Annotated in this window: 105 protein-coding genes and 1 riboswitch (2 of these 106 cut by a window edge); of the genes, 60 read left to right on the top strand and 45 right to left on the bottom strand. The window is 68.9% G+C overall.

What is annotated here, in order from left to right:
* Window positions 1–299 carry the start of a (Fe-S)-binding protein gene (locus KO481_RS32200; RefSeq protein WP_215922244.1) on the bottom strand. 2,893 nt of this gene lie to the left of the window's left edge, so 299 of the gene's 3,192 nt are visible here — the first part of the coding sequence; the start codon lies at window positions 297–299; the stop codon falls past the left edge of the window.
* Between the two features lie 546 nt (window positions 300–845).
* Here KO481_RS32200 and KO481_RS32195 point away from each other — a divergent pair.
* On the top strand, window positions 846–1,595 hold the full coding sequence (locus tag KO481_RS32195; protein ID WP_215922243.1) for a DUF8020 domain-containing protein: 750 nt from the start codon (window positions 846–848) through the stop codon (window positions 1,593–1,595).
* Between the two features lie 141 nt (window positions 1,596–1,736).
* Entirely contained in the window at window positions 1,737–2,543 is an 807-nt protein-coding gene (locus KO481_RS32190) for a DUF8020 domain-containing protein (protein ID WP_215922242.1), read from the top strand.
* 24 nt (window positions 2,544–2,567) lie between these two features.
* Here the strand turns inward: KO481_RS32190 and KO481_RS32185 are convergent, their stop codons facing one another.
* The 6 genes from KO481_RS32185 to KO481_RS32160 form a co-directional block, all read right to left on the bottom strand.
* Window positions 2,568–3,485: an NRDE family protein gene (locus KO481_RS32185; RefSeq protein ID WP_215922241.1), complete on the bottom strand. Its 918-nt coding sequence runs from the start codon at window positions 3,483–3,485 to the stop codon at window positions 2,568–2,570.
* A 126-nt stretch (window positions 3,486–3,611) separates the two neighbouring features.
* The gene (locus tag KO481_RS32180) at window positions 3,612–4,958 is read right to left on the bottom strand and encodes a S1 family peptidase (protein ID WP_245401783.1); all 1,347 of its coding nucleotides are present in this window, start codon (window positions 4,956–4,958) and stop codon (window positions 3,612–3,614) included.
* Window positions 4,959–5,105: 147 nt separating this feature from the next.
* Window positions 5,106–6,476, bottom strand: coding sequence for a S1 family peptidase (locus KO481_RS32175; RefSeq protein WP_215922240.1), 1,371 nt, complete (start codon window positions 6,474–6,476; stop codon window positions 5,106–5,108).
* Between the two features lie 79 nt (window positions 6,477–6,555).
* Complete coding sequence (locus KO481_RS32170) at window positions 6,556–7,785, bottom strand: hypothetical protein (RefSeq protein WP_215922239.1); 1,230 nt, start codon at window positions 7,783–7,785, stop codon at window positions 6,556–6,558.
* A gap of 47 nt (window positions 7,786–7,832) precedes the next feature.
* Window positions 7,833–10,754, bottom strand: coding sequence for a LuxR C-terminal-related transcriptional regulator (locus KO481_RS32165; protein ID WP_308166847.1), 2,922 nt, complete (start codon window positions 10,752–10,754; stop codon window positions 7,833–7,835).
* Window positions 10,755–11,091: 337 nt separating this feature from the next.
* On the bottom strand, window positions 11,092–12,252 hold the full coding sequence (locus KO481_RS32160; RefSeq protein ID WP_215922238.1) for a zinc-binding dehydrogenase: 1,161 nt from the start codon (window positions 12,250–12,252) through the stop codon (window positions 11,092–11,094).
* Between the two features lie 207 nt (window positions 12,253–12,459).
* Between KO481_RS32160 and KO481_RS32155 the strand changes: the two genes are divergently transcribed.
* From KO481_RS32155 to KO481_RS32145, 3 genes are all read left to right on the top strand, one after another.
* Complete coding sequence (locus KO481_RS32155) at window positions 12,460–13,347, top strand: haloalkane dehalogenase (protein WP_215922237.1); 888 nt, start codon at window positions 12,460–12,462, stop codon at window positions 13,345–13,347.
* A gap of 107 nt (window positions 13,348–13,454) precedes the next feature.
* Window positions 13,455–14,324 carry an RNA polymerase sigma factor gene (locus tag KO481_RS32150; RefSeq protein WP_215922236.1) on the top strand — a complete coding sequence of 290 codons (870 nt, stop codon included), beginning with the start codon at window positions 13,455–13,457 and terminating at the stop codon, window positions 14,322–14,324.
* A gap of 66 nt (window positions 14,325–14,390) precedes the next feature.
* Complete coding sequence (locus KO481_RS32145) at window positions 14,391–15,035, top strand: HhH-GDP family DNA glycosylase (protein WP_215922235.1); 645 nt, start codon at window positions 14,391–14,393, stop codon at window positions 15,033–15,035.
* Window positions 15,036–15,297: 262 nt separating this feature from the next.
* On the opposite strand, the gene KO481_RS44140 is transcribed toward KO481_RS32145, so the two are convergent.
* From KO481_RS44140 to KO481_RS32135, 3 genes are all read right to left on the bottom strand, one after another.
* Window positions 15,298–15,432 (bottom strand): hypothetical protein, encoded by a 135-nt coding sequence (locus tag KO481_RS44140; RefSeq protein ID WP_281066232.1) that lies wholly within the window; start codon window positions 15,430–15,432, stop codon window positions 15,298–15,300.
* 17 nt (window positions 15,433–15,449) lie between these two features.
* Window positions 15,450–15,875 (bottom strand): hypothetical protein, encoded by a 426-nt coding sequence (locus KO481_RS32140; protein WP_215922234.1) that lies wholly within the window; start codon window positions 15,873–15,875, stop codon window positions 15,450–15,452.
* Between the two features lie 83 nt (window positions 15,876–15,958).
* Window positions 15,959–16,225: a hypothetical protein gene (locus KO481_RS32135; RefSeq protein ID WP_215922233.1), complete on the bottom strand. Its 267-nt coding sequence runs from the start codon at window positions 16,223–16,225 to the stop codon at window positions 15,959–15,961.
* A gap of 217 nt (window positions 16,226–16,442) precedes the next feature.
* Here KO481_RS32135 and KO481_RS32130 point away from each other — a divergent pair, with 217 nt between their 5' ends.
* On the top strand, window positions 16,443–16,952 hold the full coding sequence (locus KO481_RS32130; protein ID WP_215922232.1) for a hypothetical protein: 510 nt from the start codon (window positions 16,443–16,445) through the stop codon (window positions 16,950–16,952).
* Window positions 16,953–17,265: 313 nt separating this feature from the next.
* Window positions 17,266–18,381, top strand: a complete 1,116-nt coding sequence (locus KO481_RS32125) for a hypothetical protein (RefSeq protein WP_215922231.1) — start codon at window positions 17,266–17,268, stop codon at window positions 18,379–18,381.
* A gap of 328 nt (window positions 18,382–18,709) precedes the next feature.
* On the opposite strand, the gene KO481_RS32120 is transcribed toward KO481_RS32125, so the two are convergent.
* The 5 genes from KO481_RS32120 to KO481_RS32100 are packed head-to-tail and all read right to left on the bottom strand — an operon-like array spanning window position 18,710 to window position 21,376.
* Window positions 18,710–18,862, bottom strand: coding sequence for a hypothetical protein (locus KO481_RS32120; protein ID WP_215922230.1), 153 nt, complete (start codon window positions 18,860–18,862; stop codon window positions 18,710–18,712).
* A 38-nt stretch (window positions 18,863–18,900) separates the two neighbouring features.
* A complete protein-coding gene (locus tag KO481_RS32115; protein WP_215922229.1) occupies window positions 18,901–19,236 on the bottom strand; it encodes a hypothetical protein in 336 nt (111 codons plus the stop codon).
* 9 nt (window positions 19,237–19,245) lie between these two features.
* On the bottom strand, window positions 19,246–20,754 hold the full coding sequence (locus tag KO481_RS32110; protein WP_215922228.1) for a hypothetical protein: 1,509 nt from the start codon (window positions 20,752–20,754) through the stop codon (window positions 19,246–19,248).
* On the bottom strand, window positions 20,751–21,053 hold the full coding sequence (locus KO481_RS32105; RefSeq protein WP_215922227.1) for a WXG100 family type VII secretion target: 303 nt from the start codon (window positions 21,051–21,053) through the stop codon (window positions 20,751–20,753). The genes KO481_RS32110 and KO481_RS32105 overlap by 4 nt, the downstream gene beginning before the upstream one ends.
* A 29-nt stretch (window positions 21,054–21,082) precedes the next feature.
* Complete coding sequence (locus tag KO481_RS32100) at window positions 21,083–21,376, bottom strand: WXG100 family type VII secretion target (protein WP_215922226.1); 294 nt, start codon at window positions 21,374–21,376, stop codon at window positions 21,083–21,085.
* 581 nt (window positions 21,377–21,957) lie between these two features.
* Here KO481_RS32100 and dnaK point away from each other — a divergent pair.
* The 9 genes from dnaK (at window position 21,958) to KO481_RS32055 (ending at window position 36,310) form a co-directional block, all read left to right on the top strand.
* Window positions 21,958–23,826: a molecular chaperone DnaK gene (gene dnaK / locus KO481_RS32095; RefSeq protein WP_215922225.1), complete on the top strand. Its 1,869-nt coding sequence runs from the start codon at window positions 21,958–21,960 to the stop codon at window positions 23,824–23,826.
* Window positions 23,823–24,458, top strand: coding sequence for a nucleotide exchange factor GrpE (gene grpE, locus KO481_RS32090; RefSeq protein ID WP_215922224.1), 636 nt, complete (start codon window positions 23,823–23,825; stop codon window positions 24,456–24,458). Before dnaK ends, grpE begins: the two co-directional genes overlap by 4 nt.
* A gap of 80 nt (window positions 24,459–24,538) precedes the next feature.
* Complete coding sequence (dnaJ, locus tag KO481_RS32085) at window positions 24,539–25,708, top strand: molecular chaperone DnaJ (protein WP_215922223.1); 1,170 nt, start codon at window positions 24,539–24,541, stop codon at window positions 25,706–25,708.
* On the top strand, window positions 25,708–26,127 hold the full coding sequence (locus tag KO481_RS32080) for a heat shock protein transcriptional repressor HspR (RefSeq protein ID WP_245401782.1): 420 nt from the start codon (window positions 25,708–25,710) through the stop codon (window positions 26,125–26,127). The genes dnaJ and KO481_RS32080 overlap by 1 nt, the downstream gene beginning before the upstream one ends.
* Window positions 26,128–26,271: 144 nt before the next feature.
* Window positions 26,272–27,621 carry a family 1 glycosylhydrolase gene (locus tag KO481_RS32075; RefSeq protein ID WP_215922222.1) on the top strand — a complete coding sequence of 450 codons (1,350 nt, stop codon included), beginning with the start codon at window positions 26,272–26,274 and terminating at the stop codon, window positions 27,619–27,621.
* A gap of 700 nt (window positions 27,622–28,321) precedes the next feature.
* Entirely contained in the window at window positions 28,322–29,488 is a 1,167-nt protein-coding gene (locus KO481_RS32070) for a globin domain-containing protein (RefSeq protein ID WP_215922221.1), read from the top strand.
* Between the two features lie 531 nt (window positions 29,489–30,019).
* On the top strand, window positions 30,020–32,215 hold the full coding sequence (locus KO481_RS32065) for a linalool dehydratase/isomerase domain-containing protein (RefSeq protein ID WP_215922220.1): 2,196 nt from the start codon (window positions 30,020–30,022) through the stop codon (window positions 32,213–32,215).
* A 248-nt stretch (window positions 32,216–32,463) separates the two neighbouring features.
* A complete protein-coding gene (locus tag KO481_RS32060) occupies window positions 32,464–33,675 on the top strand; it encodes a cytochrome P450 family protein (RefSeq protein WP_245401821.1) in 1,212 nt (403 codons plus the stop codon).
* A 118-nt stretch (window positions 33,676–33,793) separates the two neighbouring features.
* The gene (locus KO481_RS32055) at window positions 33,794–36,310 is read left to right on the top strand and encodes a helix-turn-helix transcriptional regulator (RefSeq protein WP_215922219.1); all 2,517 of its coding nucleotides are present in this window, start codon (window positions 33,794–33,796) and stop codon (window positions 36,308–36,310) included.
* A 12-nt stretch (window positions 36,311–36,322) separates the two neighbouring features.
* On the opposite strand, the gene KO481_RS32050 is transcribed toward KO481_RS32055, so the two are convergent.
* Window positions 36,323–37,108, bottom strand: coding sequence for an FAD-binding oxidoreductase (locus KO481_RS32050; RefSeq protein ID WP_215922218.1), 786 nt, complete (start codon window positions 37,106–37,108; stop codon window positions 36,323–36,325).
* A gap of 56 nt (window positions 37,109–37,164) precedes the next feature.
* Window positions 37,165–38,325 (bottom strand): globin domain-containing protein, encoded by a 1,161-nt coding sequence (locus tag KO481_RS32045; RefSeq protein WP_215922217.1) that lies wholly within the window; start codon window positions 38,323–38,325, stop codon window positions 37,165–37,167.
* A 307-nt stretch (window positions 38,326–38,632) separates the two neighbouring features.
* Between KO481_RS32045 and clpB the strand changes: the two genes are divergently transcribed.
* From clpB to KO481_RS32010, 7 genes are all read left to right on the top strand, one after another.
* A complete protein-coding gene (gene clpB / locus KO481_RS32040) occupies window positions 38,633–41,188 on the top strand; it encodes an ATP-dependent chaperone ClpB (RefSeq protein WP_215922216.1) in 2,556 nt (851 codons plus the stop codon).
* A gap of 106 nt (window positions 41,189–41,294) precedes the next feature.
* Window positions 41,295–42,218 carry a DUF5666 domain-containing protein gene (locus KO481_RS32035; protein WP_215922215.1) on the top strand — a complete coding sequence of 308 codons (924 nt, stop codon included), beginning with the start codon at window positions 41,295–41,297 and terminating at the stop codon, window positions 42,216–42,218.
* A 75-nt stretch (window positions 42,219–42,293) separates the two neighbouring features.
* Window positions 42,294–43,397 carry a TtfA family protein gene (locus tag KO481_RS44515; protein WP_215922214.1) on the top strand — a complete coding sequence of 368 codons (1,104 nt, stop codon included), beginning with the start codon at window positions 42,294–42,296 and terminating at the stop codon, window positions 43,395–43,397.
* 132 nt (window positions 43,398–43,529) lie between these two features.
* The gene (locus tag KO481_RS32025; protein ID WP_215922213.1) at window positions 43,530–44,339 is read left to right on the top strand and encodes an SDR family NAD(P)-dependent oxidoreductase; all 810 of its coding nucleotides are present in this window, start codon (window positions 43,530–43,532) and stop codon (window positions 44,337–44,339) included.
* A gap of 19 nt (window positions 44,340–44,358) precedes the next feature.
* Window positions 44,359–44,904 (top strand): orotate phosphoribosyltransferase, encoded by a 546-nt coding sequence (pyrE, locus tag KO481_RS32020; RefSeq protein WP_215922212.1) that lies wholly within the window; start codon window positions 44,359–44,361, stop codon window positions 44,902–44,904.
* A gap of 68 nt (window positions 44,905–44,972) precedes the next feature.
* Window positions 44,973–46,031, top strand: a complete 1,059-nt coding sequence (locus tag KO481_RS32015) for a beta-ketoacyl-ACP synthase III (protein ID WP_215922211.1) — start codon at window positions 44,973–44,975, stop codon at window positions 46,029–46,031.
* 1 nt (window position 46,032) lies between these two features.
* Window positions 46,033–46,722 (top strand): lysoplasmalogenase family protein, encoded by a 690-nt coding sequence (locus KO481_RS32010; protein WP_215922210.1) that lies wholly within the window; start codon window positions 46,033–46,035, stop codon window positions 46,720–46,722.
* A 112-nt stretch (window positions 46,723–46,834) separates the two neighbouring features.
* Here KO481_RS32010 and KO481_RS32005 read toward each other — a convergent pair whose 3' ends face one another.
* The 3 genes from KO481_RS32005 to KO481_RS31995 all read right to left on the bottom strand — a co-directional run bounded on the left by KO481_RS32005 (window position 46,835) and on the right by KO481_RS31995 (window position 49,394).
* Window positions 46,835–47,281, bottom strand: a complete 447-nt coding sequence (locus tag KO481_RS32005; RefSeq protein WP_215922209.1) for a hypothetical protein — start codon at window positions 47,279–47,281, stop codon at window positions 46,835–46,837.
* Between the two features lie 80 nt (window positions 47,282–47,361).
* Complete coding sequence (locus tag KO481_RS32000) at window positions 47,362–48,021, bottom strand: LuxR C-terminal-related transcriptional regulator (protein ID WP_215922208.1); 660 nt, start codon at window positions 48,019–48,021, stop codon at window positions 47,362–47,364.
* Window positions 48,018–49,394 (bottom strand): sensor histidine kinase, encoded by a 1,377-nt coding sequence (locus KO481_RS31995; RefSeq protein WP_215922207.1) that lies wholly within the window; start codon window positions 49,392–49,394, stop codon window positions 48,018–48,020. The genes KO481_RS32000 and KO481_RS31995 overlap by 4 nt, the downstream gene beginning before the upstream one ends.
* 187 nt (window positions 49,395–49,581) lie before the next feature.
* On the opposite strand from KO481_RS31995, the gene KO481_RS31990 reads away from it, so the two are divergent.
* The 3 genes from KO481_RS31990 (at window position 49,582) to KO481_RS31980 (ending at window position 51,969) form a co-directional block, all read left to right on the top strand.
* The gene (locus KO481_RS31990; protein ID WP_215922206.1) at window positions 49,582–49,911 is read left to right on the top strand and encodes a DUF4190 domain-containing protein; all 330 of its coding nucleotides are present in this window, start codon (window positions 49,582–49,584) and stop codon (window positions 49,909–49,911) included.
* 97 nt (window positions 49,912–50,008) lie between these two features.
* Window positions 50,009–50,680 (top strand): TrmH family RNA methyltransferase, encoded by a 672-nt coding sequence (locus KO481_RS31985; protein ID WP_215922338.1) that lies wholly within the window; start codon window positions 50,009–50,011, stop codon window positions 50,678–50,680.
* Between the two features lie 92 nt (window positions 50,681–50,772).
* Window positions 50,773–51,969 carry a glycoside hydrolase family 76 protein gene (locus KO481_RS31980; RefSeq protein WP_215922205.1) on the top strand — a complete coding sequence of 399 codons (1,197 nt, stop codon included), beginning with the start codon at window positions 50,773–50,775 and terminating at the stop codon, window positions 51,967–51,969.
* 3 nt (window positions 51,970–51,972) lie between these two features.
* Here KO481_RS31980 and KO481_RS31975 read toward each other — a convergent pair whose 3' ends face one another.
* Together KO481_RS31975 and KO481_RS31970 are read right to left on the bottom strand one after the other, a co-directional pair.
* Window positions 51,973–52,701 (bottom strand): DedA family protein, encoded by a 729-nt coding sequence (locus KO481_RS31975; RefSeq protein WP_215922204.1) that lies wholly within the window; start codon window positions 52,699–52,701, stop codon window positions 51,973–51,975.
* Between the two features lie 4 nt (window positions 52,702–52,705).
* Complete coding sequence (locus KO481_RS31970) at window positions 52,706–53,410, bottom strand: DedA family protein (protein ID WP_215922337.1); 705 nt, start codon at window positions 53,408–53,410, stop codon at window positions 52,706–52,708.
* 233 nt (window positions 53,411–53,643) lie between these two features.
* Between KO481_RS31970 and fbaA the strand changes: the two genes are divergently transcribed.
* The 3 genes from fbaA (at window position 53,644) to KO481_RS31955 (ending at window position 56,512) form a co-directional block, all read left to right on the top strand.
* The gene (gene fbaA, locus KO481_RS31965) at window positions 53,644–54,681 is read left to right on the top strand and encodes a class II fructose-bisphosphate aldolase (RefSeq protein WP_215922203.1); all 1,038 of its coding nucleotides are present in this window, start codon (window positions 53,644–53,646) and stop codon (window positions 54,679–54,681) included.
* 122 nt (window positions 54,682–54,803) lie between these two features.
* Complete coding sequence (locus KO481_RS31960; RefSeq protein WP_215922202.1) at window positions 54,804–55,916, top strand: BTAD domain-containing putative transcriptional regulator; 1,113 nt, start codon at window positions 54,804–54,806, stop codon at window positions 55,914–55,916.
* Window positions 55,917–56,125: 209 nt separating this feature from the next.
* On the top strand, window positions 56,126–56,512 hold the full coding sequence (locus KO481_RS31955; protein WP_215922201.1) for a hypothetical protein: 387 nt from the start codon (window positions 56,126–56,128) through the stop codon (window positions 56,510–56,512).
* An 11-nt stretch (window positions 56,513–56,523) separates the two neighbouring features.
* Here the strand turns inward: KO481_RS31955 and KO481_RS31950 are convergent, their stop codons facing one another.
* The gene (locus KO481_RS31950; protein WP_215922200.1) at window positions 56,524–57,474 is read right to left on the bottom strand and encodes an ADP-ribosylglycohydrolase family protein; all 951 of its coding nucleotides are present in this window, start codon (window positions 57,472–57,474) and stop codon (window positions 56,524–56,526) included.
* 133 nt (window positions 57,475–57,607) lie between these two features.
* Window positions 57,608–57,952: an excalibur calcium-binding domain-containing protein gene (locus KO481_RS31945; RefSeq protein ID WP_308166845.1), complete on the bottom strand. Its 345-nt coding sequence runs from the start codon at window positions 57,950–57,952 to the stop codon at window positions 57,608–57,610.
* A gap of 456 nt (window positions 57,953–58,408) precedes the next feature.
* Here KO481_RS31945 and KO481_RS31940 point away from each other — a divergent pair, with 456 nt between their 5' ends.
* Window positions 58,409–59,851, top strand: a complete 1,443-nt coding sequence (locus tag KO481_RS31940) for a glycoside hydrolase family 183 protein (RefSeq protein WP_215922199.1) — start codon at window positions 58,409–58,411, stop codon at window positions 59,849–59,851.
* Between the two features lie 4 nt (window positions 59,852–59,855).
* Here KO481_RS31940 and KO481_RS31935 read toward each other — a convergent pair whose 3' ends face one another.
* Both KO481_RS31935 and KO481_RS31930 read right to left on the bottom strand, forming a co-directional pair.
* Window positions 59,856–60,899, bottom strand: coding sequence for a fused (3R)-hydroxyacyl-ACP dehydratase subunits HadA/HadB (locus tag KO481_RS31935; RefSeq protein ID WP_215922198.1), 1,044 nt, complete (start codon window positions 60,897–60,899; stop codon window positions 59,856–59,858).
* Window positions 60,900–61,111: 212 nt separating this feature from the next.
* Window positions 61,112–62,746, bottom strand: a complete 1,635-nt coding sequence (locus KO481_RS31930; protein WP_215922197.1) for an Rv0361 family membrane protein — start codon at window positions 62,744–62,746, stop codon at window positions 61,112–61,114.
* A gap of 137 nt (window positions 62,747–62,883) precedes the next feature.
* On the opposite strand from KO481_RS31930, the gene KO481_RS31925 reads away from it, so the two are divergent.
* Entirely contained in the window at window positions 62,884–63,324 is a 441-nt protein-coding gene (locus KO481_RS31925) for a DUF3151 domain-containing protein (RefSeq protein ID WP_215922196.1), read from the top strand.
* Window positions 63,325–63,359: 35 nt separating this feature from the next.
* Entirely contained in the window at window positions 63,360–64,514 is a 1,155-nt protein-coding gene (locus tag KO481_RS31920; RefSeq protein WP_215922195.1) for an FUSC family protein, read from the top strand.
* A gap of 349 nt (window positions 64,515–64,863) precedes the next feature.
* Here KO481_RS31920 and KO481_RS31915 read toward each other — a convergent pair whose 3' ends face one another.
* Together KO481_RS31915 and KO481_RS31910 are read right to left on the bottom strand one after the other, a co-directional pair.
* Window positions 64,864–65,646, bottom strand: a complete 783-nt coding sequence (locus KO481_RS31915) for a site-2 protease family protein (RefSeq protein ID WP_215922194.1) — start codon at window positions 65,644–65,646, stop codon at window positions 64,864–64,866.
* Window positions 65,643–66,302, bottom strand: coding sequence for a hypothetical protein (locus KO481_RS31910; protein ID WP_215922193.1), 660 nt, complete (start codon window positions 66,300–66,302; stop codon window positions 65,643–65,645). Before KO481_RS31910 ends, KO481_RS31915 begins: the two co-directional genes overlap by 4 nt.
* Before the next feature lie 324 nt (window positions 66,303–66,626).
* On the opposite strand from KO481_RS31910, the gene KO481_RS31905 reads away from it, so the two are divergent.
* A complete protein-coding gene (locus KO481_RS31905; RefSeq protein WP_215922192.1) occupies window positions 66,627–67,916 on the top strand; it encodes an adenylosuccinate synthase in 1,290 nt (429 codons plus the stop codon).
* An 81-nt stretch (window positions 67,917–67,997) separates the two neighbouring features.
* Here the strand turns inward: KO481_RS31905 and KO481_RS31900 are convergent, their stop codons facing one another.
* Together KO481_RS31900 and yczR are read right to left on the bottom strand one after the other, a co-directional pair.
* Complete coding sequence (locus tag KO481_RS31900) at window positions 67,998–68,153, bottom strand: hypothetical protein (RefSeq protein WP_215922191.1); 156 nt, start codon at window positions 68,151–68,153, stop codon at window positions 67,998–68,000.
* Window positions 68,154–68,223: 70 nt separating this feature from the next.
* The gene (yczR, locus tag KO481_RS31895) at window positions 68,224–69,705 is read right to left on the bottom strand and encodes a MocR-like transcription factor YczR (protein WP_215922190.1); all 1,482 of its coding nucleotides are present in this window, start codon (window positions 69,703–69,705) and stop codon (window positions 68,224–68,226) included.
* A 61-nt stretch (window positions 69,706–69,766) separates the two neighbouring features.
* Between yczR and KO481_RS31890 the strand changes: the two genes are divergently transcribed.
* The 4 genes from KO481_RS31890 (at window position 69,767) to KO481_RS31875 (ending at window position 72,440) form a co-directional block, all read left to right on the top strand.
* A complete protein-coding gene (locus KO481_RS31890) occupies window positions 69,767–70,105 on the top strand; it encodes a hypothetical protein (protein ID WP_215922189.1) in 339 nt (112 codons plus the stop codon).
* 93 nt (window positions 70,106–70,198) lie between these two features.
* Entirely contained in the window at window positions 70,199–70,660 is a 462-nt protein-coding gene (locus KO481_RS31885; protein WP_281066231.1) for a nuclear transport factor 2 family protein, read from the top strand.
* Window positions 70,661–70,669: 9 nt separating this feature from the next.
* Entirely contained in the window at window positions 70,670–71,716 is a 1,047-nt protein-coding gene (locus KO481_RS31880) for an alpha/beta hydrolase (protein WP_215922187.1), read from the top strand.
* A gap of 175 nt (window positions 71,717–71,891) precedes the next feature.
* Window positions 71,892–72,440, top strand: coding sequence for a methylated-DNA--[protein]-cysteine S-methyltransferase (locus KO481_RS31875; protein ID WP_215922186.1), 549 nt, complete (start codon window positions 71,892–71,894; stop codon window positions 72,438–72,440).
* 277 nt (window positions 72,441–72,717) lie between these two features.
* Here the strand turns inward: KO481_RS31875 and KO481_RS31870 are convergent, their stop codons facing one another.
* The 3 genes from KO481_RS31870 to KO481_RS31860 all read right to left on the bottom strand — a co-directional run bounded on the left by KO481_RS31870 (window position 72,718) and on the right by KO481_RS31860 (window position 78,132).
* Window positions 72,718–73,140 (bottom strand): hypothetical protein, encoded by a 423-nt coding sequence (locus KO481_RS31870; protein WP_215922185.1) that lies wholly within the window; start codon window positions 73,138–73,140, stop codon window positions 72,718–72,720.
* A 1,173-nt stretch (window positions 73,141–74,313) separates the two neighbouring features.
* Window positions 74,314–76,929, bottom strand: a complete 2,616-nt coding sequence (locus tag KO481_RS31865) for a helix-turn-helix transcriptional regulator (protein ID WP_215922184.1) — start codon at window positions 76,927–76,929, stop codon at window positions 74,314–74,316.
* A gap of 105 nt (window positions 76,930–77,034) precedes the next feature.
* Complete coding sequence (locus tag KO481_RS31860) at window positions 77,035–78,132, bottom strand: CaiB/BaiF CoA transferase family protein (protein WP_215922183.1); 1,098 nt, start codon at window positions 78,130–78,132, stop codon at window positions 77,035–77,037.
* 196 nt (window positions 78,133–78,328) lie between these two features.
* On the opposite strand from KO481_RS31860, the gene KO481_RS31855 reads away from it, so the two are divergent.
* Together KO481_RS31855 and KO481_RS31850 are read left to right on the top strand one after the other, a co-directional pair.
* The gene (locus KO481_RS31855; RefSeq protein WP_215922182.1) at window positions 78,329–79,291 is read left to right on the top strand and encodes a purine-nucleoside phosphorylase; all 963 of its coding nucleotides are present in this window, start codon (window positions 78,329–78,331) and stop codon (window positions 79,289–79,291) included.
* Window positions 79,292–79,562: 271 nt separating this feature from the next.
* Window positions 79,563–81,014 (top strand): wax ester/triacylglycerol synthase family O-acyltransferase, encoded by a 1,452-nt coding sequence (locus KO481_RS31850; RefSeq protein WP_308166844.1) that lies wholly within the window; start codon window positions 79,563–79,565, stop codon window positions 81,012–81,014.
* A gap of 36 nt (window positions 81,015–81,050) precedes the next feature.
* On the opposite strand, the gene KO481_RS31845 is transcribed toward KO481_RS31850, so the two are convergent.
* From KO481_RS31845 to KO481_RS31835, 3 genes are all read right to left on the bottom strand, one after another.
* Window positions 81,051–82,028: an alpha/beta hydrolase gene (locus KO481_RS31845; protein WP_372452158.1), complete on the bottom strand. Its 978-nt coding sequence runs from the start codon at window positions 82,026–82,028 to the stop codon at window positions 81,051–81,053.
* A 1,085-nt stretch (window positions 82,029–83,113) separates the two neighbouring features.
* Window positions 83,114–83,974, bottom strand: coding sequence for an amidohydrolase family protein (locus KO481_RS31840; protein WP_215922179.1), 861 nt, complete (start codon window positions 83,972–83,974; stop codon window positions 83,114–83,116).
* An 82-nt stretch (window positions 83,975–84,056) separates the two neighbouring features.
* A complete protein-coding gene (locus tag KO481_RS31835) occupies window positions 84,057–85,445 on the bottom strand; it encodes an FAD-dependent oxidoreductase (RefSeq protein WP_215922178.1) in 1,389 nt (462 codons plus the stop codon).
* Between the two features lie 280 nt (window positions 85,446–85,725).
* On the opposite strand from KO481_RS31835, the gene KO481_RS31830 reads away from it, so the two are divergent.
* From KO481_RS31830 to KO481_RS31805, 6 genes are all read left to right on the top strand, one after another.
* Window positions 85,726–86,172 carry an Rv0361 family membrane protein gene (locus KO481_RS31830; protein WP_215922177.1) on the top strand — a complete coding sequence of 149 codons (447 nt, stop codon included), beginning with the start codon at window positions 85,726–85,728 and terminating at the stop codon, window positions 86,170–86,172.
* 46 nt (window positions 86,173–86,218) lie between these two features.
* Window positions 86,219–86,334, top strand: a riboswitch (SAM riboswitch).
* A 14-nt stretch (window positions 86,335–86,348) separates the two neighbouring features.
* Window positions 86,349–86,771: a rhodanese-like domain-containing protein gene (locus KO481_RS31825; protein ID WP_215922176.1), complete on the top strand. Its 423-nt coding sequence runs from the start codon at window positions 86,349–86,351 to the stop codon at window positions 86,769–86,771.
* Complete coding sequence (locus KO481_RS31820; protein ID WP_215922175.1) at window positions 86,768–87,982, top strand: O-succinylhomoserine sulfhydrylase; 1,215 nt, start codon at window positions 86,768–86,770, stop codon at window positions 87,980–87,982. Before KO481_RS31825 ends, KO481_RS31820 begins: the two co-directional genes overlap by 4 nt.
* Window positions 87,983–88,167: 185 nt before the next feature.
* Window positions 88,168–88,758: a dihydrofolate reductase family protein gene (locus KO481_RS31815; protein ID WP_215922174.1), complete on the top strand. Its 591-nt coding sequence runs from the start codon at window positions 88,168–88,170 to the stop codon at window positions 88,756–88,758.
* Between the two features lie 114 nt (window positions 88,759–88,872).
* Window positions 88,873–89,508, top strand: a complete 636-nt coding sequence (locus KO481_RS31810) for a DJ-1/PfpI family protein (RefSeq protein ID WP_372452154.1) — start codon at window positions 88,873–88,875, stop codon at window positions 89,506–89,508.
* A 64-nt stretch (window positions 89,509–89,572) separates the two neighbouring features.
* Window positions 89,573–90,019 (top strand): MarR family winged helix-turn-helix transcriptional regulator, encoded by a 447-nt coding sequence (locus tag KO481_RS31805; protein ID WP_215922173.1) that lies wholly within the window; start codon window positions 89,573–89,575, stop codon window positions 90,017–90,019.
* A gap of 143 nt (window positions 90,020–90,162) precedes the next feature.
* On the opposite strand, the gene KO481_RS31800 is transcribed toward KO481_RS31805, so the two are convergent.
* Window positions 90,163–90,921, bottom strand: coding sequence for an HAD-IIA family hydrolase (locus tag KO481_RS31800; protein ID WP_215922334.1), 759 nt, complete (start codon window positions 90,919–90,921; stop codon window positions 90,163–90,165).
* A gap of 216 nt (window positions 90,922–91,137) precedes the next feature.
* Entirely contained in the window at window positions 91,138–91,494 is a 357-nt protein-coding gene (locus tag KO481_RS31795) for a VOC family protein (protein ID WP_215922172.1), read from the bottom strand.
* Between the two features lie 120 nt (window positions 91,495–91,614).
* Between KO481_RS31795 and KO481_RS43535 the strand changes: the two genes are divergently transcribed.
* From KO481_RS43535 to KO481_RS31780, 3 genes are all read left to right on the top strand, one after another.
* Window positions 91,615–92,403, top strand: a complete 789-nt coding sequence (locus KO481_RS43535) for a helix-turn-helix transcriptional regulator (protein ID WP_308166843.1) — start codon at window positions 91,615–91,617, stop codon at window positions 92,401–92,403.
* A 458-nt stretch (window positions 92,404–92,861) separates the two neighbouring features.
* The gene (gene fgd, locus KO481_RS31785) at window positions 92,862–93,869 is read left to right on the top strand and encodes a glucose-6-phosphate dehydrogenase (coenzyme-F420) (protein ID WP_215922171.1); all 1,008 of its coding nucleotides are present in this window, start codon (window positions 92,862–92,864) and stop codon (window positions 93,867–93,869) included.
* Between the two features lie 117 nt (window positions 93,870–93,986).
* Window positions 93,987–94,580 carry a DUF4291 domain-containing protein gene (locus KO481_RS31780; RefSeq protein ID WP_215922170.1) on the top strand — a complete coding sequence of 198 codons (594 nt, stop codon included), beginning with the start codon at window positions 93,987–93,989 and terminating at the stop codon, window positions 94,578–94,580.
* 14 nt (window positions 94,581–94,594) lie between these two features.
* Here the strand turns inward: KO481_RS31780 and KO481_RS31775 are convergent, their stop codons facing one another.
* On the bottom strand, window positions 94,595–95,104 hold the full coding sequence (locus KO481_RS31775) for a nitroreductase family deazaflavin-dependent oxidoreductase (RefSeq protein WP_215922169.1): 510 nt from the start codon (window positions 95,102–95,104) through the stop codon (window positions 94,595–94,597).
* A 52-nt stretch (window positions 95,105–95,156) separates the two neighbouring features.
* A complete protein-coding gene (locus tag KO481_RS31770; protein ID WP_245401780.1) occupies window positions 95,157–96,014 on the bottom strand; it encodes an LLM class flavin-dependent oxidoreductase in 858 nt (285 codons plus the stop codon).
* Between the two features lie 253 nt (window positions 96,015–96,267).
* Between KO481_RS31770 and pta the strand changes: the two genes are divergently transcribed.
* A complete protein-coding gene (gene pta / locus KO481_RS31765) occupies window positions 96,268–98,337 on the top strand; it encodes a phosphate acetyltransferase (protein WP_215922168.1) in 2,070 nt (689 codons plus the stop codon).
* A 9-nt stretch (window positions 98,338–98,346) separates the two neighbouring features.
* A complete protein-coding gene (locus KO481_RS31760) occupies window positions 98,347–99,543 on the top strand; it encodes an acetate kinase (protein ID WP_215922167.1) in 1,197 nt (398 codons plus the stop codon).
* 9 nt (window positions 99,544–99,552) lie between these two features.
* Here KO481_RS31760 and KO481_RS31755 read toward each other — a convergent pair whose 3' ends face one another.
* The 3 genes from KO481_RS31755 to KO481_RS31745 are packed head-to-tail and all read right to left on the bottom strand — an operon-like array spanning window position 99,553 to window position 104,713.
* Window positions 99,553–102,378, bottom strand: a complete 2,826-nt coding sequence (locus KO481_RS31755) for a tetratricopeptide repeat protein (RefSeq protein ID WP_215922166.1) — start codon at window positions 102,376–102,378, stop codon at window positions 99,553–99,555.
* A 5-nt stretch (window positions 102,379–102,383) separates the two neighbouring features.
* Entirely contained in the window at window positions 102,384–103,373 is a 990-nt protein-coding gene (locus KO481_RS31750; protein WP_215922165.1) for a glutamate ABC transporter substrate-binding protein, read from the bottom strand.
* On the bottom strand, window positions 103,370–104,713 hold the full coding sequence (locus tag KO481_RS31745; RefSeq protein ID WP_215922164.1) for a GlnX family signal transduction membrane protein: 1,344 nt from the start codon (window positions 104,711–104,713) through the stop codon (window positions 103,370–103,372). Before KO481_RS31745 ends, KO481_RS31750 begins: the two co-directional genes overlap by 4 nt.
* 209 nt (window positions 104,714–104,922) lie before the next feature.
* Between KO481_RS31745 and KO481_RS31740 the strand changes: the two genes are divergently transcribed.
* The gene (locus tag KO481_RS31740) at window positions 104,923–105,588 is read left to right on the top strand and encodes an NUDIX hydrolase (protein ID WP_215922163.1); all 666 of its coding nucleotides are present in this window, start codon (window positions 104,923–104,925) and stop codon (window positions 105,586–105,588) included.
* A 10-nt stretch (window positions 105,589–105,598) separates the two neighbouring features.
* On the opposite strand, the gene thiE is transcribed toward KO481_RS31740, so the two are convergent.
* Window positions 105,599–106,303 (bottom strand): thiamine phosphate synthase, encoded by a 705-nt coding sequence (thiE, locus tag KO481_RS31735; protein ID WP_215922162.1) that lies wholly within the window; start codon window positions 106,301–106,303, stop codon window positions 105,599–105,601.
* A 120-nt stretch (window positions 106,304–106,423) separates the two neighbouring features.
* Here thiE and KO481_RS31730 point away from each other — a divergent pair, with 120 nt between their 5' ends.
* The 6 genes from KO481_RS31730 to KO481_RS31705 all read left to right on the top strand — a co-directional run bounded on the left by KO481_RS31730 (window position 106,424) and on the right by KO481_RS31705 (window position 111,867).
* Entirely contained in the window at window positions 106,424–107,650 is a 1,227-nt protein-coding gene (locus tag KO481_RS31730) for an FAD-dependent oxidoreductase (RefSeq protein WP_215922161.1), read from the top strand.
* Window positions 107,647–107,859, top strand: a complete 213-nt coding sequence (gene thiS / locus KO481_RS31725) for a sulfur carrier protein ThiS (protein ID WP_215922160.1) — start codon at window positions 107,647–107,649, stop codon at window positions 107,857–107,859. The genes KO481_RS31730 and thiS overlap by 4 nt, the downstream gene beginning before the upstream one ends.
* Before the next feature lie 19 nt (window positions 107,860–107,878).
* Window positions 107,879–108,631, top strand: coding sequence for a thiazole synthase (locus KO481_RS31720; protein ID WP_372452157.1), 753 nt, complete (start codon window positions 107,879–107,881; stop codon window positions 108,629–108,631).
* Window positions 108,632–108,739: 108 nt separating this feature from the next.
* Window positions 108,740–109,708: an ABC transporter ATP-binding protein gene (locus KO481_RS31715; protein ID WP_215922159.1), complete on the top strand. Its 969-nt coding sequence runs from the start codon at window positions 108,740–108,742 to the stop codon at window positions 109,706–109,708.
* Window positions 109,708–110,526: an ABC transporter permease gene (locus KO481_RS31710; RefSeq protein ID WP_215922158.1), complete on the top strand. Its 819-nt coding sequence runs from the start codon at window positions 109,708–109,710 to the stop codon at window positions 110,524–110,526. The genes KO481_RS31715 and KO481_RS31710 overlap by 1 nt, the downstream gene beginning before the upstream one ends.
* A 549-nt stretch (window positions 110,527–111,075) precedes the next feature.
* Window positions 111,076–111,867 carry an adenylate/guanylate cyclase domain-containing protein gene (locus KO481_RS31705; RefSeq protein WP_245401805.1) on the top strand — a complete coding sequence of 264 codons (792 nt, stop codon included), beginning with the start codon at window positions 111,076–111,078 and terminating at the stop codon, window positions 111,865–111,867.
* A gap of 9 nt (window positions 111,868–111,876) precedes the next feature.
* On the opposite strand, the gene KO481_RS31700 is transcribed toward KO481_RS31705, so the two are convergent.
* Window positions 111,877–112,035 carry a CG2302 family histidine operon protein gene (locus KO481_RS31700; protein ID WP_215922355.1) on the bottom strand — a complete coding sequence of 53 codons (159 nt, stop codon included), beginning with the start codon at window positions 112,033–112,035 and terminating at the stop codon, window positions 111,877–111,879.
* 256 nt (window positions 112,036–112,291) lie between these two features.
* Here KO481_RS31700 and KO481_RS31695 point away from each other — a divergent pair, with 256 nt between their 5' ends.
* The 3 genes from KO481_RS31695 to KO481_RS31685 form a co-directional block, all read left to right on the top strand.
* Window positions 112,292–114,007, top strand: coding sequence for an acyclic terpene utilization AtuA family protein (locus KO481_RS31695; RefSeq protein WP_215922157.1), 1,716 nt, complete (start codon window positions 112,292–112,294; stop codon window positions 114,005–114,007).
* Between the two features lie 121 nt (window positions 114,008–114,128).
* Window positions 114,129–115,286: an acyl-CoA dehydrogenase family protein gene (locus KO481_RS31690; RefSeq protein ID WP_215922156.1), complete on the top strand. Its 1,158-nt coding sequence runs from the start codon at window positions 114,129–114,131 to the stop codon at window positions 115,284–115,286.
* Window positions 115,283–115,343 carry the 5' end (the start) of an acyl-CoA carboxylase subunit beta gene (locus KO481_RS31685; RefSeq protein ID WP_215922155.1) on the top strand. Its footprint extends 1,547 nt past the window's final position, so only the first 61 of its 1,608 coding nucleotides appear in the window; it begins with the start codon at window positions 115,283–115,285; its stop codon lies beyond the right edge, outside the window. Before KO481_RS31690 ends, KO481_RS31685 begins: the two co-directional genes overlap by 4 nt.

Genomic DNA, 115,343 nt, shown 5'->3' with positions numbered 1-115,343 from the left:
AAGCGTGGGTTGAAGGTCTGGCCGTAGGCCTCGAACCAGAACTGCGCACCGGCGAGGAAACCGACCATCACGAGCCAGTGCGCCCAGCCCACGGTCCGGAACTTGACCATCCGGGTGTGCGCCACGAACTCCTTCAGCATGGTCATGAAGCGCGGAACGAACGGCCGCCAGCGGTCCGGGGCGGGCTGGCCTATCCGGATGTTCCTCACGATGTTCGACACGCCGCCGAAGAACGACACCCAGCACAACACGCTGAGCGCCGCTCCAATCGTGCCCAGCGTCACTGTCAGGGCATTCATGTCGCGACCTTCCTGTAGTTCAACCAACTCGGCGTTGCGAGCTGTCGGCGGCAGGGCTGATGCCACCGCGGTTGCATCGCATACTAACTGCCAGTAAGTTACCCTCCGGTAACTTACGTGCCCATACTACGATCGCGGCGTCGTGCGCCCCAGCTGGCGGGGGCTTATTCGCACGTGATGTGACTCGACTCACGCGCGATTCCAGGGCTTTTGCGATAAGGCGAGCCTCTACAACGGTAAATCCGGGCGAATGCACGGGTGCAGGGACACGCCTACTCCCCTTGGGAGGAAAAGGATCTCGCATCCCGGGAGCTCTTGGATTAGGCTCACGACGTCCTGCTTTGCTGTGCAAAATCTCAACACCGCTCGGGGAGGGCTCCCGCGGGCGCCATGGTCGCCGTGCGGGGCAGTCCGCCGACCTGGTGCCTCGAGGGAAGCGTGGGCTCTCGCGGTCGAGAGAGGTGCACGGCAGCACCTGATGATGGATTGGAAAACCGAATGAAGTTCCGCAGCGCTACTGCGGGTGCCGCGATTGTCATCGGCTCGATGACAATCGCGATGGGTACCGCCCATGCCGGCCCCGCGCCGGCGCCCACCAAGGACCAGTTGATCGACTACTCGATCCAAATGGTGAACAAGGCTGTGGTGACCACGCTCAAGGGGGGGACCTTTCAGCTGGTTGACAAGCCGGGTGCGACTCCCGCTGACAAGCACCAGCAGATCATCAATGTGAAAGACAAGGCCGGCAATATCGCCATGGAGATGCCGGTGGACTACCGCGTTTCCGGCGTGCAGATTCCGGTCCAGCCGGTGATCAAGGACAACGGCCGGGTCCTGGAGCTGACCCCGCAGAAGCCCGCGGCCCTGAACACATCGAAGCAGACCCTGTTCGCCCAGCCGGTCGCCTCCCCGATTCAGACCACCGCGGTCGCCGCGAACAAGCAGAAGATCGTCGCGCAGCCGATCGCCTCCCCGGTGGAGGACAACGCGGCGATGAACGACTTCTCGACCAAGTTCGGCCTGGCCGTCGGCATCGGCAGCTTCGTCGGCCTGGCGGTCGGCGCGATCGTCGGCTGCGCCATCGGCCTGATCGGCATTGTCGTCGGATGCCTCGTCGGCCTCCCGACCGGCGCCACCATCGGCGGCATCCTCGGCACCCTCGCCTTCGGCGGCCCGACCCTGGTCGCGGCCGGTTACGACCTGGTCAACACCCTCAATGCCAAGCCGGGCACCACCAAGTGGACCGAGACGGCCGCGCCCCCGGCTCCGGCTCCCGCTCCGCAGAAAAAGCACTGACCGCCGGAAATCGGCATCGCTACGGCCCGTTCCCCTCGGGGGAGCGGGCCGTACTTGTATGTACGCCCACCGGAAGACCGGTCCGTCTCGAACTGTTCCGCTATGATCCACGCCGAACCTGATGATGGATTGGAATACCGTATGACGTTCCGCAGAGGCACTGTGGCCGCGGCCACGGTCATCGGCGCAATGACCATCGCGCTCGGAACCGCCCACGCCGCTCCGGCGCCCGTGTCGCAGCAAATCGACTATTCGGCCCGGGCGGTCGGCAAGACGGTCGTCACCAAGCTGAAGAGCGGGACGTTTCAGCTGGTCGACCAGCCCGGCGTGACGCCCGACAAGACGCAGCAGGTCGTGCGTGTCAAGGATCGGGCCGGGAACGTCGCGCTCGAGCTACCGCTGAACTTCAGCATCTCCGGCGTGCGGATTCCGGTCACCCCCGTGCTGCGCGAGGATGGCCGCGAGCTGGATCTGACGCCGCAGCGGCCCGCCGGAGTGGATCTGAGCAAGCCGGTCGCGCCGCGGCTCGTGGGCGCCTCGGTCGACGGCAAGCCGCTGAATCTGAAGCAGATCGCCTCGCCGGTCGAGGATCAGCGCGCCTTCAACGACTTCGCGACCAAGGCGGGCCTGGCCTTCGCCGTCGGCGGCCTCATCGGCGCGCTGATCGGCGGCGCCATCGGGTGCGTGCTCACGTTCTTCCTGATCTGCATTCCGGGCCTGGTCGTCGGCGCCATCGGCGGCGGCGTGCTGGGCACCATCGCGGCCGGCGGCCCCACGCTGCAGTCCTCCGCCGTCGAACTGCAGAACACGCTGCAGGCGCCCGACGGCTCCACGCAGTGGGCCAACGCCTCGAACCCGGCGCCGGTGGCGCCTCAGCCCAAGCCGCAGGCCACGCAGCCCAAGCCGCAGGCCACACAGCCCAAGCCGCAGGCCACGCAGCCGCACTGACGCCGGGGGCTCCCGGCCCGCCGCTCAGGCCGGAAGCCGCAGTCGTCCGGTGAACGAGACCTCGCCGGTGGGGTCGCCCAGGCGCGCGAACGAGCGCTCGGCGATCTCGAAACTGCCGTCCTCGCGCACCAACAGCACCGTGCTGCATCGGGTTCCATGCAGGGTGCTGGCGATGAACCGCGAGGACACCGCGCGCTCGCGCGAGGGCGACAGGCCGGTGTCCGGCAGCTCGTCGTCGCGAGCGGGCGTGCGGTCGGCCAGCACCGCGAAATAGCCGTCCACATCGCCCGGATCCGCGGCGATCACCGCGCGCAGACCGCCCAGGCCCTCGCGCACCTTCGGCCACGCGGGCGCGCCAGTGTCGGTGTGAATGGCGGCTTCATGGCGGTGATTCCGAGGGCCCTGCGTGGTTACGCAAGCTGCCTCCTCCGGGCCCGCCGGGCACACCGCGGTGTCGCCCAGCGGGTCCACCGAGGCCAGCAGGGCGCCGTTGGATATCCCGTGCAGGCCCGGGGTGAGCTCGAGTGGGGTCAGCGCGCTGCGATTGCTGTGCCACCACAGCGTTTCCAGATCCGAAATCATCAGGTTGTAACCGTTGTACTCGTCGGCGGCGGCTGCGGTGGCGCGCACGAACTTCTCCGGCCCCGCCTCGCCGCGCAGGAAATCCATCAGCAGCGCGCCGCGCGAGCGGGCGTCGGGGCGATTCTCCCGGGGGCCGCGGACGTTGGTCACCGTCGCGAACCGGCTCTCCGCGCGCGACAGGCCCAGCCAGGTGCCAGGGATGGCGCCGCTCGCGCCCAGGTCCCGGCCCGCCAGCAGGCCCGTCACCTCGGGCCACCAGCGCATGGATTCGGTGGGCCGGGTATAGAACTCATCCCGGTTCGCCGCGACGATCAGCCGATACTCGGGGTGCGCCCGCCAACCCGTCAACACCAGACACATACCCCCAAGCATGCCGGAAATTCGGTGGGTGACGGGCCGGGATGAGCCGCTGGGACAGGGAACGGGCAGAGGTTCGGACACGAAAAAGGCCGGCAGCGAATGCTGCCGGCCCTCGTCGTGGCTGTCTCAGTTGGTGCGCACCCGCAGGCCCGGGTTGTCCGCGAGGATCGCGCGCATCGGCTGGGCGAACAGCTGGGGAGCGTTACCGGTCACCGCGCCGATGATGTTGGGGATCTCGCAGATCGGGTAGTCGGCCACCGAGGAGGCGCTGGACACGCCGACCGCGTTCGTGCCGGAGACCAGCGGGCCGCCGCTGTCACCGGGCAGCGCGCAGATGTTGGCGGAGAAGGAGTGCTCCAGGTTGTGATCGCCGACCTGGACCTCCTGATCGACCGCGTTCACGACGCCGCAGCTGAAGCCGGTGCGGGAGCCCACCTTGCAGATCGGCTGGCCCACCACTGGATCCACCACGCCGGTGATCGCGATCGGCGCCCGGCCCGGAACCCGGACCAGGTTGTTGCTGAACCGGCCCCGGTTGGCGGCGTTGATGGACACGATCGAGTAGTCCTCGGCGCCGAGCACCGACTTGGCGAAGGTGCCGACCTGCGGGCCCAGCTCGTTGCCCGGCAGCACCTCGAACATGCCGGGGGCGTTGGCGGTGCCGGCGGCGGGGATGTTCGGGTCGCAGTGACCGGCGGTGATGTTCACCACGGTGCCGCGGGAGTCGGTGCCGTTGAAACCGGACGAGCAGATCAGCTGGGTCTTGCCCGCCACCGAGGCGTACGCGTCACCCGCGGCGACCGGCGCCCCGCTGCGATCCGCGACCGCCGTGGCCGTGCGCATGTCGGACTGCTGCGGCCCGGCCGGGGCCGCGGCCATCACCAGCACCCGCGACGGGTCGATGAATCCGGGCATCGGCAGGCCGGACTTGTCCACCCGCACGGCGACGGAATTGCTGATCGTGTCGATCACCGCACCACGCACCTGCGCGGCCACCGACTTGGGCTGCCCGGCCAGCCACTGCTGGAAGGCGTTCTTCTCGCTGCGCAGCTCGGTCTCGCTCTTGGCGACCTCTTTGACCTGGTACCCGGCGGCCTTGACCGCCTTGGCGGCGTCGTCGTGGCCCTGGCCCGGAGCCAGCCCGACCACGGCCTTACCGTTCTGGTCCAGCCAGGCGCCGGCGAAGGTCTGCGGGAACTGGCGCTGCGCGGTGGTGGTGAACGTGGCGACGTGCTGGGCCACGTCGGCCCGGCGCAGGTACTCCTGCGGGGAGATCTTCAGATCCTTCTGCACCGCCGCGACCAGGGCCGGCGGCAGGTTCGGCGCCTGCGCCGGCGCCGGATCGGCCGATGCCGTCGCTGTCAGCGGACCCAGGACTAGCGCCGCCGCCGAGGCGGCGATGGCGGCATTGCGGATACGGGTGCGCGAGCTGCGGAGGGCAGCATGCGACGACAGGGTGCGTGGCAGAAGCATGTGCCGACTATATGGGGTTCGCACGGTAATGCCTACTCATCTCGGCGTGTATTTCGGGGCGCGTTTGCGCACGCCGCCGCGGTTTGTCCGATGTTCACGGGCATGCAACATTGATGCAAACCCCTGCCCCGCCACCTCGGTCTGCTCTTATCCGGCGTTGGGGCGGGTCCGGATCGAGATGCCCGAGCCGAGACCACCGCCGGAACCGGCGTCGATATCGGACAGGATCGAGCGGATCGGGATGCCCAGCGAGGCGGTGCCGCCGTACTGCGCGAGGTCGATATTGGCCTCCTTGCAGTCCGGTGCGTCGGCCGCGTTGGAGCCGCTGGTGATGCCCAGCGCCAGCGTGCCGGTCACGATGGCGCCGCCGCTGTCGCCACCCAGTGTGCAGGCCGAGCTGGCGAAACCGCGCACCGTCTTGGATTCGCCCTCGGCGGTGTACAGCTGCGTCTCGACCCGGTCCGCCACCACGAAGCCGCAGGTGAAGGTCGAGGACTGGCCCGACTTGCACAGCGGTGCGCCGGTCACCGGCTCGGCGGTGCCGGTGACGGTGAGGGTGGTGCCGTTCGCGCCCCGCACCTGGGGCTGGTCCATGCCGGCCTTCACCGCGCGATCGGTCAGCTTGATCACCGAGTAGTCCAGGCCACTCGCACCGCCGAGGCGGGCGGCGGCGAACGTGCCGGCCTGCGGGCTGGACTTGAGGTTACGCGGGTCGGGCACCCACACGCCCGCCTGCTGATCACCCTTGCCCAGGTTCGGATCGCAGTGTCCCGCACTGATATTGAGTGCGTTGCCGTGCTTGTCGGTGCTGTTGAACCCGAACGAGCACACGTCCACGGTCTTGAGCGCGGAATCGTGCAGCGAGGTGGGCGCGCTGATGTAGGTGTCCCCGCCCATCGGATGGTGCTGGATCGGCCCGCCGCTGTCGGGCGCGAGCACCACCTTCACGTTGGCGATCAGCGTCGGCAGGTTCAGCAGATGTCCGGCGGGCGTATTGGCGACGCTGAGCACCAGCTGGCTGTTCAGGAAGTCGATGGCCACGGAGTTGATCGCCGAGGACAGCGTGCGCGGCAGGGTGCCGATCCAGGCGGTGAGCTGATCGAGCGAGCTGTCCAGGTTGTCGGCCGAGATCGGGGCCAGCCGGGTCTGGTAGCCGTCGGAGCTGACCAGGTGCGCCGCTTTCAGCGAGGTGACCGCCATGACCGGCTTGCCGTCCGGGGTCATCCAGGCGCCGGCGAAGTCCTTGGGATGGGTGGAGCGGAAGTTGTGCGCGTAGTCGCGTAGCTGCTGTGCCTTGGCGGCGCGATCGAGATACTCCGCGGGGGTCATCTTCAGGTCGCGGGCGATGGCCTGCGCCAGTGCGGGCGGCAGCTTGTCGGCCGAGAGCTGAACGGGGCCGCCGGCGACCGGGGCCGCGGTGGCGGGTGCGGTGGCCAGTAAGGGACTCAGGAGCAGGGTCGAGGCGAACGCGACGGTGCAAACTTTGACCGTTGCGCGACGGCCCCTCGGGTGGCGCATGAAGTCCCTTCGATAAGGCACAGATGTGTGTCAGCGCACCACTTTAGGGCACAAGCGCGTGAAGTTCGCTACGAACCGATCACGGAGTCCCCGCCGGTGGTGACCAGACGTACGGGGCCGCCGGGGCGGTGGGATTCGTCGGGTAGAAGGGATCGTAGGTATTGGGGTCGAAGGGGTCGAAATTATAAGGGTTGAACGGCGTTTGGGTCGTGGGGGTGCGCCAGGGCCGGGACGGGGTCGCGGTGATGGAGCTCGGGTCGGGCGTCGTCGTGATGGTGGCCGGCGGCGGTGTGACGACCGGCGGCGGGGGAGTCGTCGTCGGGGCGGGGCGGTGCACCGGAATCTGCGCGGGTTCGCGGGTGGTCGGGGGCGGCGCGAGCACGGTCGCCGGGGCTCGGGTCGTCACCGGTGCGGTCGGCGTCAATGGCGAACGGGCATTGGAGGATTGCGGACTCGGGGAACCACTGCCCTGCAGTGCCGCAGCGACGACGATCCCGCCGAGCAGCAGGCCGATGATCGCTGCGGCGGCGATCAGCAGCGGGGTGCGCCGGGAGCGGACGGCCGCCGGAAAGACAACGGGCGGAGCCAGTTTCGTCGCGGGGGGTTCGCTCGATTCGCCGGCCTCGGCATCGCCCTGCGATGTGATCGGTGGTTCCACCGCCATCCTATGCACCGGGATCGCCGCGGAGTAGGCCTGCGCCGGTGCCTCCGGTGTCGGGATCGCGGGCAGAATGTCGGTGGACTCCAACGAGTTCTCGGTGCGGGTCGGATCCGGCGGGGCCGCCCCGGCGGGGGTCGACAGCACCGACGCCAGCGCGCCGCGCGCGGCCGCGGTGGCCACCTCCCGGCCGGAGTGCACATCGGGCAGGATCGACTCGCTGATCAGCACCACCGATCGCAGTCCCAGATAGTCCAGCGCATCGCGCAGGGCCAGCACCTGAGCGGCCGGCCAGTGCGCGGGATGCACGGCATAGAACTCCGCGGGACCGTTCAGATGCGCCGCGGCCAGATCGATCAGGCAGAACAGGGCCGTGGCCACCAGGTCCTCGGCGCGATAGGCCTCACCCTCGTCGACCGGGATGCCGGCCGGATCGCCCACGGCCGCGACGAATCCCGTGATCGCGTGGGAGTGGCCACCCGGGGGATCGCCACCGAGTTCGGTGTCGCCGTCGTCGGACATGTACAGGATCGGTTCGCGCACGACGAAGAGAGGTTCGGGCGCGGGCGCGCCCGGCTCAGGCGTCGTCGAGCTGACGATGGCCGCCAGGCATTCGTCCTCGGCGATTCGCAGGCCCACCCCTGTGGCCATCCTCGTTACCTCGCTCCGGTCCATCCCGAGATCCTGCTGCGCGTCCGTCACACCAGCAGCGAGCCGTGCCCCATGGCGCGAAGCATAGACAATAGCTCCGACCGTGACCCGGCTCCGATCCGACGCCGGATCCGCGCGACATGATGCTCCACCGTCTTGGCGGATATGTACAGCCTGGCGCCGATCTCCCGGTATGTCAGCCCGAGCAGCACCAGTTCGGCGACCTCCCGCTCGCGTTCGCTCAGGGCCGGGCCGGGTGCGGCCGGCGCGGTCTCGGCGGGGGCCGCGGACGGGGCTTGCGGGCGTTGCGGCGGACCGGATTGCGACCGCACGGTGCGCGCCAGCGTCAGCAGTGCGCCCGCGGCCGCTGGATCCTCGGTGGCCAGGGCGGCGTCGGCCGCCAGGCGCGCCGCATCCCAGCTCGGTCCGATCTCGGCCAGCCGCCGCACCGCGGCCTCGACCCGGGGCCGGGCGACCTGACCGCGAAGTATCAGCATCCAGGTGTGACCCGCCTCGGCCAGGATCGCGGCGTGCGGATCGCCGGTCGCGGCGGACGCGGCCAGCAGCCGCGCGGGGAGCAGCACCTCCGCGGGACGGGACCGGGTGATCGCGGCCTGAATCGCGTACCAGTGGAAGGTATTGGCCCAGGCGGGCGGATTTCCCAAGCGGTGCAGCACATCCCGCGCGGCATTCACCAGCGCGGCGATGCGGCCCTCGTCGCGCAGCCGGATGCCGGCCAGCCACAGTTCGCCGATCGGCAGCAGTGCCAGCAGATCCGCGCCGACGACGTCGAACATCGGGCAGGCGGCCCGCCAGGCCTGGGCGAGCGCGGCCGGGTCGTCACCGCGGCGCGCCAGCGCGACCTGCAGGCCGTGCCCGAGGAACCGGTCCCGCGGCGCGAGCGCATCGATGTCCAGGGGTGCCAGCAGTGTCGCGGCGGAGTGCTCGTCGCCGCCGTACAGGGCGGTCCAGGCCGCCAGCACCGTCCGGGGGGCGGATGCTCGCGTGACGTCCGGCAGGCCTGCCGGGGGCAGCGTGCGAGACCACGCGGGGGACGTACCGCCGTTGACCCGTGGGGTGTCCGGCCGGTGCTGGGACGCAACGCCATTCGACGCACCGGCGTGCCGCAGCGCATCGGCGGCACGGCCCGGCTCGCCCATGCTCAGGCACAGCAGGGTGGCGATCGCGGTTCCGGCGCAGGGCAGGAGGCGGTCGGAGACGGGGACACCGCCCACGCGGCCCGCCTGAATCAACGTCGATGCGGCGGCAACCGCAGCATCGCGCGAGGTTCGGGGTGCGGCGGGCCCGTCGATCGGCGCGGTCCGGATGGCCGTGCTCTCTTCGGCCGGGGCGGCACCATTGGTGGCCGCGCCTGCGGGGCGCGGGGCCAGGCCGTCGGCGGTCGCCGCGCCTCGGGCCGGTGCGGGGCGATAGGCGGGCGCGTATCCGCTGTCTGGTGTGGCGACGGGGGCGGGCGCGTGGCGGTCGTCCGGCGCGGTGTTGCCCGCGGTGGCGAGGTGAGCGCCGGTCGCCCGGTCGTCGAGTGGCAACGGCGTTGCGGCGCCGAGGGATTGGGCCAGGGCCGCGGCGATGAGCGAGACGCGGGTCGTGGCCTCGGTCGGCGGCCACAGGGCCGCCGACGCCGACAGCGCCTGCGCCTCGCGGGCGCGGCCCGCCAGGTACAGCACGGTCGCACCGATCGCCCAGTCCGGCCCGATCCGCTCGGCGCCCAGCCAGGAATACAGCTGCGCGGCGCGATCGACCAGACCGCGCTGGGTCCACACCACGGCGCAGATCCGCACGGCCGCAGCGAGTTCGGCGGGGGGCGTAGCGTCCGTGAGCAGCGGTTCGGCCAGTCGCAGCGCGGTGTCGCCGTCGCCGCCGCGGGCGGCCGCCTCGGCCCAGCGCAGCGCGATGGGGCGCTGATCGGCGCCGCTGCGCACCGCCGCGGTGTAGTACCGCACCGCGTCCTCGCCCGCCCGGTCCGCGGCCGCGGCCACGCACAGGAACTCGGCCAGCCGCGGATCGCGCACCCCGGACTCGGCCAGCAGCAGGGCGGTGTGATTGCGCAACAACCCCGCCGCGAGGCGCGCGTGCAGCAGCCGCTGCAGGACCGCCAGGTAGCGGCGATCGCCCACCAGGGTGCGCAGCGGCGCCTCGGCCGATTCGAGCAGCAGATCGGCGTCGGTCACCAGCGCGGTCGCGCGGGCCCGATCGATGAGATCCCGGGCGGCGCTCGGGCTCGTCCCCAGCACCTCGGTGAACTCGCCCGGATCCAGCCCCGCGCCGGTGGTGGCGACGACGAAGACCTCCAGCAGGTTCGGGTCCGCGTTGTCGAGCATCGAGCGCGCCCAGGCCGCGACCGCCTCGTCGACCGCGTCCACACCCGCATCCAGCCGGGTGGCGCAGGCCGCGGACAGCGCGGCGACGACGCCGCCGTGGATTCCGCCGGTCTGCCGGTGCACGTGCTGCGCGACCGCGCGGGGCACCGTCATGCCCAATTCCCGGGCGAACGGCGCGATGTCCGCCACACCCAGCGCGCGCAGGTCGATCACCCGGCCGCGCCGGGACACCGCGTCGGCGAGCGCGCGCAACGCGGGGTCGTGCGGGCCGGGCCGGATCGCGATCACCATGGTGCAGCGGGCGGATCCGACTGCCGCGCACAGTCTTTCCAGTTCGATTCGCGACAGCGTGTGGGCGTCGTCGAGGATCAGCGTGGGCCGCGCTCCGGGCCTGCGATCGGCCGGATCGACGTCCGATGCGGCGAGCGCCTCGGCGAGGGTGTCGCAGGCGGTGACGCCATGGCCGCGCAGGCGGTGGCGGATCGCGCCGAGGAGGGTGGACTTGCCGGTGCCGGAGCGGCCCCGGATCAGGTATACGAGCGGATCCGTGGTCTCGGATTCCAGCTCGCGCAGGATGTCTCGCGCTCCGGCCAGTGATTCGACCGCGACGGGAAAGGTGCCGGCCACAGCTGCCGCCTCAGTTGCCGAGACGAGCGGAACGGGCGCCCGGGCAATGGGCGGCCACGCCGGGCGCCGGACCCGGGGTGGCCGGAGGGGTGCACACGGCGAAGCCCCTCGCCTCGCCGAAACCCTGCGTGCGAGCCTGAGTCATCCCGAGAACCTCTGTCGTTGGAGAATGCGCGGTCGATCTGTGTCGGTGTTCGTGCTGACCTACCGAGCCTGTCGGTTGCTGGGGAGTCGTCGTTACCGGTCTTCTGGCCCTTTTGCGTAACAATGCGCGCGATGAGGTCGCTGACGTCGCAGGACCTCACCGCGAGGGTGGCCATGGTGGTGGAGCCGGAAATCAGGGCGTGAGTGCCGCGGCGACCGGGTCGATCAGGATCTTGGCGTGCAGGTCGGGGTGGGCCAGGGCGGTGAACGCGGCCTCGACGCCGCGCAGCCCGACCGTGCCGGTGATCAACGGGGCCGGATCGACCCTGCCCTCGGCGATCATGTGCAGGGTGTCGCGGAATTCGCCCGGGTCGTATCCGAACGCGAAGCGCAGTTCGATCTCCTTGTTGATCGCCATCGCGGGGTGGAACTCGTCGGGCTGCATGCACACGCCCACCACGACGATCCGGGACCGCGGCGGGGCGGCGGTGATGATCTGGTCGATGATGCCGGGCACGCCGACGCATTCGAAGACCACCGGACCGGCCGGGCCCCGGTCGAGGGTGTGCATCAGCCGGAACAGGTACCACCACGGCAGATTCGGGATGCGCCGCAGGCGGTCCATCGCGTCGAAGCCGAGATTCAGGATGTCGGTGACCCCCTGGGTGCGGCCCCCGCGCGGCCCGGCCCTCCAGGGCGCCTCGATCGCGGGATCGACGACGGCATCCGCACCGCAGCGGGCGGCCAACTCCCGGCGTCGAGGCGAGAAGTCGCTGGCAACAACGGTTTTCACGCCCGCGGCCTTCAGCATCGCGATCACCGCCAGGCCGATCGGCCCGCAGCCGATCACGAACGCGACCTGCTTCTTACCGACCCGGCCCTTGCGCACCGCGTGCCAGGCCCCGGCCATGGGCTCGGTGAGGGCGGCATGGTCGGCCGACAGGCCGTTCGGTACCGCGAAGGTCATCGATTCCTGGGCGATCACCTGTTCGGCGTACCCGCCGGGCGCGGCCGCCGAGAGGCCGGTCAGCTGCGGTTTTTTGCCATGCCGCAGGATCGGCAGCGCGACCACCCGGGTGCCGCGCGGCCAGCGTCGATGGCAGCCGGGCCCGTAATCGGCGATCTCGCCGCAGAACTCGTGGCCCAGCACCACGCGCTGATCCGAGCGCATGAATTCGTCATACCCGGTCGCGGCCGCGAGGTCGGCGAGCTCGTCGCAGTGCACCCGCGCGTGCAGGTCGGACCCGCAGATCCCGCATCGCTCCACGGTGATGAGCACCTGCCCCGGGCCGGGCTCCGGCGTCGGGATGTCGGCGACCTCCAGCTTGCTGTTCGAACAGACCACCGCCTTCATACTGCGAACCGTACCCCGCCTGTCCGGCCCGGATGCCCGGTTCGCGGGACTGGCCGGAGCCCTCCGGCCGCCCGTTCCGGCGCGCTGGGTCGGGCGAAGCGGGCGACTGTCGTAGCTGTGATGCACCTCACATAAATCGGGCGTCACGGGCCCGCTGAATCCTGTGTCCAACCGGATGTAAGCACGTCAACCGGAAGGACTTCCGCGATGCCAGCCATCGATCTGCTCGACTCCTACATCAACTACACCGATATCGGCACCGGCGCCGTCCCGGTGGTTTTCCTGCACGGCAACCCGACCTCGTCGTACCTGTGGCGCAACGTCATCCCGCACGTCAGCGGCGAGACCCGGGCGCTGGCGCCCGATCTGATCGGAATGGGTAATTCGGGTAAGCCGGACATCGCCTATCGCTTCACCGATCACGCGCGGTACCTGGATGCCTGGTTCGACGCCCTGGGCCTGGACGAGGTCGTCATCGTCGGGCACGACTGGGGCGGCGCGCTCGGGATGGATTGGGCGGCAAGGCATCCCGGGCGGGTACGCGGCATCGCGGTGATCGAGACGTTCCTGCGGCCGCTGAGCTGGTCGGACCTTCCGCCCCAGGGCGCGGAGCTGTTCCGCAGCTACAAGACGCTCGAAGGGGAGCGAAAGGTGCTGCAGGAGAACTCGTTCATCGAATTCAACCTGCCCTTCGGCGCCAAGAGCCTCACCTCGGCGGATCTGGATGTGTATCGCGCGCCCTACCCGACCCCGGAAACCCGCCGGCCGCTGCTGGCGTGGCCGCGGGAGTTCCCGATTCATGGCGAGATGCCCGACGTCGTGGCCATTGTCGAGAACTACGGCAGTGTCATGGCGGCTACGCCCGAGATTCCCAAATTGGTCATGGGTGTGGAGAACGGCGTGGGTCTGGGTGCGCCGGAGGTGATCGCATGGGCGGTGGCCACATTCGCTGCGGCCGAATCGGTTTCGGTCGGCGCGGCCGGGCATCATGCCCCGGAGGACCAGCCCGATGCCATCGGTGCGGCCGTGGCGGACTGGCTGCACAGGCACCGGCTGCTCGAATCCGCCTCGGCGAAAAAGGTCGTGTCGCACTGAGCCGGGCGGTCGGCACGCACCGCGAGCGCGGCGGCCCGGGTGTTCGGGGCCGCCGTCGGCGGTGACGCTCACTTGCCAGGTGTGCCGATCCGCCGAACGATGGTGGAGTGGATATCGAATCGGTGGCCGACCCGGAGTCGGGGGAGGCCGAACTGGTGGCGCGGGCCGTGGCGGGCGAGCGTGCGGCGGTGACGGAAGTGGCTCGTCTGCTGCAGGATCCGCTGTACCGGCTGGCGCTGCGCATGACCGGCCGTCCGCCGGACGCCGAGGATGCCACCCAGGAGATCCTGTTGCGCGTGCTGGAGCGGCTCGGCACTTGGCGCGGTGAGGCCAGGCTGTCGACCTGGGCCTACCGCATCGGGGTGAACTACCTGCTGAACCTGCGCCGCCGCAGCCCCCAGGAGGCCGCGCAGCTCTCGCTCGACGACTTCGCCGCGGATCTGCGCAACGGGCTGGCCGCCGACGACTACCGGGGACCCGAGGCGACCGTGCTCACCCGCGAGGTCAGGCTCAACTGCAGCCAGGGCATGCTGCAGTGCCTGAGCCGGGACGAGCGCGTCGCCTTTGTGCTGCACGACGTCTTCGAGCTCGGCTCGGACGAGGCGGCCTGGATCACCGACACCACCCCGGCCGCGCATCGCAAGCGTCTGGAACGGGCCCGCAAACGCCTCGGCAACTTCGTGAACTCCGCCTGCGGCCTGGTCGACCCGAAGGCCCCGTGTCGCTGTGCCCGCCGCGTCGAGCGCGCCGTCGAGCTCGGCCGCATCGATCCGCGCCGCCCGGCCTATGCCACCCACCCGGTCACCGCCGGTGGCCGCACCACGGCGGAAGCCGAACAGCAGATGGTCCGGCTGCACGACACGGCCGCGATATTTCGCGCACATCCGGACTATGCCGCACCCGAGGCGCGCAGGGATGCCGTCGCCGCCCTGCTCGGCTCGGGGCGTTTCCCCATGTTGAACCGGCCGCGCGACTGATCCCGCGCGCGGCGGACGAGCGACCCGAGACCGGGTATGCCGGCCGAAGAGGAAGGCAGGTGCGAGATGAGCCGAACCGATATCGTGCGCGAGCTGCTCGATCGCGCGGGCACCAGCTACGCGCGGCAGGCCGGCATCGAGCCGGCCGACAAGCCCGCGCCTCTGTTCCAATTGCTGATGCTCGCCGAGTTGCTGAGCATCCGGATTTCCTCGGAGATCGCGCTGCGCGCGGTCAGGGAGCTGATCGCTTCCGGATACACCACCCCGCGGCACGTCGCAGAAGCCGACTGGCAGGACCTCGTCGACGCGCTCGGCCGCGGTCATTACAGGCGCTACGACGAGTCCACAGCCACCCGTCTGGGCGAAAACTCGACGTTGCTGCTCGAGCGTTATCACGGCGATCTGCGGCGGTTGGCGAAGGAGGCCGACGGCGATCCGGGCCGTCTGGCCGAACTGTTGCAGCAGTTCAAGGGCATCGGCCCGGTCGGTGCGGACATCTTCCTGCGGGAGATCCAAGACGTCTGGACCTGGGTGCGGCCGCACTTCGACGACCGGGCCAGGCGGGGCGCCAGGCGGCTCGGGCTACCCGACGATCCGGCGAGTCTGGACCGGCTGAGCCCGCCGGGCCACGATGCCGAATTCGCCGCCGCGCTGGTCCGCGTCACCCTGGACCGTGATCTGGCCGACACGGTGCTGGCTGCGGCCGGATAGTGCGCGGCCGGTCCGGACCCTCGTCGAGGCGGTCCGGGCCCCGCCGGCCGCCGCTCGCCGATCCGGACCCGGCGCCGTTGCGGGATCGATGTGCTGCGGACCACTGCTGACAGCCCGTCGATGTGCGGACAGGCGCCCCAGGGATATCCCTGGGGCAAGCCAGCGTCAGCTGGCGCGGCAGTACCTCGTGCGGCGTTGTGCCGTTCCGGGAGTGCGCCGGCACATGCGAATCCGGTGAGACCGGCACGGCTGCGTTGCTGCGTCAGCCGAGATCGGTGACAGCCTGCTCCCAGGCCAGGATGGCGCCGCGATCGGGCCCGGTGATGCTGGACAGCACGACCGGCAGTGGCCTGCGGATCGTCCACACGTAGCGGCGCTGCTCACGGTCCTGGGTCATGTCGGCCAGCACCAGCCTCAACCGCAGCGGGCAGCTGGGCAGGTCCACCGGCGGCAGCCGCCGCCACGGGGCACCGTACTTCCGATCTCGTAGGCCACCCCCAGATGCGGAGTGTAGGGGCGCGTGACATCCGCACCGGCCACGCCGGCGGTGACAGCGGCCTGCGCCGCGTAGGAGCCCACCATTCCCGCGTGCCGTGCCCGGGATCCGTGCAGTTCGGCGCGGACACCGGTCCGTCCCATCCCCGGCCCCAACACCTTCAGCTCCCCGAGCTGCGGCCGCGCCGCCCACAGCGCGGGAACCGACAACGCGACCGCGACAGTGTCGTCCAGATCGGCAGGGGCGGTCGCGGACGGACCGAGAACGGCCAGCGTGACGTGCAGCCACGCCGGGTCGATCATCGTCACGGCGGCCGCATCCAGCAGGTGCTGCCAACCCCGCACCCAGGAATACAGCGTGTCCTGTCAGCGCGCACGGCCCTTCCTCGCGGGTTCGGTCGCGGGTGCGGCATCGGTGGAATCGGCTGTCATTGCTCCCCTTCGGTTAGCTCTCCTTTGTGTTCCATTTCGCGGCGGCGTAGATAGTCCTCGTCTTCCTCGCCTGCCCAGCCGTCCCATCCGCCGAATCGGTCGCCTTCCCCGATGTACACCTTTTCCTCGGGGGGCGTGGCCTCGCGGGTGGCTATGAATGCGTCGAATTGGCGGCGCGCATCGTCTATTTCCTCCAGGGTGAGCGGCGGCAATCCGTCCTCGTCGCCGCTGGAGAACGTATATCCCCGATATTCCTCTGGCATGATCGTGTATCCCTTTCGCTTCTACCGCTCAACCATTTCGATAATGTCCCCGCAAACTAACCCCGAACACCGAAAAGTTCATCCGAACAGGACACCCTGCACCTTCCAACCCTCAGCCACATCAAATCTCGGCAATTACCCGTCACGCCTAGTGCATTCAGGTAGTCATTTAGGTAACGACGTCGTATTTTCGTCCGGCGAAAGTAGCCTGGTCGGCATGGACGACACCCATCCGTGCCCGCGGTGTGGCACCCCTGTGCGGTGGTCCGGCATCGGCCGGCCGCCACGGTGGTGCTCGGACGATTGCCGCCGCCGCGGCGCCGAGCAAGGCACCCGCGTCCGGGAGGTGGTGCGCGAGCGTGTGGTCGAGCTGCACGTGCCGCACAATCCGGTGTCCGCGGCCGATGTGGTCCTGGGCGACGTCGACGCCGTCCGGGCGCTGCTGCGTCAGCTCACCGATCGGGTCCGTGCCGTCCCGTGCACCGAACTCGAGCGCGTGCGCCTGCGGCGGCTGTTGATGCTGTCCCCGGACATCGCCGCCCTGGCCGCCGCGGTGCGGGAGGTGACCGCCCAGCAGATGCCCGCCCTCGCGGCCCACCAAGAGGAGATGCAGCGGGTACCGCCGGTACTCGGCGAGCCCGCGCCAGCAGCGGCTACGCCGGCCCAGCAGTCACCGGCTCAACAGCGTGGCCGCGGCCAGAAGAAGAAGCGCCGCCGACACCGCTGATATCGAGCCCGCCCGGGCGACCGATCCTCAACGGCATCGCCTATCTACGGCGATGAGGACGACCATCCTGGCCCATCGATGCGTGGACAGGCGGCCAGGGGTATCCCGGGGCAAGCCAGCGTCAGCTGGCGCAGCAGTACCTCCGGCGCGGTGCCGTTCCGGAATGCGGGTAAATGCACTCGGTCCGGTCCGGTCCGTGCGGGGCGGGCAGATTTCAGCGCGACCACCGCTGGTGAACCCGTGTGCGAGCGTCGCGGTCGGGGTGCCCATGGACCGGGCACCACCGTGGGCGCATCGCACAGGAGTGATTGTCATGCCGGAATGGGTGGATGAGTGGCCATCGGATCGGATCCCGTTGACCAGCACACGTCGTCTGCGGGCGGTGCGGGCCGCGCATCAGGGCCCGCGGGCGGGCACGCAGCGGCGGCACGGATGGCGGCGCACCGCTGCCGATGAGCGACTGTTGTACGCCGCGGCCAGGTTCGGTGCGATCACGCTGCGCCAAGCCGCCACTTTCTACGGCGGAGTGACCGAGACCGCGCGGCGCCGGGCGCGGTATATGGCCGAGGCCGGGCTTCTGGTGCGGTCGGACAATGTCCGCTGGACCGGGACGCTGCTGTCCGCGACCGCGGCGGGCATCGCCGCATCGACCCCGCCGGGGCACCCACTGCTGCGGGAAATCACCCCCGGTGAGGGCGGGCTGCTGCACCGGCTGCTGCTCGCCGAGACCGCGCTGCGCGCGGAAACCCGCGGGCTGACCGTGGTGTCCGAACGGCAGGCCCGCACCCTGGAACGGGTCCGCGACGACGGCCACGCTGCCGAGCGATTCGCCGCCCGCTGCGGCATCCACACCGCCTCCGGTGCTGGCGGTGAGGGGGACTTCGGGAAGGTTCGGCCGTCGGTAGTCGGCGACGGCCGACCCCGCTGGTGGGCGATACCCGCCAATACCGAGGGCGGGCTGCACTGGCCCGACGCGGTCGTGGTGGCACCGGCCGGGCTGCTCGCGCTCGAGGTCGAGCTCGTCGCCAAACAGCCGCACCGCACCCGCATGGTGTTGCGGGCCTACCAGTGGGCGATCGAACGTGGGCATTTCGCGCAGGTGCTGTGGCTGGTCACCCCGGATGTGCGAGTCCAGCTCGAGGGACACCGCGACCGGCACGGGCACTGGCGCGACGGTCTGCTCGCCGAGCATGGGCTCGTCGCATCCGGGGCACCGCCGGACTGGTCGGCGCGACGCCATGCGATGGTGGTGCGGCCGGTGACCCCGACCGACGACGGCCTGGCCTACGCGCTGTCGCAGCGTCTGCTCGCACCCCCGCACCGGTGCTCGTACCGGCAGTGGCGCCAGCACCGCACCGTGTGGGCCGCCGCCGGAACCAGCCTGGATTTCGAGGCGTGGATCACGCGCCTGCACACGCGGATCCGGTGACATTAGCGCGCCGCGCCGCCGCTCAGCCGAGACGGGTTCTACGAGTTCGCCGAGGTCTGGGGTACGGTGCGGCCGGCCCGGACGGTGGCGTGCATCGCAGTGTCCCCGAATCGAGCGCAGGCCGAGCTGGCCCGCGGGCTGATGTCGGTCACGATGCCACCGCGAGTAGGTGTCCCGGCTCGTCGTCCTCGTCCTCGGCGGCACCGCAGTAGCAGCCCGCCGAACCGGTGCAACGCGTCCAGCCACGCCCCCGCGGCGCTGGACGCCGATTCCCAGTCCGCGAGTATCGTGGCGGCCTCGGGACCGGCCCAGCCCTTCAACGCCGCGGTCAGCACCGGGCCGCGACGTCGTATTTACGCCGCAGCGTGGCGGCGGTGCCCATCATCGCCACCCCCGCCTTATCGATCGCGTCGTTGTCCATCGCGATCCGCAACCCTGTGCGCCCAGGCTCGGGAGTGGTGGTGGTGTCGTCCTCACTCATGCGCGCCGTCCTCGAGGTGCTGGCCTGGTCGATCTCGGTCACTGGTGCCCCCTGGGCTCGGGGGCGTCGTATCGGATGCGTTGGCCCTGGGCGTCGTAGGCGGGGCGGCCGCGGGCGTCGCGCCATTCGCGGGTGTCGGGGTCCATGGTCCAGCCCTCGAATTCGGTGCCGATCAGGTCGTCGAAATAGTTCTTGCTACTGCGGTAGTCGGGCACTCCCGCGGGCGGCTCCGGGGCCGCGGCGATAGCGGCCTCCCATTCCGCCCTCCGGGCGGCCTGCTCTTCGGGGGTCGGCACGGGCGGCAATTTCTTCCCGTGGATTCGCTCCCATTCCTCCCGCTCAAAGAACGTCTTTCCGCCAACTCTCCTGGGCATTTATTCCTCCTACATTTCGTCCATGATGATGATCTGTTTCCCAAGTTTCGGATCCCAATAGTTATCGTGGACAAAGAACTGGGTGTGATCCTTGAATTGCACTTCGTCATAGGTGCCGCCGTACTTGCCGATCTTCCGACCACTCTTGCTGGTCATGCGGTATTCGACGTTGGAGCCACCGGTATTCACCCCGTTACCGGTGCCCTTCATGTTGGTAGAGGTACAGGTGTAGCCGTCTTCGGTATACGGCTGGCCTGGTTTGTACTCCGCGATCTGCTCCGGGGACAGGTGCGTCTGACGAACGACATTGCCCTTGTACGCGGGCAGTTTATCGAGTGCTTTGTTGTAGGCGTCGATGTCTTTCTGTTGCGCGGGGGTGACCCTGTCCTCACGGATGGCGGAGATCAGGTCGCTACCGCCGTCCCTGCCGCCGCCCACGCTGCTGGGCCCGCGATTCAGAACGGATACCTCGTTGGGGGTCAGGCCGTCTTCGTTCGCGAGCCAGGTGGAATTGCCGAGATCCGGTTCGTCGTCGTCGTGAATGCGCTGTTGCAGGCGCTGCATTTCCTTGGCCTTTTTCTCCCCTTCCTCGACGACCTTTTCGGCCTTTTTGAGGTCACGTGCCTTCTTCCAATCCTGGACCAGGATCCGGATCGGGCCCGCGAATTTGTCGACGATTTCGGCGACCCGGGCGGCCTCGACCAGCGCGCCGAGACCGAAGGACACGAACGAGGCGGCGGCGACGAAAGCGAGATTTTCGCCTATCTCGAGGAGGATTTCGTTCGCGAGATCCTTTAACTGCTTTTCGAGTTTGCCCCGCAGGTCGTGCAGGGCGGTGGCGTGGTCGCGGCAGTCTTTCGACATATCGGCGAATGTGTCGCCGAGTGCTACCGCGGTGGCCTGCATCGCCTGTAGGTCGGTGATGACCGTTTCCGCTTCGGGGGATTTCACCAACCCGACCGAATCGACGATGCGCGATATCACTGCGGGCAGGTTGGCCACGGGGTGGGCCTGGGCGAGTGTGAGCCAGGCGTCTGCGACCGCGCCGAGCTTGTCGGTATCGCCGTCGGGGATGACGATCCCGACTTTTTCGGCCAGGTGTACGACATCGGACAGGCCGTTGCCGGGGCCGCCTGAGGAGGGTGGCGGGGCGTCGCACACGGTGACCGCGGGCATCGGGTCGGCCGGGCGCACGGGGGCGGGGCCTTTGTTGCTGCCGGTGGTGGCGCTGTAGTCGGCGCTCTGGTGGTTGTATCCGATCGTGCGCAGCGCCTTGGCGTACTTGTCCATCGTGGTCGCGAGCTGGGTTGCCAGGGTGATGGATTGGGCGGCGCCCGCGTCGTAGTTCTTGGCCCAGATCAGGGCGTCGTCGTAGCTTCCGGCCATGGCGGTGCCTGCCGCGATGGCCCCGTATTTGGCCTGTACCTCGTTGAACAGGTCGCACGCGGACTGGTGCAGCGAATCTGCGGCGGTGTAGTAGATGCTGGGCTGGACATCGATCACGGTCACGCCGGTCACGCCCCGAGGACTCGGTGATTGGCTGTCACGGTGTCGCTGTAGCTTTCGTGCGCGGTCTTCGCCGCGGCGCGCAGGGCCTCGATCCCGTCCCGCACCTCGCCCGCCGCGGTCATCCATTCCCGGTGCGCGGTGGCGTGTTTGTCCGCGGTGGCCCCTGTCCATTGCTGGTGCGCGGTGGTGATGCGCTGATCCAGCCCGGTCAGGCTGTCGTGCACGAATCCGTGTAGGCCCGCGACCTTGGAGGTCACGGCGTCCAGGTGCTCGAGGTCCACACGGTAGCTTCCATCGTCGGTACTCATAAAGGTTCCTTACGTCGAATAGAGGCAGGTCAGGGCAGGTTTAGCGAGCTGGTCACGCGGGCGGTGTCGGTGGCGCGGCGGTCGTCGATATCGGCGAAACCGACCGCGGTCACTCCGAGTGCATCGGCCATCCCCGCCAAGGCCTCCAAAACCTCCAGAGCCCCGCGCTTGGTTTCCTCCCAGCCAGCGAGGTAGGCGGCGGCGGTGCCCTTCCACGTGGTCATGAGGGCCTGTATTTCGGTATCGGTCGAGCGGATCCCGTTGCGCAGCGCGGTCGCAGTGTCCTGGGTGAACTTCCCCGCATCGGAGACCGCGGTGGGCACCACCGCAAATGGTGTGTCTTACATACACAAACCTTCCTCGAAAGGGGTGATCAGTTCGCGGCAATCGCGGCGATGAGCGTACGGCCGTCGAGCCCGGCCTACCCGCCCGCCGTACCGCGGGCGCCTCGCATGCGTGTCACCGTTCGAACCCGCCCCGGCCACGGTCCGGATTCTGCGGCGGCCGGGACGGCATCGTGGGTCCGGGAGCAGGTGCGCGGAACCGCTCCTGCTGTTTCTTGCGGGCTTCGTGCACGGCCGCCGCACGCTGGTCCGCGGTCATGCGGCCGCCCGGGTGGCTTCCGGCGATTCGGTCGCTTGGTGAAAATTCTTCGGCCGTTCGGGAATGGACGAGACGTGCCGCTCGTTGAGCTGATCGATGCAAGATTGAGCGTGTGAGACTCAAGTAGGTGTTTGACTGGCACCCCTCGCGGGTGCAGGATTGAGTCGACCACGCTCAGTGTTGCGCAGGACCGTGCTCCAGGCGGTGTTCGGGGTGAGGTCCGGTGGCCGCCGCCCGGCGGCCACGGCAGGCATTTGCCCTGCATCGACACATTTACGTTCGTCATACAGGAGGAATCACAATGGCTCGTGCGGTCGGTATCGACCTCGGGACCACGAACTCTGTCGTCGCCATTCTCGAAGGCGGCGAACCGGTCGTTGTCGCCAACTCGGAGGGATCGCGGACCACTCCGTCGATCGTCGCGTTCGCGAAGAACGGCGAGGTGCTGGTCGGCCAGCCGGCGAAGAACCAGGCGGTCACCAACGTCGATCGCACCATCCGCTCGGTCAAGCGCCACATCGGCACGGACTGGAACGTCGACATCGACGGCAAGAAGTACACCCCGCAGGAGATCAGCGCGCGCGTGCTGATGAAGCTCAAGCGGGACGCGGAGGCCTACCTCGGTGAGGAGATCACCGACGCGGTCATCACCGTCCCGGCGTACTTCGAGGACGCGCAGCGCCAGGCCACCAAGGAGGCCGGCCAGATCGCGGGCCTGAACGTCCTGCGCATCGTCAACGAGCCCACCGCCGCGGCCCTGGCCTACGGCCTGGACAAGGGCGACAAGGAGCAGACCATCCTGGTCTTCGACCTCGGTGGTGGCACCTTCGACGTCTCGCTGCTGGAGATCGGCGAGGGCGTCGTCGAGGTCCGCGCGACCTCCGGTGACAACCACCTCGGTGGTGACGACTGGGACGAGCGCGTTGTGCAGTGGCTGGTCGACAAGTTCAAGGGCACCAGCGGCATCGACCTGACCAAGGACAAGATGGCGATGCAGCGGCTGCGCGAGGCCGCGGAGAAGGCGAAGATCGAGCTGAGCTCCTCGCAGAGCACCTCGATCAACCTGCCCTACATCACCGTCGACGCGGACAAGAACCCGCTGTTCCTGGACGAGCAGCTCACGCGCTCGGAGTTCCAGAAGATCACCTCCGATCTGCTGGACCGCACCCGGCAGCCGTTCCAGTCGGTCATCAAGGACGCCGGCATCTCGGTCTCCAACATCGATCACGTTGTGCTCGTTGGTGGTTCGACCCGTATGCCCGCCGTTTCCGAGCTGGTCAAGGAACTGACCGGCGGCCAGGAGCCGAACAAGGGCGTGAACCCGGACGAGGTCGTCGCCGTCGGCGCCGCCCTGCAGGCCGGCGTGCTCAAGGGTGAGGTCAAGGACGTCCTGCTGCTCGATGTGACCCCGCTGTCGCTGGGCATCGAGACCAAGGGCGGGGTGATGACCAAGCTCATCGAGCGCAACACCACCATCCCGACCAAGCGCTCGGAGACCTTCACCACCGCGGACGACAACCAGCCCTCGGTGCAGATCCAGGTGTTCCAGGGCGAGCGCGAGATCGCCTCGCACAACAAGCTGCTGGGCTCCTTCGAGCTGACCGGCCTCCCGCCGGCCCCGCGCGGCGTGCCGCAGATCGAGGTCACCTTCGACATCGACGCCAACGGCATCGTGCACGTCACCGCGAAGGACAAGGGCACCGGCAAGGAGAACAAGATCAAGATCCAGGACGGCTCCGGCCTGTCCAAGGAGGAGATCGACCGGATGGTCAAGGACGCCGAGGCGCACGCGGCCGAGGACAAGACGCGTCGCGAGGAGGCCGAGACCCGCAACCAGGCCGAGTCCCTGGTGCACCAGACCGAGAAGTTCATCAAGGACAACGAGGACAAGGTGCCCGCGGACATCAAGGGCAAGGTCGAGGAGGCCATCGCCGGCGCCAACGAGGCGCTGAAGGGCACCGACATCGCGGCCATCAAGACCGCGGTGGAGAAGCTGGCCACCGAGTCGCAGGCCCTGGGCCAGGCGATCTACGAGGCCTCCGCGGCCGGCGACGCCTCCGACGGCGCCGCGGGCTTCGGCGGAGCGGCCGGCGCCACCGGCCAGACCGCCCCGCAGTCCGATGACACGGTCGTGGACGCCGAGGTCGTCGAAGAGCCGGAGAAGAAGTGACAGAACACGGCGCCGGGCCGGTCGATCCGCAAGGCCCGGAACAGGAACCGATCACGATCTTCGACAATCGCAAGGTCGATCCGGTCACCGGTGAGGTTCGCGAGGCCGCGGCGGCCGATGCCGCCGCGGCCCCCGCGCCGGAGCCCGCGCCGTCCGGCGACGATTCCGTCGCCGCCGAACTGGCCGAGCGCACAGCCGATCTGCAGCGGCTGACCGCCGAGTACGCCAACTACCGCCGGCGCGTCGAGCGCGACCGCAAGGCCGCGATCGACACCGCCAAGTCCGCGGTGGTCACCGAATTGCTCGGTGTGCTCGACGATCTGGATCGTGCCCGGGCCCACGGCGACCTGGAGTCCGGCCCGCTGAAGTCGGTGGCGGACAAGCTCGCCGAGGCCCTGCAGAAGCAGGGGCTCGAGCAGTTCGGCATGGAGGGCGAGCCCTTCGACCCGACCCTGCACGAGGCCGTGCAGCACGAGGGCGAGGGCCACGATCCGGTGATCGGAGTCGTCATGCGCAAGGGTTACCGGTTCGGTGACCGCGTGCTGCGGCACGCGCTTGTCGGAGTCACCGACGGGGTAACGGATCTGGTGACGGGTTCACCGAACGTTGGCGCCGATGGCGACGACATCTGAGCAGCAGCAGAGATCTATAGAACCCGACTCGGGCGGTGGGGCGGGAGAATGTGTAGAGCACAGAAAGGAGGAGATGCCCGGTGAATCGTGAGTGGCTCGAAAAGGACTTCTACAAAGAGCTGGGTGTTTCCTCCGGTGCCTCCCCGGACGAGATCAAGAAGGCCTACCGCAAGCTGGCCCGTGACCTGCACCCGGACAAGAACCCGGGTGATGCCAAGGCCGAGGAGCGGTTCAAGGCCGTCAGCGAGGCGCATGCCGTGCTGTCGGATCCGGAAAAGCGCTCGGAGTACGACGAGGCCCGGCGGCTGTTCGCCAGCGGTGGCTTCCCGCGGGGCGGGGGTTTCTCGCCCGGCGGCGGCTACACGCAGGGTGGATTCAACGAGTTCAACCTGGGCGACATCTTCGGCGGCGCGCAGACCGCCGGCGGCGATGGCGGCCTGGGCGACATCCTGGGCGGCCTGTTCAACCGCGGCGGCACGCGCACCTCGTCGCGTCCGCGCCGGGGCAGCGATGTCGAGACCGAGACGACCCTGGGCTTCCGCGAGGCCGCCCAGGGCGTGACGGTCCCGCTGCGGATGACCAGTCCGTCGCCGTGCACCACCTGTCACGGCAGCGGCGCCAAGCCCGGCACGAGTCCGCGGGTCTGCCCGCACTGCAACGGAACCGGCGTTATCAGCCGGAACCAGGGTGCGTTCGGATTCAGCGAGCCGTGCGAGGACTGCCGCGGCACGGGGTCGATCATCGACGACCCGTGCGTGGACTGCCGCGGCACCGGCATCCAGAACCGGACCCGCACCATCACGGTGCGGATCCCGCCGGGGGTGCGCGACGGCCAGCGAATTCGCCTCGCGGGTCAGGGCGAGGCGGGCCTGCGCGGCGCGCCCGCGGGTGACCTGTTCGTCACCGTGCACGTCGGCCAGGACAAGGTCTTCGGCCGCAACGGCGACGATCTGACCCTGGTGCTGCCGGTCAGCTACAGCGAACTGGTGCTCGGCACAACGGTTTCCGTGCCGACGCTGGAGGGCCGCGTCGGGGTGAAGGTGCCCGCGGGCACCGCCGACGGCCGCACCCTGCGCGTGCGCGGGCGCGGTGTGCCCAAGCGCACCGGCGGCGCCGGCGACCTGCTGGTCACGGTCAAGGTGGCGGTGCCGCCCAAGCTGGACGACAATGCCACCGAGGCGCTACGGCAGTATGCGGAGGCGGAGAAGGCCGGCGGGTTCGATCCGCGAGCTGGATGGGCAGGTGCGTAATGTCCGGTCACGCAGGGGCTCCGCCCCCACCCGGTGACGACAGGGGCCGAGCGAGCGCCGAGTACTTCGTGATCTCGGTCGCCGCCCAGCTGGCCGGAATGCACGCGCAGACGCTGCGCACCTACGACCGGCTGGGTCTGGTGACGCCGCACCGCACCTCGGGCGGCGGTCGGCGCTATTCGAATCGGGACGTGGAGCTGCTGCGCGAGGTGCAGCGGCTGTCCCAGGACGAGGGCGTCAACCTGGCCGGTATCAAGCGGATCATCGATCTGACCAATCAGGTCGAGGCGCTGCAGGAGCGGGTGGTCGAGCTGACGGCCGAGGTCGAGCGGCTGCGCTCGGCCTACCGGCCCGACCTCACTCCGCCGCAACGCAGTACGGCCCTGGTGGTGTGGCAGCCGCGCAACAAGCGCCGGTAGCCGGCGAAACATCCACCGAGACAGCGCCCCTGGATCCCAGGGGCGCTGTCTTCGTATCGGCGGTGCAGGACGATGAGGCCGGCCAACGCGCGGACCGAACCGAATCGCCCAGGGACCGCGGCCGAATCCGTTTACGCTGGAACTATGCGATCCCGGTTTCGAAGGTCCGTCCTCGCCGCGCTCGCCGCCGCGGCATCGACCGTCTTGATGTGTCCACCGGCTCCGGCCGCCCCGCCGATGCGGCCGGCCGCGGGCCTCCCGTCGCTCGGCCCCGGATTTCTCTGGGGCGTGTCCACCTCCGGCTTCCAGTCGGAAGGGCATGCGCCCGACAGCAATTGGACGCGTTACGTCGCCGCGAACCCCGCCTACGACAGACTGCAGGATTCGGTCGACTTCTACGACCGCTACGACTCGGACATCCACGCGGCCGCGGCGATGGGGGTGCGGGTATTCCGGATCTCGATCGAATGGGCCCGGCTCGAGCCCGCGCCGGGAGTGTGGGACGAGGGCGCGTTCCGCCACTACGACGCGGTCGTCGCGAGCATCGAAGGGGCCGGGATGCGGCCGATGATCACCCTGGACCACTGGGTGTACCCGGGCTGGGAGGCCGGCCGGGGCGGCTGGCGCGCTGCGGGCATGGTCGGCGACTGGCTGGACAACGCGCGCAGGGTCGTCGACCGCTACCGGTCGCGTAATCCGCTGTGGGTCACCGTGAACGAGCCGGTCGCCTACGCCGAGCAGGAGGCCCGGCACGGCGCCGCGGACCCGAACCGGATGCTGGACCGAATCGCACAGGTGCACAACGCCATCTACGACTACATCCACCAGGTGCAGCCCGGCGCACAGGTCACCAGCAACCTCGGCTACGCCGCCGGTGAGGAGGCACAGGTCAACGGTGGGATTGTCGACCGCATCGCGAACCGGCTCGACTATGTCGGGATCGACTACTACTTCGCCTACGATCCGGCCGCGGCGTTCCTCGACGGCATCTCGCAAGCCACCGGGTCGGCGATACCCAGCATCTCGAGCGCACGGCTGTCGGATCTGCCGGTGCGTCCCGAGGGGATTTACTATGCGCTGCAATACTATTCGCGACGGTTCCCGGGAAAGCCGCTCTACATCGTCGAGAACGGCCTGCCGACCGACAACGGCCGCCCGCGCGCGGACGGCTACAGCCGCAGTGATCACCTGCGCGACACCGTGTTCTGGCTGCAGCGTGCCAAGGCCGACGGCATGAACGTCATCGGCTACAACTACTGGAGCCTCACCGACAACTACGAATGGGGCAGCTACGCACCCCGATTCGGCCTCTACACCGTGGATGTCCGGACCGACCCCACGCTCACCCGTCGACCCACCGATGCCGTCGGAACCTACAACCAGCTCATTGCCGCGGGCGGCGTCCCGCCCGGCTACCGCCCGGTCCGCGCCCCGTCCCTGTGCATCCTGGTCGATCCACCCGCCAGCTGCCTTTCCCCGGTCGGCGGGCCGTAACCCCCACGGGCGCACCGCTCACGCAACACGCGCACGAACTCCGGGATGCCGGCCTCCCGCACCTCGGGTAATACCGGGCCGAGGTAGACGGCGGCAGGCTCACCCCGGCGCGCGGGCCGCGTGACCGCTGTTCGAAGGTCCGACCGAGATGCGCTCGGCTATCGGGGAAATCGCCATCGTGGTACCGGATCGGGCGCTGAGGTAGTTCGCCGCGTGATGGGCCGGCCGGTCGCCCTCGCGCGCGCGGTTCGCAGGACTGCGTTTTGTTGCGAGATATGTGCTGTGCTTTCAGATGAAAGAGATACACAGCGCGGGTGAGATATTCGCGCCGAAGTTGTCTCGAGGTGGCCCGAAGCTTGCCAACCGCGCGCGCCGAGCGGAGGGGTGGGGCCGCGGTCCGAACTCTCAGAGGTTGCAGGATGATCGCTGCAAACGTGAGGCTTGCAAAATGAATACTGGTATTTCGCTGAGGGTTTGGCCAGTATCACCCGGTGTGTCCCTGGTAAACGGTCTGTTTCCATGGGGCTATACGCGCCCTATCCTGGTTTTTGGGGAATTACATTCCCGTTGTTTAGACGACCAGTTCCGTTGCTGGCAAACCTCGCCTACACTCGGTCTCCATCGGCTGCTGTCGATTGACCGCCAGTGCACCACCCGCGGCCAGGCTTGTGCTCGAGTGTGAAATGGGGTTGTGAGACAAATGGATTCGCAGACCATCGCATTGATAAGAACGACGTTCAAGGCGGTTGCTGCGAATGAGTCGGGGCCCGAAAATCTGGCCCGCTCGTTCTACGCGATCTTGTTCACCGAGTACCCGCACATCCGTGACTTCTTCCCCGCGGCCCTGGAGGCCCAGCGCGACCGGCTGGTCAAGGCGATCGGCTACGTCGTCGACGAACTCGAAGATCCGGACAAGCTGCTGCCCTTTCTCGCGCAGCTCGGCCGCGATCACCGCAAGTACGGCGTTACCGCGGAACACTATGCGGCCGTGGGGAAATCGTTGACCGTCGCGCTGCGCGCCAATGCGGGTACCGAGCTGTGGACCGACGACGTCGATCGCGCCTGGGACGAGGCCGTCGAGCTGATCGCCGGAACCATGATGGCCGCCGCCGAGCAGGAGGACACGCCGCGGGTGTGGACCGGCACCGTGATCGAGCGCCGCGAGACGCTCAGCAATCTGGCCATCGTGCGGCTGCGGCTGGATCAGCCGATGCGGTACGCCGCCGGTCAGTACACGAGCGTGCAGATTCCCGCGCGCCCGCGGATGTGGCGGTACCTGTCCCCGGCTGTTCCCTCCAATGACAACGGGGAGATCGAGTTTCACATCCGCAGCGTCACCGGCGGCTGGGTCAGCCCGGCGATGATGCGCACCGCGGTCGGCGAACAGTGGCTGCTGGGCTCGCCGCTGGGCGGGCTCGGCGTCCCGCGCAACACCCGGCGCAAGATGCTGATGGTCGGCTGCGGCACCGGAATCGCCCCGCTGCGTGCACAACTCATGGCGATGGCGCAGCGGCGATCCAACCCGAGGGTGCATCTGTTCGTCGGCGGGCATCATCCCTGCGACCTGTACGACCTGGAGATGCTGAGTTCGCTGGCCGTGGCCAACAAGTGGCTGACCGTCACGCCCGTCACCGAGAGCAATGAAAACCCCTGGTGGTACTTCGATTCCGTGGAACCCTCGCGCGAGCTGCCGGGCCTGGACCCGCGCCGGGTCGGCCAGATCGGCAGGGTGGTGGCGAGCTACGGGCCCTGGGCGGACCGGGACGTGCAGATCGTCGGTTCGCCGTCGATGGTGCAGACCACCAAGTTCCGGCTGATGGCCGCGGGCACCCCGGGTGCCAGCATCCGGCACGACCCGTTGTTCTGAGGGGAGGATGTGTTCCGGCAGAGGTGATTCCGCCGTTCCCGCGAAGGTCCGGGACTGAGCGCGACCCATGAGCCGCGGTCGTCGCTCGTTCCCGGCCTTCGCCGGAATTACGGGTCGCTTCCCCCTATCCTGTACAACGGAGTCAGGGTGATCCCGGCCGAGCCTCGTACGACGGCCCGATACGTGTCGCGTCGAGCTGCTCCGCCAGGCCTCGCTCAGCGAAGCCCACTGTTCTGTCTGTAACTCCCCTCAGGCGGCGGTTTCGCCTCCTACGCCACCGGGACGCATACCGATGTGGGACCGGCTACTTAGGTATTCACGCTACTTCGAGACGGGACGAGGGAACCGTCCAGGAGGTGCGCTGGTCGTGGTGTGTTGTCTGTTGCTGGGGGGATTGATGCTCCTCGGGCCCGAGGTCCGGAACGTGTGGCGAACGGTCCGGGGCCGCAGTACGTCTCGTCCCGTTCGTGCGATGCTCGCCGAGGTCTGCGTCGCGCCGGAACTGGTTGTCTCCCGAGTCGCGGAGGCGTTATGAGCTCGGCGGTCGATACGAGCGCGGTGGTCGAGGGTAGCGCCGCGCCTCGCCTGCGAGGACCGCTGGTCTCGCGGTGGTGGACGCGCACCGTGTCCGTGGTTGTGGTGGTGTGGGTGGTCGCGGCGGTAGCCCCCGCCGCGCTGGGGCTCTCGATCCCCTGGCGTGCCTTCGGCGCCGGACTGATCGTCCCCGGTGCCGGGCTGCTGGTCGCGATGCCTTCGCCGCACGATCACTTCGGCGCGGCGATGATCGCCGGGCATGCCGTACTCATTGCCGTGGAGATCTGCCTGGCCGGATTGGCGCTGCGCGGCCATCGGACATTGGCGGCCGTGGGTGTTGTGGTCCTGTTGTCGCTGTTGGCCGTCGGTGTGTGGATCGCGCCCGCCGTTGTTGTCCTCGTCAGCCACGTCATGGCCTTCTTCGGGGTCCTGCTCGCCGCCGGCTGGGCGTACATGTTCCGGTCCATCGCGCGTTCGGACTATGTAACCCTGCCCGCGATCGTGGTCGTGTCCGCGGCGGTCGGCGCCGGGCTCGCCGGATACCACGGCGACATGGCCGGTGGTGACATGGCCGGCCCGCTGTCCTGGTTCGGCTGGGCCGCACTGCTGATCGCGCTCGGCGGCACCGCCGCGGGCATCATCCGCGAACTGGTCCGGCACAGGGCCGCCCAGCGCGTCGGCGCCGAGCGCGCACAGTTCCTCCGGGAACGGCAGACCCCGGCACGCACCAACCCGGTGCCGCTGCGCCAGCCGTCCGCCGCGCCGGTGGTGTCGGAGGCGACTCCGGATCAGCTCGCCCTGACCCGTCATCTCCTCAGCATTGCCATGCAGCCGCTGGAGGACTGGCACGGCTTCGACGACGAGGGCCCGGGGCCGCTGCAGCAGTACCGATACCAGCTCAACGCGCTGGGCTGGGCGCTGTCGATGTACAACTACGCGCACACCCCGGCGCTGACCGGGCCGCTGCACACCGCGCAGCGCAACCTGATCGACCGCATGCAGGACACCAAGGTCTGGGGCTACTGGTACTGGGAAAACCTGTTGGGCAACTGGGACATCCGGCGCCGCAGCGACCCGATCGACGTCCCGCAGAACATCATGTTCACCGGATACCTCAACCTGCAGCTCGGCATGTTCGAACAGGCCACCGGCGACCTGCGTTACCGCGACCCGGCCGCGCTCGAGTTCCGGTGGTCGCGGGATCACTCGGTCGCCTACGGCCGCGACGCGATCAACGACATCGTCCTGCGCAACTTCGGCGGTGAGCTGTGCCTGTGGCCGTGCGAGCCGGTCCCGGTCGGCCGCTCGCGCACCCGGGGGCTGGTCTTCCCCTACTGCAACGCGGTCAGCGCGGCCGGCCTGGCCATCTCGGACGCGCTGTACGGCACCGGGCACGCCGCCGAGCTCGCGCCGCGCCTACGCCATGCCCTCGAGACCGAATTCACCGCCGCGGACGGCGATATCGTCACCTTCCTCGTCTCCGGCCTGGGACTGACCGCCCGGGCCTTCCGCGGACCGACCACCACGGCGGGCATCTCGGCGTTCCTGGTCACGCTGCTACCCGAACTCGGTTGGCGCGCCTGGGAAATCCTGCGCCGGGACTGGCTGGAGACCGGCCGCTACCGCGAATCCGGTTCGGCCGGTACGGAATCCCCGACCGCCGAGGACTGGGGCTCGCGCTCGGCGACGAACGCGGAATCGCTGGCCGCGGCCATGTTGCTGGCCAACGAATTCGGCGAGCTGGACTGGCACGCGGAGTTGTGGCGCGCGGCGGTCGATCAGCTGGGCTTCGTCGAATCCGCGGACCGGCCCGGCGTCCGGGACTTCCGGGCCGCCTCGGTGCACGCCAACGGCATGCTCGGGCTGGGCGGGCTCGGACGCCCGTTCGCCTTCTCGGACATGATGTCCGCCCCGCGCCCCCGGTCCTGGGACGTGGGCCCGCGGATCGCCGAGGTGCCGCACCCCGACGTGATGGTCGCGCGGGCCGTCACCGACGGCACCGGCCTGGACGCGGTCCTGCGGCCGGGCCTGCAGCCCGGACGCTTCGGCCTCGTGCTGGACCGGCTGCAGCCCGGTCGGACCTATGTCGCGCACGGCGCCCACGAAACCTCGATTCGCGCCGACGATCACGGCACTGCCCGCATCGTCGTCGACCTGCACGACCGGACTGCGATCGAATTGAGGCCACTGTGACGGAGCGCAGCGAGGGAACCATGACACAGCCGGCCTCGGGCACGGTGGAGCCGAGCGCTGGCGAGGTGGAGCCGTGACCGAGCGCAGCGAGGGAACCATGACACAGCCGGCCTCGGGCACGGCGGAGCCGAGCGCTGGCGAGGTGGAGCCGTGACCGAGCGCAGCGAGGGAACCATGACACAGCCGGCCTCGGGCACGGCGGAGCCGAGCGCTAGCGAGGTGGAGCCGTGACCGATTCGCCGATCACCATGGCCGGCCCCCGGGTGGCGCTGTACTCGCCCGAGTTCGCCGCCGATCCGCACGCCAGCTATCGCCGGATGCGCGAAACCTACGGCCCGCTGGTGCCGGTGGAGCTGGCCCCGGGCGTGCCCGCGACGTTGGTCATCGGCTACCGGGCGGCGGTGCGCATCCTGCACGACCCCGATCACTTCCCGGCCGATGCGCGTCGGTGGCAGCAAAGCATTCCCGACGAGTGCCCGGTGAAGCCCTTGATGGAGTGGCGGCCCAACGCCATTCGCAGCGCCGGCGCCGAGCACGCGCGCTACCGCCGCGCCAATGTCGCCGCCATCGAGGCCGTGGACCTGCACGGGCTGCACGCCATTGTCGAGGACGTCGCCATCGGCCTGATCAACGGCTTCTGCCGGGACGGGTCGGCAGATCTCCTGGGCCAGTACGCGACTCCGCTGGCCTTCCAGGTCATCAACACCATGCTGGGGTGCACGCCGGACATCGGGCAGCGCGTCGCGATGGGAATCATGGCGATGTTCGAGGGCAACGACGCCGCCGCCGGCAACGCGATGCTGCTCGAGGCGCTGAGCGAGCTCGTCGCGTCCAAGCATCGCGCGCCCGGTCCGGACATCACCTCGCGCCTGATCCAGCATCCGGCCGGGCTCAGCGATCACGAGGTCATAGAACAGCTGGTCCCGCTCTTCGGCGCCGGAGTGGAACCGACGCTCAACCTCATCGCCAACACCCTGCTGGCCGCACTGGACGAGCAGGGATTCCTCGATGTCGTGGGCGGCAGCCTGCCGACCCGGGACGCCCTGGACCAGGTGCTGTTCACCGATCCGCCGATCGCGAACTTCTGCATGAGCTACCCGCGCCACCCGATCCTCATCGAGGACGTCTGGCTACCCGCGCATCAACCGGTGCTGATCAGCATCGCCGCCTGCAACAACGACCCGGCGATCAGCACCGGTGGCGACCACGCCGGCAACCGCTCCCATCTCGCCTGGGGCGCCGGGCCGCACGCCTGCCCCGCGCGGCAGGCCGCGTATCTCATCGCACAGGACGGTGTGGATCAGCTGCTGGACGCGCTCCCGGAGATCGAGTTGAGCATCGCCCCCGGCGATCTCACCTGGCGGCCCGGTCCCTTCCATCGTGCGCTGGCCTCGCTTCCGGTCGTCTTCCCGCCGTCACCGCCCTTCCGGCTGGGGGCGCACTCGGCGGGGTCCGCGTAACGCAGGTCAGCGGTGGCAATACCGCTCGAGTCGCGAGAAATCTTGCGGCGCTGCGGCTTCCAGCTGCCGACGCGAAGTACCGCGCCGATCCGCCGCGCCGGTGGCTATTGTCGTGACCATGTTGCCCAGGCCCCGCGACGAATTCGAGACCGCGGTATCAGCGGACGATTTCATCGGACGTGGACCGGAGTCGGACGCGCTCGTCGCCCTGCTGCTCCGCAACACTCGATTGGTCACCCTGATCGGCCCCGGGGGAATCGGGAAGACCCGCCTGGCCACCGAGGCCACCGAGCGGCTGCGCAATGCCCATGACACACCCGTGTATTGGGTGCGGCTGGCCCATCTGACCGCACACAGCGACGCCGACATCGTGGCGGAGGAGATCGTCCGATCGGTGGTGACCACCGACTGCTCGGGCGGTCCCGGGTGGCATGCCCTGATCGTCACGCTGGCCCGGACCTCCGGCGGCGGCTTGCGCCGGCGACCGCTGCTGGTGCTGGACAACTGCGAGCATTTGCTGCTGGGTGTCGGCCGGATCATCACGCGGCTGCTCGACACCATCCCCGAGCTGCGCATTCTGGCGACCAGCCGGGAGGCGATCGAGTGGGTCGACGAGCATCGGTTCGACGTGCCGCCCCTGCCCGCCGACCAGTCGCTGGAACTGTTCCGGCTACGCGCCGAGCTGACCGGTCACCCGGTCGTCAGCGCCGAACAGCTCGCGCTCGCGGCGCGGATCTGCCGGCAGATGAACCACCACCCGCTCTACATCCGCCTGGCGGCCGGTCGCCTCGTGCGGCAGCCGCTGGCGCTGATCGCCCGGCAGCTCGATGCCGATTCGGGCAGCGACCGCCGGTTGGACTGGATCCCCGGACCGGCGCTGGGCGCCGAGCACCGGCATCGCAGCATCAACGATGTCATCGGCTGGTCCTACCGCCTGTGCGGGGAGAAGGAGAAGCTGCTCTTCGATCGGATGGCGGTGTTCGCCACCGGTTACGACACGACGCCGGACAATGCGGTGGCCTTCGACGTCGGCGCCGATCTGGAGGCGATTCGCGCGGTGTGCGCCGACCCGATTCCGCTCGGCGGTCCGCAGGAGTCCGGCCCGGGCGCCGACCGAATCCGGCTCACCGCCGACGAGCTCGAGGTCGTGCTGGAGCGACTGGCGGACCAGTCGCTGGTCACCCGGCACATCGCGGCCACTACGGTGGCCTACTCGCTGACGGAGAATCTCCGGGTCTACGCGCAGCAACGATTGCACGAGCGGGACGAGACCACCGCGTGCGCCGAGCGGCACCGCAACCACTACCGGGACAGGGTGTTGCACGCCGCGGCGACCTACTTCGGTCCTGCCGAACGCGATCTGCTCGCCTGGGCGACGGCGGCCTGGAACAACATCGTCATCGCGATCGAGCGCAGCCTCGCCCCGGGCGGCGACGCCGTGTCCGGGCTGGAACTCTGTGCGGGCCTGTTGATCCTGCGGCTGCCGTTCTTCCGGGGGGCATTCCGGGAGATGCGACTGTGGACCGAACGCGCGCTCGAGGCAACCACCGCCGCCGACCCGCGCGCCGCCGAGCTGCGCGTGACGGCGCGGGCGCTGCTGGTGTGGATCCTGTTGTGCCAGGGGGAGACCCGAGATGCCGCACGGCTGCTCGACGAGTGCGTCCGGGAGTGCGTGCCGGAACCGGCCGGGGACTGGCGGGAGGCGGATCTCGAGCTTCCCGCTGCCGTCGACTTCGCCCGGGGCGTCGAACTTTTCGTCATCCGGAAGGATCCGGCCGCGATCGCGGTGCTCGAGCGCGCCCGTGCGAAGTTCGATCGGCTCGGGAACGTCTCGGGCGCGATTCCCAGTGCGCAGTTCGCGGCGCTCGCGGCCGCGCTGCTGGGACCGCCTGAACAGGCCCGTGAGCTCGCCCGGCAATATTTGGAACGCACTGCCGCCGTGGGTGTTTCGTGGACCCGGCACTGGGCCGAGCTGACCTGGTCGATCGTGCTCACCCGGCTCGATCGCGTGGACGAGGCCCTGGACCTGCAGTGTGCGGTGCTGGAGAACGTCGTGGCCACCCGGGAGCAGTGGGCGGCCCTGTGGGCCTTGCACTTCCGGGCCTGGGCGCTGGCGCGGATGATCGCGGCGAGCCGTGCGACCGCTCAGGCGGCCGGGCCGCGCAGCCTGACCGCGGCCGCCGAGATCGCCCTGATCGCCGGCGGCACCCGGACCCTGCGTGCCGTGCTGGGCGTCGACCTCACCCGGCTCGGAGCATTCTGCGACATCGCCGAGGAGGCGATCGAGGTGGCGCGCGACGTACTGGGCGCGGACGCCTTCGAGGCCACCGAAAGATACGGGGCGGCACTGCAACCGGAGGCTCAGGAGGTGCATCGGCTGGCTCTGGGCGCCGCGACGATCGATACCGCGCGGGTGCTGACGCGGGAACGGCGCACTGGGGGACGGGAGTGGTACGACCTCACCGGCGCCGAACGGGAAATCGCGAGGCTGGTCGCGGCCGGGTGCACCAATTCGGTCATTGCCGCCCGGCGCGGCACGTCCCGCCGGACGGTCGATGCGCAGATGAGCGCCATCCTGCAGAAGCTCCGGATCACCTCGCGCACCCGGATTGCCGACTTCATCCCCGGGGAGTAGGCGCCCCGCGTCTCACGCGCCTTCGTACCGAATGGATTCCGCCGGGGTGCCGGTCTGGATGAGGCGATCGACGGTGGCCCGCGTCATGCCGGGGGAGCCGCACACCAGCACCTGGTGGTTGGGCAGCGGGCCCATGTCGCCGACGACGTCGGCCAGCGTGCCCTCCAGCATCTCGTCGACGTCGAATCCCACATCGACGCGGCAGCTGTCGTACCAGGGATCCGGCCAGTCCGGATCGACCGAGCTCTCCACCACGGGAACCACCGTGAGCCAGGGCAATTCGCCGGTCAGCAGGTACAGCATGTCCGAGGCGTAGAGGTCGCGGGGGAAGCGCCCGCCGATGAACAGGTGGGTGCGCGGCGGCTCGGGGCGGCGCGAGATGTCCAGCAGCAGCGACCGCAGCGGGGCCAGCCCGGTCCCGCCCGCCAGCATCACCACATCGGTGGCGCCCTCGTCGACCGACAGCCAGCCCTCCGGCTCGGTGATCACCCATTCGTCGCCTGCCTGGGTGTCGGCGACCATCGTGCCGCTGCACCACCCGCCCGGGACGGCCCGCACGTGGAATTCCAGCTTGCCGTCCAGCGAGGGGGGCAGCGCGGGCGAGAGTCGCCGGCGCACGCCCGGATGCTGGGGGATCTGTACCTGCACCGACTGGCCCGCGGCGAAGGGTATGTACTCCCCGATCAGCCGGATCACCGCGAGGTCGTGCCGGAGGCGGTGATGGCCCACCACCGTCGCCAGCGATTCGGTGGGCCTGCCCAGGTGGATTTCGCCGGTCTCATCGGGCCCGAGGGTCATGCACCATCCCTAACGATCGAAAAGCCTTGTGCCGCACTACGAAATATAGAGCCGGATTACACCGGATCCGTGCTGATGGCCCATTCGGGCGTGCCGACCGCGAGCAGGGCGCGGGTGGTGTCGGCGATCATGCGCGACGACCCGGCGATCTGGATCTGGCGATCGGCCCACGAACCGAAGCTGGCCACCACCGCACCCAGGTTACCGATCAGCCTGCGGTGCATGCCGAACGGCGGATCGGCCGGCGGATGCGGGTGCCACCAGGGGTTGGAGGCGTTCTCGCACACCGGAACCACCGTCAACCACGGATTGCTCAGCGACAGCTGCCACATGTTGTCCACGTCGTACAGGTCGCACGGGTAGCGGCCGCCGATGAAGAAATGCACCCGCGGATTCTCCCCGCGCCGCCCCATCTCGATGAGCTGGGCGCGCAGCGGCGCGATGCCGGTGCCGGAGCCGATCATCAGCACGTCGCTGTCGCTGTCGCGGTCCACGTGCAGCGCGCCCAGCGGCCCGGCGATCTGCCAGACGTCCCCGACCTCGGTCTCGGTGACGATGGCGGGGCTGACCCAGCCGGTGCGGACCTTGCGCACATGAAATTCGATCTCGCCGTACGGATTCGTCGGAATCGACGGGGACAGGTACCGCCACATCCGGGGCCGCTGCGGAATCGACACCGGTACGTACTGCCCGGCCTGGTAGGGAATCGGGGTGTCGGACTGCAGCCGCACGATCGCCAGGTCGTCCAGGACGCGGCGGTGGCCGACCACCGTCGCCTCCCAGTACGGCCGCGAGGTGTCGGAATTCGCGCCGATCGCCATCGATGCGGAGATCAGGATGCTGATATCGCGCCAGCCCTCCTCCAGGCCGCGGGACCAGTCGCCCGCGTGGTGGTAGGTGCGCAGGGCCGCGAGCAGGGCACGCCCGGCGACGTCGTAGTGCGCCGCCTCCACCCCGTACTTGCGGTGATCGCGGGCGAGCTGCTCGAGGAAGTGCTGGGCGCGATCCCAGTCCTCGAGGTGGTCCAGCACGTACTGCACGGCGGTCAGTACCCGCTTGGCCTGCATCTCCATGGCGGGTGGGAAGAGTTCGCGCAGCCCGGGCTCCTCGGCGAACATATGCCCGTAGAACGCGCCGATCAGCCGTTCCGGGCCCGTCGGTGATTCGATGATCGACCGGAAATCGGCGCGGACCAGCGCAGCCGAACGCGCATCCACGACTCCAGCATCCCTTCTGCTCCAGACCTCTGCGGACCACCGGTTGCCGGGGCCTGCGATCCAGTATCCCCGATGAATCCGTGGTCGCACGGTTATCACCTGGTGATGAGGAGATGACGCTACCGCCGCGGTCGCGGTCGAATCCTCGCGGCGGGTGGGCGCGACGGGTTAGCGTGGGACAAGCGCGGCGTGAGCCGGAGAAAAATTTCAAACTTGAGCGGAACAGACTCAACTTCTACTGCGTTGAACAGATTGTGGGCGGCCGAGTGGGCCGCCCGCACAGCAGACGACAAGTAGGAAGGTGAATGTGGACTCGTTCAATCCCACCACCAAGACCCAGGCGGCCCTGACTGCCGCCCTGCAGGCCGCGTCGGCCGCGGGCAATCCGGAGATTCGTCCGGCGCACTTGCTGGTGGCGTTGCTGGATCAGACCGACGGCATCGCCGCCCCCTTGCTGAAGGCTGTCGCGGTCGACCCGGCAGCGGTGCGACGCGAGGCCCAGGACATCGTCGAGCGCCTGCCCCGGGCCACCGGCGCGACGACCACCCCGCAGCTGGGCCGCGAGGCCCTGGCCGCGATCACCGCCGCCCAGCAGCTGGCCACCGAGCTCGGTGACGAATACGTCTCCACCGAGCACCTCATGGTCGGCCTGGCCCGCGGCGATTCCGATGTCTCGCAACTGCTTCTGAAGTACGGCGCGACCGCGGACGCGCTGCGCGAGGCGTTCACCGCGGTGCGCGGCAACGCCCGCGTCACCTCCGCCGATCCGGAGGGCAGCTACCAGGCGCTGGAGAAGTACTCCACCGATCTGACCGCCGCCGCTCGCGACGGCAAGCTCGACCCTGTCATCGGGCGTGACACCGAGATTCGGCGGGTTGTACAAGTCCTGAGCCGCCGCACCAAGAACAACCCGGTGCTGATCGGCGAGCCCGGCGTGGGCAAGACCGCGATCGTCGAGGGCCTGGCCCAGCGCATCATCGCCGGCGACGTGCCGGAATCGTTGCGCGGCAAGCGATTGGTCTCGCTCGATCTGGGCGCGATGGTCGCGGGCGCGAAGTACCGCGGCGAGTTCGAGGAGCGGCTCAAGGCCGTGCTCGAGGAGATCAAGCAGAGCGCCGGGCAGATCATCACCTTCATCGACGAGTTGCACACCATCGTCGGCGCCGGGGCCACCGGCGAATCGGCCATGGACGCGGGCAACATGATCAAGCCCATGCTCGCCCGCGGCGAGCTGCGGCTGGTCGGCGCGACCACCCTCGACGAATACCGCCAGCACATCGAGAAGGATCCCGCCCTCGAGCGCCGGTTCCAGCAGGTGCTGGTCGGCGAGCCGTCGGTGGAGGACACCGTCGGGATCCTGCGCGGGCTCAAGGAGCGGTACGAGGTGCACCACGGCGTGCGCATCACCGACTCCGCGCTGGTCGCCGCGGCCACGCTGTCCGACCGCTACATCACCTCCCGGTTCCTGCCGGACAAGGCGATCGACCTGGTCGACGAGTCGGCCTCGCGCCTGCGCATGGAGATCGACTCGCGCCCCGTCGAAATCGACGAGGTCGAGCGCGCGGTGCGCCGGCTCGAGATCGAGGAGGTCGCGCTCGCCAAGGAGACCGACGAGGCCTCCAAGCAGCGCCTGGAGAAGTTGCGCTCCGAACTGGCCGACGATCGCGAGAAGCTCAACCAGCTGATGGCCCGCTGGCAGAACGAGAAGCAGGCCATCGACGGGGTGCGTGTCATCAAGGAGGAGCTCGAGACCCTTAAGGGCGAATCCGAGCGCGCCGAGCGCGACGGCGATCTGGGCAAGGCCGCCGAGCTGCGGTACGGCCGCATCCCCCAGCTGGAGAAGCAACTCGCCGAGGCCGAGCGGAAGGCGGGCACGGCCGCCGACGGCGAGGTGATGCTCAAGGAGGAGGTCGGCCCGGACGATATCGCCGAGGTGGTGTCGGCGTGGACCGGAATTCCGGTCGGGCGGATGCTCGAGGGCGAGACCCAGAAGCTGCTGCGCATGGAGGAGGAACTCGGCAGTCGCGTTGTCGGGCAGGCCGATCCGGTGCGCGCGGTGTCCGACGCGGTGCGGCGGGCGCGGGCGGGCGTGGCCGATCCGAACCGTCCCACCGGATCGTTCATGTTCGTCGGCCCGACCGGCGTCGGCAAGACCGAGCTGGCAAAGGCGTTGGCGGACTTCCTGTTCGACGACGAGCGCGCCATGATCCGCATCGACATGAGCGAGTACTCCGAGAAGCATTCGGTGGCCCGCCTGGTCGGTGCGCCGCCCGGATACGTCGGCTACGACCAGGGCGGTCAGCTGACCGAGGCGGTGCGGCGGCGGCCGTACACGGTGGTCCTCTTCGACGAGATCGAGAAGGCGCACCCGGATGTGTTCGACATCCTGCTGCAGGTGCTCGACGAGGGCCGTCTGACCGACAGCCAGGGCCGCACGGTCGATTTCCGCAACGCCATCCTCATCCTGACCTCCAACCTGGGTGCGGGCGGCGACAAGGACTTCGTGATGAGCGCGGTGCGCGCCGCGTTCAAGCCGGAGTTCCTCAACCGCCTCGACGACGTGGTCATGTTCCACGCCCTGAACGAGGAGGAGCTCGAGGAGATCGTCGACATCCAGCTGAACCAGCTGGGCAAGCGCCTCGCGCAGCGTCGGCTCAAGCTCGACGTGAGCGATTCTGCCCGCTTCTGGCTGGCCGTGCGCGGGTACGACCCCGCCTACGGCGCGCGCCCGTTGCGCCGGCTGATCCAGCAGTCGATCGGCGATTCGCTGGCCAAGGAGCTGCTGGCCGGTGAGGTCACCGACGGCGATGTGGTGAAGGTCAACGTCTCCCCGGACGGCGACGGGCTCATCGTCGGGCGATGAGAATCCCGGCGCGGATGCCCCGTGCCCGGCGGCACTGCCGCCGGGCATGCCGTGCATTCGTCGAGGTTCCCTCATCCGACCCGGATCTCGACCTACGCTGGTTGGTATGACGAATCCGAGTGATCCGTGGGGGCAGCGACCGGATTCGCCCGAGACGCCGACCGAGCACATCGGGGGGCGGGGGGCGGCCGAGGGCGCGCAGGCCGGGGAGCATTCGGAGGCGCCCCCGCCCCCTCCGGCCGAGTTCTATCCGTACAACGAACCGGTGCCCGGGCCGAACGCGACGCGGCAGCTGCCGCCCTATCAGAGTCAGTGGGGCGTCTACGACACTCCCGGCGCCTACGACACGCAGTGGGGCGGGCCGCCCGAGACGCAGTACGCGCAGGGCGGATCGGCCGGACCCACCGAGTACCACCCGACCGTGCAGTACGGCCCCGGGGACGGCCCGACCGCCGAATACGGCCCGGACGACGTCCCGACCGAATACGTTCCGGGCGCGGTTCCCGTATACGTTCCGGGCGCGGGGCCCGCCGGGCCGCGGGGGCGCAACCGGGCCGGAACATGGGTCCTGCTGAGCCTGGGCATCTTCGGGGTGGTCGTGCTCGGCGCGGCCGCGCTGGGTTTCTTCCTGGCCGGTCACGATTCGTCGTCCTCCTCGGCCCCGGACGCGCTCACCACCAGCCGACCGACGGCTCAGTTCCCGCTCTTCCCGCAGACCTCGGGCGGCGTCGCACCCTCGCGGCCGGGGCTGCCCGGCAGCGACAATCTCGGCGCCACGATGGGCACTGTCGCCACCAACGACGGTTCCACGCTGACCATCGACTCCCTCTCCGGCTCGACGATCACGGTGCACACCGATGCCAAGACCCAGGTCATCACGCTGGGCTCGGGCACCCTGGCCGATTTGCACGCCGGTGACATGGTCGTGGTGCAGGGCAACAAGAATCCGGACGGCACCATCCTGGCCAAGATGATCATCGGCACCGTGGTGCCCGCTTCGACCACGCAGGTGCCGTACCCGACGAGGTGATCGCGACACCATCGCACCGCTGACACGCCTGGCGGACACACCGTGTCGCGCGTGTGGCAACTAGACTTGGCGGCGATGACGGCAATCTGGTTCGCGCTCGCAGCGGTCGCACTCGTCGGTGCGATCGTGCTGTTGTATTTCGATCGGCTCCAGCGGCAGCGGACCGGTCACGTGCGGCAGGTCTGGGCGAAGGCCCAGGGCTATACCTACGTTTCGGTCGAGCCCGCGCTGGCAGCCACCTGGCGCCGTGGGGCGATGGCCAAGCTCGGGTACCTGTCCGCGGTCGATGTGGTCTCCGGCAATCGCAAGGGCGAGAAGTTCGTGCTGTTCGACCTGGAGGACGCCGCGACGCTGGTCGCGGTCCGCCGCCAGATCGGCTCGGACATCGACATCGACCTGCGCCTCAAGACCGCCGCCCCGCCCAAGGATGCCGATCTGGAGCTGCTCGGCGCGATCGGCGATCGGGTGGTGTTCGCGACCAACCCGGACATTGCGCGGCACGCCGTCGACCAGCGCATGGTGGCGTTCATCGAGACCCTGCCCAGCAGCGTCCAGCAGCTGTGGAGTGAGGGCAACTGGACCCTGGGCGTGCTGCCGGTGGGTATGTCGTCGCGGGACTGGGAGACCGCGGTCGATGCCGTGCTGCGGCTCTCGGGGCTGCTGCACGTGTTGCCGCCGGTGGCCGGTGGCACCGAGCGGGGCGTGCGTCCGGCGGAATCCGAGTCGCACGATCCGGGCCGTCCCCGGCCGCGTCCCCGCGACGACGACCACGACGATCTCCCGGCCGGCCACGGCTACGACGCCCCCACCCGCGACGATCGCGGGTACGAGGACGAGCGCGAACGCCCCTATCCGCCTTCGCGATTCGCGGAGTTCGACACCGAGCCCCCGGTGCCGCACCCCGACGACGAGGAGGACGACTACGCGCCGGTGGTCAAGGACATCGCCGGCGAATCGGAGCCGCCGCGCCGCCCCGCGCTGGCCGTCGTGCCCGATCCGCGCAGCCGGGTGCGCCGCAACTGGCCGCCCGCCCAGGAGTCCTGGCCGGAGGAGCAGGAGCAGGATTCGCATCGCGAGGCCGAGCCCGAGCAGGAGTGGCACGAGGAGGAGCCGGCCGATCAGCCGGGCGGTCCCTTCCATCCTGGGTTCCGCCCGTATCAGGGTCCCGCCTCCCGATGACCGCGTCCGCGACCGTGTCGATGTGGGGATGCACAGCGACGGCCGCCGGTGCGCAATGATGACCTCATGAGCGAGCCTGCGAGCGAATCATCGACACAGCGGGCCTCCGGCGTGCCGGAGCGAAGCGGAGGCATGACGGATTCCCCCGCTGCCCGCCTGCCCGGCGCCATCCGGCCCGTCGCGATGGTCACCGGGCCCACGTCCGGGATCGGGCACGGCTATGCGGTGCGCCTGGCCTCCCTCGGCTACGACCTGGTGCTGGTGGCCCGCGACGAGCGGCGCCTGACCGCCCTGTCCGACGAGCTGAGCCGGCGTTTCGACACCCATTCGGAGGTGCTGCGCGCCGATCTCGCCGAGTCCGCCGACCGCGACCGCGTCGCGGCCCGGCTGTCCGAGGGCGTCGACTTCCTGGTCAACAACGCGGGTTTCGGTCTGTCCGGGGAGTTCTGGACGATCGACCCCGCGCGCCTGCAGTCCCAGCTGGACGTCAACGTCACCGCGGTGCTGCAGCTGACCCGCGCCGCGCTGCCGCCCATGGTCGCCGCGGCGAAGGGCTCGATCGTGAATGTGGCCAGCGTGGCCGGTCTGGTGCCGGGGAGGGGATCGACGTATTCGGCATCGAAGGCCTACGTCGTATCCTTGTGCGAGGGATTGTCGGGCGGCCTGGCCGGGACGGGTGTCCGGGTGCAGGCGCTGTGCCCCGGATTCGTACACACCGAGTTCCACGATCGGGCCGGTATCGAGATGTCATCGCTACCGAAACGCATGTGGCTGAATGTCGATCAGGTGGTTGCGGGTTCGCTGCGCGATCTGGACGCGGACAGGGTGGTCAGCGTGCCCGGGGCGCAGTACAAGGTGCTCACCACGGTGGCCGGGATGATCCCGCGATCCCTGCAGGTCCGGATCAATCGGGCGCTGTTCGACGCACGCGGCAGGACTTAGAAAGGACACGGCAGAGAAGATGATCGAATCCACCACCGATCGAGACAGATTGGCGGAACTGGTGCGGGAGCTGGCCGTCGTGCACGGCCGGGTCACGTTGTCGTCCGGCAAGGAGGCCGACTACTACATCGACCTGCGCCGCGCCACCCTGCAGCACGAGGCCGCGCCGCTGATCGGGAAGCTGCTGCGGGAGCTGGTGTCGGACTGGGACTTCGCCGCGGTCGGTGGGCTCACCATGGGTGCGGACCCGGTGGCGGCGGCCGTGATGCACGCGCCCGGCCGTCCGCTGGACGCGTTCGTGGTGCGCAAGGCCGCCAAGACGCACGGCATGCAGCGCCAGATCGAGGGGCCGGACATCGTCGGCAAGCGCGTGCTGGTGGTCGAGGACACCACGACGACCGGGAATTCGCCGCTGACCGCGGTGCGCGCGCTGCGTGAGGCCGGCGCGATCGTCGCGGGCGTGGCGACGGTGGTGGACCGGGAGACCGGGGCCGACCAGATCATCGCGGCGGAGGGGCTGGAATACCGCTCGATTCTGGGGCTGAAGGATCTCGCGCTGGGGTGACCCGGCGGCTCGGCTAGCCTGAAATCTTCCTGTCCGACGACGTGCGCGAAGGGTCGAGTGAGCCGCTTGTGGTGAGTATCGCAGTGAACAGGGGCCGCCGGAACGTCGCGATGCTCGGCATCGGCGCCTACCGGCCCACCCGCATCGTCAGCAACGACGAGGTGTGCGAGGTGCTGCACTCCTCCCCGGAATGGATCTACGAGCGCACCGGGATTCGCAATCGGCGCTGGATCAGCGGCGACGAGACGCTGCGGACGCTGGCGTCCGCTGCGGGCGAGCGCGCGATCGTCAACAGCGGGGTCGACCGGTCGCGGATCGGCGCGCTGGTGCTCGCGAGCTCGAGCTGGCTGAAGCTGACCCCGCACGGTGCGCCGTCGATCGCCTACGACCTGGGCATGAACGGTATTCCGGCATTCGACCTCGCCTCGGGCTGCGGCGGTTTCGGCTACGCGCTCGGGGTGTCCGCGGATCTGATCAGGTCCGGCTCGGCGCAGTATGTACTCGTGATCGGGGCCGAGACGATGACCGTCGGCCTGGATCCGACCGATCGCGGTACCGCGATGATCTTCGGCGACGGCGCCGGCGCCGTGGTGGTGGGGCCCGCCGAGGAGAACGGCATCTCGCCGACGGTCTGGGGCAGCGACGGCGAGAACGCCGAGGCGATCGCGCAGAACGTGGACTTCCTCGCGTACATGGACAGGGCGCAGGCGCTGCAGGGCACGGACCCCGAGCTCGAGCCGATCGGCCGGATGTCGCTGCGGATGGAGGGACAGCGGGTGTTCCGCTGGGCGGCGGTCACGCTGCCGCGGGCGCTGTCGTCCGCGCTCGAGGCGTCGGGCGTGTCCAAGGAGGACATCGATGTGTTCGTGCCGCATCAGGCCAATGCCCGCATCAACGAGCTGATGAGCAAGAATCTGGGCCTGGCCGACGACATCCCGATGGCCAACGACATCGAGAACACCGGCAACACCTCCGCCGCGTCGATCCCACTGGCGATCGAGGAGATGCTGGTGACCGGCAAGGCCAAGGGCGGACAGCTGGCACTGCTGCTCGGCTTCGGCGCCGGGCTCAGCTACGCGGGCCAGGTCGTCACGTTGCCGCCCAGCCCGATCGAATCGAGTTTCTGAGATGGCCAGACCGTTTCGGGCCGCATTCGCCGGTGCGGCCGTACTGACCGTGGCCGGGGCACTGACCGGCCGGGACCGGCTGCAGTGGATCGCGAAACCGATGATGATGCCGCTGCTGGCGGCCGATGTGGTGCACAGCGGCCGTTCGCTCGCGCCGGCCGATCGAGCGCTGTTGCTCGGCTCGCTGGGCGCCGCGACGGTGGGCGACGTGCTGCTCATCGATCCGGACGACGATCGTCGATTGGTCGCGGGCGCAAGCGCTTTCGCGGTGATGCAGGCGGGGTATTCGGCGCTCTGGTGGCGGCGGGGTGCCCGTCCGCGCGCGGCCGTCGCAGCCCCGCGCATCGCGGCCTGGCTCGGTGCGGGCGCGCTGTTGCGCCGTGGTGCGCCGCGGCTTGCGTTGCCGCTGAGCGGCTATGGCGCCACCCTGGCCACCGCGGCGGTGCTCGCCTCCGACCCGGGTCTGGCTCCGGAGGCGAAAACCCTTGCGGGCATGAATCTTCCGGCCGGCGATCCACGCACCCGCGTGGGCCTGGGCGCGCTGCTGTTCACCGCCTCGGACGGGCTGATCGTGCTGCGCCGCCTGTTCGCCCGTACGCCGCGGGCCCGCCGCATCACAGAGGGCATCATTCTGGCGACCTACGCGGGGGCGCAGTATCTGCTCACCGACCCGCGCGTTCACACGGAGTAGTCTCTCTTCGCTGTCGTGGGGTTTGCTCCAGGGCGACGGATGTAGTGGCTCCGGGATGGTCGAGGCGGTCGTCCGGGGCTGTCGGCAGGGCGGCGGGGTATGGGGCGCTCGATTACAAACACAGGATGATGCGGTCGCGGTCGGTGGGGTCGACGCGGATCGAAATCGTCTCTCCGACGGTGATCTTCGGCTCGTCGATCGGCGCGACATCGAAAACGATGGTGCCCCGGTAGGTTTCGGATCCCGGGACGGTGAGCTCGAGGTCCAGCTCGGTGAGTTCGGTGTGATGATCGGTGTGGGTCAGGGGGTGCACGCCCTCGATGACGGCCCAGCCCTCGAGGCCGTGCCGCAGCAGTCGACGGTCGGCGCGCGTCGGGCGCTGGGCCAGCACCATCCCCAGCCCGACGCAGGATCCGAACATGCCCACCAGCGCCACCATCTGATACGGCAGCGTCCCGGGCGGGGTGTGCTTGACGACCCATCCCAGCCAGAAGCCGAGGAGCATCATGTACCCGACGGTCACGCCGAGCACCGTGCGAAGTATGCGCGAGTGGTCCATGGCCCACCTCCACCACCGCTTCAGACTTCCAGGATAGGCCCTGGGTACCCGTTGTGCGGCCGTCTCGAACCGGAGGCCGGTCAGGCCCCGCCCGGCCGCAGCCGCAGCACCGCCAGGACCCGGCGATGGTGTTCGTCCGAGGGCGGCAGATCGAGCTTGATGAAGATGTTGCCGATGTGTTTTTCCACCGCGCGCTCGGTGACGGTCAGCGCCCGCGCGATGGCCCCGTTCGACAACCCCTGCGCCATGAGTTCGAGCACCTCGCGTTCGCGCGGGGTCAGCCGCGCCAGCGAATCCTGCTGCCGCGCCGCACCCATCAGCTGGCTCACCACCTCCGGATCCAGGGCGGTGCCGCCCTCGGCGACCCGCGTCAACGCGTCGGCGAATTCGCGTACATCGGCGACCCGGTCCTTGAGCAGGTAGCCGACGCCGCTCGCGCCACCGGCGAGAAGTTCGGTGGCATAACGGGTTTCGATCCACTGCGAGAAGACCAGCACGCCGGTGCCCGGAAACTTGCGCCGCAGTTCGATGGCGGCCAGCAGGCCCTCGTCAGTGAACGAGGGCGGCATGCGGACATCCACTACCGCCACGTCGGGCCGGTGCTCGGCGACCACCTCGCTCAATCGGCTTGCCTCGCCGACCATTTCGACCACCTGGTGGCCGCGTTCGGTCAGCAGAGCGGCCAGGCCGTTGCGCAGGATCGCGCTGTCCTCGGCGATCACGATGCGCAGCGCACTCATTGCGGCCCCGCGATCGGCAGCGTGAGGGTGACGACGGTGGGTCCACCGGCCGGACTGTCCACGGTCAGCGCGCCGTCGACCGAGCGGGCGCGCGCCGCCAGGCCCGAAAGTCCGCCGCTCACCACGGTTTCCCCGGTCGGCACGGATGGCGGCAGCGCGCCGCCGTGGCCGTCGTCGCGCACCACGAGGGCGATGGTTCCCTCATAGGCCGGGAGCGCGGAGACCCAGGCCTGGGTGGCGCCGGAATGCTTCACCACATTGGTCAGCAGTTCGGCGACGGAGAAGTATGCGATGGCCTCGATGGCGGGCGTCGGCCGATGCGGCAGGTGCACACGCAGTTCGACCGGCACCGCGCAGCGCGCGGCCAGCGTCTCCAGCGCCGGTTCCAGCCCCAGCTCGAGGGCGGGGGGATGGATGCCGCGCACCAGTTCGCGCAGTTCGGCCAGGGCCTCCTTGGAGCTGTCGCGGGCATCGGCGATCAGATCCGCGGGATCGGTGCCATCGGCGATCCGCTCCTGGGCGCGGCCGAGCGTCATCGCGATCGTGACCAGCCGGGCCTGGGTGCCATCGTGTAGATCGCGCTCGAGGCGGCGCAGTGTCGCGGCGGAATCCTCGACCGCGACCCGCCGGCCCTCGCGCAGCTCCGCCATCCGGCGATCGCGCGCGGTCGGTGCGAGCAGCGCCTGCGCGAGCGCGGAGTGCAACCAGCACACGCCGCGCAGCAGCCACGGCAGCACCAGGCAGCCGAGCACGCCGATCGCGGCCAGCGCCAGCACCCGCGGCCAGGTCTCGACGTAGTAGTTGCCGAACTGGGCGAGCGAATGATGGCTACGCCCTTGGGAATCCACATTCGTCGGGTGGAACAGCGCCCACGGTATCGGCGAGATCGCCGTGAACACCGTGACCGTGATCGCGATCAGCACCGGATATCCGAGCCCGAGCCCCAGCACGATCTCGGCCAGCACGAAGGCCAGCGCCCGCCAGGACGTGCGGTCCGCGAACGCGGCGCCCAGGAATCCGAAGAACCCGCGTCCGCGGTCGAACGGGGCCGGCGGCGGGATCGGAGTGTCCAGCAGCGTGCGGCACAGCGCCCGATACACCAGCGCCCACACCCGGCCGCTCAGGATCACCAGCGCCAGCAGGGGCACACCCACGACGGTGATCGACAACCCGATGCTCACTCCGAAGCCACCCGCCAGATAGGGGATGGCGACGATGGCAAGGGGAGCCGCGATCAGGACGAAGGCGAACTGTTTCCAGGTCCTGGCTCGGAACGGACCGAGCAGGATCGCACGGGCCACCTGTGCGTAGTCCGGTCCGGACGGTGACGGTCGGTCCGGTGCGACGGCGGGGTCGGCGACAGTTTCGGTCATGCTTCGATGCTGCCCGTTTCGGCCGGTCGCCCGCGAGCGGGCAGGCCACCGTGTCGGGGGTGTGGACAGCCACACCCCATCGACCGGTGTGGCGCGGGATTCACCACCGATCGGACCGAGTTCGCGCGTCGTCTCGAGGCCGGAAAATCCGTCGGAGTCCGGCGGGGCCCGACGCTACAGTGTGCGTGTGAATTACCCTCCAGCCCAGCCGCCTTACGGTTACGGTCCGCAGTTCCGGCCACCGGATCATCCCCAGGCGACGACGATTCTGGTGCTGGGCATCCTGGGCTTCTTCTGCGGCGTCCTCGGCCCGTTCGCATGGGTGATGGGGCGCCGGGCGCTCACCGAGATCGACGCCTCCGGCGGTACCCTCGGCGGCCGGTCGAATGTGCAGGTCGGCTACATCCTGGGCATCGTGACGTCGATCCTGTTCGCGCTGAGCCTGATCTTCCTCATCGTCTATTTCATCATCATCGGCGTGCTCATCGCGCACGTCTCCACCACCCCGGCGCCGTGAGCCGGGCGCGCTGGCGAATCATGGGGGCGTGAGCGAGCGACCCGAGGACACAGCTGAGCGACTCGAAGACACAGCCGAGCGGAGCGAATCAGGTGCGGTGGTCCCGGACGATGCGGTACTGACCGGCCCCACCGAATGGGGCGAGCACCCCTACGGCGTCGGGCCCTGGGAGCAGGAGTTCGGCACGCCACCCCCGCCCGATCCGCGCCTGGACCCGGAGTTGCTCGCGCACGGCGACCGGCGCAATGTCGTTGACGCGTACCGATATTGGACGCGCGAGGCGATCGTCGCCGATATCGACCGGCGCCGGCATCCGTTCCATGTCGCGATCGAGAACTTCGGGCACGACGCCAATATCGGCACCGTGGTACGCACCGCCAATGCCTTCGCCGCGGCGGCGGTGCACATCGTGGGACGCCGCCGCTGGAATCGCCGCGGCGCCATGGTCACCGACCGGTACCAGCATCTCGAGCATCACACCGACATCGCCGAGCTGCTGGAGTTCGCCGCGCGTGCGGGCCTGGTCGTCGTCGCGGTCGACAACGTGCCCGGCGCGATTGCGCTGGAAACCGCCCGCCTGCCGCGCAATTGCCTGCTGCTGTTCGGGCAGGAGGGTCCTGGCGTGACCGACCAGGCCAAGGCCGGTGCGGTGATGACGGTCTCGATCGCCCAGTTCGGCTCCACGCGCAGCATCAATGCCGGTGTCGCCGCGGGAATCGCCATGCACACCTGGATCGCCCAGCACGCCGACCTCACCCGGGCCTGGTAGATACCGTCCCGCGCTCCGTCGAAAACGGACACGAGACGAATGCATAACAAATCGGGCGCGGAATCGGGCGGGTTGCTGGCACCATGGATGCCATGACTTCGTCGAGCGACGACGAGCGGCAGTCGGCACGCGTGCGGCGTGCGCGGCCACCGGTCGATCGCACGGCCGAGCCCGTCGCCTCGGACTGGTCGCACCGGGCGGATCTGGCGGAGTCCGCGGTGGTGTCCCGCCATCTGCGCCGGCTGTGGGCCGCGCCGGGGACCAGGCTCGGCGTGGTGGGCTGGCCGCCCCGGCGGCGCGAGCGGCTGTACTTCACCTGGAACTACTGGTGGCAGGCGCATCTCATCGACTGTGCGATCGATGCCGCGAATCGGGACCCGACGCCCGCGCGCACCCGGCGTGTCGCCCGGCTGGCCCGCGCCCACCGCCTGCGCAACATCACCGGGTGGTGCAACAACTACTACGACGACATGGCGTGGCTGGCCCTGACCCTGGAACGCGCCGAACGCAACCGGGGCATCGCCAAGGTGCGCGGCGGCCTGCGCGCCCTGGAAAAGGAACTGATCATCGGGTGGCAGCCGCGGATCGGCGCCTTCCCGTGGCGCAAGGGCGCGGACTACTACAACACCCCGGCCAACGGCCCCGCCGGCATCGCGCTGGCCCGCCTCGGCCGGTACGCGCGGGCAGAGGAGATCGGCGACTGGCTGGACAAGCATCTGCGCGACGGCGAGACCGGCCTGATCCTGGACGGCGTCCATCTGCCCGCGGGCCGGGTCGAGCGGCCCCTGTACACCTACTGCCAGGGCGTGGTGCTGGGGCTCGAGACCGAATTGGCCGCGCACACAGGCGATTTCCGGCATATCGACCGCGTGCAGCGGCTGCTGGCCGCGGTGCAGGACCAGATGACCGATCGCAGCGTCGTCACCGGGGGTGGCGGGGGCGACGGCGGCCTGTTCAACGGCATTCTGGCGCGGTATCTCGCGCTGACCGCCCTGCTGCTGCCCGGCGAGGAGGCCGATCAGGTCGGCGCCCGTAGCGTGGCGGCCGCGATCGTCAAGGCCTCGGCCCGGGCCGCCTGGGAGCATCGCCTCGAGGTCGAGGGCGAACCCCTCTTCGGTCCCGACTGGTCCCGCCCGGCCCGGATGCCCGCGGGCAAGGGCGGCGCCGGCGGACCCACCGGGCACGGGTCGGTCAGCGCGTCGACCAGCCCGGAACGGGATCTGTCGGTGCAGCTTTCGGGCTGGATGCTGATGGAGGCCGCCTACCTGGTGACGGCCGCGGGCCTGTAGGCCCTAGGCCTCCTCGGCGTGCGCCGTGCCGCCGCCCGATGCCCCGGACGCGCAGCTGGCCGCGGGCCGTTCGAGATCGAAATCCTCGGCGGGCCGGGACATTTCGATGCGGTACTGCCGCACGCCCAGGACGGTGCCGATGAGCAGGCCGGCGACCAGCGTGCCGATCACCGTGGGCATCAACCAGGACACCCGGTTCAGGAATCCGCCGCCGTAGAAGCCGACCAGCAGCAGCACCGGCGCCCAGATCACCGCGCCGATCGTGCTGGCGACCGTGTAGCGCCGGTGATCCATGTGCGCGGCCCCGGCGACCAGCGGGCACAGCGTGCGCACCCACGGAATCCAGCGGGCGACCAGCACCGCCAGGAATCCGTGCCGGTGCAGCAGGTCGGTCACGCGCATCAGGTTGCGGGTGTTGATGTAGCGGCCGTTGCGCCGCGCCACCAGATGGTGGCCGGTGCGCGCGCCGATCACGTATCCGACCTGATTGCCGGCGATCGCCGAGATCATCGTCGCCAGGACCAGCCCCCACACCTGTGTGTGGCCGCTCTGGTGCGAGGCCAGCACGATGCCGGCGGTGAGCAGCATCGAATCGCCGGGCAGGAACAGCCCGATGATCAGGGCGCACTCGAGGAAGACGAAGACGAGTACAACGAGCCAGACCAGAACCGGCCCGGCGGACTGCAGCGAATCGAGTCCGCCCAGTGCGAGGGGTAGCGGGGTGTTCGGCAAGGTGTCAGCGCATGGATTCGTTCGTCGGAGCAGGGGCGGTCTCGGCCAGCACGGGCTCGTGGTTGCGTAGCTTCTTGGCCACCGAGATGATGCCCGGCAGGATCGAGATCAGCACGATCAGAATGAAGATCGCCTCGATGTGATTGCGAACGATCGCGATGTTGCCCAGGTAGAAGCCCAGGATCGTGATGCCGCCACCCCAGGCGACGCCGCCGACGATGTCGAAGGTCAGGAAGGTGCGGTAGTCCATCTTGGACACGCCCGCCAGGACCGGCATGAACGTGCGCACGATCGGCACGAACCGGCCCAGGATGATGGTCTTGGGCCCGTACTTCTCGAAGAAGGCGTGCGTCTCGGTGACGTAGCGCTGCTTGAAGAAGCGCCCGTCCTCCTTGTGGAACAGCGCCGGCCCGATGGCCCGGCCGATCCAGTACGCGCACTGATCGCCCGCGATCGCGGTGATCGCGACGGCGGGCAGCAGCACCCCGATGGCGACCGGGTGCTGGGGATGCGCGGCCAGCAGACCGCCGGTGAACAGCAGCGAATCGCCGGGCAGGATCGGGAACAGCAGTCCCGTCTCGATGAAGACCATGACCAGAATGGCCGGCAACACCGCGTCCTTGAGCCACGTCTCCGTGAGCAGGTGCATCGGGTCGAGAAGTCCCTTGATACCGGAGCTACTCGCAAGAACATCGGAAATGGCCAGCATGGTCACGGCCCCCACAGTACCGGCAGGTGGGCTATGACACCGAACCTCACGGCAACCTCACAGAACTTGCCCATCCGGGCCCGCAGGTCCAGGGGGTGCCTTCCGCCCGGGGGACGGGTGAACCTCACGGGGATGGTGAGCCGACGGAGCTTGCGGAGTCGGCGGGGTGGGTAGGGGCTAGGGTAGGCACTGACATATCTGTTCTTCGCAGCGCACACACGGAGGTCACTGCAGTGCCCATCGCGACTCCGGAGGTCTACGCCGAGATGCTCGGTCGGGCCAAAGAGAACTCCTTCGCCTTTCCCGCGATCAACTGCACGTCGTCGGAGACGATCAACGCGGCGATCCGCGGCTTCGCCGAGGCGGGCAGTGACGGCATCATCCAGTTCTCCACCGGCGGCGCCGAATTCGGCTCCGGCCAGGGTGTGAAGGACATGGTCACGGGCGCGGTCGCCCTCGCCGAATTCGCGCACGTGGTGGCGGCCCGGTACGACGTCACCGTCGCGCTGCACACCGACCACTGCCCCAAGGACAAGCTGGACACCTACGTGCGCCCGCTGCTGGCCATCTCGCAGGAGCGGGTGCGCGCGGGGAAGAACCCGCTGTTCCAGTCGCACATGTGGGACGGCTCGGCGATTCCGATCGACGAGAACCTGGAGATCGCCAAGGAGCTGCTGAAGCAGGCCGCGGCCGCGAACATCATCCTCGAGGTCGAGATCGGCGTCGTCGGCGGCGAGGAGGACGGCGTCGAGGCCGAGATCAACGAGAAGCTCTACACCTCCCCGCAGGACTTCGAGAAGACCATCGACGCGCTCGGTTCCGGCGAGAACGGCAGGTACCTGCTCGCGGCCACCTTCGGCAACGTGCACGGCGTCTACAAGCCGGGCAACGTGGTGCTCAAGCCCGAGGTGCTCGCCGAGGGCCAGCGGGTGGCCGCGGCCAAGCTCGGTCTGCCGCAGGGCGCCAAGCCCTTCGACTTCGTCTTCCACGGCGGTTCGGGCTCGCTGAAGTCCGAGATCGACGATTCGCTGAAGTTCGGCGTGGTGAAGATGAACGTCGACACCGACACCCAGTACGCCTTCACCCGCCCGATCGCCGGCCACATGTTCGGCAACTACGACGGCGTGCTGAAGATCGACGGCGAGGTTGGCAACAAGAAGGTCTACGACCCGCGTAGCTACCTGAAGAAGGCCGAGACCGGGATGGCCGACCGTGTCGTCGAGGCCTGCAACGACCTCAAGTCCGCGGGCAAGTCCGTCAGCGCGAAGTAAGTAGCACAGCCGAATAGCGCGCGGGGTCATGCGGCACTAGGTTTGTCAGAAATGGCTGGCTGCATGGCCCCATCTCGCGGCGCCCGCCGGTGCGCTGAAGCGCGGGGAGGCGGAGGAGCGTAGTGACACTGGATGTTCGGGTCCTAGGGCCCGTCCAATTGCTGGTCGACGGCGCACCCGTGGCGGTGGGGGGTCCCAAGCCGCGGGCGCTGCTGGCCGCGCTGACGGTGAACCGGCGGCGGGCGGTGTCCTCGCAGGCGCTGGCCGATATCGTCTGGAACGAGGAGCCGCCGGACTCCTATCAGGCCAGCCTGCAGGTTTTCGTCTCGAATATTCGTAAGGCCCTGCGTAATTCGGGTGTCGACCAGGCGGTGCTGCGGACCGAGTCGTCCGGGTACCGGCTCGAGATCCCGGACGGCGGCTGCGATCTGGGCCGCTTCGACGCGGCCCGCCGCGCCGGCGCCGAGGCTGTCGGCGCGGGCAACCACGACCGCGCCTCCCGGCTGTTCGCCGAGGCGCTGGCCGAGTGGAGCGGCAAGGCCCTGGACGACCTGTCCGGGCTGCACTTCGCCGAGAGCTTCGCCACCGCGATGGACGAGGAGCGGCTGCTGGTCGCCTCGGCCCGGATCGATGCTGAGATCGCTTGCGGCCGTGCCTCTTCCGTGGTGGGCGAGCTGGTCTCGATGACCGGCGCGCATCCGCTGCGGGAGCCGCTGTGGGTGCAGCTGATTACCGCGCTGTACCTGTCGGGCCGTCAGGCCGACGCGCTGGAGGCGTGCCGCCGGGTCCGCGCGGTGCTGGCCGACGAGCTCGGCATCGACCCCGGTCCCGCGCTCACCGAACTGGAACAGCGGGTGCTGCGGCAGGAACCGCTCAACACCGCCGACATCGCCAAGGTCGAGCGGATGGCGCAGGCCATGACCGAGACGGTGACCGAGACGCCGCACTCGGCGCGTTCGGGCCGGCTGCGGCTGCCCGACGGGCGCACGGTGCCGATCGCCAAGGGCGGCTTGAAGATCGGCCGCATGACCGACAACGATCTGGTGCTCGACGATCCGAAGGTCAGCCGATACCACGCCCACATCCTGCCGAGCCGGGCCGGCCTGCTGATCAAGGACCTGCACTCGGCCAACGGCATCTACATCAACGAGGAAGCGATCGACAGCGGTTCGGTCCTGGCCGACGGCGACGCGGTCCGCATCGGCGCCACGGTCCTGGTGTTCGAGGCCGGATAGATCGTCCGGCGGTGGCGCCCGGCAACATCGCATCAGCCGATCGTGGTCCCTTCGGACCGCCGCTGGGGACCCCGCCTTGGCTTTCGCTCCGATGCTCGTCCCCACGTCGAAGCTCATGCTCGACGAGCGTTGTTCGAGAGATAGTTATAGTCACCTTGTTTCGTGATGCTCCACCAAGGGGAGCATTCGTTCCTGGGGAGACAGATCGGATGTCTGAATCGGCTAACGGTGGCGAGGCTCCCCGAATCGACCTCGAGGCCTGGGATGGAATTCGCTCTAATTTGTCGTTAGGGCAGCGGCTCACTGGTACGGTTGTGTCGGTTCCACGCCCCGGTACTATAGGTATGTTTGTAGATATTGAAATGCCGGTTATCGGGTTCGTTGATGTGCTGTTGCTGCCCTTTGACGTCAGCCGGTGGCCTGCCGAGGGGGTCGTTACAGATTTCTTGATATGGTGGATGGATCCGAAGAATCCGCAGATACGTCTGGTTCCGGCCAAATCTATATATCGACGCGAGGACTTCGATGAATGGAGTTCAAAGAATGCACCCCGCGGTGATCCCGGTATTCTGTCGCGCTTCCGATTCGATTCGTGAGGCGGACCGGGTCACCGTGGTCTCTCGGTGTGTGTCGGGCAGCCTTCCGTGGAGTCGAGTCGTGTAGTCCATGCGGGGAGCGGCTCTCGTGCTGAAAGCCATGAGGGCGGTATGCCGCGCCGATTCTCGGAGTTTCCGATGCCGGTGTGGGCAGCCACGATGCCGCCGACTATGGCGGCGGTCGTATCCGCATCCCCACCGGCTTCGACGCATGCGGTGATCGCGGCGGGATAATCGTGTAGGAACGTGGCTGCTGTCCAGAGGGTGAACGGAACGGTGTCCTGAGCGCTGACCCGGGCGCCGTTGCCGAGTTCGTAGGCCGCCTCGGCAACTGATCTGCCCAGCAGGGTGCGAGCGCGTCGAACCCCCGTCGATGTTGCGCCAACGACGAGATAGGATTCGACCGAATCGAGGAGTTCTCCTGGTGTGCAACGTGTTTCGCGAGTGGCTGCAGCGTGGCTTGCCGCAACGGCGACGAGCATAGCGCCGATGATCGCTTCGGGATGCCGGTGAGTGACCTCGGCGGACAGTGCGGCCTGTTCGGCAGCTCGGTCTGGGGCGGCGACGAAGTACGCCCCGAGTGGGGCGACCCGCATTGCGGCGCCGTTTCCCCAAGACCCGTGTCCCTCGAACGCCTTGCCCGCGGCCTCGGCCCATGGCTGTCCGTCTCGAATCTGGTGCAGGATAGCGACTGTGCTCCCGCTATAGCCGCGGTAGGGTTCGCAGCGGTCTGCGAATACGGCTGCGAGAGCGTCACGGTCGATCCGGCCGCGAGCATGGATCTCGGTGTAGATCGAGCAGGCCATCTCGGTGTCGTCGGTCCACTCCCAGGGCGCGGCCGGTGGTCGTCCGGCGAGTAGATCGGGGAGCGAACGGCCGGGGACGAAGAACTGGGCGCCCAGCGCGTCACCGACGGATAGGCCGTCAAGACTGTCACGGGCGACATCGGGAACTGGCGGCATCACCGGAATCATGCCAAACCTGTGCGGGGCTGCGCGGACGCATCCGCCCTGGGGCGGTTGATCATGGCCGCGCACGCCGGATTACATCTGCGCCGGGCAGTCGGGCGTCCAGGAGGCCGTGCAACACTGCCTGCTACGGCGTGTTGCTGTCCGGGCCGCACGCGACGCCGGTGCCCTTGGGGTCGAGCAGGCCGTTGTATCCCGGCTGCGAGGAGTACAGCGGCGCCTTGCCCTCCGCGCGCACGGTCGCGCAGTTCGGGTAGTACACGGACCTCTGGTCCTGGGTGCCGGTGTCGGAGCCGGAGATCGTGCCCTGATTGTTGACGGTGAATCCGCTTCCGCCCGCGGAACTGCCGCCGGTGCCCGCCCCGGAGCCGGGCGAGGCCAGAGCCGTGCCGCCCCCGACCACGGTGCCGAGCGTGAGTAGTCCGGCTGCCGCGACGGCCGGGATCATGCGGCGGAACGATGAAATTTTCACGGCGACAATCCTGTTCGGGTCATGGTCGAACCTCCGCACCGCGAGGGGGAGGATCCTTCGAGTCGCGAGTCGGTACAGCCCGGCCCGTACTCATAGGGATAACGCTCCGAACGGGTGGATGGTTCGAGACAACTCTATGCGGATTACCTGAGAATCGTTCACAGAGTTACCCATCGGTCACTCGATGGCTGCGAATGCCGCGCGATGCCGGTTCCGCCCGGTACTGTCAGGGCGGTTGAGACAGCGGGATCGACGCACACCGCAGGCCGCGCTGATACCGCAGGAACGTACCCGAAACGAGGGGTTGGGACTGTGTCGATCGGCGGCGCTTCGCGGAGCCTTGACCGGTTACGGAAGCCGACGCCCACCGGCCCGCCGGTAGGCGCCTGGTATGCGACGGCGCTTCCTAGGGTCCACGCCCATCTACCTGCCCCGTCCCCGTCGGTCCGCACCGGGGTGTGGTCGCGGCTGCTCGCCGCCGTCGCAACGATCGCGCTCGGTACGCTGTGCGCACAACCGGTCTCACAGGCCGCTCCGGCAGTCCCCGGGGCCGGGCCGTGCGCGACCGATCCGCTGCCCACCCACGAATCCCTGGTGCCCAAGACGCTCGAGGTACCGATTCCCTATCCGGTGGTGACGGTCGATCCCGGCCCACCCCCGGCCGCGAAGCCCACCCGCACCAGGATGACGCTGCCCGCCGACCCGTGCGTCGATCCCTGCCCGGATCTCACCGACACCCCGGCCCCGCCGCCGGATCTGTTGCGGCGCTTCGGCATTCCCGATGTTTTGGTGAGCCCGAAGCCGTTCTACTTCGCGCTCCCGCCGGGCCCCTCGCCCCACCCCGGACCGCCGCCTCCGGCTCGGCAGCATCCGCCGACCGAAGCGGCGCCGCAGTCGCCTGCCCGCCCGGCCCCGTGGATCGACGGGGTCACCGAGGTGGCCAAGGAGACCGGCGCCGATTCGGTGAACCGCACCGACAAGCGCTGGCAGGTGTACGGCACCGATCTGGGGATCTCGTGGGAGAGCGCGCCCGGGGAGATCGCCATGGCGTTCGGTGACAGCGTCGGCGTCGGCTTCCACCCGCCGGGCGGGATGGGGCAGGACTGGCGCAGTAATCTGCTGGCCTTCAGCCACACTCGCGATCTGAGCCACGGCGTCGTCTTCGATCGCATGGTCACCGACGGCCGCTGTCACGCGGCCGAGGTGCTGTCCAGTCGCAAGAAGGACAACATCGAGATCACCACGATCCCGACGTCCGGATTCGCGCTCGGTAAGCGCCAATACCTGAGCTACATGTCGATCCGGACCTGGAACAGCCTGCCGGGCACGTTCTTCACCAATTACGGCGGCATCGCCTACTCCGACGACCACGGCCAGACCTGGACCAAGGACCCCTACGCGCACTGGGACGACATCTTCGGCCTCGCGAATTTCCAAGTGGCCGCGATGGTTCCGCAGGGTGGCTACGTGTACATGTTCGGCACCCCAAACACCCGGCTGGGCGCGATCGGGCTGGCTCGGGTGCCCGCCGCGCAGCTGCTCAACACCTCGGCCTACCAGTACTGGCGCGACGGTGAGTGGACCGCGGTCGGCGGATCCGCCTCGGCCACACCGATTGTGGACGCCCCGGCGGGCGAGCTGTCGGTACGTTACGACACCGCGCGGCGCGTGTGGCAGATGAGCTACCTGGACACCGCGCGGGGCGCCATCGTTGTGCGCGAGGCGGATTCACCCCAGGGCGTCTGGTCCGCCGGCACGCCAACGGTGACGGTGTCCCAATATCCGGAACTGTACGGCGGTTTCATCCATCCATGGTCCACCGGCTCGGATCTCTACTTCACGATCAGCACCTGGAGCGACTACAACGTCTACCTGATGCACGCGAAAATCGGGCAGTAACTACCTAGCTCAGCTGCACCTCGGCCACGGCGCGGCCGAAGAGCTTCTTGCCCTCCGAGGTTCCGGACAGCAGCAGCGTCGCGGTGCGGCGTTCGGGATCCAGCGACTTGACCTTCGCGGTGAACTCGATCTGTGCGGGGGAGGTCGCCGGGACCGATACCAGACTCGCGAAGCGCACGCTGTACGACTCGATCGCGGTCGGGTCGCCCAGCCAGGAGCTGAGGTACTCCGCGCCCAGGCCCATGGTCAGCAGGCCGTGCGCCACCACGGTCGGGAGCCCCGCCAGATCGGCGGCGCGGTCGCTGAAGTGAATCGGATTGGTATCGCCGGACACGCCCGCGTAGTTCACCAGGTCGCCGCGGGTGAGCTGCATCTTGCCCGCGGGCAGCTCGTCGCCGACGGTCAGATCCTCGAAGCGGGGGACCGTGCGCACCTCGAGGCCCGCGCGCGACCGCGTCAGCGGCGGAATCTCGGTGGCCTCCTCGGCGGCCATCGGGGCGATGACATCGAACTCGGTCCGATCGGTCTCGCGCCGATGCATGACCAGGCCCTCGACCAGCCGCGCGATATCGGGATCGATCTCCACGCCCAGCCGCGCCACGATCGTCACCGTCGCGACGACCACGACCGCGCCGGACGCGTCGATGATGGCCGCGCGCACGGTGAGGAAGTCGTTGCCGCGCACCCGGCGGATCGACTCGATCTTGGTCTCCGTGTGCAGTACGTCCCCGGAAACCATCGGCCGATGGATCTCGAAGAGCTGATCGGTCTGCAGGATCTGCGACAGGTCGTAACGGCTCAGCACGGAGTCGAGCAGAGCCTGGGTGGTGGTCCATCCGATGACCGCGGCGAACGTCGTCGGGGCGAGGACGCCCTCGCAGCCGAGCTCGGCCGCATCGCCCTCGAACCGGTGGGCGGGGTGGGCGTTCTGCACGGCGCGGGCGAATTCGCGCACCTTCTCGCGGCCGACCTCGTAGCTACCCCGGACGCGGTACTGCTTGCCGATCAGTTCCGTCGGTGCCGACGCCTCGATAGCCAGCTCCGGCATATCCCTGTGCTCCCTGCTCAAATCTCTACTGCGCTCTTACTGCGTAAATTCTGGTACGCCCGAGAGTCCCGGGGCAATCCGGACCGCGGACACAGCCGGACAATCCCGGCCACTCTACCGGTCGATTCGGGCCGGTGACCAGCCGTCTGTGATGCTTATCGCGCGCTGACGCGGATGCGTCACAACACACTTCGATTACGTGCGGAAGCTCACTACCCCGCGTTCGGGGAATCGCACACCTTCCATCCGCCGGACGTGTTCTGCAGGTCGAAGGTGCGTGCGACGCGGGTGGGGTCGGCGTCGGTGTACACGCTGGCCTGCGCGACCGCCTTGTCGCCGGTGATCTGGACCGAATCGACGGCATCCACCCTCGGAATCTTGCGCTGATCGACGGCCAGCTTGTGCACGCTGGCGTACTGATCGGGCGCGATGCCCTTGTAGAAGTCGTGCTGGGCGCCGCAGGTGGCGGACTGCAGGTCGGGGAGGTTTCCGCTCTTCAGTGCGGTGGTGTAATCGCCGATAGCCGCCTTGACCTTGGCCTCCGGCGAGTTGTCCGTGCCGCCCGAGACCAGCGCGATGATCACCGCGATCACGACGACGGCGGCCACCGCCGCACCCGCGATCAGCAGCCAGCGCTTGTTGAGCTGCGGGGTGCTTCCCGCTGGCGCGTCCATCGGTGGGTTGGCGCCGGGAATGCGTTGTGGCGCAGCGATTACGTGCGTCTGCTGCGCGTCCGGGGGCGGCGCCGCGGCCGGCTGCGGTGCGCCCAGCGGGGCGTTCTGAGGTGCGCCGAGGGGGGCGTTCTGCGGCGCGGTTGTCTGCGGCGCGTTGTGCGGTGGGGTCTGGGGCGCGGACAGCAGTGCGTCGTGCGGGGTGTGCTGCGGCGCGGACATCGGCGCGGTCGGGGACGACATCGAGGGCGCCGGAGCGGTGGGCTGCACGTCCGCGGGTGAGGGCGCGCCGCCCGGCCGCGGTCCCGGCACTCCCTCACCCACGGGTGGATTCTGTATGGGACCCGAGGGACCTTGCGGCACGGTGTTTTTCGGCCCGGATCCCGGGCGCGGGGTGGCGGGAGGCCTGGTGATCGGCGCGCGCCCGCCCGGCGTGACCCGGTCGGTGACCGGCTGGCCGCCGATCTGCAGTTTCTCGGTCGCCTGCTCGCCGGGACGCTGTACGGGCAGGGCCGTGGTCTCGGCCTCCGATGCGCCCGAGACCCGCGGCATGGCAACGGTTTTCGGATCGTCTACAGGCTTGCCGCCGGCGCCCGGCAGCGCCGATTCGGGAATGATCACCGTCTTGCCGCCCGGCGCGGACTCGGTTGCGGCGCCGGACTTTCCGCCGGTCTGCGGAAGTGCGGATGTGGGGATCACCGTGGTCTTGTCGCCCGCACCGAGGTCCGGGCGCTGCGCGGCCGGTTGATCGGCGGCGCTCTTGGCGATCGCCTGGGTCTCGGCAGCTGTGCCGGGCGGCGTGGACGCAGACCCCGGCGCCGCCGGCGGCACGGTCGGGCCCGGCCGCGGCGGCACGGGCGGAGCCGGTGGTTTCGGGCCGGGGCGCGGCGGCAGCGGGGACGGCCCGACTCCGGGGCGCGGAGCCGATGGCTCCCCGCTCGAAGCCTTCGCCGATGTGTCCGGTCCGGCGGCGCCGGCCTCGCGCGGAATTCGCTCGGTCCGGCCCGCGGTGCCTGCGGCGCCGGGCAGCTCGTCGCGCGAGATCCGCTGGGTGGCGGAGGCGTCCGGCGAGGTCGGCGCACTGGCGGGACCGGATCCCGGCGCGCTCGACGACGGACGCCGCCCGGAATCGGCGGAGTCCGGCTGCGGCTTCTGGTCGTCGGTCGGGTCGGACACTCGGCACCCTTCGCTCGGCGGAACAGTGTGAACTCGCAGGCAAGCCTATCGAGCAATTCCGGCGCCGGAGGACATTGCGGGTGCGAAGCGTGGGTCCGGATCCGGTGGGAATGTCCGCGATAGGCGATACTGAGCCCATGACCTCCTTCGGTGATCTCCTCGGACCGCAGCCGGTGCTACTCCCGGAAATTTCCGACGCGGAGGAGGCGCTGCTGAACAAACAGGATCCGGTGCAGGTCGCCGCGGCGCACCCGACGGCCTCGATCGCCTGGGCGCAGCTGGCGGAGGACGCCCTGGCCCGCGCGCAGGCACAGGAGGGCGTGAACGCGGACGTCATCGCGGCCTACGCCTTCGCCCGCACCGGCTACCACCGCGGCCTGGACCTGTTGCGCCGTAACGGCTGGAAGGGCTTCGGTCCCGTGCCGTGGAGCCACGAGCCCAACCAGGGATTCCTGCGGGCCGTCGGCGCTCTCGCCCGCGCCGCGCGCACCATCGGCGAGTCCGACGAATACGCGCGCTGCCTGGACCTGCTCGAGGACTGCGATCCCCGCGCCGCGGCCGAACTGGGCCTCGACTGAGCAGTGCTCACCCACCCCGTCGGCTGACCCTCCCCATGGCCTTCGAGACCCCGCTCATCACCGTGGGCGCCGTCCGCGAGAGCGGTACCAAGCGGCTGCGCAGCGGCTGGCAGCGCCTGCGCAAGTCCGCACTGCCGATCCTGCAGTGCGCCCTCGGCGCGGCCCTCGCCTGGTTCATCGCGCACCGCCTGATCGGGCACACCACTCCCTTCTTCGCGCCGGTGGCGGCGGTCATCTCGATCGGCGTGGCCTTCGGGGCCCGGATCAGGCGCTCGGTCGAGCTCGTCGCGGGGGTCAGCGTCGGCATCCTGATCGGCGATCTGTTCATCTCGCACGTCGGCACCGGAACCTGGCAGATCGCGCTGGTGGTGGCGGTGGCGATGGGGTCGGCGATCTTTCTCGACCGCGGCGCGGTCATCCCGATGCAGGCCGCCAGCTCCGCGGTGCTGGTGGCCACGCTGTATCCGCCACACAGTCAGGGGGCCTATCTGCGGGTGATCGATTCGCTCGTGGGCGGGCTCGTGGGGATCGCCGTCGTGGCGATCTTCCCGTTGCATCCGGTGCGGCGCGCCCGCCAGCAGGCCGCCGACATCCTGGGGGTTATGGGCCGGGCGCTGACCGCCTGCGCGGACGGCCTGCACGAACAGGATCCCGAAAAGATCCGTCTCGCACTGGAATCCGCGCGCGGTACGCAATCGCAGATCGACGCGCTGCGCAATGCGGTCGAGGGCGGCCGCGAGGTCAGCCGGATCTCCCCGCTGTACTGGAATGCCCGCCCGCGCCTGGACCTGATCCGGGCCGCGGTGAATCCGCTGGACAACGCCGTGCGCAACACCAGGGTCCTGCTGCGCCGCGCGCTGACCCTGGTGCGCGACGACGAGATCCTCGATCCGCGCACCATCGACGAGGTCGAGGATCTGGGCCGAGCCGTCGAGGTGGTGCGCCAGTACATGCTCGCGGATCCGGGCCGTCAGCCCGACGCCGCCGAGGCAGCGCGGGTGCTGCGCCGGGTTGCCAAGGGCGCGACCATGGATCTGGTCCAAGGGGCGGGGCTTTCGGCGCATGTCGTCTTCGCTCAGCTGCGCTCGATCGTGGTGGACCTGATGCAGGTGTGCGGGGTGAAGCGGCTGTCGGCGATGGCGCTGCTACCGCCCACCGTCGAGAATCCGTACGTCGAGCCCGAGGACTGAGCGCCCGCAGCGCGTAATCGTGTCCGGTCCCGCGTGAGGTGGGCGCCCGAAGTTCGGGTAGTCGACTACTCGTGTGCCGAATCCACACCGTCCGTAGCGTTTTGGGCATACCGCAAGCACGAGGGGTGTTGCGGTTGCTACTTCGCCGGGGCGTTGGATGCCCTGCGGCCGGGCGGCGGGATTTCCGGGTATCAGCGCGGGAATCCAGGGAGGACGTCGCAGTACACCTGGGGGGTGTGTGTCCGGTCGACGGGGTCTCGGTGCCCCCGTCCCGGCGAAGCGGGCCGCCCGGCAGCGTGCTGTCGGGCGGCCTTCCATTTTCAGCCGGGGCAGCGCCGGAACGGTTGTGTCAGAGCGAATTCCAGAACCGGGTGAGGAAGCTGCCGTACGCCGACCAGCGCGACGGCACGCCCGACAGCTCGAACAGGTCGTACACGACGGTGAAGAACAGGTGGTTCAGCGCCGGAATCCAGAGGATCGCGAGCATGATCAGCAGCCCGTACGCCTTGAACTGCTCCAGCGACCGCCGGGTCTGATAGCTCAGCGACGGCTCCAGAATGCCGAATCCGTCGGTGCCCGGAATCGGCAGCAGATTCAGCACGGTCGCCGTGACCTGAAGGAACGCGAGGAAGCTGAGCCCGAACCAGAACGCCGCATGCTCGTGCTCGGATCCGAAGAACCGCACGATCAGCAGCAGCACCACCGCGCACGCCGCGTTCACCGCGGGCCCCGCGCCGCTGATCATGCGCTGGACGCGGGGGGAGAAGTTGGTCGAGTGCACGTAGACCGCGCCGCCCGGCAGCGCGAATCCGCCCAGCGCGATGAACACCATCGGCAGGCCGATCGACAGCAGTGGATGGGCGTACTTCAGCGGGTTCAGGGTCAGATATCCGCGCAGCTCGACCTGGTGGTCACCGGCGCGCCAGGCGGTATACGCGTGCGCGAATTCGTGCAGGCAGACCGAGACGATCCAGCCGAACACCACGAACACGAAGACGCCGATCTTGGCCTGGTTGGACTCCAGCTCCGCATCCCAGGCCAGCACCCCGCCCAGGGCGGTCAGGACGACGATCAGCAGAAAGACCGGGCTCGGGCGCACCGCCGCGCGGCGGGCATCGAACGGAATGCTCATCGGACCAGGAACCAGGGGTCGTTGTGCCGGTAGAAGCTCGCGCGCGGCACCGTGCGCTCGTCGGCGATACCGTCGCGGGTCACCACCGCGCCCGGCGTGCCCAGCTGGATCGCGCGGCCGGCGACCCAGTGCCGCCTGCGGAACGCGCGCAGCGCGGTCGCGCGCACCCCGGGCATCTCCAGAGTCGGTGAGATATGCAGTGCCGCAACCTTTCCGGAAAAGAGGGGTATCTCGTCGGCGTAGGCCTCGCCCTCCAGTTTGGCACCGCCCGGCCCGGTGACGGCGGCACGGCCGACCAGCACCCGGCCGGTGTCGTCGCGGATCAGCGGGGTCGGCTGCGGCCTGCCCTCCAGCGCCCGCTTGGCCGCCGCGGAACCGGAGCCGGTCTGATAGGCGCGCGAGCCGTAGGTTCGGTCCACCGGCACGTAGCCGATCTCGACGTGCAGTCGCTCGGTGCGCAGCAGATGGGTGAGCACCGCGGCCAGTCCGGCGTCCTCGCCCAGCACGATCAGGCGCGGCAGGCTGTCGGCCGCGAGCACCGGCAGCAGCTCATCGATCGTGGACGTCTCGGGGATGGCCGAGGTCTGCGTGGTCGGGATCGAAGCGAGAGCGATCGGAATCGGGGCGCCGGCGCATTGGAGAACGTGGATACTCACCTGCGGTGCACCCTGCTCGGAGCCGGCATCCCCGCCGCCCGGCCACCGCTGCTCACGGAATCACGTCGTGATGCTGGCAAAACTCGACCTCGCTGCGTTCGGGTGAACCCCCGGCGGTTCACCTACCGCAGCCACGATAGTCCCGCCCGGTGTGGTCCGCGCCAGTCGGCGCTTGCGCACCGGGCTCACCCACCCCGCAGCGCCCGCGAGTGCTGCCTCCTGGCGTCGCCGCGGCGATCCACTAGACTGTGCTCCCGGCCACCGCCTCGACAAACGGCAGGTAGCTGCAGCGGCTGCTGCGCGTCGAACCGTAGGAGACTCCACATGCCGGCAATCGTCCTGATCGGCGCCCAATGGGGCGACGAGGGCAAGGGCAAAGCTACCGACCTGCTCGGTGGCCGGGTCGACTGGGTCGTGCGCTACCAGGGCGGTAACAACGCGGGACACACCGTGGTGCTGCCCAACGGCGACAACTTCGCGCTGCACCTGATCCCGTCGGGCATTCTCACCCCGGGCGTCACCAATGTCATCGGCAACGGTGTGGTCGTCGATCCGGGCGTGCTGCTGGAGGAACTGGCGGGGATCGAGCAGCGCGGCGTGGACACCTCGCGGCTGCTGCTCTCGGCCGACGCGCACCTGATCATGCCGTATCACGTGGCCATCGATAAGGTCACCGAGCGCTTCCTGGGCAACAAGAAGATCGGCACCACCGGCCGCGGCATCGGCCCCTGCTATCAGGACAAGGTGGCGCGGGTCGGGGTGCGCGTGGCCGACGTGCTGGACGAGAAGATCCTCACCCAGAAGGTCGAGGCCGCCCTGGAATTCAAGAACCAGGTGCTGGTGAAGATCTACAACCGCCGCGCGCTGGACCCGCAGCAGGTCGTCGACGAGGTGCTCGCGCAGGCCGAGGGCTTCAAGCACCGCATCAGCGACACCCGGCTGCTGCTGAACGAGGCGCTGGAGGGCGGCCAGACCGTGCTGCTGGAGGGTTCGCAGGGCACGCTGCTCGATGTGGACCACGGCACCTACCCGTACGTGACCTCCTCCAACCCGACCTCCGGCGGCGCCGCGGTGGGATCCGGCATCGGCCCGAACAAGATCACCACGGTGCTGGGCATCCTCAAGGCGTACACCACGCGCGTCGGCTCGGGCCCCTTCCCGACCGAGCTGTTCGACCATTCCGGCGAGTACCTCGCCAAGACCGGCGGCGAGGTCGGCGTGACGACCGGGCGGGCCCGGCGCACCGGTTGGTTCGATGCGGTCATCGGGCGCTACGCCACCCGGGTCAACGGCATCACCGACTACTTCCTCACCAAGCTGGACGTGCTGTCGAGCCTGGATCGCGTGCCGATCTGCGTCGCCTACGAGATCGATGGCGAGCGGGTGGAGCAGATGCCGACCACGCAGACCGAATTCCACCATGCCAAGCCTATTTACGAGGAAATGCCCGGCTGGTGGGAGGACATCTCGCACGCCCGGACCTTCGAGGAGCTACCCGCCAACGCCCGTGCGTACGTCGAGCGTCTCGAGGAGCTGTCCGGCGCCCGCATCTCGTGCATCGGCGTCGGCCCGGGCCGCGACGAAACGATTGTCCGCCACGACATTCTGGGATAGGCCCGACCGAAACGGACCGCGCCCCACTCGAAATCTCAAGTGGGGCACGGTTTTTCGTTTGTGGAGCTCGTCCCGGGGAACTCAGGATTCGGTCGTCGGTTCGGGCTCGTCGTAGTCCGGCGCGGCGTGGTCGGGGACTCCCGGCGTGGGGTCGCGGGACAGGTCGATCAGGGGGTGCCGCTCGGCGCCCTCGGCGGCCGCGTGGCGGCCGTAGCTTTGCTGCTGCTCCTGGGTCATCGTGTGGTCTCCCTCCGGTTCGGACACCCTGAACCCTAACCCGGGGTGTGGTGATGCTGAGACAGGTGGGTCAGTAGTAGGTAATCGGGGCGAGTGGTTCGGCGGCTTGGGGGGTGAGAGCGCTGTACGCGCTCGCAATGGATTTCACGGCGATGCGCAGGTCGGATTCCTCCCGGGCGAAGGGCAGGCGCAGGAAGCGCTCGAAGGCGCCCTGCACGCCGAAACGTGGTCCGGCGGCGAGCAATACGCCGTGATTGGGGGCGACGGCGGCCAGCGCCGAGGAGACCGGGCTGGGCAGCTGGACCCACAGGGACATCCCGCCCGCGGACGGGACCACGCGCCACTCGGGCAGCTCCTCGGCCAGGGCCTCGAGCAGGGCCGCGCGGCGCGAGCGCAGCTGTTCGCGGCGGTGCACCAGCATTTCGTCGGCGTGTTCGAGCAGGTAGGCGGTGGCGAGCTGATCCATCACCGGGGTGCCGAGGTCGACCGTGGAACGGATACCGATCAGCTTGGTGATCAGCGCGGGATTGGCGCGGACCCAGCCCACCCGCAGCCCGCCCCAGAACGACTTCGACGCCGAGCCGATCGTCACGATCTCCGGTCCGCGCGCGAAAGCGGCCACGGGGGGCGGGGTTTCGCCGTCGAGCTGCTGGTCCACCATGGATTCGTCGATGATCACCGTCATGCGGGTGTCGCGGGCGATGGCGGCCAGTTCGGCCCGATCCTGCGCGCCCATCAGCAGCCCGGTCGGATTGTTGAAGTCCGGCAACAGATATGCGGCACTGGCCGCGGTCTGCCGTGCGGCACTGCGGATTCCGTCCATGTCCCAGGCGGACTCCGGATTTTCCGGGCGCAGCGGGACCGGTACCGGGCGGGCCCCGACGTCCCGAATCGCCTCGATCGCATTGGGATACGTCGGATGGTCGATCAGCACCCGCTCGGCCGGCGCGGTGAGCACGTTCAGCAGCAGGCGCAGGCCGTGCTGGGCGCCGAGGGTGACCAGGATCTGATCCGGGTCGGTGGGCAGGCCGCGTTCGGCGTACCGGCGCGCGATGGCCTCGCGCAGCGGCGACACCCCGACCGAATCCATGCCGTGCGTGCACAGGTAGAGCGGAAGGCCCTGCAGCGCCGCGGAATATGCGTCGGTGGTCTCCGGCGGCGCGGACATGGCGGCGAAGGTCATGTCGATGGTGGGCTGATTCGGCGACATCAGCGCCAGGATGCTGCGCACGGGCTTGCCGCCGTCGTGCGCGACATCGGACGGCAGGGCGACCGTGCTGCGCGAGCCCTGCCGGCTGATCAGGTAGCCGTGCTCGCGCAGCAGCGCATACGAGGAGGTGACCGTGGTGCGGCTGACGCCGAGCGTGGCGGCCAGATCTCGCTCGCTGGGCAGGGCGACGCCCAGCGGCGCGCGGCCGTCGTGGATCAGCAGCCGGATGCTCTCCGCCAGCGCGAGATAGGCCGGGCGGCCGCGCTTGTCGCCGCCCTCGTCCTGGCGCCACCGGCCCAGGTCCCTGGTCAGAGTGGGGGCACTGATTACACGGAGAGCCATAAAGGCCAGTATCGAGCCGCTGGCCATTTAATTCAAGTCCAGATGTCGTCATGATGAAATCATGGCTGATTTCGTTGCATCTGTGCTGGTCGTCGCGGCCTTCGCGGCGAGCGTCCACCTTTTCGCCCCCAGGCCCGGCGCGCGGGCCGCGGCATTGCTCGAGCGCTACCGGCCGCATGCGCCGATGGCCGACTGGTCGCTCTCGTTCCGCGACGAGCAGCGGCAGTATTCGGATATCGCCGCGATTTCCGCACGTCGAGACGGCGATGTGGAGTTCGGCAGGATGGTGGACGCCGACGCCGCGGACGCGGAGGAACGTGCCGCTGTGTCGTCGATGATTCGCCCGGCACGCGGTGCCCACTATCGCCTGGATCGGCTTCGGCAAGCAGTCCAGTTCTGATAACTGGTCTGTTGATCCGGTACCGCGCGCGGCTGGCACTGCGCTGTCGGCAAGTGCCAGGGAGCTATCAGCGATCCCCGTCATTCTGGCCCGATGACACCGCAAAATCCATGGGCCGACCGCTTGGACGTCATCGAAACGTGCACTCGCATGGCTTGGCACACTGATAATCGCGAATGGGGCCGGCTTGCAGGCGTTTTCGCTGACCGGGTCCGGCTGGATTACACCAGCCTCAATGGCGGCGAACCGGCCGAGTTGCCGGTCGCCGACATCGTTGCCGCGTGGTCCGGACTGCTGGGCAAGCTGGACGCCACTCAGCATCTGATCACCAATCACCTGGTCGAGGTCCACGACGGGACCGCTGTGTGCACCGCCGACTTCCAGGCCACCCATCGGCTGGCCAATCCGTTCGGCGGGCACCTGTGGACCCTCGGCGGCAAGTACCGCTTCGAGTTGGCGCGCACCGAACGCGGCTGGGTGATCACCGGTGTGCTCATGACCGCGGTGTGGGCCGACGGTAACAAGGATCTATTGACCCTCGCGGCCGGAAAGTAAGGGTAGAGAATGACCTTCGGGATCGGCTCGATCAGAATCCGGCCAACCACTGTCGCGATGGGCGAGATCGCCAACCCCAGCGCCTATTACGTGCCCCAGGACGCGGCGAACTTGCTACGCGCCGATCCAACGCGGCGGGAGGCGGTCGAATTCACCAGTGGCACGGTGACTCTCGCCGGGCACCTGTACCGACCGCCGAGTGCAGAGGCCGAAGAGCGCACACCGGGTCTGGTGATGTGCGGGCCGATCAGCAGCGTCAAGGAGCAGACGCTGCCGCATTACGCGGAACGGTTCAGCGATGCCGGATACACGGTGCTCACCTTCGATCCACGCAATTTCGGTGAGAGCGAGGGTGAACCGCGTTTCCGCTACAACCCGAACTCGGTCATCGCCGACTACGCCCACGCCGTCGGTTACCTGCTGACCCGACCCGATATCGACCCGGAAGCCGTGGCGGCAGTGGGCGTCTGCATGGGCGGCGGGTACGCGGTGTCGCTGGGAGCGCGCGACAAGCGGCTCAAAGCCGTGGTCGCCATCGCGGGCGGCTACAACATCGGCGGCACCTTCCAGCAGTTCTTGGGCGTGGACGGATTCGCCGCCTACCTCCGCCTGATCAACGATCTGGTGCAACAGCAATACGAGACCGGCGAGATCGCCTACATCCCAACCATCGCCCGCGAGTTGTCCGAGCAGGTTCCGGTAGCGGCCATGCCCAACCCCGAGGCGTACAGCTACTACGACCGCACCGGCCGCGCCGAGGCCCCGAACTGGTCGCGCACCCTGACCGCGGACTCGCTGGAGCCCTATTTCATCTACAACTCGGTCGTCCACGCGCCGCTGGTCGCACCGACGCCGTTGCAGATCATCCACGGCACCGCCGACACTGCCCTGCTGCCGGAATACGCCCAACAGGTCTACGACGCTGCAGTCGGTGCCAAGGAACTGATCTGGCTCGATACCCACAACCACATCGAGCTCTACGACCAAGACCCCTATGTCAGCGCCGCCGTCGCACATGCCCTGCGCTGGCTGGACCATCATGTCCGCGCACATTGACGTCAGATAGGTGCGATCGCCAGAACGGCGAAAACCAACAACACACGCCCCCGCAGCCGGCCGGACAGATCAAATTCAGGACAACCCAGCAGGGCGTCAGTCGGACCCAGGGTCACGACCGGCGCGGGAACGCCCAAACATCATCAATGTCGGACCCCTCGGGCACACTGACCGTATGCCCGATCCCGGCCGTCCGCTCGCCGCGGCGCTCTTCGATACCGCCGTCGGCGTGTGCGCCATCGCCTGGTCCGACGTGGGTGTGGTGCGGTTCGGATTGCCCGAGGCCACGCCGAAGGCCACGCTCGCCCGCATTCTGCGCGGTGCCGAGGGTGGCGAGGCCGAGCCGTCGGGTGCCATGGCAGAGGTCATCGCGGGCGTGCGTGCCCATCTCGCCGGCGCGCTCGACGATCTGCGCTGGATTCCGCTGGACCAGAGCGCTTCTCCGGAATTCCATCGCGCGGTCTACGCGGTCACCCGCGCCATCGACCCGGGCCGCACTCTCAGCTACGGCCAGGTCGCCGAGCGCATCGGCGCCCCCCACGCGGCACAGGCGGTCGGACAGGCCCTGGGGCACAATCCGATTCCGCTGATCGTCCCCTGCCACCGCGTGCTGGCCGCAGATCATGCGCTGCACGGCTTCTCGGCCCCCGGCGGGTTGGATACCAAAGCGCGGCTGCTGGAAATTGAGCGCACTCCGGGCTTCGGCGAGCCGACCTTGTTCTGATCGGAGGGCTGCGGCACCCGGCCGTATGCCACCTGGATACGAAGGTGCGGCTGGAGATCGAGCGCACCCGGGTTTCGGCGGGCCGGCCCTTGTTCCAAGGGTGCGGCACCCCGGACCGGACCGCGTACGGGTATGAGGGTGCGGCTGGTGATCGAGCGCACCCGGGTTTCGGCGGGCCGGCCTTATTCCCTGTGTGCGGCACCCGGACCGGATGCCGCACGGCTCAGCGGCTTTCGAACGGAGAGCCGTCCTCGTGGTGGCGTGTCGGCCGCCGCGGTCAGCGCTTCGGCTGCGGGGTTGGGGTGGTGGACGGGCTGATGACGTTCTGCAGGTCTTGATTCGTCTGGTTGACGCCGTCGACGATCGAGTTGGGAACCGCGTTCGGGACGGGGGCGCTCAGGGGGCCGATGTGAACCTCGCGCGGCGAGGGCGGCGCGGTGGTGGTGGGCGTGGCCGGAGATCGGCGGCGCGTGTAACCCGAGTTGTCGTTCTGCGGTGTGGCGGAATGCAGTTGGGCGGACTGATCGCCGCCCGGGGCGGGTGCCGTCGGCGTGACCGGAGCGACGGGTACGGTGACACCCGGCTGCACCGGCCCCGACGGATCGGCCAGTGCGATGCCGGCGCACGCCACCAGCGCCACCATGCCGGCCCCGACAGCAGCCGCTACCTTGCGATATCCCTGGGCCACCTCGGTAACCACCCTCCTGTTGTCGATCCGCGGTGCCTCCGGGGGATCGAATGGTCACACCCCGCTGTCGCCTCCGGCCCGGGTGCGCACCGCTGATCTGCGTCGAGCAGCGATGCCGGATAGTCGGATCGCCTCGTGCAGCATCGTAATTGGTGGTGACCCCCTGTAGCTATATGGCCGATACCTCACTACCCACTCTTGCCAATGTCTACACTTCCGAGATGGATCTGCTGTTCTCGGCGATCGGTCTCCTGGTGTTCGCCGGCATCCTCTACGCGGCATGGATGACATTCCTGGTCCTCCGCGGCCCGAGGTGATGCCGCCGCGGCCCGGCGCTGACCCGTTGTGCCGCAGCGTCATACCGAGAACCTCGCGAGAGTGCCCCGCGAGGGGTCTGCCGCCGTTCGCTACGGCGAGTCGAGTTCCGTTGTCCTGCTGAACTTGTTGGAGCGTCGCCGGATCCTGTGGCCAGGACCTACGGGACCTGCCCCCACCGGGCTCCGGAACCGCGGTGGGCAGAGGTTCGACTCCGGCGATGGTCAGGCCCGCGATCTTGTCCGAGTGGCTGGCGTTGATGCCGACCGAGTCGAGGCCCGTGGCGATGGCGGCCTCGGTGTCGGCGGCCGCGCTGTTGGCGGGGTTCAGGAGGGAGTCGGGGACGTCGTCCGGGACCGGGGCGATGGACGCGCCCACGCGCAGGGTGCGACCGGGGCGACCACCGTGGGGGCGTGCAGGTCCTGGACGTTGATCGCGAGGGGCCGCGTCGGTGTCGGGGATGGCGCGGAACTTCTGCGGGACGGCGTAGTCCGGGGCGGGCGGCGCGGTGAGCGGCACGGGCACCGGCGGTGCGGTCACACCGGGCCCGGGCTCTGCAGGAGGTTGCCGCCGCCCGGATGCGCGATGACGCCGGGCTGCGAAGTGGTCGGGTGCGGGGCGGGGGCCACTTCTAGCGCGCCGGCCGCAGGCGGTGTGGTCGCGGTGTCGGGCTGCCGCTGGTGGATGCTGGGCTGCCGTGCCGGTGCGGACGGGATGGACGCCGCGGATTTCGGGCCGGACCGAGCCGAGGGATGGCTGGTGGAGCAGCCCACCGCGAGTGCCAGCGGGATGGTCCCCAGAACGATGGCCGCCAGCTGATTGAAGACTCATCTAAGCAGGCGGTATCTGCGGTTATGTCGGACGACCGAATTAGTTTCGCTGTTTGCCGCTCGGTGGCTCGCCGCGCATCAATTCGGCGAGCGCCTCGCGATCGGTGACATCGAGCTTGATGCACGCGCGATACAGGTGCCCCTCGACGGTCCGCACCGAAACGGTCAGCCGATCGGCGATCTGGCGGTTCGACAGGCCCGCCGCGACCAGATTGGCGATCTCGCGCTCGCGGGCGGTCAGCGGCAGCGGCTGCGCGGACTGGCGCAGCGCCGGGGTGCCCGCGCCGCCGCACGCCGCGGCAAGCCGGTTCGCCGTGGCGGCCGATTCCAGCAGCCGGCGGCGGTCGCCGGACCGCTCGTGTGCCGAGGCGGCCTGGGCGGCGGCGTCGGCCGCGGACAACAGTGCCCCGATCGCCTCGAATTCCGTTGCCGCGGTATCCAATCCGGGACCATCATGGGAGGCGACGGCGACGGCGTGGCGAGCCTGGATCTGCACCAGCGGCCCGTCGATGCGGGCGGCGAGATCGGCGAGGCGACCGGCGACCGTATGGTCGCCGAAGCGGGCCGCGGTGTGCAGCGCCATCGCCTCCACCGCATGCTGATTCGCGCGCGCGGCGGCGTCGGCCGCGCCGATGGCCAGGCGCACCGCGGGCGTCAGGGTGCCCTCGGCGGCGGCCTGCCAGGCCCGCGCGAGCTCGAGCTGCGGCTCGTACACCGCGCTGTGCCGCCCGCCGCGCTCGGCCGCCTCGGCGATGGTCTCGGCGGCCTCGGCCGCGCGCCCGAGTGCCGAATATGCCTCGGCCAGACGGATTCTCGCCGGGAACATCCAGGCGGCCGCGCCCTCGGCGGTCAACGCCGCGAGCGCCTGCTCGAGATTTTCCACCCCGTCCGGGAAGTGGCCCTGTGCCACATCCACGGTGCCCTGCAGGATCTTCGCGAAGCCCCACGCCAGGTACTGCCCGGGGGCCGAATAGCCGAAATACGCCGTGGCACAACGGCGAGCGGCGGTCAGATCGCCGGTGAGGGTCAGCGCAAGCACCTCGGCATGGGTCGACATGAACCGGTTGAGCCCGTCGATGTGCGACTCCACCTGATGCCCGCGCTCGGCATACACGCGCGCGGCATCGCCCCGCCCCATCAGCGCGAGCGCCAGGCTGCCGCCGAACGCTGCCCACCACACCGCCCACGGCGGCGCCTCGTCGGCGGACATGACGTGCTCGGCGTCGACGAAGGCGTCCTGCAAACGGTTTTCGTTGACCGCGCACGCGGAGGCCAGGCCCTGCAGGATCAGTTGGATCTTCGGGTGGGTGACCTTGCCGCGGACCAGCGCCAGCACCTCCTCGGCGCGATCGGCATCGCCCATGGCCCACAACAGATTCGCGACCCGGGTGCTGCCCCAGCGCGCCAGCTGCACCTGGTTGAGCTGGTCGGCGTCGAAGCTGGCCAGAGTGCGCTCGGCCTCGATCCGATGGCCCTGCCACAGCAGCGCCCGGGCGAGCAGATCGGCCGACTCGACCCCGCCCTGGCGCTCCACCGCGGCCCGGGCGAAGCGCTCGCCGAGGGGCAGATTGGCCAGGCCGATGGCGTCCTCCGCCGCGGCCTCGAACAGCTCGAGATCGGCGGATTTGTCACTGTCCAGGGCCAATTCGGCCAGCCGGATGCGATCGGAGGCCGACTTGATCGGGCGCTCTCGCAGCGAGGAATACAGCCGCCCGCGCAACCGCCGGGCCGAGGCGATGCCGAGGCGCCGGCGGATCACCTCGCCGAACAGCGGGTGGTTGTAGCGCACCAGCAGCTGGTGGGCATTCTGGACGATCCGTACGACGCCGCGCGATTCGGCGGATTCGACCGCCTCCTCGCCCGCCAGCTCGGCCAGCACGTCCAGATCGATGGGCTCGCAGAACGTCAGCAGCTCCAGTACGCGCAGCACGTCGTCGGGGAGCTGTTCGACCCGATCCTCCAGCAGCGCGGCCAGTTCCGAGGTGACCGCCGCCCGGCCGCGCAGCTGCCAGACGCCGTTGACCTGCCGCAACGTGCCCGCCTCGAGCGCGCCCTCGACCAGATGCCGCAGGAAAAGCGCGTTGCCGCCGGAGGATTCCCACATCAGGTTGGCGGTGAAGCCCTCGAGCTGACCGCCGAGCATGGACTCGACGAGTTCGACGCTCTGGCGTTCGCTGAAGGGAGACAGGTCGATCCGCAGCAGATGACCGTCCTTCCACAGGGAGGTCACCGCGTCCGGCACGGCGACTCCGCTGCGGACCGTGCAGACGATGTGCGCCGCCTTGTCGATTGCCAGCTGCAGCAGCAGCGTCGCGGACAGCTGGTCGAGCAGGTGGGCGTCGTCGACACCGATGATGGTGTGCCCGTCGGCCAGCAGCGCCTCGCGCGCGGCGGCCATGAACGTCACCGGATCGTGCGCGGTGTACACGCCGACCATGTGCGCGAACACACCCAGCGGGATGCTGCGCGCCGACTCGGTCCCCGCGACCCAGCGAATGTTGCCGCCGATTGCGGCCGCGGCCTGCCGGGCCAGGGTGGTCTTGCCGACCCCCGCGTCGCCGGTGAGCACCGCACCGACGAATTTGGAGCCGGTGAGGGCCGCGCGGAGCGATTCCAGTTCGCTGCCGCGCTCGATCATCGGCCAGTTCCGCGCCATGGAATTTACTTTAGTGCCTCATGATTCTGTCCGGGGAACTCGAACCCCCACGGTCGCAAGTGGATCGGGCGAGGCCGGGCCCGAAGGCCCGGCCACGGGCGCGAATCAGTCCGGCCACACCTGGTCGATCGGCGTTCCGGCCGACGGCGGCGGCGTCGGGATCCCGCCCGGCGTCCGGGAGAATCGCGGCGCGGGCGCGTGCTGTACCACTCCCTCGATCTCGATCAGTCCGGTGCGGGCCACGATGTGCTCGTTCTGCTCGGCCTCGGTCATCGTCAGCACCGGGGTGCAGCAGGCATCGGTGCCGTCGAAGACCGCGGTCCACTCCGCGCGGGTGCGGGTCTTGAACTTCTCGGTGAACAGCTTGCGCAGCTGATCCTGCCCGCTCGGGTCGAGCTGATTGGGCAGCCCCGCCGGATCGATCTCGAGGCCCTTCAGGAATTCGGCGTAGAACTGCGGTTCGATGCAGCCCACGGCCATGTACTTGCCGTCGGAGGTCTCATAGGTGTCGTAGAAGGCCATGCCGGTGTCGAGCAGGTTGGTGCCCCGCTCGTCGGACCACAGGCCCACGCCCTTCATGCCCCAGATCATGTGCGACAGGGCCAGGGCGCCGTCGATCATGGCGGCGTCGATGACCTGCCCCCTACCCGAGCCCTGCCGCTCCACCAGCGCGGCCAGCACGCCGAACACCAGGAACATCGAGCCGCCGCCGAAGTCGCCGACCATGTTCAGCGGCGGCACCGGCCGCTCGTCCTTGTGGCCGATCGCGTGCAGGACACCGGTGAGCGAGATGTAGTTGATGTCGTGTCCGGCGCGGTCGGCCAGCGGACCGAACTGGCCCCAGCCGGTCATGCGCCCGTAGATCAGTCGCGGGTTGCGCTCGAGCGCGACGTCCGGGCCCAGGCCCATGCGTTCGGTCACGCCGGGACGGAAGCCCTCGAGCAGCACATCGGCCTTCTCGATCAGCCCGAGCACCTGCTCGATGTCCGCCGGATCCTTGAGGTTGGCCTCGACGATGGTGCGCCCGCGCCATTGCGCGCGTTCCATGAATCCGGGCAGCATGCCGGGTCGCTGCACCCGCACGACGTCCGCGCCGAGGTCGGCCAGCAGCAGCGCCGCGTGCGGGCCGGGTCCGATCCCGGCCAGCTCGACAACCCGGATGCCCGCGAGGGGGCCCTGCCTGGTGGTGGATGGTGTGCTCACGTCCTACCTCGGTTCGTCGTTCCTGCGCACCGCCACACCGGCGATGTTGACACTCCGACAATAAGCGGTGACCGTGGGCTGCGTCACTGGGGTGCGGCATCGAACACGTACTACCCGCGACCTCCCCGATTCCGTGTGGTCCATGCGGTATGCCTGAGTGGCCGCATCATTCGACTCATTCGACGACGGAGGTCCGGTGTTCGGTAGAACGGTGGCAACGGTGGTCTCGGTCCTGGCCTTCGGCCTGACCGCGGCGGGCTGCTCGTCGCACTCCGGCGACGCGCGCGTCGGGGTGAAGGCGATGGTCATCACCATGTTCGATCCGGAGGCCAAGCCCTGGGTCGACAATCAGAAGTGGACTCACGAGATTTCGGTGCCGGGCGTGCGAACGCCGGTGCGCTGCAACGACTCCGGCATGTGCATGATGGTCACCGATGAGGGCAAGGTCGATGCCGCGCTCTCGGTCTCCGCGGTCCTGGCCAGCCCGAAACTCGACCTGGACAAGGCGTATTTCATCACCGCGGGCATCGCGGGCACGCCGCCCGACGTCGGGACGCTCGGCTTCGCGGCCTGGGCGCGCCGCATTGTCGACGTCGATCTCGGCCATCACATTCTGCCGCAGGACGATCCGTCGGTGCCGCTGGGCTACCTGCCGCTCGGCGACATGGACAAGCCGGTGACCCAGGAGTACGAGCTCGACGCGCGGCTCGTGGACGCGGTCTACCGCAACACCAAGGAGGTCGCCCTCGCCGACGATCCGAGCCTCGCGGCGGTCCGCGCCGCCTACCCGGGGCAGGCCGGGCACGACAAACCCTTTGTCACCGAATGCGATACGGCCACCGGCGACAACTTCTGGTCCGGCGCGGTCTCCTCGGCGCAGACCGCGTACATCGTGGGCATGCAGACCGGCGGACAGGGCCACTACTGCACGTCTCAGATGGAGGACAACGCCACCGCCGGCGCCCTGGCCCGCGCCGGGAAACTGAACCGATATGTGGACCTTCGTACCGCGAGCAACTTCGACCAGCCCGCGAGCGGCGGATCGGTGACCGACATGCTGAAGGGCAACTACGCCGGATTCACGATTTCGGTGGAGAACGCCTATCGTGTGGGGCTGGCTGCGGCGAACTACCTGATTCAGCATCCGGACCTGAACTGATCCGCCGATGGCACACATTCGGTTACCGAATGATCGGGTGCTGGCGACCGGTTCTAAACGACGTTTAGTGAACAGATTTAACTGAACGATACCCTGTGTGGTGATTGCGGCGAACTTTGATGCTGGAAAAGTATCAGCTGGAAGCTTCGCTCCTCGGCGGTACGCCCGTCCCGGACCGCCGACTGCACCTCCTCGACCGCCCCGACGGCAGTACAGTGACGTGCGGAATGGCTGTATGCATTCCGTCGGCCAGAGCGAGAGATGGTTGAGTGTGAAGAAGAATTCGGCGGCCGAACCACCCGGATTACATGTCACCGCCCAGCAGTTGTCCGCACGCGATGCGGTATTCGTCTACGAGGAGCATCAGCGCCATCCGGCCAATATTGCCGCCGCCTACGTATTCGACAGGTCGCGGGGTGAGGTAACTCCGTTCGGTACCGAACAGGTGCACGCCTGGGTGCGGGATCGTCTGGGGCACTCGCCGATTTTTCACCGGCGGCTCGCGCGGATACCCGGGGATCTGGATCTGCCGTACTGGGTGCCCGATGCCGGGTTCCGTCTCGCCGATCATGTGACGCTGAACGGTCCCGAGGTGTTCGATTGGGACGAGATCCGGCGGCGTATCGCCGCGATCGCGTCCACCCGAATGGATCTCTCGCGCCCGCCGTGGGAGATCCATATCTTCGAACGCGTCGCCCGCTTTCCGGGATATCCCGCGGTGACAGTGGTCGTGCTCAAATTCCATCACAGCGCCGCCGACGGCATGGGCACACGGACGCTGGAGTCGAAGCTTTTCGGCGCCGTCGATATTCCGCCCGCGCCCACGGTGGACCACCATTCCTGGTCCGAGTCGACGGCATTGCTGCGTTCGGCCGGCCTCCTGCCCTATCGCTGTGTGCGGTTCGTGGCGGGATTGATTCGAACCCGCCGGGCCGCACAGGCGGCGGCGGCCGGCGTAGCGGCGAAGGCACTCTACGAACCGATCGCCCATCGTCCCGCCACCCGCTTCAATCATGCGGTTCGCTCGGAACTCGTCTTCGACTTGATTCCCATTCCACTGCGGGCCGTGCTCGATCTGAAGGCGGCAATGCCCGGCCGCACCACCGTCAACGACCTCATGCTGGCCGTGATATCCGGTGCGCTCGATGCCTATCTCCGCGAGCGGGGTGAGACTCCCGCGGCGTCGCTGGGTGCAATGGTCCCCATGTCGATGCGCGGCACGGCGCGGTGGAATTCGGCGAATCAGCTCTGCCTGATGTCGGTCGATCTACACACCGACATCGCCGATTCCCTCTCTCGTTTACAAGCAATTCAGGTCTCGGCGCGACGGGAGAAAGAGCGCTGGGCCAATGCCGATGTCCTGCGACGCGAAGCCCGGCTGCACACCTCTCCGGCATGGTTGTTGCGATTGGTCGGCTGGGTCCGGGCGCAGCAGTCGTTCGACGATATCGAGACCGTGCCGCTGGTGAATACCACGATCAGCAATGTGCCCCCGGTGACCGAGCGGCTCGAATTTCTCGACCTGCCGGGTGTGAGCGCGTTCGGTGTGCTGCCGGTATTCGATGGCGACGGGCTACGTCATCTGGTCAGTTCGCAGGGCGAGGAGTTGTGGATATCGGTCAGCGCCGACAGCAAGATGATGCCGGATCTCGAGCATTACGGCGAGCTGCTGCGCGGGTCGTTTCGTCAGCTGGCCGAGGCGGCCGGGTCATTGGGGGAGTGACGCCGGGGCGTGGCCGCCCCGGGCCATCCGCGCAGCTCAGATGCCCAGCGATGATGCCAGCATGGGCCACGATCGGTGCAGCTCGTCCTGCCAGTACCCCCAGGAGTGGGTGCCCGTCGGGCGGAAGTCGTAGACGATATCGGTACGGCCGAGCTGACGAGTCCGGTCGGCGAGGGCGGCGGTACAGGAATTCGTCGCCGCTTCGAGGATGCCGCCGACCGCCATCTGATTGGCGAGCATGGCCTGGCTGTTGTTCAGCGTGGGATCGGCCAGGGTGTCGTGCTTGCCGGGCAGACCACTGCCGCTGGATATGTACATCGGAATGTGCGGCAGGCGCGCGGCATTCACATACGGGTCGTGCGCCTGCCATTCCGGACCGCCGACATGGCCCCACATATTCGTCACGTCCGCGCCGCCGTCGCTGACCACCAGCGTGACCATGGCCCGGCCGATGGGATCGCTGGTCATCGCGCAGCCGCTGTACGCGGCGACGCTGCGGTACAACCGCGGCGCTTGGATCGCGAGATTCAGGACCGAGGTGGCCGCCATGGAGATGCCCGCCAGCGCATCGACCCCGTTCGTGTGAAAGGTGGCGTCGATAACCGGCGGTAACTCATCGGTGAGGAAGGTTTCCCACATGTTCCGGCCGTTGTTGTGCAGCTTCTTGGCCAGTCCCTTGTCGGGCTTGTCCCAGTCGGTGTAGTAACTGAACGCGCCCTCGGTGGGAATCACGACATTGACGTGCTTGTCCGCGAAGAATTGCGCGGCATCGGTGCGCGCCAGCCAGTTCGCGGCGTCCTCCCCGCCGCCGGCGCCGTTCAGCAGATACAACGTCGGGGCCGGCCGGGTCGTGTCCGTCGGGTGCAACACCTCGAGCGTGATATTGCGCTGCATGGATGGTGAATACACGCTGATATTCGTCAGCTGTCCGGCCCCGCGGGTTTCACTCACCACTCGGGCGCCGGATTGGGCCGATGCGGCCGGCGTGCTCGCGGCCCACAGCACGGCCGACAATGAGAGAGATGCGGCCAGGTAGGCAATACCGCGCAACGTATACGTCCTAGAGCTGAGTCAGGTCGGCATCGGAGTCGACGCGGGGGAGTGGCCGAGTTTCGCCGGCTCCCCCGCATCGGCCACCGGTAACTACTTTGTGTGTGGCGTACCCCCGCTGAGACTGACCAGCGCATTGGTGATCGGGGTCAGGATATTGGCGTTAGCGCTTGCGGTGCCCATTCCGAGAATGGTCAGAAGTGATCCCATGTCTATCTCCTACGTATTGTCGATCGGATATTCCGAACCCGATGAATAATTCACATTGCCGGCACTACTTGACGATATTTCCAAGCGAGCCGAGAAAGGTCGACCAAAGGCCGTCGCCGGCCACCGCGGATCCCAGCAGTGGGACGAGGACCGGAAGTAGGGCGCCATCAGCAAGAGAACCCACGACAAAAACTCCTTATTCGAACAGCAGCGAACCCTCGATCCCGGAATCTGAGGTCGAGAACTCGTCACCAACGCAGGTCCGTCAGTGATGAAGGGGAACGTAGCAGGGTTGAATATATGCCGCAAGAGAATCCGAAAAATGGTCTTCCGTATCGCCGCCCGGGTATAAGCGAATATTCAGCTACCATTTGGAAGGATCGTATGCCAGTGGTATTGATCTTGAAAAATCGAGTAGCCGGTGATTCGCGTACCGTGGATCGGAACAGCTCCGGCGCAAACAGGCCAGCCGACTTCGACCGGAACAGCTCGAGAGGATTGGATGACAATTCTTTCTATTGTTCTAGAACGCGTTCTACCAGCGGAAACGTCGCGGGGAATTGGTCGGCAACCGGATAATTCAGGGCTGCCTAATAGCTCGACGGGCGGATCGGTGTCGCAATTGCGCCAGCGCCCACCTCTCCCGGCGTAGGACTGGAACGGGTACATTTCAAGTTCGTTTCAGCGCTGACGCGGCTACCCCACCGGGTCACGCGCCCCTCGGGAGTACGCATGAAAACCACTGTGCCAGTGTTCTTTCCAGCCGCCGCGAGGCCTCGCGCGGGCGCCGGCCCGGCCGGGGCAAACCGCCGGACTCGGTGGCCATCGGGCCCGCGCCGCTATTCGATGATCGGGAGCGGTTCCGTGGGCGGGCCGGGCAACTCGGATCGACTCATGCGCAGCGTCGGTGGCTCGGTCCGGGGCAGGGGCATCGTCGGCGGGGACTCGTGCATGGGGCGGGCCTTGACCGGTAGTCCGTAGAAGGCACGGGCATTGTCCTCCAGTACCCGGTGCACGCCGGGGCCGATAGCCTCGCCGATCAGCTCGACATCGGCGTCGCGGAACGGACGCCCGGCGCGCATGCCGGGAAGGTCCGAGCCGAACATCAGCGCCTCCGGATTGACCCGGTGGATGCTGCGCAGCGCGGTCGGCACGTTCATCGCCACCCGTCCGAATCCGGACGCCTTGACCTTGGCGCCGCGGTCGACGAGGTCCAGCAGGTAGGGCAGGCATTCGTCGGACATGCCCAGGTGGTCGATGGATAGCACCGGCAGCTTGCTGATCACCGGTTCCAGCGACCCGAGCATGGATCCGTCGATGTACAGCTCCACATGCCAGCCCGCGACGGCGTATGCCCGCAGGGCGAGCATGGTGAGCTCCGCGATATCGCCGGCCGCGCGCTTGAGATTGAATCGCAGCGCGCGCACCCCGGCGCGGCTCAGGTCGACGATCTCCGCGTCGGTGGTGTCGGGGTGCAGATTGGTGACCCCGACCCAGCCCTCACCCAGCTCCGCCAGCGCGGCCCGCAGAAAGCCCTGGTCGGTACCCTGGAACGACCCGCTGACCACGGCTCCGCCGTCGATATCGAAGCGCGCCATGCGCTTTCGATAATCGGCGATGGTGAAGGGCCGGGGCAGGAAGCCCTCGTTTTCGATCAGCGGGAACCGCGGATCGACGAGATGGACATGGGCATCGAACACGAGATCAGCATGCCTCGAGACACCGACAGGATCCATATGCGGCACTTCCGACCCGGTAAGCGCCGCAGGGGATAGCCGGTGCTCAGGCCTTGTGCGGCTCGCTGGCGCGCAGCATGTCCTCGCGCTCGACGACCTTGACGCGCTCGCGGCCCTGCGGCTCGCCCAGGGCGCGCTCGTGGGCGTCGAGGCGGTACCAGCCGGCCCACGTGGTGAACGGAATTCCCTTGTCCTCCAGGAACTTCGTTACGGCGTCGAGCTCGGGCTCGGCCGCGGGGGTGAACGCGGCGGCGTCGTCGAGCAGGCAGGCGATGGTCTCGTTGGCGTCGCCCTTGGTGTGGCCGATCAGGCCGACCGGGCCGCGCTTGATCCAGCCGGTGACGTAGGTGGCGGGCAGGTAGCGCGCGGAACCGTCGGCATCCTCGTCGATCAGCACCCGCCCGGCCTCGTTGGGCACGGTGCCGGCCTGGTCGTCGAAGGGCAGCTGGGGGATGTTCTGCGACAGGTAGCCCACGGCCCGGTAGACGGCCTGGACATCCCAGTCGCGGAACTCGCCCGTGCCCTTGACGTTGCCGGTGCCGTCGAGCTGGGTGCGCTCGGTGCGCAGGCCCACGACCTTGCCGTCCTCGCCGACGATCTCGGCGGGGTTCTCGAAGAAGTGCAGGTACAGCTTGTGCGGGCGGTTGCCGACGTCGCGGATGGCCCACTGCTCGATGGTGTTGCAGACCATGTCGACCTGCTTGGAGTGGCGGCGCGCGGCCTCGGAGCCCTCGTCGTAGTCGATGTCCTCGGGATCGACGATGACCTCGATATTGGGCGAGTGGTCGAGCTCGCGCAGCTCGAGCGGGGTGAACTTGGCCTGGGCCGGACCGCGGCGGCCGAACACGTGCACCTCGAGCGCCTTGTTGGCCACGAGGCCCTCGTAGACGTTCGGCGGGATCTCCGTCGGCAGCAGCTCGTCGCCGGTCTTGGCCAGCACGCGGGCCACGTCCAGGGCCACGTTGCCGACGCCCAGGACGGCGACCTTCTCCGCGTCGAGGGGCCAGGTGCGGGGAACGTCGGGGTGGCCGTCGTACCAGGAGACGAAGTCTGCCGCGCCGTAGCTGCCGTCCAGGTCGATGCCCGGGACGCCGAGCGCGCGGTCGGCGTTGGCGCCGGTGGAGAAGATCACCGCGTCGTAGAAGCGGTGCAGGTCGGGCAGGGTGATGTCGGTGCCGTAGTCGATATTGCCCAGCAGGCGCACCTGCGGCTTGTCCAGGACCTTGTGCAGCGCGGTGATGATGCCCTTGATGCGCGGGTGGTCGGGCGCCACGCCGTAGCGGATCAGCCCGAACGGCGCGGGCATGCGCTCGTACAGATCGATGGAGACCTCGGCATCGGACTTCATCAGCGCGTCGGCGGCATAGATACCCGCCGGTCCGGCGCCCACGATCGCGATGCGCAGTGGGCGGGTTCCTGCACTTGTTTCCGTCATTCTGATGCGCACCCTCTGGTCGAGAACTCTGTCGTCACTGTCATTCTTAGCCGTCGCTCTTAGCTTAGGCTAAGTTGACGCTGGGTCCGGGATACACCCGACGATCCTTCATACCGTTCGATGCTGCAACGTTGCCGCTCGGGGGGATTCGGTTCGTCCCGGCCGGGACCGGGCTCGGCGGTGATTCTATCGGTGTCGGCTATGGCCGGTTGTGGCGGCATCGCGCGAACGAGCCGGGGTCCGTTCTCCGGGCCCGCCCGCCACCAGGGATGATCGGTGCATGAGTGACGCGGAGACCACCGGCGAGCCGACCCCGATCGACCAGGGGGAGCCGGTCCGCTCGCTGGTGCCGTTCCTGGCCGCCGCGGTGCTCGCGGTGCTGGTCATCGTGGGTATCGTGATCGCCGCGCTGCTGCACCCCGCTGAGAAGAATCTCACAGATGCCGATCGCATCGCGAACGCGGTGCATGCCTTCGTCGACGCGCAGCGCGGCACCGATGCGGCGAAGCGGGCAGGGACCGAGTGCCCCGGATTCGAGCAGGCGCGTTCACCGCTGGGTCCCGATGCGGCCGGAAAGGACATCGCGATCGATGGCCTGAAGGATCCCCACGTCGAAGGCAACCGCGCGACGGTGACCGTGAGCAGCAAGGTCGACGGGAAATCGGCCACCTCGGTCTGGAATCTGACCCGGCCGCAGGGCACCTGGCTCGTCTGCGATCGGCCGTGAACGAGGGTTTGACAGGTGGCCCCATGGCCAGGCAATCTCGATCGAAGGTCATGAGTGCCAGCGATAGGCCCCGGCTCGCTGGTCGGCAACCCTCCTCCGCGGTGGGGTGCTCCGGGTGACGACCTGGCACGCGCCCAGCTCCGGGCGCGGCAAGTGCGGATTCGCGAGGAGGTTCTGTGACTTACGCAGGTGACATCACGCCCCAGCAGGCGTGGGATTTGTTGCGCGACAACCCCGATGCGGTGTTGGTCGATGTGCGCACCGAGGCCGAGTGGCGGTTCGTCGGGGTGCCCGACACCAGCGCCATCGACCGGCCCACGGCGCTGATCGAATGGGTCGACGGCACCGGCGCACCCAACGGCGAATTCACCGACCAGCTGAAGCAGGCGCTGGCCGGGCGCGCGGCGGACAGCGACGCGCCGGTGATTTTCCTGTGCCGGTCCGGGCAGCGCTCCATCGGCGCGGCGATCGCCTCGACCGCTGCCGGATACACCCCCTCCTTCAACGTGCTCGAGGGCTTCGAGGGCCCGCTCGACGCGAACGGGCATCGCGGCGGCGCCGGCTGGCGCGCCCTGGGTCTGGCCTGGAGGCAGTCATGATCACCGGTGGTGCGTTCGACAAGCCGCTGCCCGAGGGCGTGGGCCCGGCGACCCAGGCCGTGCGCGGTGGGCTGCGGCGGTCCGGATTCGAGGAGAACGCCGAGGCGCTGTACCTGACCTCCGGCTTCGTCTTCCCCAGCGCGGAGGCGGCCGAGGCGTCGTTCACCGGCGAGATCGAGCACTTCGTGTACTCGCGCTACGGCAACCCGACCGTGGCCATGTTCGAGGAGCGGATGCGCCTGATCGAGGGCGCCGAGGCGTGCTTCGCGACCGCGAGCGGCATGTCCGCGGTCTTCACGGCCCTCGCCGCGCTGCTGGGCAACGGCGATCGGCTGGTCGCCGCGCGCAGCCTGTTCGGTTCGTGCTTCGTGGTGTGCAACGAGATCCTGCCGCGCTGGGGCGTGGAAACGGTCTTCGTCGACGGCGAGGACCTGTCCCAGTGGGAGGCGGCGCTGTCGGAGCCGACCCAGGCGGTCTTCTTCGAGACCCCGTCGAACCCGATGCAGACACTGGTGGATGTGCGACGGGTGTCCGAGCTGGCCCACGCCGCCGGCGCGAAGGTGGTGCTGGACAACGTCTTCGCCACGCCGCTGCTGCAGCACAGCCTGGAGCTGGGCGCGGACGTCGTGGTGTATTCGGGCACCAAGCACATCGACGGCCAGGGTCGGGTGCTGGGCGGCGCGATCCTGGGCTCCCAGGAGTACATCGACGGTCCGGTGAAGAACCTGATGCGCCACACCGGTCCGGCGCTGAGCCCGTTCAATGCGTGGACGCTGCTCAAGGGCCTGGAGACGATGCCGCTGCGGGTGCGGCACTCGGTGCAGTCCGCGCTGAAGATCGCCGAATTCCTGGAGCAGCAGCCCGAGGTGGCGTGGGTGAAATACCCCTTCCTGCCCTCGCATCCGCAGTACGAGCTGGCCCGGCAGCAGATGGACGGCGGCGGCACCGTCATCACCTTCGAGCTGGCCTCGGGGCCGGAGGAGGGGAAGAAGCGCGCCTTCGAGGTGCTGAACCGGCTGCGCATCATCGACATCTCCAACAACCTGGGCGATGCGAAGACGCTGATCACCCACCCGGCCACCACCACGCACCGCGCGATGGGGCCGGAAGGCCGTGCGGCCGTGGGCATCACCGACGGCGTGCTGCGCATCTCGATCGGCCTGGAGGACGTGCAGGACCTGCTGAACGATCTGGATCAGGCGCTCGGCTGAGGCATTCCGACGATTCACAACCCTTGTCGCCGAACGGTTTCGGCGATGAGGGTTGTTTCGTCTCCGCGTCCGCATCGGCCGGCTTCGCGGTTCCGGCGATGAATTTGTGCCAGCTGTTCCGTCCTACCTGCGTCCGGTGAATGTGCGGCCCGGGTGCGGGCCGACGACGTGGGAAGGATCCTTGCATGCGGATCAGGGCGCGCCTGTGCATGAGTGCCGACGGCTACATCACGACTCCGAACGGGTGGCCGCCGCAGGTCGTGGATCCGGTGCACGGCCAGGGCAGCCACGGCATGGTGGAATTCCTCGAGACCTGTGAGGCGGCGCTGATGGGCCGCACCACCTTCGAGCCGGCGCTGACCAACGAGTGGTGGCCGTGGCCGGATCTGCAGGTGTTCGTGCTGGGCTCGCACCGTCCCGAGGGCACGCCCGACCACGTGACCGTGGAGAGCGATCCGGTCCGGCTGCTTGCGGCGATGCGGGCGGCCAACCAGGGTGGCGATGTCCATCTGGTCGGCGGGCCGCACACGATCGAGACGTTCCGGGCGCTCGGCGCGCTCGACGAGCTGAGTCTGGTGGTGGTGCCGTTCGTGCTGGGCGGCGGCATGCGGCTGACGGACGCGGTGAGCGTCGATCTGGGGCTGGAGCTCGAGAGCACGCAGCCGCTCGAGGGCGGTGGGGTCGAGATCGTCTATCGGGTGCGGCCCGATGGGCGGGTTGCGCAGGCGCAGCAGAGCGAGTGGGCGCCCGACTCGCAGCACGGCGCCGACGCCTGAGGCGGCTCGCACGGGCCGGCTCGCCAACGATTGTCGAGGGGGCGTCGTCGGTGAGCCGGACCCCGTGCGGTCCAGGCATTGACAGCATGCTGTCAATAATGACAGCATGCTGTCATGATGAGAACAGTGCATATGGCTGTGTACGACACGTTCGCTGACTGGGAGGTCGGGCACGCCACCGCGGGCATCAATCGCGCGCTGTGGCATCGCGAACCTGGGACCTGGCGGGTGCGAACCGTCGGTCCCACGCGCGAGGCGGTGACATCGATGGGCGGCATGCGCATCGTGCCCGATCTCGCGCTGGACGAGCTCGCGCCGGGCGACAGCGCGATGCTGATCCTGCCCGGATCGTCCATCGCGGAATCCGGCGCGCTGGCCGCCTTCGGGACCAAGGCGGGCGAGTTCCTGGCGGCCGGTACGCCGGTGGCCGCGATCTGCGGCGCCACGTTCGTGCTCGCCGCGGCCGGACTGCTGGACGAGCGGCCGCACACCAGTAACGATCCGGGATACCTTGCCATGAGCGGATATTCGGGCGGGGAACACTACGTGGCGGACACGGCGGTGACCGGCGGCGATCTGATCACCGCGACCGGCACGCGTCCGGTCGAATTCGCGCGGGAGATCTTCGCGCGGCTGGGTGTCTTCGAGCCGCACGTGCTCGACGCCTGGTATGCGCTGTACGGGGACAACGACCCGAAGGGCTTCTACACGCTGGCCGAATACGAGGCGCAGCGGGCGGTGGCCGAATGAGTGTGTGCGCGACCGGATCAGCGGGATGCAGCCTGCCGCGGATGCCGGGCCCGGAGGTGCGGTGATGAGCCGGACGATTCCGCAGTCGTTCAGCGCCACGGCGATCACCACGTTCAAGTTGAACGGCCAATTCCTTTCCATCGCGGAGGAATTGGCGCAACCGGCCGGAATCACCGCGGCGTGGTGGCAGGTGCTCGGCGCGGTCCTGCCCGCGCCGCTCCCCGTCTCCGGTATCGCACGCGAGATGGGTATCACCCGCCAGAGTGTGCAGCGCATCGCGGATCTGCTGGTGGCCAAGGGGCTTGCCGAGTACCGCCCCAACCCGGCGCACCGCCGCGCCAAACTCGTGGCGGTCACCGAATCCGGTCACGAGGCGATGCGCCGGATCACCCCGCAGCACGCGGAGATGGCCGAGCGCCTGGCCGCCCGGTTGGGCGTCGAGCGGCTGAACGACATCGTCGATGCGCTGCTGGATCTGTCGGCCGCGCTCGACGCGCTCGAATCCGAGTAGGTCGTCCGGCCGGACTCGACCGACGGCCGCGGGCTCAGCGGCTGCGGCGGAGGTGGTACGTGCGCTCGCGCGCCGGCCACACACCTTCGCGAGCGGCACGAATTCGGCCCGGGAAGCCGGATCCAGCGCCGACGGGCCCCCGCCTAGCGGGCGAACGGGTCGGCGGTGTAGCCGACGAGATCAGCGACCGAATCGACGACGACCGTTGGGCGATAAGGGTATTGCTCCACCGATTTACGGGTGGAGATGCCCGAGGTGACCAGGATCGTGCGCATGCCCGCCTCCAGCCCGGCGATGACGTCGGTGTCCATGCGGTCGCCGATCATCACCGTGGACTGCGAGTGTGCCCCGATCCGGCGCAGCGCCGAGCGCATCATCAGCGGGTTCGGCTTGCCGACGTAATACGGCTCGCGGCCGGTGGCGCGGGTGATGAGCGCCGCCACCGAGCCCGTCGCGGGCAGCAGGCCCTCGCGGGAGGGGCCGGTCGCGTCCGGGTTGGTGGCGATGAATCGGGCGCCCTTGTCTACCAGGCGGATGGCGGTGGTGATCGCCTCGAAGGAGTAGGTGCGGGTCTCTCCGAGCACGACGTAGTCCGGATCGCTGTCGGTCAGCACGTAACCGATCTCGTGCAGGGCGGTGGTGAGGCCCGACTCGCCGACCACGTAGGCGGTGCCGCCGGGGCGCTGGTCGTTCAGGAAGGTCGCCGTCGCCAGCGCGGAGGTCCAGATCGCCTCCTCCGGAATGTCCAGGCCGCTGTGGCGCAGCCGTGCCTGCAGGTCGCGGGGAGTGCGGATGGAGTTGTTGGTGAGCACCAGGAACGGGATGTCGTTGGCCTGCAGGTCCTGCAGGAACTTGTCGGCGCCGGGGATCAGGTGGTCCTCGTGCACCAGTACCCCGTCCATATCGGTCAGGTAGGACAGGATCGGCTCAGCATCGGTCACCAGCACATTGTGGGCTATCGATCTTCACGATGTGGACAACTTTCGAAGTTGCGACCATTCACACATGCCCACCGGACCGGTCAGGTGGGCATGTGGCGGACCGGTACGTCCTTTATGCGTCCGCCGCGCTGCCCGAAGGCATCGTCACGGTGTTGTAGCCCTCCGGTGCTGCGCCGGTCATGCCGCGGCCAGGCAGAAAAGGTGGCCTTCGGGATCGGCGAGCACCGTCCACTGACCCTGCCCCGGCTGGAATTCGGGCACGGTCGCGCCGAGTGCGAGCAGCCGCTCGGTTTCGGCGGGCACATCGGCGACCGTGAAGTCGAGGTGGGCGTGCTTACCGGCATCGGGCCAACCGGGCCCCGTGTAGCCCGCGACCCGCTGGAATGCGAGCTGGATCGGGCCCTCGCCGAGGTAGGCCGAATCGTCGTCGATGTGGGTGATCTTCCAGCCGGTGACCTCGCGGTAGAACTCCGCCATCACCTGCGGTGCGGCACAGTCGATGATGATCGCGGCGAGGTTCGCGTAGACGGTCATATTTCGTTGTCTCCCTGGTGTAGTCGATGTTGCCGTCTCAGCATCCGTGTCCGGCCCCGCGCGGGTCTTGAAGATTTTTGCGGGCAGTTTCGTGTCGTCCGTGCGGCGTACGGTCCGTGGGTGCTGTCCGCCACGACCCTCGCTGCCCGGCCGGAGTTCACCGTCACCACCGTGAACTGCCGCTCCGATCACACCCACTTCTCGGCTCCGGAAGTCCGCGCCGACCATCGGCTCGTGCTCGTGCGCCGGGGCAGGTTCCGGCGACGGGCCGACGGTGAACTCGCCGACCTGGACCGCACCGTCGGCTACATCGGCGCACCGCGTGAGGAGGAAGGGTTCTCCCACCCCGCCGGCGGTGACGTCTGCACCGCGGTGACCATCGAGCCCGGCCTTCTGGAGGGCGCGGTGAGCCCGCGTGCGATCTACGTCGATGCGCGTATCGAGCTCGCGCACCGCCGAATGCTCGCGGCTGCCGCGGGCGGCGATATCGACTACGCGGTGACCGAGGAACTGGTCCGGCTCGTCGCACTCGCCGCCGGACGGCCGGCCCCACGGCCGCGGCCCGCCGACCGAGCGCTGGTCACCGCGGCCCGCGAGGCGATCATCGACCGGGCACCGGAGTCGGCCGGGCTGCACTCTTTGGCCGTACTGCTGAAGGTTTCGCCGTATCGGCTGAGTCGGGTGTTCTCCCAGCACATGGGAGTGTCGCTGACCCGCTACCGCAACCGGATACGAGTCGGGCAGGCCCTCGACCGGATCACGGACGGAGAAGCCGGCCTCGCCGACCTTGCCGCTGATCTGGGCTTCGCCGACCAGGCTCACCTGACCCGCACCGTCCGCGAACACCTGGGCCACACCCCAACCGCCCTGCACCGACTGCTGACCCCCACCCTCCCACCGCACCGTTGAAAGCCGCACCCGGAGTGACGTTGATCGTGGCGCTCCACATCTGGACAACTCGGCTGCGCGGCACATGAACATGTGTGCAACTCGGCCGCCCCGCACCGGCGCGCGCACATGTGCGCTGCGGGTCGCTCCACATGTGCGCAACCCGGCGGAGGTGAGCGCGCCGGGGATTAACCGAGGTCACGGGATATGGTCGGTGAGGGCCCCGGGATTTCGGGGCGTTGTGGAATGCGGCACGGCTTCCCGGCGCTGTAGTCAACCGTCGGGGGGTACCCAAGCGATTCGTGAACAGGAGGGACGCACAGTGAGCGAGCTCGCGAGCGAACCAATGACACAGCGTGCATCGCGCACGACGGAGCCGAGCGCCAGCGAGGTGCAGTCGTGAGTGGAGCGAAGCGGAGCGAACCATTGACACAGCGTGCATCGCGCACGACGGAGCCGAGCGCCAGCGAGGTGCAGTCGTGAGTGATCTCAAGCTCGGATACAAGGCGTCGGCGGAGCAGTTCGGCCCCCGGGAGCTCGTGGAGCTCGCGGTCGCGGCCGAGGAGCACGGACTCGACAGCGCTTCGGTGAGCGATCACTTCCAGCCCTGGCGGCACGAGGGCGGGCACGCCCCGTTCTCGCTGGCGTGGATGACCGCGGTCGGCGAGCGCACCAAGCGGATTCAGCTCGGCACCTCGGTGCTGACCCCCACCTTCCGGTACAACCCGGCCGTGATCGCGCAGGCCTTCGCGACCATGGGCTGCCTGTACCCCGATCGCATCATGCTGGGCGTGGGTTCCGGTGAGGCGCTGAACGAGATCGCCACCGGATACAAGGGCGAATGGCCGGAATTCAAGGAGCGTTTCGCGCGGCTGCGCGAGTCGGTCGACCTGATGCGGGCGCTGTGGACAGGCGACCGGGTGACCTTCGAGGGCGAGTATTACCACACCGTCGGCGCCTCGATCTACGACGTGCCCAAGGACGGCATCCCGATCTACATCGCCGCGGGCGGTCCGCTGGTGGCCCGGTACGCCGGCCGCGCCGGCGACGGTTTCATCTGCACCTCGGGCAAGGGCATGGATCTCTACACCGAGAAGCTGATGCCCGCGCTCGGTGAGGGCGCCGAGAAGGCCGGGCGCACCGTCGAGGACATCGACCGGATGATCGAGATCAAGATCTCCTACGATACCGATCCCGAACTGGCACTGCAGAATACGCGATTCTGGGCCCCGCTGTCGCTGACCGCGGAACAGAAGCACGACATCACCGACCCCATCGAGATGGAGGCCGCCGCCGACGCGTTGCCGATCGAGCAGGTCGCCAAGCGCTGGATCGTGGCCAGCGATCCGGACCAGACGGTGGAACTGATCAAGCCGTACATCGATGCGGGCCTGAACCACCTGGTCTTCCATGCCCCCGGGCACGATCAGCGCCGGTTCCTGGACCTGTTCCAGCGCGATCTGGCCCCGCGCCTGCGCGCCCTGTAAATCGCTCGGCCACAACGAGATCCGGCCGCCGTACCCCTCGGTGCGGCGGCCGGATTCGCGCGGGGGGCGAAAATCGGTGGCCGCGGGGTTCGGCGGGGTTCTACCGTTGTACCCGAAATGAATCAGTATGAAATCAGGGCCGACTTCGACCGCGACACGATCGTGGTCTACCAGGCCTACGGCGCGGCGATCGCCGCGCCCGCCGTGGCGGCGCAACGCTTCGTGCCACCGTTCTCGCTCAACCGGATGACCTGGATCAAGCCGTCGTTTCGCTGGCTGATGCAGCGCAGCGGCTGGGCGCGCAAGCCCGGGCAGGAACACATTCTGGCCGTGCGGATCACGCGTGCGGGCTGGGAGGAGGCGCTGGGACAGGCCGTGCTCACGAGCCCGGAAAAACGCGTCTATCCCGATGCGGCACAGTGGCGCTCGGCGTTCAAGCGGACCCACGTGCACGTGCAATGGGATCCGGAGTATTCGCTGCGCGGCGCGAAGCTGGACCACCGCAGCATCCAGGTGGGCCTGTCCCGCCACATCATCGAGCGGTATGTCCAGGACTGGACCGTGCAGATCCGCGACCTCACACCGCTGGTGCACACGATTTCCGCCCACCTGCGCGACGGTCACCCCGATCGCGCCAAAGCGCTACTGCCGCCGGAGCAGCCGTATCCGCTCCCCGGGGACCTCGCGGCGGCGATCGGCGCGACGCGGTAGCCGACCGCGCCGGATCAGGATCGGGTCAGCGCGAAGATGCGCATGTCCCGGGTGGTACGGGTGCGGTAGGTGGCGTAGACCTTGACCGACTCGACGAAGTCGGCGAATATCTCTTCCTTGCGGGCCGGGTCCTCGATCAGTGTGGCGCGCACCGGAATTCGCTCTCCCGCCAGCGTCACGGTGGCCTCGGGATCGGCGAGTAGATTGGCGGTCCAGGCCGGATGGCTGGACTGCCCGAAATTGCTGCCGATCACGTACAGCGTGTCGCCGCCGTGCACGTACAGCAGCGGCGACAGGCGCGGCTGACCGGACTTGCGGCCGCGGGCGGTCACCAGCACGACCGGCGCGCCGACCGGCCCCAGCATCGTGTAGCGGCCTGCGGTTCGGACCAGCAGCTTGCGGTCCAGCGGCGTGAGCTTGCGGATGAGCAGCGAGCCGGGCCGGGTCGCGGCGAACGAAACCATTGCCCGCGAGAGCAGACTGGTGCGCGACCCCCATCGGCGATCCGGGAATTGTGTGCTCATGGCGGCGATACTACGGCGGTCGCGCCCGCCGGTCTCGGTGGGCGGGACCGGCTCAGGATGGCAGGGCCGCCTTGACCTTCGCGGCGAACTCGTAGTGCGCCCGCCAATCCGGATCGGCCGGTGCCAGGATCACGCGTTCGACGTTCGCGGCGGCGTGGGCGGAGACGGTGTCCACGGTCTGCGCGAGGTCGCCGGTCGGCGGGGTAACGATGGTGATCTGTGGTGCCGGCCGGTTCACCGCGTCGGCGAGATCGGCCAATTCCGTGGCGGCCAAGGCGGATTCGTCCGGGGACAGGCCGATGGCCAGCCAACCGTCGGCGTAGGCCGCCGCCCGGCGCATGGCACGAGAACCGTTGCCCGCGACCAGGATCGGCGGGACGGACGCCCCGGGAGAGAGGGTGACCTCGGTGCCGTCGGCCAGTACGGCAGGGCGCCCCGCGATCAGGTCCGGCAGGACGCGCAGCGCCTCGTCGGTGCGGCGGCCGCGCTCGGCGTGGGGCTGATCCGCTGCGCGCCAGGCGATGTCGCTGTGCGCGGGGTTACCGGTGCCGACGCCCAGGAGCAACCGGTTGCCGGAGGTGTACTGCAGGGTGGCGGCCTGCTTGGCCGCCCACGCGGCGGGTCGCAGCGACACTACTAGCACACCCCACCCGATCCGGATCCGCTCGGTGACCGCCGCCGCGGTGGCCAGGGCGACCGTGCTGTCGAGGATCGGCGCGCTCGCCACCAGGTGGTCCGTCGACCACACCGAGTCCAGACCCAGCTCCTCGGCCAGCCGGGCCGCGGCCCCGATATCGCCGAGGATCGGCTGCGCCGGGTCGGGCGTCGAGGTCGGCAGGAAGGTGCCCAGGTCCAGACGGGCCGACGGGGTGCCTGCGGAGTCGGCGGGGCGGGGGGAGACAGTCATCATCGATCCGATCCGCGGCCGGAAAACCGGTCGCTCGGGTTGCTTATCGGTGCCGTCTCCGACGCTACGTCGGCGGGCAGGGCAGGCCCATGTTCCCGCGGCGCAGGTTCATGCCCGAAACGCTCGAGCCCGGGGTGTAGCGCACCCGCCCGCCGATTCGGCGAGCTCGGCCCGCCCCCTCCCCGAGGTGTGATTTCCAGCTGTTTGCGGTGCGGAGGGGTGAATCGGACACGACCGCTCACTACTCTCATGAACTATGGCCGACACCGCACCGTCCACCGTGTACATCGCCTCGCCGGAGGGCGACACCGGGAAGTCGACGGTGGCGCTGGGAGCGCTGCAGATGCTGTGCGCGACGACCGCCCGGGTGGGGGTCTTCCGGCCGATCAGCCGCTCGACGACCCAGCGCGACTACATCCTGGAGCTGCTGCTCGAGCACAGCACCGCCGACATCGACTACGAGCAGGCGATCGGCGTCACCTACGAGCAGGTGCACGCCGACCCGGACGCGGCCATCAGCGATATCGTCATGCGCTTCCACGAGGTCGCGAAGGTGTGCGACGCGGTGGTCATCGTCGGCAGCGATTACACCGATGTCGCCAGCCCCAGCGAGCTGCGCTACAACGCGCGAATCGCCGCCAACCTGGGCGCACCCGTGGTGCTGGTGCTGCGCGGTTCCGAGCGCACGCCCGCGCAGGTCGCGGACCTGGCCGAGCTGTGCGTGGCCGAATTGCACGCCGAGCACGCGCAATTGGTCGCGATCATCGCCAATCGCTGCGATCCCGATGCGCTCGACGCCGTCGCCGCGGCGCTGCAGGTCGAGCACGTGCCGACCTGGACGCTGCCCGAGGTGCCGCTGCTGAACGCCCCCACGCTGACCGAGCTGTGCGAGGCCATCGGCGGCGAGATCTATTCCGGTGACCCGGAATTGATGCAACGCGAGGCGATGAGCATCATGGTCGGCGGCATGACCGCGGAGCACATTCTGGAACGCCTGACCGACGGCGTCGCGGTGATCGTCCCGGGGGATCGCTCCGACGCGCTGCTCAGCCTGGTGAACGCCCATGAGGCGGAGGGCTTTCCGTCGCTGGCGGGCATCATCATGAACGGTGGTATGCGGCCGTACCCCGCGGTCGCCCGGCTCATCGAGGGCCTGCGGCCCAAGCTTCCGATTCTCACCACCGAGTTGGGCACGTTCGACACCGCGGTCGCGGCGCGGACCCGGGGCCGGGTGTCGCTGTCGAGCATCCGCAAGGTCGACACCGCGCTGGCCCTGATGGAGCAGCGCGTGGACGCGCGGGAACTGCTGGCGCGCATCGAGGTTCCGATTCCGTCGGTGGTGACGCCGCAGATGTTCGAGTATCAGCTGATCGAGCGGGCCCGCGCGAGCCGGCGCCGGATCGTGCTGCCCGAGGGCACCGACGACCGCATTCTGCGCGCCGCGGGCCGGGTGCTGCAGCGCAAGATCGCCGACCTGACCATTCTGGGCGAGGAGAGCGCGGTGCGGGCCCGCGCGGCCGAGCTCGGCGTCGACATCGACAACGCACAGGTGCTGGATCCGCAAACCTCCAGTCTGCGTGACGAATTCGCGCAGGAGTACGCGAAGCTGCGCGAACACAAAGGCATGACGGTGGACCGCGCGCGCGAATACATGGCCGACATCTCGTATTTCGGAACGATGATGGTGTACAAGGACATCGCCGACGGCATGGTGTCCGGCGCGGCGCACACCACCGCGCACACCATCCGCCCCTCGTTCGAGATCATCAAGACCGAGCCCGGGGTATCGACCGTGTCCAGCGTCTTTCTGATGTGCCTGGCCGATCGGGTGCTCGCGTACGGTGACTGCGCGGTGGTGCCCGATCCGACGGCCGAGCAGCTCGCCGACATCGCGATCTCCTCCGCGCGCACCGCCGAGCAGTTCGGCATCGCGCCGCGGGTGGCGATGCTGTCCTATTCGACGGGCGAGTCGGGCAGCGGCGTCGATGTCGACAAGGTGCGCACCGCAACCAAACTCGTGCTCGAGCGCGAGCCGGACCTGATGGTGGAGGGCCCGATCCAATACGATGCGGCGATCGAGCCGTCGGTGGCGAGCACCAAGCTGCCGAACTCCCGGGTCGCCGGGCGCGCAACGGTTTTCATCTTCCCCGACCTGAACACCGGCAACAACACCTACAAGGCGGTGCAGCGCAGCGCGGGCGCGGTCGCGATCGGGCCGGTACTGCAGGGGTTGCGCAAGCCGGTCAACGATCTCTCGCGCGGGGCGCTCGTCGCCGACATCGTCAATACGGTGGCGATCACCGCCATCCAGGCACAGGCCCGATAGGGGGACACGATGCAGGTATTGGTGATCAACTCCGGATCGTCGTCGATCAAATACCAGCTGCTGGATCCGATCTCGGGCACGGTCGCCGCGTCCGGGCTGGTCTCGCGGATCGGCGAGCCGGTCGATCCCGGCGCGCCGACGGTGGAGCATCACAGCGACGGCGGCACGGTGGAGTACGACGGTGCGATACCCGATCACGCGGCCGGACTGCGGGTGGTGTTCGATCTGTTCGCGCGCAGCGGACACGATCTGACCCGCGAGGGGCTGTACGCGGTGGGGCATCGGGTCGTGCACGGCGGTGAGATCTTCTATCGGCCGACCCTGATCACCGACGCGGTGGTGAAGTCGATCGACGAGCTGTCTTCCCTTGCGCCGCTGCATAATCCGGCCAACGTCGTGGGAATCGAGTCGGCGCGGCGGCTGCTGCCCGGCGTGCCACAGGTCGCGGTGTTCGACACGGCCTTCTTCCACGGCCTGCCCGATGCCGCGAAGACCTACGCCATCGATGCCAAAACAGCCGTCGCGCACGGTATTCGGCGCTACGGCTTCCACGGCACCTCGCACGAATACGTCTCGGGCCGGGTCGCGGAGGTACTCGGCGCCGATCCGGCGCAGCTGAATCAGATTGTGCTGCACCTGGGCAACGGCGCCTCGGCCTCGGCGATTCGGGGCGGCAAGGCAGTGGACACCTCGATGGGGCTGACTCCGCTGGAGGGGCTGGTGATGGGTACCCGCTCCGGCGACATCGATCCCGGCATCATTCCGCATCTGATGCGCACGGCGGGGCTGAGCATCGAAGCCGTCGACGAACTGCTGAACCGGAATTCGGGCCTGCTCGGCCTGTCCGGGGTGAACGACTTCCGGGAATTGCAGCGCCTGATCGACACCGGTGACGCGTCGGCGCGCCTCGCGTACGACGTCTACATTCACCGGCTGCGCCGCTACATCGGCGCCTATCTGGTGGAATTGGGCCGGGTCGACGCGATCACCTTCACCGCCGGGGTCGGCGAGAACAGCCCGCAGGTGCGCGCCGATGCGCTCGCGGACCTGTCCGGATTCGGCATCGTCGTGAATCCGGACCGCAATACCGCGAAAGACCGTGCGGCCCGGTTTATTTCACCTTCGGACGCGCGAATTCCGGTGCTGGTGGTGCCGACCAACGAGGAGCTCGCCATCGCCAGGGCCGCCGCGGCGATCGTGGGCTGACACGAGAGGTCAGAACCAGGTCTTGGCCCGCATGAAATTGGCCAGATCCACCAGCGCATACCGATGCCTGCGCCCGGGCGCGACACGGGCCAGGCCGCGCAGGCTGACCTCGGCGCCATGACGCAGGTCGCGTTCGGTGAAGGGGGCGCCGAACAGCATGGCGTCCGGTCGCTTCGGGGTATTGCCCGCCTGCAGCCAGGCCAGGGCGGCGCCCAGCACCAGCAAGCCCATCTGCGGCGCGCGATGTTCGCTGGGCGGCAGCTGCTGGATGCGGCTGGCCGCCACGTACAGTGTGGACTCGTCCAGCTCGGCGATCGGGGCGGCGCTGAGCAGGAGCAGCACCGCCGTCAGGCGGGCCTGCGCGTAGTGGCGCGAGGCGGTGGGCACCTGGTCCAGGGCCTGCACTGCCTCGTCGACGCGGTGATCGGCCGCGAGCTGCCGAGCCAGGCCGAAGGCCGCGCTCACCACGCCGCGGTCGGTGCGCCAGACGGTCTTGTAGAACTTCTCCGCGTAGGTGCGCCACTGCTCCGGATCCGGCGACTCCCATTGCTGCACCACGAGTTCCGCTGTCGCCGCCAGCGCCAGTTTCGGTGCGATCTCACCGGGCAGGGCCCGCAGTACCGAGTCGAAGTGGGCGAAGGCCTGCTCGTAGTCCAGGCTCCGCAGACCGGCCAGGCCGAGATACCACTCCACGCGCCAATCGCCTGCGTCCACCCGGCTCAGCAGTTCGCGGGCGGCGTCGGGCTGATCCAGGTCCAGCTGGATGCGGGCCTCGGCCAGGGTGGATTCGACCTCGAAGGTTTCGACCACCTCGCCGGGTTGGGTGGCCGCGCGTTCGCGTGCGGTGCGGACCGCGTCGAGGGCGAACTGCGGCTCGGGATGGACCGTTCCGGCCAGCAGCGCCGCCGACGGATCCGAGGGGTCGATCAGCGGAACCGGAAGGGCATCGGCCACGTTCCGGGGCCGCAGATTCTTGCTGCGCTCGATTCCGTCCACGTAGGCGTCGGTCTGAGCGAGCAGTTCCTCGGTCCCGAAGCTGGTCCGGGGCGGGCTGAAAAGCGTTGACAGCTGCGGGTGTTCGTCGCCGGTCTCGGCGGCGAGGAGCTCGCGCAGCACGCCCGCCAGCTGCGTGGTCACCAGGCGCGCGGAGGCGAAGCGGCGGTCGGGATCCGGATCGGTCGCCCGCAGCAGCAGCCGATGGAAGAACTCGTGCCGCGCCAGCACCGGTTCGGTGGCCGGTTCCGGAATTCCGTCGAGATACCGGCCCTGCACCATCGGCATGTCCAGTGTCAGCACAGCCAGCGTGCGGCCCACCGTGTAGATGTCCGAGGCGGCGGTCGGCCCGGTTCGGGCGATCTCCGGCGCCTGGAATCCCCTGGTGCCGTAGAGATTTCCGTACGAGTCGAAGGGGGCGGTGGCGCCCAGGTCGATCAGCTCGAGCCGGTCCTGAGTGATCATGATGTTGTCGGGCTTGAGGTCGTTGTACGCCAGGTCCAGCGAATGCAGATACTCCAGAGCCGGCATGATCTCCAGCAGATAGGCCACGGCCTCGGCCACGGGCATCCGCTCGGGCCGTGGATGGGAATCGAGTAGATCGCGCAGCGAACGGCCGCCGACGTACTCCATCACGATATAGCCGATCGGCGTGCCGTGCGGCCCGGGATGCTCGACGAAGTTGTGGATCTTCACGATGCTGGGATGCGCCAGCTCGGCGAGGTATTGGCGCTCGGTGACGGCGACGGCCTGTGCGACGGCGTCACCGCTGTGCAGCAGTCCCTTGAGCACCACCCACCTGTCGCTGACGTTGCGATCGACCGCCAGATAGATCCAGCCCAGCCCGCCGTGCGCGATGCACCCCTGAATCTCGTACTGCCCGCCGACGATATTCCCCGGCTGCAGATAGGGCCGGAAATCGTAGGTCGCCCCGCAGGTTTCGCAGACTCCCTCCGCCGTGGCGGCGTGCCCGGCCGACGCGCGCCCGACGGGTTTGCCGCAGCGCCAGCAGAATCGGCGCCCCTGCTCGACTACCGGATCGGTGAGCACGGCCGACTGCGGATCGACCGGCGGCACCGGGGGTATCTCGACCAGCCCCGCGCCCAGGCGCCGAAGGGTGGGCCGGGTCCGCCCCGACCGCACGCTAAGAGCCGTGGGCTGCGGACCGGGCCCCGAATCCCGCGCCCCGGCCCGCGCATTCATCGCACCGGTGGGCATCGCCACCCCCGAACCGCGCACCCCCTCGCGTCCCCCCGCGGCCTGTGTCCCGGCAACATCAGGCGTGACTGCCTGAGTGCCAGGACCATCCGGCACAGCGGCTCGTGTACCGGCGAGCTCGTGGGCGGCGGCCTGTGTCCCGGGTAGGTCGTGGGTGACCGCCTGCGTCCCCGGCAGATCGTGGGTGACCGCCTGTGTCTCGGGTAGGTCGTGCGTGACGGCCTGCGTTCCGGGCAGGCCGTGGGCGACGGCCTGCGTTCCGGGTAGGTCGTGAGTGACCGCCTGCCTTCCGCGCAGATCGCGTGTGGCGGCTTGTGTCTCGGCCAGATCGGTTGTGGTGCCCTGCGTTTCGGCGAGATCGATTGCGGCGGGTTGGGTGCCCGGCTTATCCGGCGCGGCTGCGTGGGTGTCGGCTACGTCGTCTGTTGCGCCCTGCGTGCCTGTGGATTCGGTTGTGGCGGCCTGTGTTTCGGCGAGATCGATCGTCTCGGGTTGGGTGCCTGGTTCATCCGGCGGCTCGGCGGGCTCGGCCGCGCCCGCGGTACCGCCTGCCGGCGTGTCCGGCCCCGGCGCGCTGGGGGCGGGTTCGCCTGCGTGGGAATCGGATTCGCGGGGGTCGGGCATGTGCCTCAACCCTGGTATTCCGGTTGCGGGGGGCCGGAGGACGGGCCGAGGGCGGGCTGTAGCCAGCGTTGGTACAGCCGATTCCAGGTGCCGTCCGATCGGATGCGGGCGAGGGTGCCGTTGACGAACCGCACCATATCGTCCTGGCCCGGGGGGATTCCGACGCCGTACGGCTCATCGGTGAGGTCGGGACCGACCAGTTCCACGTAGTAGGGGTCTTGGGCGGCCAGGCCGGCCAGGAGTGCGTTGTCGGTGCTGGCGGCGTCGGCCTGGCGTTGCTGCAGGATGACCAGGCAGTCGGCCCAGGTGGGTGCGGTCAGGATGTTGGCCTTGGGTTGCGCGCGCCGGATGAAGTCCAGTGAGGTGGTGCCTTTGACCATGCACATCCGCTTACCGGCCAGATCCGCCAGGCCGTTGATTCCGGAGTTCTTGGTCACCAGTATCCGCTGGTGCGCCATGAAATACGGAACCGAGAACGCGACATGCTGTTTGCGCTGGCAGTTGATGGTCATGGTCTCGAGCACCACATCGACGGTGTGTTCCCGCAGTGCGCGCTCGCGATCGGTTTGCGAGAGGATCCGGTATTCGACTCGCTGTGGATCGCCGAACAGGTCGCGGGCGATCTCCCCCGCGATGTCGACATCGAAGCCCTCTAGCGTGCCGCTGATCGGGTCGCGGAAGCTGAACAGGTTGCTGCCGGGGTCCAGGCCGACCAGCAGTCGTCCGCGGGCCCGGATGGCGTCGATGCTCGTGCCCTGCGTCGTGCCGTTCGGGCTGAGGCTGGCGGTGACATCGCCGCAGCTCTGCTCGGCCGCCGCCGGTGGTAAGGGCGAATTTGTCGGCAGGGGAGCGGCGCTCGCCGGCAGCGGTGGCTCGATGTAGCTGGCTGTGCTGTCGTCCCGCGGGGCGCTGGTGGTCGCGGCGCACCCGGCGCTCAGCAGTGCGGTCGCCGTGAGGGCCAGCGCGACGCCGTGACGAAATCGCCGCGTGCTCATCGGTACTCCCGCAGTCGTGGCCACAGCCCGCCCACTACGAACAGGGCCGCCAGCACCGCGAGCGTCAGCGCGCCGGGGGACAGCACATCCAATGAGCGGGCGGCACCGGAAATGTTGTCCCGCAACGTATTACGTGTCGCCGCAATGCCCTGGACCAGCGAGCTGTCGAGGGTGTTCACGCTGGCGGTCGCCTGGGTGGGGCCGGGGCCGATCGCGATGGCGGCCCCGCCCGGGAAGTCGCCGCGGCCCAGCGCGTCGTTCATCCGCTGATGGGCCGCGCGCCAGCGGTCCAGGGCCGTGTGCGCGGTGGCCACGTCGTCCGTGGCGGGTGCGGAATGCGAATAGCGGGTGAGCAGATCGGTCAGCTTCGCGGTGGCGGTGTCATACGTGCGGTCGTAGTCGCCGCTGTCGTCGCGTCGCACCAGTTTGAGCGTTTCCGCCGCCCGGGCCTGCTGGGTAAGGATGCGGCTCTCCATCAGCTCGGAATTCGGCACGGCCCCGTTGTCCCGGCCATCGGTGGTGGACAGCGCGGAGACCGAGCCGGCCGTGACCGTCCAGGCGAGCAGAATCACCAGCGTGCACGAGGCCAGCAGCAGGCCGGGATTGACGACCCGGCGCCAGCGCCGGGCGAGATACACCTGCGCGATCACCAGTGCGGCCAGCGCGATGATCGGCAGGATGATCGCCAGCCACGGCGGCCGGACGTGGCGGCGCTGGATGGCCGCGATCGCGGACGTGCGATGCTCCTGCAGCTCCTGCGCCATCGGAAGCATCTTGGTCTGCATCAGACTCGACGCCTCGCTCAGATATGCGGAGCCGACGGGATGGCCGAGGCGGTTGTTGGTGCGGGCGGTCTGGATCAGCTCGACGTACACGGGCAGGTTCGTGGCGATGCCGGTGCGCAGGGCGATGTCGGGATCGCTGCCGGGTTTCGAGCTGTCGCTGGACTGTGCCACCAGTTCGGCCGACGCGTCACCGATGGCCTGGTTGTAAGCGTCGAGCACAGTCTGCGGCTCCAGGCCGCCGAAGATGAAGGCGGTGCCGGCCTCCGCGTCGGCCACCGACAGCGAGGTGTACAGACGCTGTGCGGAATTCGCGTCGGGCTCGGCGGAGCTGAGGAGGTTGTCCAGGGCGTGCTGGCGGCTGCTCACCTGGGAGGCGGTCACGGCCCCGGCCACCAGGCAGAGCCCGAGCAGCACCAGCCCGACGGCGATAAGTTTGGCGGGAGAGGAGCGGGCGACGGAGCGCAGATCGGTGACGTCGATCTGCTCGCGTACGGCGGCGGCTGCGGCCCACGACGAGAGCTCCTCGAGCCGCGGTTCGGCGGTCCGGGCCATCATCACCTCCGTTCCATCGCCGACGACGGTCCGTGCCGCAGAGTTTGCCCAACTCGACGACTCCGCAAGCTCCGTCGGCCTGCTATCCACAAGAGCTTATTGTTGTCGTAGCGATGCCGCGCGGGTGTATCGCCCTGTTTGCTCCGGTATTTTTCGCACGTGTTGCCCGGGGACCGCGCGGGCAGCGCGGGCGAGGATCGGACGAGGCGAGCATGCGTGGTGACGGAGACGGCTTTGTACACAGCCCCGATGGGACGCGGCAGTGGGGATTGTTCGGGGCCGCCGGACTTCTGCTGCGGGCGCCCCGGCCCGGTGGCGGTGCGCTGGTATTGATGCAGCATCGGGCGCCGTGGAGTCATCAGGGCGGCACCTGGGCGCTGCCGGGCGGCGCCCGGGACAGCCACGAGACCAGCGAGGACGCCGCTGTGCGCGAGGCGCACGAGGAGGCCGGAATCGCGACGGAGCTGGTGCGGGTGCGTGGCAGCCGGGTCACCGCGACCGCACCCAGCGGCTGGACCTACACCACGGTGGTCGCCGATATTTCCGAACCGGTGCCGACGACGGCGAACATCGAGAGCGCCGCGCTGGCCTGGGTGTCGGAGGACGAGGTCGATGCCCGGCCCCTGCATCCCGCGTTCGCCACGGCGTGGCCCCTGCTGCGAACCCGATCGGCGTGCGTCAGCCTCGACGGCATCGCCGAGGCGCCGGAGATCGCTGCTGCTCTGCCTCGCACCGTGGATCTCGCGGCTGGGGGCTTCCTGTGGCTGGATGCCGATGGCGCGGCGGGCCACCCGGTCCGCATCTCCGATCCGGATGGCCTCCCCGCCGATCCTGCCGATGACGTGTTGTATGTCACTCTGAGCCAGGTGCTGGGCTGAGGCGCGGTGATCAGACCGCGGCGTTCCCGAGCAGCCGGGTCTTGAGGGCCCGGGCCGCGGCCTCGGGGTCGTCGGCCTCGGTGATGGCGCGCACCACGACAATGCGAGTGGCGCCCGCGGCCAGGATCTCGGGCAGGCGCGGCTCATCGATGCCGCCGATCGCGAACCACGGGCGGGCCGGCCCCGCCTCGGCGGTGGAGCGGACCAGGTCCAGACCCGCGGCGCTGCGGCCGGGCTTGGTCGGGGTGGTCCACACCGGACCAGTGCAGAAGTAATCGATATGCTCCTCGATCGCGGCCTGTCCGGCCTGATCGCGGTCGTGGGTGGAGCGGCCGATCACGACCTCGGGCCCGAGAATCTGCCGCGCGTACCAGGGTGGCAGGTCGCCCTGGCCCAGGTGCAGGACATCGGCGCCGGCGGCCAGCGCGATATCGGCGCGGTCGTTCACCGCGCACAGCGCCCCGTGACGGCGGGCCGCGGCCTTCAGCTCGGCCAGCGCGCCCAGTTCGGCCTGCGCCTCGAGCGGGCCGAACCGCGCCTCACCCGCCGAACCCTTGTCGCGCAGCTGAATGATGTCGACCCCACCGGCCAGCGCCGCCTCGGCGAATGCCGCCAGATCGCCCTTATCCCGCCGGGCGTCGGTGCACAGGTACAGCCGCGCGGAGGCGAGGCGCTCGCGAGGGGCTACGGGTCGGTACTGGTGGGAGGGTTGCACGCCCTCGACCGTAGCCGCGCTACCGTGGGTAGGCGAAACATATACCGCATCCCCGCAGCGAAGGCGGCCGCACGGGGATGCCGAGATTCCGCTACGGCGGATCCGAGCAAGGTGGAGGGTATGCGAACTCTGGCCGTCGTGGGTGGGGGTGTGATCGGTTCGTCGGTGGCGTGGCGTGCCGCCGAATCAGGTTGGGCCGTAACGATATTCGATCCCGCGCCGGGTTCCGGCGCCTCCTGGGTGGCCGGTGGCATGCTGGCCCCGCTGTCGGAGGCGTGGCCGGGGGAGGGCGAGGCCCTGGAATTCGGTGCCGCCTCGTTGGACCGCTGGCCCGGATTCGGCGCCCGCATCCAGGCTGTCACCGGTACCTCGGTCTTCGTCGCTGAGGAGACGCTCACCGTTGCGCTCGATGCCGCCGATGCCGCCGATCTGCGCACCATTGCCGGATTCGTCGGCGAACACCGCGTGGCCGCCGTCGAGGGCGGCGCGTCCGGCGGGCAGGCCGGTGCGGGTGGCGACCCGGGGAGCTCGCAGGCGCCGCACGCCGCCGCACCCGGCAGCCCGGAAGGACTCGGCCCGCGCACTCATGCGCTGCGGCTGTTGGACCGAGCCCAGGTCAGGGCGGCGGAGCCGGGGCTGGCCCGCACTGTTCGCGCCGGCTTGCTCGCCCCCACCGAACCGGCTGTGGACAACCGGCTGCTGGTCGGGGCGCTGCGGCAATGCTGTGAACAGGTTGGTGTTCACAACCGTGCGGAGGCCGTGACCGACCTGTCGGATCTGAATTACGACCGAGTCGTGCTCGCCGCCGGTGCGTCCGCCGCGCGGCTGTGGCCGGGCCTGGCGGTGCGCCCGGTGAAGGGGGAGATCCTGCGGTTGCGCCACCGCCCCGGCGCACCCCCACCGCCGCGGCGGGTGATCCGCGCGCGGGTGCACGGACGGCCCATGTATCTCGTGCCCCGCGCGGACGGGATCGTGGTGGGCGCGACGCAGTACGAGGCCGGATTCGATACGGCGGTGACCGTCGCCGGAGTCCGGGATCTGATCGCCGACGCCGAGGCCGTGCTGCCGGCGCTCGGCGAGTACGAGCTCGCCGAGGCCGCGGCCGGATCCCGTCCCGCCACCCCCGACAACCTGCCGCTGATCGGCCGGCTGAGCGAGCGCGTCGTCGTCGCCGCGGGCCATGGCCGCAACGGAATCCTTGGCGTGCCGCTCACCGTCGATGCGGTGCTGGCCCTGCTGGGCGACGGTGACGTGCCCGCCGCGGCGAGGTTCGCCGATCCCGCCCGTTTTCCACAGAATCTCGGCGCCACCGCTGTCGCCGCATCATCCACAGGAGGTATCCGATGAGCTCGATCCCAATCGGAGTGACAGTCAACGGTCAGGACCACGAATTCGCCGACGAGCTCACCGTGCGCGAGCTGCTCACGCGGCTGGGGCTGCCCGATCAGGGAGTTGCGGTCGCGGTGGACGGCGCGGTGTTCCCCAAGTCCCGCTGGGATTCGCCGGTGGGCCGCGGCTGGGAGATCGAGGTACTCACGGCGGTGCAGGGTGGCTAGTACCGGTGCGGACTCGATGATGGAACCGCTGCAGATCGCCGACCGGAAGTTCGCCTCGCGCCTGATCATGGGCACCGGCGGCGCTGAGAACCTGGCCGTGCTGTCCGACGCGCTGGTGGCCTCGGGCACCGAGCTGACCACGGTCGCGATGCGCCGGGTCGACGCCGCGGGCGGCACCGGCGTGCTGGACCTGCTGCGGCGCCTGAACATCGCCCCGCTGCCCAACACGGCCGGCTGCCGCACCGCCGCCGAGGCGGTGCTGACCGCGCGGCTGGCCCGCGAGGCGCTGGGCACCGACTGGGTGAAACTCGAGGTCGTCGCCGACGAGCGAACCCTGCTCCCCGACGCCATCGAATTGGTCAGCGCCGCAGAGCAATTGGTCGACGACGGATTCACCGTGCTGCCCTACACGACCGACGATCCGGTGCTGGCGCGGCGACTCGAGGATGCGGGCTGCGCGGCGGTGATGCCGCTCGGCTCCCCGATCGGCACCGGACTGGGCATCGGCAATCCGCACAACATCGAGATGATCGTGGCCGACGCGGGCGTTCCGGTGATCCTGGACGCCGGGATCGGCACCGCCAGCGACGCCGCGCTGGCCATGGAGCTCGGCTGTTCGGCCGTGTTGCTGGCGACCGCGGTGACCCGGGCGCGGCAGCCCGCCGTCATGGCCGCGGCGATGGCCGACGCCGTCCGGGCCGGATACCTGGCGCGCCAGGCCGGTCGCATCCCCAAGCGCTTCTGGGCACAGGCATCCTCTCCCGTGTTGTGAGCAACCGAGCCTGTGGATGAAGCTCAGGGTGCATCTCATCCTCGAGGATGACGTAATCGAGACCTGTGAGCGATAGTGGGCACGGCAATCCTCCGCGAGACTGGTCGCATGATCGAAGTCAAGGGGCTGACGAAGCGCTTCGGCGCGACCACAGCGGTCGACGACCTGACGTTCACCGTCGAACCCGGCCAGGTCACAGGGTTTCTCGGGCCGAACGGCGCGGGCAAGTCGACCACGATGCGGATGATTCTGGGGCTGGACCGTCCCACGTCCGGCGTCGCCCTGGTGGACGGCAAGCCGTACCGGGAACTGGATCACCCCCTGCACATCGTCGGCGCGCTGCTCGACGCGAAGTGGGTGCACCCGAATCGGTCGGCGCGCGCGCACCTGCGCTGGCTGGCGGCCTCCAACGAGCTGCCCGCGGCGCGGGTGGTGGAGGTGCTGCGGCTGGTCGGCCTGACCGAGGTGGCCGACAAGCGAGCCGGGGGGTTCTCCCTGGGCATGTCGCAGCGCCTGGGCCTGGCCGCGGCGCTGCTGGGCGATCCGCAGATCCTGCTCTTCGACGAACCGGTCAACGGCCTGGACCCGGAGGGCATCCTGTGGATCCGCCGGTTCATGCAGCGCCTCGCCGCCGAGGGCCGCACGGTGCTGGTGTCCAGCCACCTGCTGTCGGAGATGGCGCAGACCGCCGATCATCTGATCGTGATCGGCCGCGGCAAGCTGATATCCGATTCCAGCACCAAGGAGTTCATCGAGCGCGCCTCCGAATCCACTGTGCGCGTGCGCAGTCCGCAGCTGGACCAGCTGCGCAGCCTGCTTACCTCCAGCGGTATGACGGTGCGCGAGGACGGCCTCGCGCAGGTCCAGGACGGCCGCCCGGCGGACGCCGTTCCGGCGCTGACGGTGGTCGGCGAGACCAGCGACACGGTCGGCAAGCTGGCCGGTGAGAACGGCATCATGCTGTATGAGCTTGCGCCGCAAAGGGCCTCGCTCGAGGAGGCGTTCATGCGGATGACCGGGGGTGCGGTGCAGTATCACGGCGAAGGCATGGACCAGGTCATGGGAGGTGCGCTCTGATGGGCATGGTGACGGCAGAGCGGATCAAGCTCACCTCGACCAGATCGCCGATGTGGTGCACGGCGCTGACGGTGGTGTTCGCGCTCGGGATGGCGGCCCTGTTCAGCCTGCTGCTCAATGTCAGCATCAGCGAGTACCACAAGCAGCTCGACAGCGGGCATCCGACGATCGCGTCATCTCCGTATCCCACCAACGGGGTTGCGGCGCTGGGGATTACCGGCGCCTCGCAGGGGATGCCCGGCTTCGGCTACATCATGATCATGATCCTGGCGGCGCTGGCGGTCACCAGCGAGTACCGCTTCGGCACCATCCGCGCCACCTTCGTGGCGGTGCCCAACCGCACCGGCGTGCTGGTGGCCAAGGCGGGGCTGATCGCCGCCGCGGCCGCGGTGCTCTCCGCGGTGCTCACCTTCATCAGCTTCTTCATCTTCAAGGCCATGCTGTCCAGCGACGCCGGCCGGTACATGAGCCTGTCCCACGGCGACGCGCACATCTTCTATGCGGTGCCGATCTTCGTGGCCCTGGTGGTGTTCCTGGCGGTCGGAGTCGGGGCGCTGATCCGCCAGTCGGCGGGCGCGCTGTCGCTGCTGATCGTGTGGCCGGTGCTGATCGAGCCGATCATCGGTGCGTTCGGCAAGGTCGGGCGGAACATCGAGGTATTCCTTCCGTTCCAGAATGCCGGTAGGTTCCTCGGAACCGCGGGCGGCGGCGATCTACCCTGGCATTGGGGCACGTGGGGCGGGCTGCTGTACTTCACGGTCGTCGTGGCGATCGTCTTCGGTGCGGCACTGTTCGTGGTCAACAAGCGCGACGCTTGAGTTTCCGGGGCCGTCCCCTGCGGCCCGGGAACGGGTGCAGCGGCCCTCGCCGCACCCGTTGTCACGCCGGGCACTGCCCGCTCGACGTGACACCCACCGGCCCGGTGCAGCTACTGCACCGGGCCGGTGTGCGCCGGGTCACGCGACAGGAAAACTCTGCGCTAATTGTTTGATAAACACCTTTCGTTCGAAATTGAGCGTCCGTAGCATCGGGGCAGCAACCAACACGCTATCCATCGGCGGACCCAGTGAGGTGTTCGCTCCGTCCGATAGAGAGGTGGCCTGGTGGCAACCATTGGTAATACGCCCACCGATGTGTGGCTGGGATACGCTCGAGAAGTGAGTGAAAACTCCTCTGGTGACCGCGGAAACGCGCGTCGCACCGCTGCCGCCGAGAACTCGGCGCGGCGCCGGGAACCGGATCGTTCCCGCCCTGCCGGTGACGGTGGCCTGACGGGGCGCGGCGGCCGATCCGAGCCCGAACCCGACATCGTGATTCCCCTCACGCCGGTCGATGCCGAATCCGATCGGCGCCGCCCCGGTGGCCGCCTGCGCGCGGGTCAGCTCTCGGCGCTGAGGGCCGCCGCGAGTCAGCGCCGGGATCTGATCGGCGCAATTCGTAAGGCGCGCGAAAATCTGCCCGGCGACCCGGCTTTCGGCGATCCGCTGTCACTGTCGGGCCCGGGCGGGCCGCGTGCGGTGGCCCGCGCGGCCGATAAGCTGGCTGGCTATTCTCCCAGCGCGGCCAAGGAGATCGGGCTGGGTGCGCTGCAGGTGTGGCAGGCGATGCTGGAGCGCGCCGGCCGCGGAAAAGGTAGTGAAGAAGTAACTGTCATGTTCACCGACCTGGTGGCCTTCTCTCGGTGGTCGCTGACCGCCGGTGATGAGGCGACCCTGGAATTGCTGCGTGGTGTCGCGAGCGCGATCGAGCCCCCGATCGTGGATCGGGGCGGGCGGGTGATCAAGCGCATGGGCGACGGTGTCATGGCTATCTTCCTGAGCCCGGACAGCGCGGTGCGCGCGGCGATCGCCGCGAAGAAGCAGCTGGCCGAGCTGGACGTGCAGGGCTATCGGCCGCAGATGCGGGTCGGCCTGCACACCGGGTCGCCGCGCGAGATCGGGGGCGACTGGCTGGGCGTGGACGTCACGATCGCCGCGCGGGTGATGGAGGCCGGAGGCAACGGCAACACCATGCTCTCCCAGGCCACACTCGACGCGCTCGAGCCCGACACGCTCGCCGAGCTGGGCTGCGCCGCCAAGCCGTATCGCCGGAGCATGTTCGCGGCGCCGCCCAGCGGCGTGCCGGAGGACCTGCGGATCTTCCGCCTGGACGGGGAGTAGGCGCTACTACTACTTCCACCAGAGCGCGGCGCCCACCAGCGAGAGCACGGCGCAGACGGTCAGGAAAACGGCCAGCGGGCGGCTGTTGCTCTTCCAGGTGGTGAAGGCCCCGCCGATCAGGAACCCGGCGAGGGTCAAGAGCAGAACCACGATCAAGGAATGGGACACGGCCCCATCATGCTCCATGCCTGGTCCGCGTCCCGCTCCGGTGGGTTTCCCGCGCCCTGACGGCGGTCGACGTGCCGGTATGCGCCCCGCGCGGGCAATTAACAAGCACGCAGGCTTGATTTTTTCTGTCACCGATGTGACCCTGTAACCGACGCGCGGCGAGGACGCCGCGCCGCTGTAAGCACCGACCCCGCCGGCTCCGCAAGCTCCGCCGGCTCACCATCCCCGCAGGCTCACGTTGGGAGGCAACGCACGGATGAGCAATCTGGCCGCCGATCCGGAAGTGATACGGATCGGCAACTGTTCCGGGTTCTACGGTGACCGCTTCGGCGCCATGCGCGAGATGCTCGAGGGCGGTGAGCTCGATGTGCTCACCGGCGACTATCTCGCCGAGCTCACCATGCTGATCCTGGGCCGGGACCGGATGAAGGATCCGGAACTCGGCTACGCCAAGACCTTTGTGCGGCAGCTCGAGGAGTGCATGGGCCTCGCGCTGGACCGGGGCGTGCGGATCGTCGCCAATGCGGGCGGACTCAATCCGGCAGGGCTGGCCCGGCGCATCGCCGAGCTGGCCGAAAAGCTCGGTGTCGCACCGAAAATCGCCCATGTGAGCGGCGACGATCTGCTGGCCCGTGCGGGCGAACTCGGTCTCGGTGCGCCGCTCACGGCGAATGCCTACCTGGGCGCGTGGGGCATCGTGGAGGCCCTGGACGCCGGTGCGGACATCGTGGTCACCGGGCGGGTGACCGACGCATCGGTGGTGGTCGGTCCGGCCGCCGCCCATTTCAGCTGGGGCAGAAGCGATTACGATGCACTGGCGGGCGCGGTGGTAGCCGGGCACGTGATCGAATGCGGCACCCAGGCCACCGGCGGCAACTTCGCCTTCTTCACCGAGATCGCCGACCTCGGGCGGCCGGGGTTCCCGATCGCCGAGGTGCGCCGCGACGGCAGCAGCGTGATCACCAAACACGCGGGCACCGGCGGCGCGGTCACCGTGGACACGGTGCGCGCGCAGCTCATGTACGAGATCCAGGGCGCGCGGTACGCCGGACCGGACGTGACGTCCCGGCTGGACAGCATCAGGCTCTCCCAGCAGGGACCCGATCGGGTGTTGATCGACGGGGCGGTCGGCGAGGCACCACCGCCGCGAATCAAGGTGTCGCTCAACACTATCGGCGGCTTCCGCAACGAGATGGCCTTCATTCTCACCGGTCTGGACATCGAGGCCAAGGCCGAACTGGCGCGCAATCAGCTGGAGTCGTGGCTGCCGGTACGCCCGGCGGAGCTGGACTGGACCCTCGCGCGGCTGGACCGGGCCGACGCCGAGACCGAGGAACAGGCCAGCGCGCTGCTGCGCTGCGTCGTGCGGGATCCGGACCCGAACAAGGTCGGACGCGCATTCTCCAGTGTCGCGGTCGAATTGGCGCTGGCCAGCTATCCGGGATTCTCGCTGACCGCGCCTCCCGGCAACGGCGGGCCTTATGGGGTGTTCACCCCCGGCTATGTGGACGCGAAGGAAGTTCCCCACATCGCCGTGCTGCCGGACGGCAGCGAGGTGTCCATCGAGCCCTCCGCCGAGACGCTGGACCTGGAGGAAGTGCCGGAACCCGCACTGCCGCAGTCGCTCCCGCCGTCGGCGACGACGCGAGCCCCGTTGGGAACCATCGCCCTGGCGCGCTCGGGCGACAAGGGGGGCAATGCCAACATCGGCGTCTGGGTCCGCACGGACGACCAATTCGCCTGGCTGGTGCACGCGCTCACCGCCGACCAGTTGCGCGTGCTGCTACCGGAAACCGCGGCGCTGCCCATTACCCGCCACGTGCTGCCGAATCTGCGCGCCGTCAACTTCATCGTCGAGGGCCTGCTCGGCGAGGGGGTCGCGTATCAGGCCCGATTCGATCCCCAGGCCAAGGGGCTCGGTGAGTGGTTGCGCGCCCGGCATATCGATATTCCCGTGGAGCTGCTGCCATGAGCGGAGCGAGTCATCGACACAGGGCGCACGGCGGCATCAGCGAGTACCAAGGGGAGCCCGCGCCGAGCGCCGACACGACGGCGGCGGAAGTTCGCGGCCGATCGCGCGGAATGGAGAGAGCATGACGTATTCGAACCCCTGGGCGACTTCCGAGCGCCGTGAATTGCGTGCCACGGTGCGGGGTTTCGTCGAGCGTGAGGTGCTTGCGTACCTGGACCAGTGGGAGCGCGCGGGCGAGATCCCGCGCGAGTTGCACAAGAAGGCCGGGGCCCTGGGGCTGCTGGGCATCCAATTCCCGGAGGTCGTGGGCGGTTCGGGCGGCGACGGCATCGACGCCGCGATCGTCTGCGAGGAGATGCACTACGCCGGATGCTCGGGCGGCCTGTTCGCCTCCCTGTTCACCTGCGGCATCGCGGTCCCGCACATCATCGCCTCGGGGAACACCGAGCACATCGAGCGCTGGGTGAAACCGACGCTCGCGGGCGAGAAGATCGGCTCGCTGGCCATCACCGAGCCGGGCGGTGGTTCGGACGTCGGGCATCTGCGCACGACGGCGGTGCGCGAGGGCGACGAGTTCGTCGTGAACGGGGCCAAGACCTTCATCACCTCCGGCGTCCGCGCCGACTTCGTCGTGACCGCGGTGCGCACGGGCGGTCCGGGGGCGGCCGGTGTGTCGCTGCTCGTCGTTGAGAAGGGCACGCCGGGCTTCACCGTGAGCCGCAAGCTGGAGAAGATGGGCTGGCTGGCCTCGGACACTGCCGAACTCTCGTATGTGGATGTGCGCGTTCCGGTGTCGAATCTGGTGGGTCCGGAGAACTCCGGATTCGCACAGATCGCACAGGCATTCGTGAGCGAGCGGGTGGGCCTGGCGGCTCAGGCGTACGGACATGCGCAGCGCTGCCTGGACCTGACCCTGCAATGGTGCCGGGATCGCGAGACCTTCGGCCGCCCGCTGATCAGCAGGCAGGCCGTGCAGAACACGCTCTCGGAGATGGCCCGGCGCATCGATGTCGCCCGGGTGTACACCCATCACGTGGTGGAGCGTGCGGCCGCGGGGGAGACCGATCTGATCGCCGAGGTGTGCTTCGCCAAGAACACCGCGGTGGAGACCGCCGAATGGGTTGCGCACCAGGCGGTTCAGCTGTTCGGCGGCCTGGGCTACATGCGTGAGTCCGAGGTCGAGCGACACTACCGGGACGTGCGCATCCTCGGTATCGGCGGCGGCACCAGCGAGATCCTGACGAGCCTTGCGGCCAAGCGATTGGGGTACCAGTCTTGACCATCCTGCGAAGTTCCGTAGACCCGAAATCGGCGGATTACCAGGCCGCCGCCGAGG

The sequence above is a fragment of the Nocardia albiluteola genome (assembly GCF_018860155.1).
Lineage (GTDB): Bacteria > Actinomycetota > Actinomycetes > Mycobacteriales > Mycobacteriaceae > Nocardia > Nocardia albiluteola.
This window is presented reverse-complemented; position numbering and strand designations above follow the sequence as displayed.

Coding starts and splice junctions, on each gene's coding strand:
- KO481_RS32195 (WP_215922243.1), top strand. CDS start 846: ATGACAATCGCGATGGGTACCGCCCATGCCGGCCCCGCGCCGGCGCCC.
- KO481_RS32190 (WP_215922242.1), top strand. CDS start 1,737: ATGACGTTCCGCAGAGGCACTGTGGCCGCGGCCACGGTCATCGGCGCA.
- KO481_RS32185 (WP_215922241.1), bottom strand. CDS start 3,485: ATGTGTCTGGTGTTGACGGGTTGGCGGGCGCACCCCGAGTATCGGCTG.
- KO481_RS32180 (WP_245401783.1), bottom strand. CDS start 4,958: ATGCTTCTGCCACGCACCCTGTCGTCGCATGCTGCCCTCCGCAGCTCG.
- KO481_RS32175 (WP_215922240.1), bottom strand. CDS start 6,476: ATGCGCCACCCGAGGGGCCGTCGCGCAACGGTCAAAGTTTGCACCGTC.
- KO481_RS32170 (WP_215922239.1), bottom strand. CDS start 7,785: ATGGCCACAGGGGTGGGCCTGCGAATCGCCGAGGACGAATGCCTGGCG.
- KO481_RS32160 (WP_215922238.1), bottom strand. CDS start 12,252: ATGAAGGCGGTGGTCTGTTCGAACAGCAAGCTGGAGGTCGCCGACATC.
- KO481_RS32155 (WP_215922237.1), top strand. CDS start 12,460: ATGCCAGCCATCGATCTGCTCGACTCCTACATCAACTACACCGATATC.
- KO481_RS32145 (WP_215922235.1), top strand. CDS start 14,391: ATGAGCCGAACCGATATCGTGCGCGAGCTGCTCGATCGCGCGGGCACC.
- KO481_RS44140 (WP_281066232.1), bottom strand. CDS start 15,432: ATGACCCAGGACCGTGAGCAGCGCCGCTACGTGTGGACGATCCGCAGG.
- KO481_RS32135 (WP_215922233.1), bottom strand. CDS start 16,225: ATGCCAGAGGAATATCGGGGATATACGTTCTCCAGCGGCGACGAGGAC.
- KO481_RS32130 (WP_215922232.1), top strand. CDS start 16,443: ATGGACGACACCCATCCGTGCCCGCGGTGTGGCACCCCTGTGCGGTGG.
- KO481_RS32125 (WP_215922231.1), top strand. CDS start 17,266: ATGCCGGAATGGGTGGATGAGTGGCCATCGGATCGGATCCCGTTGACC.
- KO481_RS32120 (WP_215922230.1), bottom strand. CDS start 18,862: ATGAGTGAGGACGACACCACCACCACTCCCGAGCCTGGGCGCACAGGG.
- KO481_RS32115 (WP_215922229.1), bottom strand. CDS start 19,236: ATGCCCAGGAGAGTTGGCGGAAAGACGTTCTTTGAGCGGGAGGAATGG.
- KO481_RS32105 (WP_215922227.1), bottom strand. CDS start 21,053: ATGAGTACCGACGATGGAAGCTACCGTGTGGACCTCGAGCACCTGGAC.
- dnaK (WP_215922225.1), top strand. CDS start 21,958: ATGGCTCGTGCGGTCGGTATCGACCTCGGGACCACGAACTCTGTCGTC.
- KO481_RS32080 (WP_245401782.1), top strand. CDS start 25,708: ATGTCCGGTCACGCAGGGGCTCCGCCCCCACCCGGTGACGACAGGGGC.
- KO481_RS32075 (WP_215922222.1), top strand. CDS start 26,272: ATGCGATCCCGGTTTCGAAGGTCCGTCCTCGCCGCGCTCGCCGCCGCG.
- KO481_RS32070 (WP_215922221.1), top strand. CDS start 28,322: ATGGATTCGCAGACCATCGCATTGATAAGAACGACGTTCAAGGCGGTT.
- KO481_RS32065 (WP_215922220.1), top strand. CDS start 30,020: ATGAGCTCGGCGGTCGATACGAGCGCGGTGGTCGAGGGTAGCGCCGCG.
- KO481_RS32060 (WP_245401821.1), top strand. CDS start 32,464: ATGGCCGGCCCCCGGGTGGCGCTGTACTCGCCCGAGTTCGCCGCCGAT.
- KO481_RS32055 (WP_215922219.1), top strand. CDS start 33,794: ATGTTGCCCAGGCCCCGCGACGAATTCGAGACCGCGGTATCAGCGGAC.
- KO481_RS32050 (WP_215922218.1), bottom strand. CDS start 37,108: ATGACCCTCGGGCCCGATGAGACCGGCGAAATCCACCTGGGCAGGCCC.
- KO481_RS32035 (WP_215922215.1), top strand. CDS start 41,295: ATGACGAATCCGAGTGATCCGTGGGGGCAGCGACCGGATTCGCCCGAG.
- KO481_RS44515 (WP_215922214.1), top strand. CDS start 42,294: ATGACGGCAATCTGGTTCGCGCTCGCAGCGGTCGCACTCGTCGGTGCG.
- KO481_RS32025 (WP_215922213.1), top strand. CDS start 43,530: ATGACGGATTCCCCCGCTGCCCGCCTGCCCGGCGCCATCCGGCCCGTC.
- pyrE (WP_215922212.1), top strand. CDS start 44,359: ATGATCGAATCCACCACCGATCGAGACAGATTGGCGGAACTGGTGCGG.
- KO481_RS32010 (WP_215922210.1), top strand. CDS start 46,033: ATGGCCAGACCGTTTCGGGCCGCATTCGCCGGTGCGGCCGTACTGACC.
- KO481_RS32005 (WP_215922209.1), bottom strand. CDS start 47,281: ATGGACCACTCGCGCATACTTCGCACGGTGCTCGGCGTGACCGTCGGG.
- KO481_RS32000 (WP_215922208.1), bottom strand. CDS start 48,021: ATGAGTGCGCTGCGCATCGTGATCGCCGAGGACAGCGCGATCCTGCGC.
- KO481_RS31995 (WP_215922207.1), bottom strand. CDS start 49,394: ATGACCGAAACTGTCGCCGACCCCGCCGTCGCACCGGACCGACCGTCA.
- KO481_RS31980 (WP_215922205.1), top strand. CDS start 50,773: ATGACTTCGTCGAGCGACGACGAGCGGCAGTCGGCACGCGTGCGGCGT.
- KO481_RS31970 (WP_215922337.1), bottom strand. CDS start 53,410: ATGCTGGCCATTTCCGATGTTCTTGCGAGTAGCTCCGGTATCAAGGGA.
- KO481_RS31955 (WP_215922201.1), top strand. CDS start 56,126: ATGTCTGAATCGGCTAACGGTGGCGAGGCTCCCCGAATCGACCTCGAG.
- KO481_RS31950 (WP_215922200.1), bottom strand. CDS start 57,474: ATGCCGCCAGTTCCCGATGTCGCCCGTGACAGTCTTGACGGCCTATCC.
- KO481_RS31935 (WP_215922198.1), bottom strand. CDS start 60,899: ATGCCGGAGCTGGCTATCGAGGCGTCGGCACCGACGGAACTGATCGGC.
- KO481_RS31925 (WP_215922196.1), top strand. CDS start 62,884: ATGACCTCCTTCGGTGATCTCCTCGGACCGCAGCCGGTGCTACTCCCG.
- KO481_RS31920 (WP_215922195.1), top strand. CDS start 63,360: ATGGCCTTCGAGACCCCGCTCATCACCGTGGGCGCCGTCCGCGAGAGC.
- KO481_RS31915 (WP_215922194.1), bottom strand. CDS start 65,646: ATGAGCATTCCGTTCGATGCCCGCCGCGCGGCGGTGCGCCCGAGCCCG.
- KO481_RS31905 (WP_215922192.1), top strand. CDS start 66,627: ATGCCGGCAATCGTCCTGATCGGCGCCCAATGGGGCGACGAGGGCAAG.
- KO481_RS31900 (WP_215922191.1), bottom strand. CDS start 68,153: ATGACCCAGGAGCAGCAGCAAAGCTACGGCCGCCACGCGGCCGCCGAG.
- yczR (WP_215922190.1), bottom strand. CDS start 69,705: ATGGCTCTCCGTGTAATCAGTGCCCCCACTCTGACCAGGGACCTGGGC.
- KO481_RS31890 (WP_215922189.1), top strand. CDS start 69,767: ATGGCTGATTTCGTTGCATCTGTGCTGGTCGTCGCGGCCTTCGCGGCG.
- KO481_RS31885 (WP_281066231.1), top strand. CDS start 70,199: ATGACACCGCAAAATCCATGGGCCGACCGCTTGGACGTCATCGAAACG.
- KO481_RS31880 (WP_215922187.1), top strand. CDS start 70,670: ATGACCTTCGGGATCGGCTCGATCAGAATCCGGCCAACCACTGTCGCG.
- KO481_RS31875 (WP_215922186.1), top strand. CDS start 71,892: ATGCCCGATCCCGGCCGTCCGCTCGCCGCGGCGCTCTTCGATACCGCC.
- KO481_RS31865 (WP_215922184.1), bottom strand. CDS start 76,929: ATGGCGCGGAACTGGCCGATGATCGAGCGCGGCAGCGAACTGGAATCG.
- KO481_RS31835 (WP_215922178.1), bottom strand. CDS start 85,445: ATGACGGAAACAAGTGCAGGAACCCGCCCACTGCGCATCGCGATCGTG.
- KO481_RS31830 (WP_215922177.1), top strand. CDS start 85,726: ATGAGTGACGCGGAGACCACCGGCGAGCCGACCCCGATCGACCAGGGG.
- KO481_RS31820 (WP_215922175.1), top strand. CDS start 86,768: ATGATCACCGGTGGTGCGTTCGACAAGCCGCTGCCCGAGGGCGTGGGC.
- KO481_RS31815 (WP_215922174.1), top strand. CDS start 88,168: ATGCGGATCAGGGCGCGCCTGTGCATGAGTGCCGACGGCTACATCACG.
- KO481_RS31810 (WP_372452154.1), top strand. CDS start 88,873: ATGATGAGAACAGTGCATATGGCTGTGTACGACACGTTCGCTGACTGG.
- KO481_RS31805 (WP_215922173.1), top strand. CDS start 89,573: ATGAGCCGGACGATTCCGCAGTCGTTCAGCGCCACGGCGATCACCACG.
- KO481_RS31800 (WP_215922334.1), bottom strand. CDS start 90,921: ATGGACGGGGTACTGGTGCACGAGGACCACCTGATCCCCGGCGCCGAC.
- KO481_RS31795 (WP_215922172.1), bottom strand. CDS start 91,494: ATGACCGTCTACGCGAACCTCGCCGCGATCATCATCGACTGTGCCGCA.
- KO481_RS31780 (WP_215922170.1), top strand. CDS start 93,987: ATGAATCAGTATGAAATCAGGGCCGACTTCGACCGCGACACGATCGTG.
- KO481_RS31775 (WP_215922169.1), bottom strand. CDS start 95,104: ATGAGCACACAATTCCCGGATCGCCGATGGGGGTCGCGCACCAGTCTG.
- KO481_RS31770 (WP_245401780.1), bottom strand. CDS start 96,014: ATGATGACTGTCTCCCCCCGCCCCGCCGACTCCGCAGGCACCCCGTCG.
- pta (WP_215922168.1), top strand. CDS start 96,268: ATGGCCGACACCGCACCGTCCACCGTGTACATCGCCTCGCCGGAGGGC.
- KO481_RS31760 (WP_215922167.1), top strand. CDS start 98,347: ATGCAGGTATTGGTGATCAACTCCGGATCGTCGTCGATCAAATACCAG.
- KO481_RS31755 (WP_215922166.1), bottom strand. CDS start 102,378: ATGCCCGACCCCCGCGAATCCGATTCCCACGCAGGCGAACCCGCCCCC.
- KO481_RS31750 (WP_215922165.1), bottom strand. CDS start 103,373: ATGAGCACGCGGCGATTTCGTCACGGCGTCGCGCTGGCCCTCACGGCG.
- KO481_RS31745 (WP_215922164.1), bottom strand. CDS start 104,713: ATGATGGCCCGGACCGCCGAACCGCGGCTCGAGGAGCTCTCGTCGTGG.
- KO481_RS31740 (WP_215922163.1), top strand. CDS start 104,923: ATGCGTGGTGACGGAGACGGCTTTGTACACAGCCCCGATGGGACGCGG.
- KO481_RS31730 (WP_215922161.1), top strand. CDS start 106,424: ATGCGAACTCTGGCCGTCGTGGGTGGGGGTGTGATCGGTTCGTCGGTG.
- thiS (WP_215922160.1), top strand. CDS start 107,647: ATGAGCTCGATCCCAATCGGAGTGACAGTCAACGGTCAGGACCACGAA.
- KO481_RS31720 (WP_372452157.1), top strand. CDS start 107,879: ATGGAACCGCTGCAGATCGCCGACCGGAAGTTCGCCTCGCGCCTGATC.
- KO481_RS31715 (WP_215922159.1), top strand. CDS start 108,740: ATGATCGAAGTCAAGGGGCTGACGAAGCGCTTCGGCGCGACCACAGCG.
- KO481_RS31710 (WP_215922158.1), top strand. CDS start 109,708: ATGGGCATGGTGACGGCAGAGCGGATCAAGCTCACCTCGACCAGATCG.
- KO481_RS31695 (WP_215922157.1), top strand. CDS start 112,292: ATGAGCAATCTGGCCGCCGATCCGGAAGTGATACGGATCGGCAACTGT.
- KO481_RS31690 (WP_215922156.1), top strand. CDS start 114,129: ATGACGTATTCGAACCCCTGGGCGACTTCCGAGCGCCGTGAATTGCGT.